Source organism: Lentzea sp. NPDC003310 (assembly GCF_040610935.1).
Lineage (GTDB): Bacteria > Actinomycetota > Actinomycetes > Mycobacteriales > Pseudonocardiaceae > Lentzea.
This window is the reverse complement of the sequence record NZ_JBEXNC010000017.1, coordinates 57672-168816: the sequence shown is the minus strand read 5'-3', so window position 1 is coordinate 168816 and position 111145 is coordinate 57672. Positions and strand designations below refer to the sequence as shown.

Annotated in this window: 112 protein-coding genes and 5 pseudogenes (2 of these 117 only partly in view); 59 read left to right on the top strand and 58 right to left on the bottom strand. The window is 69.5% G+C overall.

Annotated elements, in window-relative coordinates; genetic code table 11:
* Together ABZX02_RS32270 and ABZX02_RS32265 are read right to left on the bottom strand one after the other, a co-directional pair.
* On the bottom strand, positions 1–715 hold the 5' portion of the coding sequence (locus tag ABZX02_RS32270; protein WP_355303833.1) for a glycosyltransferase family 39 protein. The gene continues 665 nt to the left of window position 1, outside the view; 715 of the gene's 1380 nt are visible here — the first part of the coding sequence; its start codon is at positions 713–715; the stop codon falls past the left edge of the window.
* A 29-nt stretch (positions 716–744) separates the two neighbouring features.
* The gene (locus ABZX02_RS32265; RefSeq protein WP_355303831.1) at positions 745–2331 is read right to left on the bottom strand and encodes a thiamine pyrophosphate-binding protein; all 1587 of its coding nucleotides are present in this window, start codon (positions 2329–2331) and stop codon (positions 745–747) included.
* Positions 2332–2817: 486 nt separating this feature from the next.
* Here ABZX02_RS32265 and ABZX02_RS32260 point away from each other — a divergent pair, with 486 nt between their 5' ends.
* The 4 genes from ABZX02_RS32260 to ABZX02_RS32245 all read left to right on the top strand — a co-directional run bounded on the left by ABZX02_RS32260 (position 2818) and on the right by ABZX02_RS32245 (position 5452).
* On the top strand, positions 2818–3174 hold the full coding sequence (locus tag ABZX02_RS32260; protein WP_355303829.1) for a PLDc N-terminal domain-containing protein: 357 nt from the start codon (positions 2818–2820) through the stop codon (positions 3172–3174).
* Positions 3171–3773, top strand: a complete 603-nt coding sequence (locus ABZX02_RS32255; RefSeq protein ID WP_355303827.1) for a hypothetical protein — start codon at positions 3171–3173, stop codon at positions 3771–3773. Before ABZX02_RS32260 ends, ABZX02_RS32255 begins: the two co-directional genes overlap by 4 nt.
* A 203-nt stretch (positions 3774–3976) precedes the next feature.
* Positions 3977–4798 carry a hypothetical protein gene (locus tag ABZX02_RS32250; RefSeq protein WP_355303825.1) on the top strand — a complete coding sequence of 274 codons (822 nt, stop codon included), beginning with the start codon at positions 3977–3979 and terminating at the stop codon, positions 4796–4798.
* Positions 4799–4840: 42 nt separating this feature from the next.
* Entirely contained in the window at positions 4841–5452 is a 612-nt protein-coding gene (locus ABZX02_RS32245) for a response regulator (protein ID WP_355303823.1), read from the top strand.
* 1 nt (position 5453) lies between these two features.
* Here ABZX02_RS32245 and ABZX02_RS32240 read toward each other — a convergent pair whose 3' ends face one another.
* Positions 5454–7064 carry a hypothetical protein gene (locus ABZX02_RS32240; RefSeq protein ID WP_355303821.1) on the bottom strand — a complete coding sequence of 537 codons (1611 nt, stop codon included), beginning with the start codon at positions 7062–7064 and terminating at the stop codon, positions 5454–5456.
* A 243-nt stretch (positions 7065–7307) separates the two neighbouring features.
* Between ABZX02_RS32240 and ABZX02_RS32235 the strand changes: the two genes are divergently transcribed.
* The 5 genes from ABZX02_RS32235 (at position 7308) to ABZX02_RS32215 (ending at position 12767) form a co-directional block, all read left to right on the top strand.
* Complete coding sequence (locus tag ABZX02_RS32235; RefSeq protein WP_355303819.1) at positions 7308–8537, top strand: branched-chain amino acid ABC transporter substrate-binding protein; 1230 nt, start codon at positions 7308–7310, stop codon at positions 8535–8537.
* A gap of 78 nt (positions 8538–8615) precedes the next feature.
* Entirely contained in the window at positions 8616–9530 is a 915-nt protein-coding gene (locus ABZX02_RS32230; protein ID WP_355303817.1) for a branched-chain amino acid ABC transporter permease, read from the top strand.
* Positions 9527–11239, top strand: a complete 1713-nt coding sequence (locus ABZX02_RS32225) for a hypothetical protein (RefSeq protein WP_355303816.1) — start codon at positions 9527–9529, stop codon at positions 11237–11239. The genes ABZX02_RS32230 and ABZX02_RS32225 overlap by 4 nt, the downstream gene beginning before the upstream one ends.
* The gene (locus ABZX02_RS32220) at positions 11236–12054 is read left to right on the top strand and encodes an ABC transporter ATP-binding protein (protein ID WP_355303814.1); all 819 of its coding nucleotides are present in this window, start codon (positions 11236–11238) and stop codon (positions 12052–12054) included. Before ABZX02_RS32225 ends, ABZX02_RS32220 begins: the two co-directional genes overlap by 4 nt.
* Positions 12051–12767: an ABC transporter ATP-binding protein gene (locus ABZX02_RS32215; protein WP_355303812.1), complete on the top strand. Its 717-nt coding sequence runs from the start codon at positions 12051–12053 to the stop codon at positions 12765–12767. Before ABZX02_RS32220 ends, ABZX02_RS32215 begins: the two co-directional genes overlap by 4 nt.
* Before the next feature lie 525 nt (positions 12768–13292).
* Here the strand turns inward: ABZX02_RS32215 and ABZX02_RS32210 are convergent.
* Positions 13293–14465: a lipase family protein gene (locus tag ABZX02_RS32210; RefSeq protein WP_355303810.1), complete on the bottom strand. Its 1173-nt coding sequence runs from the start codon at positions 14463–14465 to the stop codon at positions 13293–13295.
* Between the two features lie 77 nt (positions 14466–14542).
* Positions 14543–14902, bottom strand: a complete 360-nt coding sequence (locus ABZX02_RS32205) for a hotdog fold thioesterase (protein ID WP_355303972.1) — start codon at positions 14900–14902, stop codon at positions 14543–14545.
* A gap of 106 nt (positions 14903–15008) precedes the next feature.
* Here ABZX02_RS32205 and polA point away from each other — a divergent pair, with 106 nt between their 5' ends.
* The 3 genes from polA (at position 15009) to ABZX02_RS32190 (ending at position 19573) form a co-directional block, all read left to right on the top strand.
* The gene (polA, locus tag ABZX02_RS32200; protein WP_355303808.1) at positions 15009–17681 is read left to right on the top strand and encodes a DNA polymerase I; all 2673 of its coding nucleotides are present in this window, start codon (positions 15009–15011) and stop codon (positions 17679–17681) included.
* 140 nt (positions 17682–17821) lie between these two features.
* Positions 17822–18451 carry a precorrin-3B C(17)-methyltransferase gene (locus ABZX02_RS32195; protein WP_355303806.1) on the top strand — a complete coding sequence of 210 codons (630 nt, stop codon included), beginning with the start codon at positions 17822–17824 and terminating at the stop codon, positions 18449–18451.
* Positions 18452–18517: 66 nt separating this feature from the next.
* Positions 18518–19573 (top strand): Hsp70 family protein, encoded by a 1056-nt coding sequence (locus tag ABZX02_RS32190; RefSeq protein WP_355303804.1) that lies wholly within the window; start codon positions 18518–18520, stop codon positions 19571–19573.
* Here the strand turns inward: ABZX02_RS32190 and ABZX02_RS32185 are convergent.
* Positions 19554–20771, bottom strand: coding sequence for an aminotransferase class V-fold PLP-dependent enzyme (locus ABZX02_RS32185; RefSeq protein ID WP_355303802.1), 1218 nt, complete (start codon positions 20769–20771; stop codon positions 19554–19556). The two genes, ABZX02_RS32190 and ABZX02_RS32185, sit on opposite strands and share 20 nt — an antisense overlap.
* On the bottom strand, positions 20758–21204 hold the full coding sequence (locus ABZX02_RS32180) for a DUF1453 domain-containing protein (protein ID WP_355303800.1): 447 nt from the start codon (positions 21202–21204) through the stop codon (positions 20758–20760). The genes ABZX02_RS32185 and ABZX02_RS32180 overlap by 14 nt, the downstream gene beginning before the upstream one ends.
* Before the next feature lie 63 nt (positions 21205–21267).
* On the opposite strand from ABZX02_RS32180, the gene ABZX02_RS32175 reads away from it, so the two are divergent.
* The gene (locus tag ABZX02_RS32175; RefSeq protein WP_355303798.1) at positions 21268–21870 is read left to right on the top strand and encodes a TetR family transcriptional regulator C-terminal domain-containing protein; all 603 of its coding nucleotides are present in this window, start codon (positions 21268–21270) and stop codon (positions 21868–21870) included.
* An 8-nt stretch (positions 21871–21878) separates the two neighbouring features.
* On the opposite strand, the gene ABZX02_RS32170 is transcribed toward ABZX02_RS32175, so the two are convergent.
* Positions 21879–23339 carry an alkaline phosphatase family protein gene (locus ABZX02_RS32170; RefSeq protein ID WP_355303796.1) on the bottom strand — a complete coding sequence of 487 codons (1461 nt, stop codon included), beginning with the start codon at positions 23337–23339 and terminating at the stop codon, positions 21879–21881.
* 86 nt (positions 23340–23425) lie between these two features.
* Complete coding sequence (locus tag ABZX02_RS32165; protein ID WP_355303794.1) at positions 23426–23872, bottom strand: helix-turn-helix domain-containing protein; 447 nt, start codon at positions 23870–23872, stop codon at positions 23426–23428.
* Positions 23873–23949: 77 nt separating this feature from the next.
* Here ABZX02_RS32165 and ABZX02_RS32160 point away from each other — a divergent pair, with 77 nt between their 5' ends.
* The 3 genes from ABZX02_RS32160 (at position 23950) to ABZX02_RS32150 (ending at position 26538) form a co-directional block, all read left to right on the top strand.
* Complete coding sequence (locus tag ABZX02_RS32160) at positions 23950–24462, top strand: GNAT family N-acetyltransferase (protein ID WP_355303792.1); 513 nt, start codon at positions 23950–23952, stop codon at positions 24460–24462.
* 24 nt (positions 24463–24486) lie between these two features.
* On the top strand, positions 24487–24954 hold the full coding sequence (locus ABZX02_RS32155) for a hypothetical protein (protein ID WP_355303790.1): 468 nt from the start codon (positions 24487–24489) through the stop codon (positions 24952–24954).
* 111 nt (positions 24955–25065) lie between these two features.
* The gene (locus tag ABZX02_RS32150; RefSeq protein WP_355303788.1) at positions 25066–26538 is read left to right on the top strand and encodes a hypothetical protein; all 1473 of its coding nucleotides are present in this window, start codon (positions 25066–25068) and stop codon (positions 26536–26538) included.
* A gap of 57 nt (positions 26539–26595) precedes the next feature.
* Here ABZX02_RS32150 and ABZX02_RS32145 read toward each other — a convergent pair whose 3' ends face one another.
* Both ABZX02_RS32145 and ABZX02_RS32140 read right to left on the bottom strand, forming a co-directional pair.
* Complete coding sequence (locus ABZX02_RS32145) at positions 26596–27084, bottom strand: hypothetical protein (RefSeq protein ID WP_355303787.1); 489 nt, start codon at positions 27082–27084, stop codon at positions 26596–26598.
* A 54-nt stretch (positions 27085–27138) separates the two neighbouring features.
* The gene (locus tag ABZX02_RS32140; RefSeq protein WP_355303786.1) at positions 27139–28044 is read right to left on the bottom strand and encodes a nucleoside hydrolase; all 906 of its coding nucleotides are present in this window, start codon (positions 28042–28044) and stop codon (positions 27139–27141) included.
* Between the two features lie 61 nt (positions 28045–28105).
* Between ABZX02_RS32140 and ABZX02_RS32135 the strand changes: the two genes are divergently transcribed.
* The 6 genes from ABZX02_RS32135 (at position 28106) to ABZX02_RS32110 (ending at position 32693) form a co-directional block, all read left to right on the top strand.
* Positions 28106–29371: a Gfo/Idh/MocA family oxidoreductase gene (locus ABZX02_RS32135; RefSeq protein WP_355303784.1), complete on the top strand. Its 1266-nt coding sequence runs from the start codon at positions 28106–28108 to the stop codon at positions 29369–29371.
* A gap of 177 nt (positions 29372–29548) precedes the next feature.
* The gene (locus ABZX02_RS32130) at positions 29549–30595 is read left to right on the top strand and encodes a Gfo/Idh/MocA family oxidoreductase (RefSeq protein WP_355303783.1); all 1047 of its coding nucleotides are present in this window, start codon (positions 29549–29551) and stop codon (positions 30593–30595) included.
* 37 nt (positions 30596–30632) lie between these two features.
* Positions 30633–31148: a hypothetical protein gene (locus ABZX02_RS32125; protein ID WP_355303781.1), complete on the top strand. Its 516-nt coding sequence runs from the start codon at positions 30633–30635 to the stop codon at positions 31146–31148.
* A gap of 169 nt (positions 31149–31317) precedes the next feature.
* Positions 31318–31521 (top strand): cold-shock protein, encoded by a 204-nt coding sequence (locus ABZX02_RS32120; protein ID WP_355303779.1) that lies wholly within the window; start codon positions 31318–31320, stop codon positions 31519–31521.
* Positions 31522–31611: 90 nt separating this feature from the next.
* Entirely contained in the window at positions 31612–32184 is a 573-nt protein-coding gene (locus ABZX02_RS32115; protein ID WP_355303777.1) for an AAA family ATPase, read from the top strand.
* 11 nt (positions 32185–32195) lie between these two features.
* Complete coding sequence (locus ABZX02_RS32110) at positions 32196–32693, top strand: hypothetical protein (protein ID WP_355303775.1); 498 nt, start codon at positions 32196–32198, stop codon at positions 32691–32693.
* Between the two features lie 4 nt (positions 32694–32697).
* Here the strand turns inward: ABZX02_RS32110 and ABZX02_RS32105 are convergent, their stop codons facing one another.
* Positions 32698–33150: a hypothetical protein gene (locus ABZX02_RS32105; protein WP_355303773.1), complete on the bottom strand. Its 453-nt coding sequence runs from the start codon at positions 33148–33150 to the stop codon at positions 32698–32700.
* Positions 33151–33271: 121 nt separating this feature from the next.
* Here ABZX02_RS32105 and ABZX02_RS32100 point away from each other — a divergent pair, with 121 nt between their 5' ends.
* Positions 33272–33883, top strand: coding sequence for a DUF4328 domain-containing protein (locus tag ABZX02_RS32100; RefSeq protein ID WP_355303772.1), 612 nt, complete (start codon positions 33272–33274; stop codon positions 33881–33883).
* On the opposite strand, the gene ABZX02_RS32095 is transcribed toward ABZX02_RS32100, so the two are convergent.
* The 5 genes from ABZX02_RS32095 to ABZX02_RS32075 all read right to left on the bottom strand — a co-directional run bounded on the left by ABZX02_RS32095 (position 33846) and on the right by ABZX02_RS32075 (position 38763).
* Positions 33846–34421: a TetR/AcrR family transcriptional regulator gene (locus ABZX02_RS32095; RefSeq protein WP_191302665.1), complete on the bottom strand. Its 576-nt coding sequence runs from the start codon at positions 34419–34421 to the stop codon at positions 33846–33848. The genes ABZX02_RS32100 and ABZX02_RS32095 overlap by 38 nt on opposite strands.
* Entirely contained in the window at positions 34418–36292 is a 1875-nt protein-coding gene (locus ABZX02_RS32090) for a YhgE/Pip domain-containing protein (protein WP_355303770.1), read from the bottom strand. The genes ABZX02_RS32095 and ABZX02_RS32090 overlap by 4 nt, the downstream gene beginning before the upstream one ends.
* Positions 36289–36918: an ABC transporter ATP-binding protein gene (locus tag ABZX02_RS32085; RefSeq protein ID WP_355303768.1), complete on the bottom strand. Its 630-nt coding sequence runs from the start codon at positions 36916–36918 to the stop codon at positions 36289–36291. The genes ABZX02_RS32090 and ABZX02_RS32085 overlap by 4 nt, the downstream gene beginning before the upstream one ends.
* Before the next feature lie 79 nt (positions 36919–36997).
* A complete protein-coding gene (locus tag ABZX02_RS32080; protein WP_355303766.1) occupies positions 36998–37918 on the bottom strand; it encodes a GNAT family N-acetyltransferase in 921 nt (306 codons plus the stop codon).
* Positions 37919–37929: 11 nt separating this feature from the next.
* Positions 37930–38763: a class I SAM-dependent methyltransferase gene (locus ABZX02_RS32075; protein ID WP_355303764.1), complete on the bottom strand. Its 834-nt coding sequence runs from the start codon at positions 38761–38763 to the stop codon at positions 37930–37932.
* 179 nt (positions 38764–38942) lie between these two features.
* On the opposite strand from ABZX02_RS32075, the gene rpsA reads away from it, so the two are divergent.
* The 3 genes from rpsA (at position 38943) to coaE (ending at position 42680) form a co-directional block, all read left to right on the top strand.
* A complete protein-coding gene (gene rpsA, locus ABZX02_RS32070; protein WP_355303762.1) occupies positions 38943–40436 on the top strand; it encodes a 30S ribosomal protein S1 in 1494 nt (497 codons plus the stop codon).
* Positions 40437–40856: 420 nt separating this feature from the next.
* Positions 40857–41474: a hypothetical protein gene (locus ABZX02_RS32065; protein WP_355303760.1), complete on the top strand. Its 618-nt coding sequence runs from the start codon at positions 40857–40859 to the stop codon at positions 41472–41474.
* A gap of 57 nt (positions 41475–41531) precedes the next feature.
* Positions 41532–42680, top strand: a complete 1149-nt coding sequence (gene coaE / locus ABZX02_RS32060; protein ID WP_355303758.1) for a dephospho-CoA kinase — start codon at positions 41532–41534, stop codon at positions 42678–42680.
* On the opposite strand, the gene ABZX02_RS32055 is transcribed toward coaE, so the two are convergent.
* Positions 42656–43120, bottom strand: coding sequence for a hypothetical protein (locus tag ABZX02_RS32055; protein WP_355303756.1), 465 nt, complete (start codon positions 43118–43120; stop codon positions 42656–42658). The genes coaE and ABZX02_RS32055 overlap by 25 nt on opposite strands.
* A gap of 142 nt (positions 43121–43262) precedes the next feature.
* On the bottom strand, positions 43263–43772 hold the full coding sequence (locus ABZX02_RS32050; RefSeq protein ID WP_355303754.1) for a DUF402 domain-containing protein: 510 nt from the start codon (positions 43770–43772) through the stop codon (positions 43263–43265).
* Positions 43773–43822: 50 nt separating this feature from the next.
* Here ABZX02_RS32050 and ABZX02_RS32045 point away from each other — a divergent pair, with 50 nt between their 5' ends.
* From ABZX02_RS32045 to ABZX02_RS32025, 5 genes are all read left to right on the top strand, one after another.
* A complete protein-coding gene (locus ABZX02_RS32045) occupies positions 43823–44932 on the top strand; it encodes a DUF5685 family protein (protein WP_355303752.1) in 1110 nt (369 codons plus the stop codon).
* 55 nt (positions 44933–44987) lie between these two features.
* Positions 44988–47150 (top strand): excinuclease ABC subunit UvrB, encoded by a 2163-nt coding sequence (uvrB, locus tag ABZX02_RS32040; protein WP_355303751.1) that lies wholly within the window; start codon positions 44988–44990, stop codon positions 47148–47150.
* Positions 47151–47442: 292 nt separating this feature from the next.
* On the top strand, positions 47443–47883 hold the full coding sequence (locus tag ABZX02_RS32035) for a DUF6193 family natural product biosynthesis protein (RefSeq protein WP_355303749.1): 441 nt from the start codon (positions 47443–47445) through the stop codon (positions 47881–47883).
* A 481-nt stretch (positions 47884–48364) separates the two neighbouring features.
* Entirely contained in the window at positions 48365–48796 is a 432-nt protein-coding gene (locus ABZX02_RS32030) for a MarR family winged helix-turn-helix transcriptional regulator (RefSeq protein ID WP_355303747.1), read from the top strand.
* A gap of 8 nt (positions 48797–48804) precedes the next feature.
* Positions 48805–49155 carry an MmcQ/YjbR family DNA-binding protein gene (locus ABZX02_RS32025; RefSeq protein WP_355303745.1) on the top strand — a complete coding sequence of 117 codons (351 nt, stop codon included), beginning with the start codon at positions 48805–48807 and terminating at the stop codon, positions 49153–49155.
* Here ABZX02_RS32025 and ABZX02_RS32020 read toward each other — a convergent pair.
* Positions 49152–49532 (bottom strand): VOC family protein, encoded by a 381-nt coding sequence (locus ABZX02_RS32020; protein WP_355303743.1) that lies wholly within the window; start codon positions 49530–49532, stop codon positions 49152–49154. The genes ABZX02_RS32025 and ABZX02_RS32020 overlap by 4 nt on opposite strands.
* 56 nt (positions 49533–49588) lie before the next feature.
* Here ABZX02_RS32020 and ABZX02_RS32015 point away from each other — a divergent pair, with 56 nt between their 5' ends.
* Positions 49589–49981, top strand: coding sequence for a VOC family protein (locus ABZX02_RS32015; RefSeq protein ID WP_355303741.1), 393 nt, complete (start codon positions 49589–49591; stop codon positions 49979–49981).
* A 1-nt stretch (position 49982) separates the two neighbouring features.
* Here ABZX02_RS32015 and ABZX02_RS32010 read toward each other — a convergent pair whose 3' ends face one another.
* Entirely contained in the window at positions 49983–50909 is a 927-nt protein-coding gene (locus tag ABZX02_RS32010; protein WP_355303740.1) for an ABC transporter permease subunit, read from the bottom strand.
* 225 nt (positions 50910–51134) lie between these two features.
* Positions 51135–53981: an alpha/beta fold hydrolase gene (locus tag ABZX02_RS32005; protein ID WP_355303738.1), complete on the bottom strand. Its 2847-nt coding sequence runs from the start codon at positions 53979–53981 to the stop codon at positions 51135–51137.
* A gap of 358 nt (positions 53982–54339) precedes the next feature.
* Between ABZX02_RS32005 and ABZX02_RS32000 the strand changes: the two genes are divergently transcribed.
* Positions 54340–55344, top strand: coding sequence for a TerC family protein (locus ABZX02_RS32000; RefSeq protein ID WP_355303736.1), 1005 nt, complete (start codon positions 54340–54342; stop codon positions 55342–55344).
* Here the strand turns inward: ABZX02_RS32000 and ABZX02_RS31995 are convergent, their stop codons facing one another.
* A complete protein-coding gene (locus ABZX02_RS31995; RefSeq protein ID WP_355303734.1) occupies positions 55345–56547 on the bottom strand; it encodes an amidohydrolase family protein in 1203 nt (400 codons plus the stop codon). It abuts the gene before it with no gap.
* Between the two features lie 89 nt (positions 56548–56636).
* Here ABZX02_RS31995 and ABZX02_RS31990 point away from each other — a divergent pair, with 89 nt between their 5' ends.
* Positions 56637–58496, top strand: a complete 1860-nt coding sequence (locus ABZX02_RS31990) for a S9 family peptidase (RefSeq protein WP_355303732.1) — start codon at positions 56637–56639, stop codon at positions 58494–58496.
* Here the strand turns inward: ABZX02_RS31990 and ABZX02_RS31985 are convergent.
* Genes ABZX02_RS31985 through ABZX02_RS31975 form a run of 3 tightly spaced genes read right to left on the bottom strand, consistent with a single transcriptional unit; the run spans position 58481 to position 60126 of the window.
* Positions 58481–58852, bottom strand: coding sequence for a hypothetical protein (locus ABZX02_RS31985; RefSeq protein WP_355303730.1), 372 nt, complete (start codon positions 58850–58852; stop codon positions 58481–58483). The genes ABZX02_RS31990 and ABZX02_RS31985 overlap by 16 nt on opposite strands.
* A gap of 5 nt (positions 58853–58857) precedes the next feature.
* Entirely contained in the window at positions 58858–59514 is a 657-nt protein-coding gene (locus ABZX02_RS31980; protein WP_030466547.1) for an RES family NAD+ phosphorylase, read from the bottom strand.
* Between the two features lie 27 nt (positions 59515–59541).
* Positions 59542–60126 carry a DNA-binding protein gene (locus ABZX02_RS31975; protein WP_355303728.1) on the bottom strand — a complete coding sequence of 195 codons (585 nt, stop codon included), beginning with the start codon at positions 60124–60126 and terminating at the stop codon, positions 59542–59544.
* Between the two features lie 156 nt (positions 60127–60282).
* On the opposite strand from ABZX02_RS31975, the gene ABZX02_RS31970 reads away from it, so the two are divergent.
* Positions 60283–61452 (top strand): glycosyltransferase 87 family protein, encoded by a 1170-nt coding sequence (locus ABZX02_RS31970; protein WP_355303726.1) that lies wholly within the window; start codon positions 60283–60285, stop codon positions 61450–61452.
* Here ABZX02_RS31970 and ABZX02_RS31965 read toward each other — a convergent pair.
* Positions 61394–61939 carry a DUF308 domain-containing protein gene (locus ABZX02_RS31965; protein WP_355303724.1) on the bottom strand — a complete coding sequence of 182 codons (546 nt, stop codon included), beginning with the start codon at positions 61937–61939 and terminating at the stop codon, positions 61394–61396. The genes ABZX02_RS31970 and ABZX02_RS31965 overlap by 59 nt on opposite strands.
* Before the next feature lie 53 nt (positions 61940–61992).
* Here ABZX02_RS31965 and ABZX02_RS31960 point away from each other — a divergent pair, with 53 nt between their 5' ends.
* Positions 61993–62529: a hypothetical protein gene (locus ABZX02_RS31960; protein WP_355303722.1), complete on the top strand. Its 537-nt coding sequence runs from the start codon at positions 61993–61995 to the stop codon at positions 62527–62529.
* Here the strand turns inward: ABZX02_RS31960 and ABZX02_RS31955 are convergent.
* The 7 genes from ABZX02_RS31955 to ABZX02_RS31925 all read right to left on the bottom strand — a co-directional run bounded on the left by ABZX02_RS31955 (position 62513) and on the right by ABZX02_RS31925 (position 70130).
* On the bottom strand, positions 62513–63412 hold the full coding sequence (locus ABZX02_RS31955) for a hypothetical protein (RefSeq protein ID WP_355303720.1): 900 nt from the start codon (positions 63410–63412) through the stop codon (positions 62513–62515). The genes ABZX02_RS31960 and ABZX02_RS31955 overlap by 17 nt on opposite strands.
* Before the next feature lie 283 nt (positions 63413–63695).
* Positions 63696–64139, bottom strand: coding sequence for a hypothetical protein (locus ABZX02_RS31950; RefSeq protein ID WP_355303718.1), 444 nt, complete (start codon positions 64137–64139; stop codon positions 63696–63698).
* 36 nt (positions 64140–64175) lie between these two features.
* Entirely contained in the window at positions 64176–64646 is a 471-nt protein-coding gene (locus tag ABZX02_RS31945) for a hypothetical protein (RefSeq protein ID WP_355303716.1), read from the bottom strand.
* Entirely contained in the window at positions 64615–68736 is a 4122-nt protein-coding gene (locus ABZX02_RS31940) for a hypothetical protein (RefSeq protein ID WP_355303714.1), read from the bottom strand. The genes ABZX02_RS31945 and ABZX02_RS31940 overlap by 32 nt, the downstream gene beginning before the upstream one ends.
* Entirely contained in the window at positions 68736–69044 is a 309-nt protein-coding gene (locus ABZX02_RS31935; protein WP_355303712.1) for a type VII secretion target, read from the bottom strand. Before ABZX02_RS31935 ends, ABZX02_RS31940 begins: the two co-directional genes overlap by 1 nt.
* A gap of 35 nt (positions 69045–69079) precedes the next feature.
* The gene (locus ABZX02_RS31930) at positions 69080–69613 is read right to left on the bottom strand and encodes a YbaB/EbfC family nucleoid-associated protein (protein ID WP_355303710.1); all 534 of its coding nucleotides are present in this window, start codon (positions 69611–69613) and stop codon (positions 69080–69082) included.
* A 142-nt stretch (positions 69614–69755) separates the two neighbouring features.
* Complete coding sequence (locus ABZX02_RS31925) at positions 69756–70130, bottom strand: FKBP-type peptidyl-prolyl cis-trans isomerase (RefSeq protein ID WP_355303708.1); 375 nt, start codon at positions 70128–70130, stop codon at positions 69756–69758.
* Positions 70131–70301: 171 nt separating this feature from the next.
* Here ABZX02_RS31925 and ABZX02_RS31920 point away from each other — a divergent pair, with 171 nt between their 5' ends.
* Together ABZX02_RS31920 and ABZX02_RS31915 are read left to right on the top strand one after the other, a co-directional pair.
* Entirely contained in the window at positions 70302–71108 is an 807-nt protein-coding gene (locus ABZX02_RS31920) for a serine protease (protein ID WP_355303706.1), read from the top strand.
* A gap of 57 nt (positions 71109–71165) precedes the next feature.
* Positions 71166–73118 carry a beta-propeller domain-containing protein gene (locus ABZX02_RS31915; RefSeq protein WP_355303704.1) on the top strand — a complete coding sequence of 651 codons (1953 nt, stop codon included), beginning with the start codon at positions 71166–71168 and terminating at the stop codon, positions 73116–73118.
* On the opposite strand, the gene ABZX02_RS31910 is transcribed toward ABZX02_RS31915, so the two are convergent.
* Positions 73066–73863 (bottom strand): EI24 domain-containing protein, encoded by a 798-nt coding sequence (locus ABZX02_RS31910; RefSeq protein ID WP_355303702.1) that lies wholly within the window; start codon positions 73861–73863, stop codon positions 73066–73068. The genes ABZX02_RS31915 and ABZX02_RS31910 overlap by 53 nt on opposite strands.
* A gap of 60 nt (positions 73864–73923) precedes the next feature.
* Positions 73924–74598 carry a GNAT family N-acetyltransferase gene (locus ABZX02_RS31905; protein ID WP_355303700.1) on the bottom strand — a complete coding sequence of 225 codons (675 nt, stop codon included), beginning with the start codon at positions 74596–74598 and terminating at the stop codon, positions 73924–73926.
* Positions 74599–74734: 136 nt separating this feature from the next.
* Between ABZX02_RS31905 and ABZX02_RS31900 the strand changes: the two genes are divergently transcribed.
* Positions 74735–75100, top strand: coding sequence for a hypothetical protein (locus ABZX02_RS31900; protein WP_355303698.1), 366 nt, complete (start codon positions 74735–74737; stop codon positions 75098–75100).
* Here the strand turns inward: ABZX02_RS31900 and ABZX02_RS31895 are convergent.
* Together ABZX02_RS31895 and ABZX02_RS31890 are read right to left on the bottom strand one after the other, a co-directional pair.
* Entirely contained in the window at positions 75071–75991 is a 921-nt protein-coding gene (locus ABZX02_RS31895; protein WP_355303696.1) for a YihY/virulence factor BrkB family protein, read from the bottom strand. The two genes, ABZX02_RS31900 and ABZX02_RS31895, sit on opposite strands and share 30 nt — an antisense overlap.
* The gene (locus ABZX02_RS31890; protein WP_355303694.1) at positions 75978–76163 is read right to left on the bottom strand and encodes a hypothetical protein; all 186 of its coding nucleotides are present in this window, start codon (positions 76161–76163) and stop codon (positions 75978–75980) included. The genes ABZX02_RS31895 and ABZX02_RS31890 overlap by 14 nt, the downstream gene beginning before the upstream one ends.
* Before the next feature lie 83 nt (positions 76164–76246).
* On the opposite strand from ABZX02_RS31890, the gene ABZX02_RS31885 reads away from it, so the two are divergent.
* Positions 76247–77860, top strand: coding sequence for a hypothetical protein (locus ABZX02_RS31885; RefSeq protein WP_355303693.1), 1614 nt, complete (start codon positions 76247–76249; stop codon positions 77858–77860).
* Here ABZX02_RS31885 and ABZX02_RS31880 read toward each other — a convergent pair.
* From ABZX02_RS31880 to ABZX02_RS31865, 4 genes are read right to left on the bottom strand one after another with little or no spacing between them, the layout of a single operon-like run.
* Positions 77853–78995 carry a cysteine desulfurase-like protein gene (locus ABZX02_RS31880; RefSeq protein WP_355303692.1) on the bottom strand — a complete coding sequence of 381 codons (1143 nt, stop codon included), beginning with the start codon at positions 78993–78995 and terminating at the stop codon, positions 77853–77855. The genes ABZX02_RS31885 and ABZX02_RS31880 overlap by 8 nt on opposite strands.
* Before the next feature lie 4 nt (positions 78996–78999).
* On the bottom strand, positions 79000–79596 hold the full coding sequence (locus tag ABZX02_RS31875) for a TetR/AcrR family transcriptional regulator (protein WP_355303691.1): 597 nt from the start codon (positions 79594–79596) through the stop codon (positions 79000–79002).
* Positions 79584–80249 (bottom strand): hypothetical protein, encoded by a 666-nt coding sequence (locus tag ABZX02_RS31870; RefSeq protein WP_355303689.1) that lies wholly within the window; start codon positions 80247–80249, stop codon positions 79584–79586. Before ABZX02_RS31870 ends, ABZX02_RS31875 begins: the two co-directional genes overlap by 13 nt.
* Positions 80250–80287: 38 nt before the next feature.
* Complete coding sequence (locus ABZX02_RS31865) at positions 80288–81427, bottom strand: GNAT family N-acetyltransferase (RefSeq protein WP_355303687.1); 1140 nt, start codon at positions 81425–81427, stop codon at positions 80288–80290.
* A gap of 55 nt (positions 81428–81482) precedes the next feature.
* Between ABZX02_RS31865 and ABZX02_RS31860 the strand changes: the two genes are divergently transcribed.
* From ABZX02_RS31860 to ABZX02_RS31845, 4 genes and pseudogenes are all read left to right on the top strand, one after another.
* On the top strand, positions 81483–81986 hold the full coding sequence (locus ABZX02_RS31860) for a DinB family protein (RefSeq protein WP_355303685.1): 504 nt from the start codon (positions 81483–81485) through the stop codon (positions 81984–81986).
* Between the two features lie 79 nt (positions 81987–82065).
* Complete coding sequence (locus ABZX02_RS31855) at positions 82066–82971, top strand: NADP-dependent oxidoreductase (protein WP_355303683.1); 906 nt, start codon at positions 82066–82068, stop codon at positions 82969–82971.
* Positions 82972–83042: 71 nt separating this feature from the next.
* A pseudogene (locus tag ABZX02_RS31850) lies at positions 83043–83435 on the top strand (DUF6359 domain-containing protein); the annotation flags it as partial.
* A gap of 69 nt (positions 83436–83504) precedes the next feature.
* A pseudogene (locus ABZX02_RS31845) lies at positions 83505–84200 on the top strand (endonuclease); the annotation flags it as partial.
* Here the strand turns inward: ABZX02_RS31845 and ABZX02_RS31840 are convergent.
* Positions 84187–84633 (bottom strand): NUDIX domain-containing protein, encoded by a 447-nt coding sequence (locus tag ABZX02_RS31840; protein WP_355303681.1) that lies wholly within the window; start codon positions 84631–84633, stop codon positions 84187–84189. The pseudogene ABZX02_RS31845 and the gene ABZX02_RS31840 sit on opposite strands and share 14 nt — an antisense overlap.
* A gap of 10 nt (positions 84634–84643) precedes the next feature.
* On the opposite strand from ABZX02_RS31840, the gene ABZX02_RS31835 reads away from it, so the two are divergent.
* Both ABZX02_RS31835 and ABZX02_RS31830 read left to right on the top strand, forming a co-directional pair.
* Positions 84644–85705 (top strand): DNA polymerase IV, encoded by a 1062-nt coding sequence (locus ABZX02_RS31835; protein ID WP_355303679.1) that lies wholly within the window; start codon positions 84644–84646, stop codon positions 85703–85705.
* A 28-nt stretch (positions 85706–85733) separates the two neighbouring features.
* Positions 85734–85943 carry a hypothetical protein gene (locus ABZX02_RS31830; RefSeq protein WP_355303677.1) on the top strand — a complete coding sequence of 70 codons (210 nt, stop codon included), beginning with the start codon at positions 85734–85736 and terminating at the stop codon, positions 85941–85943.
* Here ABZX02_RS31830 and ABZX02_RS31825 read toward each other — a convergent pair.
* The gene (locus ABZX02_RS31825; RefSeq protein WP_355303675.1) at positions 85922–86644 is read right to left on the bottom strand and encodes a class I SAM-dependent methyltransferase; all 723 of its coding nucleotides are present in this window, start codon (positions 86642–86644) and stop codon (positions 85922–85924) included. The genes ABZX02_RS31830 and ABZX02_RS31825 overlap by 22 nt on opposite strands.
* Positions 86645–86718: 74 nt before the next feature.
* Here ABZX02_RS31825 and ABZX02_RS31820 point away from each other — a divergent pair, with 74 nt between their 5' ends.
* From ABZX02_RS31820 to ABZX02_RS31805, 4 genes are all read left to right on the top strand, one after another.
* Complete coding sequence (locus tag ABZX02_RS31820) at positions 86719–87513, top strand: hypothetical protein (RefSeq protein WP_355303673.1); 795 nt, start codon at positions 86719–86721, stop codon at positions 87511–87513.
* A gap of 216 nt (positions 87514–87729) precedes the next feature.
* Positions 87730–87924: a DUF397 domain-containing protein gene (locus ABZX02_RS31815; RefSeq protein ID WP_355303672.1), complete on the top strand. Its 195-nt coding sequence runs from the start codon at positions 87730–87732 to the stop codon at positions 87922–87924.
* A gap of 179 nt (positions 87925–88103) precedes the next feature.
* On the top strand, positions 88104–88970 hold the full coding sequence (locus ABZX02_RS31810) for a helix-turn-helix transcriptional regulator (RefSeq protein WP_355303670.1): 867 nt from the start codon (positions 88104–88106) through the stop codon (positions 88968–88970).
* Between the two features lie 339 nt (positions 88971–89309).
* Positions 89310–90848, top strand: a complete 1539-nt coding sequence (locus tag ABZX02_RS31805; RefSeq protein WP_355303668.1) for a hypothetical protein — start codon at positions 89310–89312, stop codon at positions 90846–90848.
* A 76-nt stretch (positions 90849–90924) separates the two neighbouring features.
* On the opposite strand, the gene ABZX02_RS31800 is transcribed toward ABZX02_RS31805, so the two are convergent.
* The 3 genes from ABZX02_RS31800 to ABZX02_RS31790 form a co-directional block, all read right to left on the bottom strand.
* Complete coding sequence (locus ABZX02_RS31800; protein ID WP_355303666.1) at positions 90925–91806, bottom strand: SRPBCC domain-containing protein; 882 nt, start codon at positions 91804–91806, stop codon at positions 90925–90927.
* Between the two features lie 2 nt (positions 91807–91808).
* Positions 91809–92120, bottom strand: a complete 312-nt coding sequence (locus tag ABZX02_RS31795; RefSeq protein WP_355303664.1) for a metalloregulator ArsR/SmtB family transcription factor — start codon at positions 92118–92120, stop codon at positions 91809–91811.
* A gap of 277 nt (positions 92121–92397) precedes the next feature.
* Positions 92398–92853 carry a GyrI-like domain-containing protein gene (locus tag ABZX02_RS31790; protein ID WP_355303662.1) on the bottom strand — a complete coding sequence of 152 codons (456 nt, stop codon included), beginning with the start codon at positions 92851–92853 and terminating at the stop codon, positions 92398–92400.
* Positions 92854–92928: 75 nt separating this feature from the next.
* Here ABZX02_RS31790 and ABZX02_RS31785 point away from each other — a divergent pair, with 75 nt between their 5' ends.
* Together ABZX02_RS31785 and ABZX02_RS31780 are read left to right on the top strand one after the other, a co-directional pair.
* Positions 92929–94065 carry a PLP-dependent aminotransferase family protein gene (locus ABZX02_RS31785; RefSeq protein ID WP_355303660.1) on the top strand — a complete coding sequence of 379 codons (1137 nt, stop codon included), beginning with the start codon at positions 92929–92931 and terminating at the stop codon, positions 94063–94065.
* The gene (locus ABZX02_RS31780) at positions 94062–94685 is read left to right on the top strand and encodes a class I SAM-dependent methyltransferase (protein WP_355303658.1); all 624 of its coding nucleotides are present in this window, start codon (positions 94062–94064) and stop codon (positions 94683–94685) included. The genes ABZX02_RS31785 and ABZX02_RS31780 overlap by 4 nt, the downstream gene beginning before the upstream one ends.
* Before the next feature lie 284 nt (positions 94686–94969).
* Here ABZX02_RS31780 and rnhA read toward each other — a convergent pair.
* From rnhA to ABZX02_RS31755, 5 genes and pseudogenes are all read right to left on the bottom strand, one after another.
* A pseudogene (gene rnhA / locus ABZX02_RS31775) lies at positions 94970–95395 on the bottom strand (ribonuclease HI); the annotation flags it as partial.
* Between the two features lie 11 nt (positions 95396–95406).
* Positions 95407–95784 (bottom strand): DUF1801 domain-containing protein, encoded by a 378-nt coding sequence (locus ABZX02_RS31770; protein WP_355303656.1) that lies wholly within the window; start codon positions 95782–95784, stop codon positions 95407–95409.
* A gap of 42 nt (positions 95785–95826) precedes the next feature.
* Positions 95827–96147, bottom strand: coding sequence for a hypothetical protein (locus ABZX02_RS31765; protein ID WP_355303654.1), 321 nt, complete (start codon positions 96145–96147; stop codon positions 95827–95829).
* Complete coding sequence (locus tag ABZX02_RS31760) at positions 96144–96410, bottom strand: amidase family protein (RefSeq protein WP_355303970.1); 267 nt, start codon at positions 96408–96410, stop codon at positions 96144–96146. The genes ABZX02_RS31765 and ABZX02_RS31760 overlap by 4 nt, the downstream gene beginning before the upstream one ends.
* 258 nt (positions 96411–96668) lie before the next feature.
* A pseudogene (locus ABZX02_RS31755) lies at positions 96669–96914 on the bottom strand (amidase family protein); the annotation flags it as partial.
* Between the two features lie 190 nt (positions 96915–97104).
* Between ABZX02_RS31755 and ABZX02_RS31750 the strand changes: the two are divergent.
* On the top strand, positions 97105–97680 hold the full coding sequence (locus ABZX02_RS31750) for a hypothetical protein (protein ID WP_355303653.1): 576 nt from the start codon (positions 97105–97107) through the stop codon (positions 97678–97680).
* A gap of 12 nt (positions 97681–97692) precedes the next feature.
* Here the strand turns inward: ABZX02_RS31750 and ABZX02_RS31745 are convergent, their stop codons facing one another.
* Both ABZX02_RS31745 and ABZX02_RS31740 read right to left on the bottom strand, forming a co-directional pair.
* Complete coding sequence (locus ABZX02_RS31745) at positions 97693–98784, bottom strand: hypothetical protein (protein ID WP_355303651.1); 1092 nt, start codon at positions 98782–98784, stop codon at positions 97693–97695.
* A 97-nt stretch (positions 98785–98881) separates the two neighbouring features.
* Positions 98882–99559, bottom strand: a complete 678-nt coding sequence (locus ABZX02_RS31740; RefSeq protein ID WP_355303649.1) for an MBL fold metallo-hydrolase — start codon at positions 99557–99559, stop codon at positions 98882–98884.
* Positions 99560–99697: 138 nt separating this feature from the next.
* Here ABZX02_RS31740 and ABZX02_RS31735 point away from each other — a divergent pair.
* A pseudogene (locus tag ABZX02_RS31735) lies at positions 99698–100657 on the top strand (acyltransferase); the annotation flags it as partial.
* Between the two features lie 47 nt (positions 100658–100704).
* On the opposite strand, the gene ABZX02_RS31730 reads toward ABZX02_RS31735, so the two are convergent.
* Positions 100705–101457, bottom strand: coding sequence for a maleylpyruvate isomerase family mycothiol-dependent enzyme (locus ABZX02_RS31730; RefSeq protein ID WP_355303647.1), 753 nt, complete (start codon positions 101455–101457; stop codon positions 100705–100707).
* Positions 101458–101682: 225 nt separating this feature from the next.
* On the opposite strand from ABZX02_RS31730, the gene uvrA reads away from it, so the two are divergent.
* From uvrA to ABZX02_RS31715, 3 genes are all read left to right on the top strand, one after another.
* Positions 101683–104562: an excinuclease ABC subunit UvrA gene (gene uvrA, locus ABZX02_RS31725; RefSeq protein ID WP_355303645.1), complete on the top strand. Its 2880-nt coding sequence runs from the start codon at positions 101683–101685 to the stop codon at positions 104560–104562.
* A complete protein-coding gene (locus ABZX02_RS31720; protein ID WP_355303643.1) occupies positions 104562–104744 on the top strand; it encodes a hypothetical protein in 183 nt (60 codons plus the stop codon). The genes uvrA and ABZX02_RS31720 overlap by 1 nt, the downstream gene beginning before the upstream one ends.
* 129 nt (positions 104745–104873) lie before the next feature.
* On the top strand, positions 104874–105341 hold the full coding sequence (locus ABZX02_RS31715) for an SRPBCC family protein (protein ID WP_355303641.1): 468 nt from the start codon (positions 104874–104876) through the stop codon (positions 105339–105341).
* On the opposite strand, the gene ABZX02_RS31710 is transcribed toward ABZX02_RS31715, so the two are convergent.
* On the bottom strand, positions 105342–107795 hold the full coding sequence (locus tag ABZX02_RS31710; protein WP_355303639.1) for a hypothetical protein: 2454 nt from the start codon (positions 107793–107795) through the stop codon (positions 105342–105344).
* A 34-nt stretch (positions 107796–107829) separates the two neighbouring features.
* Positions 107830–108426 (bottom strand): TetR family transcriptional regulator, encoded by a 597-nt coding sequence (locus ABZX02_RS31705; RefSeq protein WP_355303637.1) that lies wholly within the window; start codon positions 108424–108426, stop codon positions 107830–107832.
* A 75-nt stretch (positions 108427–108501) separates the two neighbouring features.
* Here ABZX02_RS31705 and ABZX02_RS31700 point away from each other — a divergent pair, with 75 nt between their 5' ends.
* Positions 108502–109659 carry an NAD(P)/FAD-dependent oxidoreductase gene (locus ABZX02_RS31700; RefSeq protein WP_355303635.1) on the top strand — a complete coding sequence of 386 codons (1158 nt, stop codon included), beginning with the start codon at positions 108502–108504 and terminating at the stop codon, positions 109657–109659.
* 71 nt (positions 109660–109730) lie between these two features.
* The gene (locus ABZX02_RS31695) at positions 109731–110894 is read left to right on the top strand and encodes a hypothetical protein (RefSeq protein ID WP_355303633.1); all 1164 of its coding nucleotides are present in this window, start codon (positions 109731–109733) and stop codon (positions 110892–110894) included.
* A 54-nt stretch (positions 110895–110948) separates the two neighbouring features.
* Here the strand turns inward: ABZX02_RS31695 and ABZX02_RS31690 are convergent, their stop codons facing one another.
* Positions 110949–111145, bottom strand: partial view of an alpha-galactosidase gene (locus ABZX02_RS31690; RefSeq protein WP_355303631.1) — the 3' end only. It continues 1891 nt past the right edge of the window; only the last 197 of its 2088 coding nucleotides appear in the window; the start codon falls outside the window, past its right edge — the gene reads right to left on this strand; the stop codon is at positions 110949–110951.

Sequence of the window (111145 nt, the reverse complement as noted above, 5' to 3'; positions counted from 1 at the left end):
GGGAGAGCAGCAGGATCTGCATCGGGAGGAACAGGACGCGGTTCTCGGCGCCGTCGTCCTCGCTGATGCCGCGGGCCACGGTGAGCAACGGGAAGTCGTGCCGCGCCTGCCAGAGCACGACCGGGGCCGCGAGCACCGCGCACACCGCCAGACCGGCGGGGAGCCACCAGGTGCGCAGGACGTCGCGCGGGCCGGTTGCCAGCAGGGCGGTCGCGAGGGCAGCCAGGAGCAGGAGCACCAGCCACTTGTTGGCGAGGCCCACACCCGCCGTGGCGCCCAGCGCGAGCCACCACCGGGCGTCGCGCGTCTTCAGGAGCCTGATCGCGAAGTAGCCGATCAGCACCCAGATCAGCAGGTCGACGGTGGTGGTCGAGAGCATGTGGCTGACGCCCAGGACGAACGTCGACGTCGCCGAGGCGGCGGCCGCGAACGTGGTGCCGCCGCCCAGTTCCTTCGCGGTGAACGCGACCACGACGGTGATCGCGAGGGCAAGCAGGGTGGCGGTAACGCGCAAGCCGACCGGCGTCTCGCCGAGCAGTTCCGTCGTGAGACGGGCGAGGAGCGGGGTGATCGGGGGCTGGTCGACGTAGCCCCAGTCCGGGCGTTTGCCCGCCGCGACGAAGTAGAGCTCGTCGCGGTGGAAGCCGTAGCGGCCCGACAGCGCCGTCAGCACCGCCGCCTGCACGATGAGCACGATCCCCAGACCACGTCTCATGGACGCGAAGGTACCCAGGCCGTGGGTGATCAGGTGGCGGGTTTGCGGTACCAGCGCGGGGAGGTGGTGATCGGCGGGTCCAGGTGCGCGGTGACGACGATCATGGCGGGGCCGGTGGTGCCGGCCAGGGCGTCGGCCAGGCCGTCGAAGCCGTCCAGCGTCGTGGCGGGGATGCCGAAGCTCTCGGCCAGCTTGGCGAAGTCGGGGCGGGTCAGGTCCACGCCGCTGATGGTGTGGTTGGCGACCCTCTGGTCGTACCGGAGCATGCCGTAACCGCCGTCGTCGACCAGCACGATGGTGAGAGGCACGCCCTCCTGCTTGAGGGTCGCGAGGTCGCCGCACGCGAAGAGGAAGCCGCCGTCGCCCACGACCGCGATCGTGCGGCCTGCGACGGCCGCGCCGATGGCGGCGGGGAAGCCGAAGCCGAGCGTGCCCCAGCCGACGGGGTAGGCGAGGCCACGCGGTTTGGTGACGTGGTGGAAGCCGCCGATCCAGTAGCCGGGGATGCACATGTCGGCGACGATTGTGGCGTCCGTGCCCGCCAGCGCTCGCAACATCTTCGCCGCTTCGGGGGAGTCGGCTGAGACCAGGTCGCGCACTTCGGCGTTGACGGCGTCGACGTCCGCCCAGGACTGCTTGGGGGCGACCTCCGCGGTGAGCGCGGTGGTGATGGTGGCGGCGTCGCCTTCGAGCGTGACGTCCGCCGGGTAGTTCTTGCCGGCTTCGGCCTTGTCGATGTTGATGGCGAGCAGCGCGGGTGGTCTCGGCTGCAGCCAGTTCTGGGTCATCATGCCGTCGAAGTCGGTGCCGATGCCGATCACGAGGTCGGCGTCGTCCCAAAGCTTGCCCACGGGCGGTGCGTGCACTGGGCCTCGCACGACGTGAGGGCTGTCCGTCAGGCCGCGCGCGCCGTACGTCGTGATGATCGGTGCTTGCAGCGTGTCGGCCAACGCGCTGATGGCGGGTCCTGAGCCTGACCTTGCGGCACCGCCTCCTGCCCAGACCAGGGGCCGGGCCGACGCGGCGATGAGCCGGGTGGCCTCGGTGAGGTCCACCGCCGGGTGGGCCGGCTCGGACTTCGTGACCGCGTGGTGCGGGACCTCGGCCGAGAGGAAGTCCGTCGGCACGCCCAGGTACACCGGCCCGTGCGGGCTTCGGACGGCCTGGTGAACGGCGTGGTCGGTGTGAGCGGGCAGGTCCGCGGCGGACGGCACGTCGAACGCGGCCTTGGTGACGGGGACGAACATCGCCTTCTGGTCCCGCGTCTCGTGCAGGACACCGCGGTGCACGCCGGGCCGGCGGAGCGTCGACGGGATGTCCGTGGCGATCACCAGGACCGGGCTGCCGGACGACCACGCCTCGCCGGTCGCGCCCAAGGTGTTCGCCGCGCCGGGGCCGGTGGTCACGATCGCCACGCCGAGCTTGCCGGTGGCGCGGGCGTAGCCGTCCGCCGCGTAGACCGCTGTCTGCTCGTGGCGCACCCCGATCATGCGGATGCCCGGGAACCGTTGCAGCGCTTCCCAGATGGCGAGGTTGTGCACCCCCGGCAGGCCGAACACCACCTCGACGTCGTGCGCGGCCAGCACTTCCAGCAAGCTCTCGGCACCCCTGGGCATGTCGCCGACGCTAAGGCCCGCTTACGACTCGGACAACGGGCGCGCAGCAGGTCTGGTGCTCAGGGTCAGGCGGCGAACGGCTCGCGGGCGCGTTCCACCCAGCGGTCCGGTCCACCCGGGACAGTGTGAACGTTCCGGTCCGGGAAACCTGAACTGAATCGAGGGAAAGGCGAATTCGGGCTGCTGGGGAGGGCGACTCGAATTCGACGCCCTCGTTACCGCTTTTCGTCTTGCAGGGGGATTTGGTTGGGCGGGTCGGCGGGCAGTGCCGGTGGACCTGACGGCCGAACGGGACGGCTTGCGCGTGATGTTCCACCTGGTCGCGTACGTGCCGTGTGAGCTGGCGTTTCCGGCCTCCGGGCGGCTTTTGTTTCGGCGGATTCACGGCTTTGTGAATAGGCCACGAGGTGATTGACGGGTGAACTGTGTTCAGGGAGTGGTCGCTTGTGCCACGATGTGCGGCGACCGCATGACCTGGGGGTGGAGATGCTGTACTTCGGTGGGCTGTTCGGAGTGCTGATGCTGGGCCTGACGATCTTCGCTGTGGTGGACGTCATCACGACGGACGACGGTTCGGCACGCAATCTGCCGAAGATGATGTGGCTTCTCCTGGTCTTGCTGTTCCCGTTGGTGGGTTCGATCGCGTGGCTCCTCGCGGGCCGGCCGGTGGTGGGGACCGGAAGGGCGCGGTTCGGAGCGCACGAACGGGTCGCTCCCGCTTTTCCCGAGTACGACCGGCCGGGGCGGTTCGCGGCCACCGATGCTGACGACGACCAGGAGTTCCTGCGCCGCTGCCGTGAGCGCGCGGAGGAACAACGACGCAAGGGACGCGAGAACCAGTGAGGATTGTCCTGCTGTTCTTTGTTGTTCTGCTCGCCGGGTGTGGCGGAAACGCGCAACTGGCGGCACAACCCCCCACCTCCCCATCGTCCACTTCGGACAAGCTGGCGCCCGCCGACTTCCAGGCGCGCTGGTGGACCTGGGCCTCCCAGCCCGCGGGCAGCAACCCGGTGTCCGACACCTCCGGACGCTTCTGCATGCGGGACCAGCCCGTCGAGGTCTGGCTGCTCGCGGGGTCGCTGGCCGAGGAGCCGGTCGAGCGGCAGTGCCGGGTCCCCGCCGACAAGCCCTTGCTCGCGCCGGTGGTGAACCTCGCGAGCGACATCGCCTCCTGCGAGACGTTCATGAAGAGCGCGCAGGGCGAGGTGCTGGTGGACGGGTCGACGCAGACGCTCACGAAGGTGTCCGCCACGCCGTTCACCTACGAGGCGCGCGCGGGCAACCCGTACGGCGCCGCGGCCGGCCGGGTCAACTCGGTCGGGTGCGGTCTGTACGCGTGGATTCCCGCGCCGGCGTCCGGTGAGCACGAGCTGCTGATCCGCGGATCGGCGGACGGCAAGCAGGTGGACGTGAAGTACAAGCTGATCGTCGGCGCCGACTAACCGGGAAAAGGACGTGCGCCGATCCGGTACCGTTGGTGGCGGCGTCCGAGCAGACGTGAGGCTGGAGCCACTCCCCGGCGACGAGTGGCGTTCTCCGCCGCAGTGTTCAGCAACTCCTGCTCGCTGAAGCGAACCGACCACCGAGACGCGTGCACGTGCGTCCTTGTCGGCCGAGCCGGGCGGCGGAAACGAGGACTGCTGTCATGGCACGTCTGTCCACCACGGACCAGCTGGCCGATCTCCGGCGCGCCTACACCGGCGAGAACCTGTCCCAGGCGGTCCCGGCCGTGCGCGACGGGGACGAGCTGCTGCCCGACGCCGCCACCGAGGCCCAGCGTCAGCTGGAGGCCAAGCTGCTCCTCGCGGGCTGCACCGCCGCGAGCATGCTCCAGCTCATGCCTCCCGCGAGCATCGTCCGGCCCGCCCACGTGTTCCGGACCGTGGAACCGGGGGAGACCGTCCGGGTGCACCTGAGCGACAGGGCGCTGGGGCCGCTGCTGTTCGAGCTGCTGCCGCGCACCGAGGGCGGCTTCGGCATGGGCGTCGCCGGTCTCGAGCACCGGCAGTACCGGCGGTCGTCCGAGCTGACCACCGGTGACGCCGGGGTCGTGCTGGCCGGCGTCGACGAGCAGGCGTGGGCACTCGGCCTGCGCTACGTGCGCTGGATGCACGAGCACCGGGGCGTCGAGTACACCGACGGCGGCGGCAACGACGACGAGGTCGCGGAAGCGGCCACTGGGAGCGCTCTTCTGCGCCGGGTACACCTGTGGCATGACGCCAGCTGGTTGCGAGCACTCCCGATGGGCGGGGCCTGGTTCGTCGAGTGGCCCGGCGGCCCGACCGAGGACGAGATCGGGCAGAAGCTCGGTCACCCGGACTTCGGGACCACCCGTCCGGTCGCGCTGCGCCGCCTCGACCCACCTGCCGAGGACGTCGAGGAAGGACTGCGCACCTACCCGTGGCCCGAGGAGTTCGTGTCTGCCGTCACGGCTGGTGACCCTGATCAGCGGCCTGACCGCCGGTAGACTGCGCTTTCGCCCGCAGGAACGATCGTCAGGAGGACCCCGGTGACCCAGCAGGCTGCCGAGGCCCAGTCCGAAGCCACGCGCAAGGCCCCTCGCGTGCTCGTCGCCGAGGACGAGGCGCTCATCCGCCTCGACCTCGTGGAGATGCTGCGCGAAGAGGGCTACGACGTGGCGGGCGAGGCCGCAGATGGTGAAGAGGCCATCAAGCTCGCGACCGAGCTCGACCCCGACCTGGTGATCCTGGACGTCAAGATGCCCAAGGTCGACGGGATCGAGGCGGCGCAGCACATCGCGGGCAACCGGATCGCGCCGGTCGTGATCCTCACCGCGTTCAGCCAGCGCGACCTGGTGGAGCGCGCCCGTGACGCGGGTGCGATGGCCTACCTGGTCAAGCCGTTCGCCAAGCGGGACCTCGTGCCCGCGATCGAGCTGGCGATGAGCCGGTTCAACGAGCTGGCCGCGCTGGAGCAGGAGGTCGCCGGGCTCACCGAGCGCCTGGAGACCCGCAAGGTCGTCGAGCGGGCCAAGGGCATCCTCATGACCAAGCAGGGTCTGAGCGAGCCCGAGGCGTTCCGCTGGGTCCAGCGCACCGCGATGGACCGCCGCACGACGATGAAGGCGGTGGCCGAGGCCGTCATCGAGAACTTCGGCTGAGTCACCGTCTGAGCTCGAGCAGCACGGAGTCCGTCTGCCGCCCCGGATCCTCGGGGCGCAGGCGGACTTCGACGTTGTGGCTGCCCTTCAGCGAGAGCAGCAGCTCGTGGCGCCCGCCGATGCCACCGGGCATCGGCACCACCGCCGCGAGCGAGCTGTCCACGTACACCTCGAAGCCCGCCACCGGCGCCACAGAGCGCGCGTGGGCGGCGTCGAGGGTGATCGTGAGCGACGCGTCGTTCGGGCCCTTAGCGGTGACCTCAGCGGTCATGACGGGCAAAACGGGCGGCGGCTCGGCAGGAGCGTTCTCCAGCTTCACCGGTGACTCGCCGGGCACCTCCAGGTAGCTCTCCAGCACCTGGGCCTGCGACGCGCCCGGCATGCGCAGCACGAACGGCGACAGCGCGTCCGGCCCGGTGTCCCCGAGCAGTTCGGCGGGAAGGTCCCCGACCAGCGTCAACTCGCTGTCCACCGCCGCCGACCAGCCGCTCACCACCGGCCGCAACGGCACCGTGGCCGGCCCCAGCTGCGCGGCCATGCGGTTCGGGTCGCCGCCGTCGCCCAGTCGCACCGTGGTCCGCAACCGCGCGGAAGACGCCCCACTCAACGGTGCGCGCGCTATGCCGATGCCCGGCGCCTCCTCCTCGGGCTCGAGCACGCGCAACGTCCCCGCCACGACCGGTGTCTCGATCACGCCGGACGCCGGTCCAGGGCTACCCGTGATGCCCACGGCGTCGATCTCCACGCGGCCGGGATAGCTCGGCGGCGGCGTCACGCTGATCAACACGCTCGCCTCGCGCCACCTCGGCACGACCGGCAGGGTCGCGATCTGGGCGCCATCTTGCACAACGCGCACATCGTTATCTGTCAGCACCGCCTCGAATCGATGCAGAACCCCGGCGCCGCGCGTTCCGGGGAGCACGGAGTCGTCCACGACCACCCGGATCGCATCAGCAGGAGGTATGGGTCCGAGGCGGTCGGGGCTGCCGGGGACGAGGTCGAGCACCAGCCTGCCCCGCGGCCCGGCGGCGTCCGTCACCACCGCGACCCGGCCCAGTTCCCCCGACTCCTTGAGCCGGAGAGGCGACCGTGCGCGCAACACGGCGGTGTCGTTGCCGCAGGGCATGTCGAGCACAAGGCGTCCGCCGGAGCCTGAACTGGGGTTCACGCACCCCTCCCGCCCGCTCAGGTGGTAGCGGCGTGCGAGGAACGAGTCGTCGAAGTCGTCGAGCCAGCCCTCGACCTTCGCGCGCCAGCCGTCGTCACCCGGTCGTTCCTCCGCCCTGACCGGCGAAGATCGTTGACCGTGGGCGTCCACCGCGCGGACTTCGGGCCGTCCGGAGCCCGCGATCTCCGGCGCCGAGACGAGTTTCCCGAAGACCTCGTAGCCGGCCGCGCCCTCGACGGGAGTCCATTGGACCCGTCCGTCGCTGCTCCAAACGGTGGACGGCGGGTTGGGCCGGGGCGGGTGATCGGAAACCTGAACGAAATCCGCCGTGTACTTAGTTAAGCGAACGGCCCCTGAACTGGGCTTCTTCACGGCATCATCAGAGGCGCGCAGAGCCAGCACCGCCGCCACCAGAACGGCCGCGGCGCCCACCACTGCGATCACTCGACGACGGTGAGTCATACGACGAGGTTATGGCAGCCGTCCAAAGAGTGAACGAAGGTTACGGTCTGTGACATTCCCTAAGTGAAACATAACGCCGAGTTGCGTTATGGTCACGAGCCCATTGGCTTTGATGACTGCGGTCACAGTCATCGCCTAGGTTCCGGCCATCCCTCAGGAGAGGGTGATGGAGCGGTGCGCGGAGATCTCGCGTTGCCGGGAGCAGGGATATAGGAGGGACATCACGTGCGTAAGCACTCTGTGAAGTCCGCAGCGATCGTCGGTGCCTCGCTGCTTGTTCTTGCAGCCTGTGGCTCGAACAAGACCGAGGGCGGCGGCACCACCGGGGGCAGCTGCGACACGTCGAAGGGCACTCTGACCGTCGGTGTTGTCGCCCCGTTGTCCGGGAACCTGTCCGCTCTCGGCGTCGGCATCAAGCAGTCCGCCGAGCTCGCCGTGGACGAGGCGAACAAGAAGTGCACGGTTCCGGGCTTCAAGCTCGCCGTGTCCGCCCAGGACGACGAGGCCAACCCCGCCAAGGGTGCCCAGGCCGCCACGAAGCTGTCGACCGACCCGAACGTCGTCGGTGTCGTCGGCACGCTGAACTCGTCGGTCGCCCAGACCGTGCAGCCGATCCTGCGGGACAAGAAGATCCCCCAGGTGTCGCCCGCGAACACGAACCCGTCGCTGACCCGGGGCAACGACTTCCTCACGGCCCCCAAGCGCCAGTTCGACAACTACTTCCGCGTCTGCACCACCGACGACCTGCAGGGCCCGTACGCGGCCAACTACCTCGTCGAGAAGGCCGGCAAGAAGAAGATCGCCATCATCACCGACGGCAAGACCTACGGTGAGGGCCTCGCGGCGGAGCTGCAGAAGCAGGTCGCCAAGAAGGGTGGCACGATCGTCGGCTCCGAGAAGGTCGGCGAGAAGGACACCGACTTCTCCGGCGTCATCGCCAAGATCAAGGCCCTCGGCCCGGAGGCCGTCTACTACGGCGGTGAGTACCCGGTCGCCGGCCCGCTGTCCAAGCAGATGAAGGACGCCGGTCTCGACGTTCCGCTGATGGGCGGCGACGGCATCTTCGACGGCAAGTACATCGAGCTCGGCGGCAAGGAGGGCGACCTCGCCACCTCCGTCGGTGCCCCGACCGAGTCCCTGGCCACGGCCAAGGCCTTCGTCGACGCGTACAAGGCGAAGTTCGGCAAGGACGACTACGCCGCTTACGGCGCGTTCTCCTACGACGCCGCGAACGCGATCATCGGTGCGCTGGCCAAGACCCTCGAGGGTGGCGCTGCCTGGGACGACTCGAAGCGCGACGCCATGCTGACCAACGTCGGTGCCTACAGCGGCTCCGGCGCCACCGGTGAGGTCAAGTTCGACCAGTACGGCGACAGCACGAACAAGGTCCTCACGGTCTACCAGGTTGCCTCTGGCAAGTGGAAGGACGTTCAGACCGGCGAGTTCACCGGCTGATCGACTACCTAATTACTGATTGAAGCCACGGCGGGGGCGGGCGTTGTTTGCTCGCCCCCGCCGTCTACGGAGGTAGTCGTGTCAGTCCTGCTCCAACAGCTGGCCAACGGGGTCATTCAGGGTGCGTTGATCGCCCTGATCGCCCTCGGGTACACGATGGTGTACGGCATCATCCAGCTGATCAACTTCGCCCACGGCGAGGTTTTCATGGTGGCCTCGTACGGAGGCCTCGCCACGTTCACGCTTCTTCCTGACGACCTCAAGAAGTCGCCTGCCGTGGCCCTGCCGCTCATGTTCGTCGGCGGCATCCTGGTGGCGGTCGTCGTCGCCGTGATCATGGAACGGTTCGCCTACCGGCCGCTGCGCAACGCTCCACGGCTGGCACCGCTCATCACAGCGCTCGGCGTGTCCGTGTTCCTGCAGGAGGCTGTCCGCGTCTTCTACCCGAACGCGAAGTCCAACCTGCCGTACCCGAAGGTGTTCCCCGAGGGCAACCTGACGATCGGCTCGGTCAACATCTCGTGGACCGGCATCATGCTCGTCGTCCTCTCCGTGGGACTCGCCGTCATCCTGCAGACCTACATCAACCGCTCCCGCATGGGACGCGCGATGCGGGCCACCGCGCAGGACCCCGACACCGCGAAGCTCATGGGCGTGAACCCCGACCGCGTGATCGTGCTGACGTTCATCATCGGCGCGGTTCTCGCCGGCGTCGCGGGCATCATGTTCGGCGGCTACCTGAACAACATCAACATCGACATGGGCTTCCAGAACGGCATCTTCGCCTTCACGGCGGCCGTCCTGGGCGGCGTCGGCAGCATCCGCGGCGCGGTCATCGGCGCGTTCATCATCGGTCTGATCAAGACCGTGGCCGGTCAGTACATGCCGGGCGGCACCCAGTACGACTACGTGTGGATCTTCGTCGTGCTGATCCTCGTGCTCGTCTTCCGCCCGCAGGGTCTGTTCGGTGAGCCGGAAAGGGTGCGCGCATGAGCACGGTCGAAACCCCCGTCAAGCGCTCCGCGCTCGCACCTCTGGGCAAGCCGCTCGCGGCTGCCGGTGGCGTCCTCGGCATCGTCGCGGCACTGCTGCCCTGGGTCACGTTCACGCTCAACGACGGCAACTGGCCCGACAAGTCGACGCTGCAGTTCTTCGACGCGCCGTTCCTGGTCACCGGTTTCCGGTGGCACGTCCTCGTGCTGGGCGTCCTCGTCCTCGTCGCGGCCTTCGCGCCGACCCCGTCCAAGGGCCGGGTCGTCCGGGCGCTCGGCTGGGGCCTCGCGCTCGTGTCGTTCGTCAACACGGCGTACATCACGGTCAAGGGTGGCGGCCTCGGTGCCGTGACCGCCCTCGACGGCGCGGTCGCGTTCGGTGGCGTCGTCGGCCTCGTCGCCGGTGTGCTCACGATTCTCGCGGGCTACGGCATCGGCATCGAGCCGGTGGGCGAGTGGAAGGTCAAGCTCTCCACTCCTCTCGCGTACCTGGTGCTGCTGGTCTCGTTCGGTGCGGTGCTCTATGCCGTCGCCGCGATGCTGACCACCGGTGGCGTCGGTTCCGCCAACCCGTACGCGGGCGCGATCTTCCTGTCGTTCCTCGGCTTCGCGGGCGGTCTGCTCGCCGCGCTGAGCGGCATCGGGTTCGTGCGCTGGATCTCGGCCCTGTCCGAGCAGCACCGCGTGTTCTCCGTGATCGTGCTGGCCGCGTGCGCGCTGCTGCTGCCGTTCACCGAGGCGGGCAACGAGTACTGGATGACCGTCGCGGCGAACATCGGCATCTACGCCGCCACCGCGATCGGCCTCAACATCGTCGTCGGTCTCGCGGGTCTGCTCGACCTCGGGTACGTGGCGTTCATGGGCATCGGTGCCCTCGTGGCGGCGAACTTCTCCGGTGCCGCGACCGCGTACTTCGGTTTCGACCTGCCGTTCCCCGTCGCCGCCGTGATCGCCGCGGTCGTCGCCGGCATCTTCGGCGCGATCGTCGGTTCGCCGACGCTGCGGGTCCGCGGTGACTACCTCGCGATCGTGACGCTCGCGTTCGGTGAGATCTTCACCCGCTCCGCGCAGAACGACATCGGTGGCTTCACCAACGGCTCCAACGCCATCCCGGGCATCCCGGCGCTGTCGTTGTTCGGTGCCGAGTTCAACAAGTCGTTCACGATCGGCGCGGTCAAGCTGCCCGCCGGTGTCCTCTACTACGTCCTCATCGTGCTGCTCGTCGCGGCGACGATGGCGGTGTTCGCGAACCTCAAGTTCAGCCGCATCGGCCGTGCCTGGATCGCGATCCGCGAGGACGAGGACGCCGCCCGCGCGATGGGCATCCGCACCGGCAAGATGAAGATCCTCGCGTTCCTCATCGGTGCCATGCTCGCGGGCCTCGCGGGCGCGGTGTTCGCGCACAAGAACGGCACCGTGTCCTACGAGTCGTTCAAGTTCCTCGAGTCGGTCACGCTGCTCGCGGCGGTCATCCTCGGCGGCATGGGCTCGATCCCCGGCGCCGTGCTCGGTGCCGCGCTGCTGTTCGTGTTGCCCGAGAAGCTCCGCGACTTCGAGGACTACCGCCTCATGATCTTCGGCCTCGCGCTGATCCTGATCATGCGGTTCCGGCCGGTCGGCCTGATCCCCGATGCGCACAGGCGCGCTGAGATGGTCGAACGCGCCGACGAGAACGCCGAAGAGGCGCATTTGGAGGCGAAGAAGGCATGAGCACGCCGGTTTTGGAGGCGCGCGACGTCTCGATGGTCTTCGGTGGCCTCAAGGCGTTGAAGGGCGTCACCCTGACGCTCGAAGAAGGCAAGATCGTCGGCCTGATCGGCCCGAACGGCGCGGGGAAGACCACGTTCTTCAACTGCCTGACGGGTCTCTACACGCCGACCACCGGCCAGGTGTTGCTCAAGGGCAACGTCCTGCCCGGTGACCCGGCGCAGGTGACGGACGCGGGCGTGGCCCGCACGTTCCAGAACATCCGCCTGTTCCCCAGCATGACCGTGCTGGAGAACGTCATGGTGGGCCGCCACGTCCGGATGAAGCAGGGCCCGCTGGCCTCGCTGTTCCACGGCCCCGCCTACCACCGCGGTGAGAAGGCGGCGCGCGAGCGGTCGCGGGAGCTGCTCGCGTTCGTCGGCCTGAACGGCGTGGACGACGAGCTGTCGCGCAACCTGCCGTACGGCGACCAGCGCCGGCTGGAGATCGCGCGCGCGTTGGCGACGGACCCGGCGGTGCTGCTGCTGGACGAGCCCACCGCGGGTATGAACCCGCAGGAGACGGAAGCGACGCAGCAGCTGATCTTCCGCATCCGCGAGACGGGTGTCTCCGTCGTGGTCATCGAGCACGACATCAAGTTCATCTTCGGGCTGTGCGACTCGGTCTCCGTGCTCGTGCAGGGCGAACTGCTCGTCGAGGGCAGCCCCGAGGTCGTGCGGGCGGACCCGCGGGTGATCGAGGCCTACCTCGGCAAGCCCCCGGAGGAAGTCCAGCACGATGTCGAGGCCGCCGCAGCTGCTGAGGAGGAGCAGGCATGACCGCGCTGCTCGAAGTCCGCAACCTCTCCGTGTCCTACGGCGCGATCGAGGCCGTCCGCGACATCTCGTTCACGGTCGAGGCCGGCCAGATCGTGTCGCTGATCGGCTCGAACGGTGCGGGCAAGACCACGACCCTGCGCACCATCTCGGGTCTTCTGCGGCCGACGAACGGGTCGATCCGGTTCCAGGGCAAGGAGATCCACAGCGACCCGGCGCACGCCATCCTCGGTGAGGGCATCGCGCACTGCCCCGAGGGCCGCCGGCTCTTCCCGCGGATGACCGTGGAGGAGAACCTGCAGCTCGGTGCCTACGTCCGCAAGGACGACGGTGTGCAGGCGGACATCCAGCGGGTGTACGACCTCTTCCCCGTGCTGGGCGAGCGCCGCAACAACAAGGCCGGGCTCTTCTCCGGCGGCGAGCAGCAGATGCTCGCCATCGGCCGCGCGATGATGTCGAAGCCCCGTCTGCTGATGCTCGACGAGCCCTCGATGGGTCTCTCGCCGATCATGACGCAGAAGATCTTCGACACCATCAAGGAGCTCCAGTCGCTCGGCACCACCATCCTCCTGGTGGAGCAGAACGCGCTGGCGGCGCTGGCGTTGTCGGACCACGGTTACGTGATCGACCTCGGCAAGACCACTCTGGACGGTCCGGGGCACTCGCTCCTGGCCGACCAGCGGGTGCGCGACGCGTACCTGGGCGAGTCCCACTGAGGTTTGTGTCGTGGTGAGCGGGGCGGAGGACTTCCTCCGCCCCGTTTTCGTTTTCCCGTACGGGGAGCAGGCGAAGTCGAGGCACTCGCGGTCGATGGGGAAGACTCGGCTGGTCCCGCGGCGGACTGAGCGCCGATCCACCTTCCGGCTGACGGACGCGGTCCGCTGCCACTGCTCGACGGTGTCCTTGTCCGGCGCGACGGGCCGTGACGTCCTCGCATTCCCCGACGCGACAAGCATTGCGTCGGCTCGGGATCACGTTCGTCAGCCCGGAACGCACCGGTCAGCGTCGCCTGCCAACAGGCAGAACTCACCCTCGCCGGCCGTGCGCTCCTCACGTCAGACCAACGGTGGGGTCCAGCGGACGGGATCCGGCTTCGCCAGAACCACGCGGAGCAGATCGACGAGGACGTCACACGGTTCACCGTTGTCGGGTTGGAAGAAGCTCGCTCGTCATGGATTGCTTCGTCGGCAGGTTCCCGACGAGGGCGGTGCGAAGAGACTCTCCGCACCGCCGACTTGTCGTCAGGAGCGGTCGAAACTGGCGAGGATGCGCGGCAGGGCCAGCTTGGCGGCCTTGCCGTGGCCCACGTCCGCGCCGAGGTCGACGAGCGTGCTGCGGGCGTGGCGCTGCTTCAGCTGCCGGTCGCAGTACGCCGACGTCTCCAGCAGCGTGTCGCGGTCTCCCGCCGAGGAGTAGATCGTGACGGGCACCTTCGGACGCCAGTCGCAGGTGCTGTCGGCCTCGCGCAGTCGTGCCTTCAGGACTCCGGTGGGGTGCTGGAGGCGGGCGAAGTAGCTGTCGGTCAGGAGTTCCCGCATCGTCGCCGGCAGGCGCGGGAAGATGTCCTCGTTGCGGTGGTCGCCGTCGAAGAGGGCTTCGACGGACGGGTCGCGGAAGACCTCGGCCGGGTCGTCGTAGAGGTGGAAGAGGCGGTTCCAGGCCACCGTCCAGTACGCCATGTACGCGACGCCGTTGGCGATCTCGTCGTCGAGCGCCCTGTCCACCAGCAGGCTCGGCTTGAACGGGCCGCCGATCGGGGCGAGGGCGCCCACCTCCAGGCGTGCGTCGGCGCCGTTCTGCAGCGCCTCGCCCAGGGCCATGGCCGCGTGGCCGCCCTGGGAGTGACCGGTGATCATGACGCGCCGGTCGGGACGTAAGCCCTGGGTGGTCGCGTACTCGCGCGCCGCTCGCAGCGCGTCGACCGAGGCCGTGACGGTGGACCTGGCGTCCACGTACGGGTGGAAGCCGGGTCCGGTGCCGAGGCCCAGGTAGTCCGGGGCCGTGGTCAGGTAGCCGGCCGAGGCGAAGAGATAGGTGGCTGCTCTGTCGTTGCCGTCCGCTACGGACGCCACCGAGCCCCGGTAGCCCGTGGTGCCGTGCAGCCACGTGGCTTGGCGCGGAGTGCGGTCGCCGTTGCGCGGCAGGGCGATCAGCGCGCTCGCGGTCGTGGGTCTGCCGAACGCGTCGATGGTCCGGTAGGTGATGCGCTTCGCGTCCACCGCGAAGCGGACGCGCGACGCGTCCAAGGCGTGGTCCCCCAGGTATCCGACCAGCTGGTTGGTGTCCATCGTGGACACCGGGACGACGTCGAGGAGGCTGCCGCGAGCCGGGTGCGCGGACGCGGTGGCCGGGACCGAGGCCGCGACCACCGCACCGCACAGGACTGCTGCTGTCAGTCGAGTCGTGAAGGTCATGCGACCGACCATGCTCTGATGATCTTGGTCGCACACTGGGGCTTACCGCAGAACCGGGGTGTGGTTTACCCCAGTACTCAGGCGCCCGGCGGCTTGGGGCGCAGGATGCAGGTGAGGCGGGCGGTGCAGGTGCGCCTGCCCTCCTCGTCGGTGATCACGATCTCGTACGTGGCCGTGCTGCGTCCCAGGTGGATCGGGCGCGCCACGCCGGTCACGATCCCCTCGCGTGCCGCGCGGTGGTGGGTGCAGGACAGCTCGAGCCCGAGCGCGATGAGGCCGTGCTCGGAGGCGTGCATGGCGGACGCGATGGAGCCCAGCTGCTCGGCGAGCACCGCGTTCGCGCCGCCGTGCAGCAGGCCGAACGGCTGGCGGTTGCCCTTGACCGGCATGGTGCCGACCATCTCCTGGACATCCCATCGGGTGATTTCGATGCCCATCCTGACGTGCAGCTGCTCGTCGGCGAACTCGATAGGCAGGTCGGGGGTCACACGTGCTCCAAGGGCTCAAGCGAAACTGTCAGACCCCCACCCTAGACTCGGGCTCGTGACTCACTCAGACGTGAAGCGGCTCCTGCTCATCGACGGTCACTCGATGGCCTACCGAGCGTTCTACGCCCTGCCCGCCGAGAACTTCGTGACGAAGACGGGCCAGGTCACGAACGCCGTGTACGGGTTCACGTCCATGTTGATCAACATCCTGCGCGACGAGCAGCCCACGCACGTCGCCGTGGCGTTCGACGTCTCGCGCAAGACCTTCCGGTCCGAGCAGTACCCGGAGTACAAGGCCGGTCGCTCCTCCACTCCGGACGAGTTCCGCAGCCAGGTCTCCCTTATCAAGGACGTGCTCGCCACGCTGAGCATCCCGACGATGGAGAAGGAGAACTACGAGGCGGACGACATCATCGCCACCCTCACCACCCAGGCGGTGGCGCAGGGGCTCGAGGTGGAGATCGTCACCGGCGACCGCGACGCGTTCCAGCTGGTCAACGACAAGGTCACGGTGCTGTACCCGGTCAAGGGCGTCTCGGAGATGGGCCGCTTCACCCCGGCCTACGTCGAGGAGAAGCACGGTGTGCGCCCCGACCAGTACGCGGACTACGCGGCGGTGCGCGGCGACTCGTCGGACAACCTGCCGAACACCCCCGGTGTCGGCCCCAAGACGATCATCAAGCTGCTGAACCAGTTCGGCGGGCTGAACGAGCTGGTCGACCGCATCGACGAGGTGCCCGGCAAGGTCGGCGAGGCGCTGCGCGGCAACCTGGCCAACATCATCATGAACCGCCAGCTCACGGAACTGATCAAGGACGTAGAGCTGCCGTACGCGATCGACGGCCTCGAGGTGCAGCAGTGGGACCGCGACGCGGTGCACCGCCTGTTCGACGAGCTGGAGTTCCGCGTCCTGCGCGACCGCCTGTTCCAGACGCTGTCGACCGCGGAGCCCGAGGCCGAGGAGGGCTTCGAGGTCTCCGGCGGCGCGATCCCCGCGGGCACGCTCGCGAAGTGGCTCGACGAGCACGCGCGGGGCGCGCGGGTCGGTGTCGCGCTGCGCATCACCACCGACCTGGAGGGCGTCGCCCTCTGCACGGCCACCGGCGAGGGCGGGTACGTCGACGTCACCGAGCTCAACGAGGCCGACGAGCAGGCGCTCGCGGCGTGGCTCGCGGACGAGGGCGTGGCCAAGGCGGGCCACGACCTGAAGCTGCCGCTGCGCCGGGTGCGCGCCCGCGGCTGGAAGCTGCGCGGCCTGTCCTCCGACACGGCCCTGGCCGCCTACCTGGTGCGTCCCGGCCAGCGGTCGTTCGCCCTGGACGACCTGGCGCTGCGCTACCTCAAGCGCGAGCTGCGCGCGGAGGAGTCCGGCGACGGCCAGCTGTCGCTGCTCGCCGACGAGTCCGAGGAGACCCAGAAGCTCGCCACCGGCACGATCCTGCGCGCGCGTGCCGTCGCCGAGCTCGCCGACCGGCTCGACGAGGAACTGGTCACGATCGGCGGCACCGACCTGCTCGCGGACCTCGAGCTGCCGCTGATGAACGTGCTCGACGAGGTCGAGGCCGTCGGCATCGCGATCGACGTCGACCACCTGTCCGAGCTGGAGGCGCACTTCGCGGCCGGCGTGAAGCAGGCGGCGCAGGACGCGTACTCGGTGATCGGCAAGGAGATCAACCTCGGCAGCCCGAAGCAGCTGCAGGCGGTCCTCTTCGACGAGCTGAACATGCCGAAGACGAAGAAGACCAAGACCGGCTACACCACGGACGCGGACGCGCTGCAGAACCTGTTCGAGCAGACCGAGCACCCGTTCCTGCAGCACCTGCTGTCGCACCGCGACGTCACGCGGCTGAAGTCCACTGTGGACGGCCTGCTGAAGTCGGTGGCGGACGACGGCCGCATCCACACGACGTTCCACCAGACGATCGCCGCGACGGGCCGGCTGTCCTCGACGGACCCGAACCTGCAGAACATCCCGATCCGCACGGACGAGGGCCGCCGCATCCGCCAGGCGTTCGTCGTCGGCGAGGGCTACGCGGAGCTGATGACCGCGGACTACAGCCAGATCGAGATGCGGATCATGGCGACGCTCTCGGGCGACGAGGGTCTGATCGCGGCGTTCAACTCGGGCGAGGACCTGCACACCTACGTGGCGTCGCAGGCGTTCTCGATCCCGACCTCCGAGGTGACGGGGGAGATGCGCCGCCGCATCAAGGCGATGTCGTACGGCCTCGCGTACGGCCTGTCGGTGTTCGGCCTGTCGCAGCAGCTGCGCATCCCGACCGAAGAGGCGCGCGAGCAGATGGAGGCGTACTTCAACCGCTTCGGCGGAGTGCGCGACTACCTCAACGAGATCGTGAAGAAGGCGGGCAAGGACGGCTACACGGAGACGGTGCTCGGCCGCCGTCGCTACCTGCCGGACCTGACGTCGGACAACCGCCAGCGCCGCGAGATGGCCGAGCGCATGGCGTTGAACGCGCCGATCCAGGGCAGCGCCGCGGACATCATCAAGGTGGCCATGCTGGGCGTCTACCGGGCGTTGGAGTCGTCGGGCCTGCGCTCGCGGATGCTGCTGCAGGTGCACGACGAACTGGTGCTGGAGATCGCCGAGGGCGAGCGCGAGGCGGTCGAGGCGCTGGTGCGCGACCAGATGGGCAACGCCTACGAGCTGCAGGTGCCGCTGGAGGTCTCGGTGGGCGTGGGGCGTTCCTGGGACGACGCCGCTCACTAGTGCGAAACGCGGGACAGCCCGTCCGAGCCACGTGCTCGGGCGGGCTGTGTGCGTGAGCAGGGCGCGGATGTGGCGGCAGAACGGCTGATGGCGCTCTGGTTCCGCTGATGCGGGCGGTGGCCGCGTGGTAAGCCAGCGGCATGAAGATCCTCGCCGTGGTGCTGCTCCTCGTCGTCACCGCCTGCACGGCCACCGAACCGGGGACGCCCGCGAAGGCGGAGTGGCTCACCGGCGAGCTGACCTTCCGGAAGGTGGAGGGGCAGGCACCGACCTCGAAGCCGTCGTCCGGGTATCCCGTGCCGCAGCACGAGGCGGGGGACCCGGCCGTGCAGACGGCCAGGGCGACCAGGCAGAGCACCGACAAGGCCGTGCGCGAGCAGGCAATGAGCACGCTCGACTGCGGCGCGCCGGACCCGCTGGTCGGCCACGACGAGGCGGCCGCACCACTGGTTACCTGCGACGGCGGCGAGTACCGGTACGACCTCGGGCCGGTGTTCCTCGACGGCGCCCGCATCGGCAAGGCCTCGTCCGGTCCGAGCGAGTTCGGTGACGGGCACGTGGTGACGATCGAGTTCGACGCCGAGGGCGCCCGGACGTGGGCCGACTTCACCACCGCCAACGTCGGCAACCAGGTCGCGATCCTCATCAACGGACGGGTGCTGAGCGCGCCCAGCATCCAGTCGCCGATCACCGGTGGCGCCGCGCAGATCACCGGCAAGTTCACGGCGGAGGAGGCCGACCAGCTGGCGCGGCAGCTCGTTGGCCGGTGAAGGTGTTTTGAACCGAACCAGCTGAGACGACGTGTGGTGGGTGTCCGCAGTGAGGGGTGACCCGCAATGTCGTACCAGGTTGGGCTCGATCTCGGATCCGCAGGCACCACCGTCGCGACCGTCGGCGGCATCACGACCAACGGCCGTCGTCAGCGCGCCGCGGCCAGGGAGATCGCCGGCGTGCTCGACGACCTCGCGCACCGGCACGGGCAGCCGCCGAGCCGGGTCGCGATGACTCATCCGCTGTGCTGGCCACACGCGCACCTGGAACAGTTGCGGCAGGACCTTATCGAAGAAGGTCGTGCGGACGTGCTGTTCGTGCCCGCGCCACACGCGGCCGCCATCGCGTTCGACGCCGACGTGCTGATGCCCGAGCACAGCACCGTGGCGGTGTTCGACTTCGGTGCCACGGGGTGCGACATCACGGTGTTGCGCAAGCAGGGCGTGCTGTTGCTGGCCGGGCAGCCGGAACGGGTCGAGGTCGGCGGGTTCCACCTGGACGAGCTGGTGGCGGAGCACGTGATCGCGAAGATCGGCACGCACAGCCTGGAGCTCGTGCGCAGCTGCGTCGAGGCGAAGGAACTGCTCGGCAGCTATCCCGAGGTGCGGATCCCCTACGTCGCGGCGAACGGTGAGATGCGCGAGGTCCGGTTGAGCAGGCTGGAGTTCGAGTCGATCATCCGGCCCGCCGTGGAGCTGACGATCGACGCGCTGGAACGCGTCGTGGCCGGTACGTGCCTGCCGGACGCCATCCTGCTCGTCGGCGGGTCGTCACGGATTCCGCTGGTGGCCAGAGAGATCGCCGAACGGCTGTGCGTCCCCGTCCTGCGGGCACCGGACGGCGCGGCGGCGACAGGCGCCTACCTCGAAGCCAAGCAGTTGGAACCCGAACCCGTCGAACAGCCCACCGTCGACGTGCCGTTGCCACGGGCGGAAGAGCCCGAGAAGCGGATTCCGACCACACCGTTCGTCGCGGCGGGATTGCTCGTGCTCGTACTCGGAGGAGGGTGGTTCGCGCACGACGCGATGAACGAGCCTCAGGTGAAGATGGAGAACACGAGCGCACAGCTCGAACCGCCGAGCACGGCCGAGCTTCCCAGCCTCAGCGCGCCAGGGCCCTGATCTCCCGCAGAGTCCGGTCGATCTCCTCGGGGGTGTTGAGGATCGACGTGCCGACCCGCGCGTACGGGATCCGGTAGGACGCCGTGGTGATCTGGATCTGCTTGCGCGCCAACAGCTCCACGACCTCGGGGCCGGTGTGCCCGGCGACGTCGAAGCACACCATGCCCGCGGACGTCGCCGGGTCGCGCGGCGTGTGCACGACGACGCCGGGGATCTCAGCGAGGCCGTCCTTGAACCGTCCCGCCAGCTCGGCGATCCGGGCCGCCACGCGGTCACGGCCGAGGCGCTGGTGAAATCGCACTGCCGCTTGCACACCGAAGTACTGCTCGAACGCGTGGAAGCCGCCGGGCCCGAGCAACGCCGTGGTGCTGCGGTCGCTCAGACTCGGCAGCATCGGCACGATCTCGTCGCTCACCTCGGGGTTCACCCACACCATTCCGGTGCCACGCGGCCCGAACAGCCATTTGTGCGTGCCGGCGACGAACACGTCCGCGCCCATGCGCGCTGGATCGTCGTGCACCGCCGCCAGTCCGTGCACGCCGTCTACGACGAGGAGACAACGGTCTTCCCGTGCCCTGCCGCGGTTCGCCTCGGCGACAACGGAAGCGCACGCGCGCACGGGCATGCGTAGGCCCGTGCTCGACTGCACCCACGTGATGCCCACCGCGCGGGTCTGCGGCGTGATCGAGTTCCGCAGACGTGTGGCGATCTCGTCCTCGGTGGCCCTCGCGGGGTTTTCGAAGAGGGTGCCGACTCTGACCTTCGCGCCCACCCGTCCGGCGGCGAGCCGGGCGGCCTGCTGGTGCCAGGCGTGGTCCTGGTCGTTGAGCAGCACCTCCTGGTCGCCCCGCAGCTTCAGGCCGCCGTAGACGATCGAGAGGCCCATGGTCGTGTTGGGCACGAACGCGATGTCGTCCGCCGCCCCGCCGACGTACTCGCCCAGGGCGACGGCGACCTCCTGGGCCTGCTCGGGCATCAGGTCGTGCGAGTTGGCGTCCAGCCTGCGCTTGAACTCCTCGACCGCGTCCCGCACCTCGCGCGGGTTCGACGCCAGGTAGAAGAGGCCGAGGTTGGTGAGCGCCGGATCCAGCCGGAACTCGCCGCGCACGGCGCCCCAGTCCACTCCGCGCGTGGCCGACGACGCCGTCGGTGCGACGGCGAGCAGTCCTGCCCCGACGAGGAAGTCACGACGTTCCATGCCGTCCATTGGACAGCTTCTCCGGTGCGAACGGCAGTCCCGTGTTCAGCGCCTTGGCCCCCACGGCGCACAGCTCGCCGAGCATGCTCACGCCGATGGAGAGCTGCGTCGGCGCGTGGTGGTCGAACAGCATCGCGAACCCGACACTCATGCCGATCGACGTCACCCACACGAGCAAGGTCCACGGCGTGTACCGCTGCCACAAGTGGCCGTCGCGGTCGAACAGCCTGATCGTCAGGCCGCGGACGGCGCCGAACGCGAACCCGGCGGCCAGTGGCACCAGGTAGGCGAGGTGGAACTCATCCACTGCCCAGACCCCGAAGAACAACAGGAACGCGGGCGGCGCCAGCAGGTCGCGGGCGTTCAGCGGTTCGCCCCGGAACCGGCGCACGAGCACGTACAGCACACCGGCCGCGATCAGCAGATACGTCATGACATCCCCCTAAGTAGCATGACCCTGCTACTTAAACTAGCAGGGTCATGCTACAAAAGGGAGGTGTCACCGAGAGTCGTCGACCCCGTCGCCCGTCGCCAAGCCGTCGCCGAGGCGGTGTTCCGCGTGGTCGTGCGCGACGGCGTCGAACAGGCCTCGCTGCGCAACGTCGCCGTGGAGGCCGGGCTGGCCATCGGGTCGATCCGCCACTACTTCGACAGCCACGACGAAATGATCATTTTCGCGGTCGAGGCGCTCATCCACTCCATCGACGAGCGGGTCATGGCCCACGTGCGGTCTCTCCAGGACCTTGACGACCCGCGGCGGCCCGCCGAACGCGTGCTGTCCGAGGTGCTGCCGCTCGACGACCGCCGACGTGACGAAGCGGTGCTGTGGCTGGCCTTCGTGACCGCCTCGCGCACCCGGCCGTCGCTCGTGCCGCACGCCGAGAAGCTCTACGACGGCCTGCGGGCGCTGTGCCACCGCGCGCTGACGGTGATGACCGAGGCCGGGACCATCGCGGCCGGGCACGACGTCACCCTGGAGTCCGAGCGGCTGGCGTCGCTGCTCAACGGACTCACCGTCGACGGCGTGCTGCACCCGGACCGGATGACCCCGGACCTCGCCGTGTCGGTGCTGCGCCGGCACCTCGACTCGCTGCGGTAGCGCTCCGGTCAGGACAGGCGCGGGGCGTCCACCGCCCAGTACCAGTTGTTGCCCGCGTCGAAGAGGCGCCACGAGACGCGCGCCGTGCGGGCGCCCGGCGGCACGGTCACGGTCAGGGAGACCTGCTGGGCGAGACCGTTGGCGTCGTGGGTGCGGACGACCTGCTGCGGGCCGCCGTCGAACGAGACACTGACGGTGCCGCGCTGCGTCCCCTCCTGCAGGTAGTGCGAGAAGTAGTCGAGCCGGGCGCTGGACCGGCCCGTCACGTCGTAGGCCGGCGAGGTCAGCGTCGAGTCGAACTTGCCGCGCGCCGACGGCGAGCCCTTGTCGTCCCACTCGTCGGGGTCGGCGACGGCGAAGACACCCCGTGCGCGCACGTTCGCTTCTCGCGACTGAGAAAGCGCCGCGCGAGTCCAGAAGTCGTCGGTCGTGAACGACCAGCCCTGCCACTCCGCGGTGCCCTGCGGCATCGACGACGCCGTGGTGACCGTCCAGCCCGACGGACCCTCGTGCGTCCAGCCGAGCACCGAGGCGGGCACGCCCGTCTCGTCCTGGCGCGGCTTCAGGGTCGCCGCGTCGAACGGGTCGGCCGGCGCGGCACCGAGCGCGTAGCCGTCGAGTTGCGCCGGGACGTCCAGGTGCCGCAACGCGGACGCCGCCACGTCCACCAGCTTCGGCGCCACCGCCGGCCGTGTGGAGCCGGTGGAGATCACGAACGTCATCCGCTCCTCCGGTGAGTCGCCGCCGTGACCGCCCGCCGCCGTGTGGCCGTGGTCGGTGGTGATCATGATCAGCCAGTCCTCGGACGCGTACGACGCCCGCGACTCGACGGCACGCACCAGGCGGCCGACCTGCGCGTCGTTCGTGCGCATCGCCGCGGCGTACTGCGCGGAGTCGGCGCCGTGGTCGTGGCCCGCGATGTCGATCTGCCCGAGGTAGACGAACGACGCGTCGGCGGCGTCGGACCGCAGGTGCTGCTCGGCGTCGGCGGTGATCTTCTCGTCGGACCCGGTGTAGCCCGCCGTGTCACCGTCGAGGACGTACTTGCGGTCCTGGCCGGAGCGCAGGATCCGGTCGCTGATCGGCTTCCAGTCCACCGCCGCGTACGTCGACAGGGCCGGCTTCGCGGTGTTCGCGCGCTCCAGCCAGCTCGGGTACGACGTCAGCGCGTTGCCGCTGAACGAGTTGTCCTTGACCTTGTGCTTGTCCGGCCAGACCCCCGTGAGGACCGTGGACCAGCCGGGGCCGCTGGAGGTCTGTGCCATGCCCGAGCCGTACAACGCGCTGCGGGCGCCGTAACCGCGGTTCAGCAGCGCCTTGGTGTTCGGGGTGTCGGCGGAGAGGAGCTTGTCGTAGCGGGCGCCGTCGAGCCCGATCACGAGCACCTTCGGCGTCTTCGCCGGTGCCGCGACCGCGGCCGGGGTCACCAGCAGGAGGGGCAGCAGGATCGCGAGAGCAGCTCTTGTCATGACAGGCAGAGTCAACGCCTGCAAAAGTCTTCGGCAATGGCCCGCGCTTTTAGTTCATCTGCGCTTCGACAGTTGTCAGTACAAGTTCACTGCCTGGCCGTCACCTCCACGTCGCGCGCGGTCAGCTCGGCGGCGCACTCGGTGCACTCGACCTTCGCGCGCACACCGCCTCCGCAGTCGCGGTGGTGCAGGTGGAACGACTCCTCCTCGTCCGGAGCCATCCACTTCTCGCCCCACGTGCGCAATGCCATCAGCACGGGGTAGAGGTCGCGCCCTTTCTCCGTGAGGCGGTACTCGTGCCGTGTGCGGCCATCTTCGTGATAGGGCACGCGCTTGAGCACGTTCTCCTGCAGTAGCACGTTCAGCCGGTCGGTCAGGACGCTGCGCGAGATGTCCATCGTCGCCTGGAAGTCCTCGAACCGGCGGGTGCCCAGGAAGATCTGGCGGAGCAGCAGCAGCGTCCAGCGCTCGCCCAGCAGCGCTGCGGGGCGGCTCAGCGTGCAGGGCATGCTCGCGAAACTCGAGTACGGCATGAGTCCAGGATATCCCTTGCGTTCGATTTTCGAACTCAGCTACAGTTCGGATTCCGAACCCAGAGGGGTAGATCCTCATGCGCGTCACCGAGCTCAACCGCGACACCGCGCCGGAAGCTGTCGACGCGGTGTTCGAAGGACTGTCCGCGCGAAGCCGCTACCTGCGCTTCCACTCGCCGACGCCGCGGCTGACCGCGTCCGCGCGGAGGGTGCTGACCGACGTCGACGGCGAGCGGCACGCGGCCGTGTGCGCACGGGTCGGCGGCGAGCCGATCGGCATCGCCAGGGTGATCAGGACCGGCGAGTGCGGCGCCGAGATCGCGGTCGCCGTCGTCGACCTGTGGCAGCGGCGCGGGGTGGGCCGCCTGCTGCTGGAGGAGCTGACGTCGATCGCCGCCCGGATGGGCGTCGCCGAGCTGCACGGCAACGTCCTGCCCGACAACCGCGCGATGCTCGCGCTGGTGCGGAAGGTGCTGCCCGGGGTGAAGCTCACGAGGGACGCCGACACGATCGAACTGAGCTATCCGCTGGCGTGGGTCACCGCGGAGATCAGCGACGCGGACCTTATAGAAAGCTTGCAGGGAATTTAGAGGGTCCGTCCTGACCATGGCCGCGTGACGACCGCACGGGCCGCCGGCCGCCATATTCGTCGCTCCGAGATCATGGAGCGCGCGTGCACCTGGTTGCGCGACTCGGTGCCCTACAGCCAGACGCGGTTCCACCAGAACGAGCACGGCATCTACCGCGCGGACTGCTCGGGCTTCGTGTCGATGGCGTGGGGACTGCCGGGTCGGCCGGAGCACCGGCACGGTGGCTTGGACACCCCTGGCCTCGCCGTGGTGAGCGGTCTGGTCGCCGCACACGACCTGCGGGCGGGCGACGTGGTGATCCGCGCGGACGGCACCAACCTGACCCGCCACGTGGTGATCTTCGCTGCCTGGGCCGAGGAGCCGGGACGGTACTGGGCGTACGAACAGGCCGGTGGGTTCCGCACGCGGTTGCGCGTCATCACCTACCCCTACGAGACGGGAGCGGAGCTGTACGTACCGCGCCGCTACCTGAGCGTGCTCGACGAGCCGTGACGATCGTCCACAGGGGTCGGATTCCCGGTCCGCGCGTTCACGGTTGACGGGTGGCAAGACAGGACGTTCGACCGGACCAAAACTTCACATCGCCTTGCTACGGTGACCGGCATGAGATCGCTGGGGTTGTTGGCGGTCGCCGCGGCGGCCATCACGTTCGGCTCGACGCTGGCCATGCCGGACGTCGCGGTCGCCGCTGCCGAGGGTGGGGTGGTCTGCGGGACGTACGAGGCCAACTCCAAGATCACGCGCAGCGAGGTCCTGGCGCGCTCCCGCACGTGGATCAGCGCTCGCGTGCCCTACAGCCAGGCCGACTGCTTCGGCAACAAGTACGGCGCCTACCGCACCGACTGCTCCGGCTTCGTCTCGATGGCCTGGGGCCTGCGCATCTCCTACACCACCCACATCCTCGAGCAGGTCGCGCACCGCATCGACTGGGAGGACCTCCGTCCCGGTGACGCGCTGAACGACCGCGAGAACCACGTCGCGCTGTTCATCGGCTGGGCGGACGCGGCCAAGACGCGGCCCATCGTGCGTGAGCAGGCCGGTCCCGACGGCAGCCGGCCCGTGCAGCGGGTGTGGAGTGCCGCGACGGCCCGCAAGTACGTGCCGCTGCGCTACAACAACATCCTCGAGGCCGGCAGCGCGGGCGGCACCGCCAGCGAGACGCCGGTGACGGACAAGCTCGTCGTCGCCTCAGGCCCGCAGATCTCGAACACCGGCCAGCAGCAGCTCGAGATCTTCGCGCGCGCGGCCGACGGCACGATCGTCACGAACTTCCACAAGACGAGCCGTTGGGCGGGCTGGCAGCAGCTCGGTCCCGAGATCTTCGCCGGCGACCCGGTCGCGCTGATGAACCCGCAGACGAAGATCGTCGAGGTGTTCGCGCGCGGCACGGACGACCGGATCTACCGCCTCGTCGACGGCAAGTGGGTCGCGCTCGGCGACACCGCCGTCGCGGGCGACCCGACGCTGCTGTGGAACGACAAGACCAAGGCCGTCGAGGTCCTCGCCCGCGGCGCGGACGGCCTGCTGCTGCGCCACACCGACAAGTGGGCGCCGGTCGGCGACCGCAAGATCGAGGGCAACCCGGCCGTCGCCGACAACGACGTGTACGCGCGGTCCGCCGACGGCAAGCTCGTGAAGTGGGACGGCAGCACCTGGGCCGGCCAGGGCGACAAGAAGATCGTCAGCGACCCGGCCGTCGCCGTCGACCAGGTCTTCGTGCGCACCGAGTCCGGCAGCGTCGAGCAGTACGCGGCGGGCGTCTGGAAGTCGCTCGGCGGCAAGGGCACCGGCGCGCCGTCCGCGGTCTACAACTCGACGACCGGGTCCATCGACGTCGTGCAGCTCGGGGAGAACGGCATCGCCGAGCACTCCCGCGCCACCGACAACGGCTGGACCCCGTGGGCCAAGCTCGGCACCACCAAGGTCTCCGAGGCGCCGACCGCGATGTACCACGCGCAGACGAAGACCGTCGAGGTCTTCGCCCGCACCGAGGACGGCAAGCAGATCCGCCGCTTCTACAAGGAGAAGGGCGGCTGGAGTCAGTGGGCCGTGCTCAGCGGTAAGAACATCAGCTGACCCGAACGCGGAAAGGGGCGGTGACTCACGCGAGTCACCGCCCCTTTCGCATGCGGATCAGCACTCGACGAGCAGGCTCCTGATCGCCGCCTCGCCCTTGGCGTCGTCGTTCGCGACGAGCGCGGACTTGATCTCCTTCGCCGCGTCACGGCACTTCTGCGCGCTCGCCACGTCGGACTCGGCCTTCTTCTGCGCGGCCACCGCCCGGTCGGTGTCCTCCTTGCTGTCCCTGGCCTTCTTGGACAGGTCCGCGATCTCGCGGTCCTTGCCCTCGACCTGCGTGGACAACTCGGCGGAACGGCCCTTCTCCTGGAAGAAGAGGACGCCGAACGCAGCGCCCGCGCCGAAGAGCAGCACGACGAACAGCGACAGCACGACGAGGCCGGTCTTCTTCGGCTTCGGCGGTGCGGGTGCCGGTGCCGGTGCGACGGGCTGCTGGACCGGCGCGAACGCCGGAGGCGTGTACACCTCGAACTCCGGTCCGGCGGGCTGCGGCTGCACGGCGGTGTCCGCAGACTGCTGCGGATCGAACACAGGACTGGTCATGATTTCCCCCCAGGAAGTCCTTCTGGGCTAATCATCGCCACGCCGTCAATCACGTTACGTGAGCTGGGCCACGGCCTTGATGACCAGCGCGAAGAACCGCTCCACGTCGAGCCCGACGGCCACCCGCGCGTTCGGCTCGCGACCGAGCCGCCCGTGCAGGTCGACGACCGTCGCGCCGCGGGTGAACGTGCCCGCCGTCTCGATCCCCACGAACGCGTCCACACAGGTCACGAGCGTCGGGTCGATCACCCGCGCCACCGCCACCGGGTCGTGCAGCGGGGGCGCCGCGAACCCGAACACCTCGCGGTAGGTCGCCGCGAAGAACGTCATCAGGTCACCGCACGTCCGGCCGAGCGGCCCCAGCGCGTTCAACTGAGCAACGATCTCCGGCGTCACCAACGCCTGGTGCGTCACGTTCAACCCGATCATCGTGATCGGCACGCCGCTGCCGAACACGATCGCCGCCGCCTCGGGGTCGACGTAGATGTTGAACTCCGCGTACGGCGTGGTGTTGCCGCGCTCGGTCGACCCGCCCATGAGGACGATCTCGCGCACCGCCGCGGGTCCGTACCGCCGCAGGTACAACGCCACGTTCGTCAACGCGCCGGTCGCCACCAGGGTCGCCGGCATGTGGGCGTGCATGACGTCGATCGCGTGCTCCTCGACCGCGTCGACCGTCAGCGCTCCGAACGCGGGACCGTCCATTCCGGACTCTCCGTGGATGTCCTCGGCCACGTGCAGCGGGCGTACAAGAGGTTGTGCGGCTCCGCGCGCGATCGGAACCGAGATCCCGGCGGCCGAGCAGATCCGCCGCGCGTTCTCGGTGACCTTGTCGAGCGTCTGGTTCGCGGCGACGGTGGTGATCGCCCGCAGGTCGATCTCGGGGGAGCCCGCCGCGAGCAGGATCGCGATGGCGTCGTCGTGGCCGGGGTCGCAGTCGAGCACCACAGGAGTCGGCATGTCCCCATCCTGCCGCTCGCGTAGGGTGAGGCGGGCGAAAACGTTTTCAGGGAGGCTGGAGATGGCGCGCAGGCGGTACGCGGTGGTCGGCACGGGATCGCGGGCGGAGCGGCACGTCCACGCCATCGCCGTCGAGCACGCGGACACCTGCGAACTCGTCGCCTTCGCCGACGTGAACCGCACGAGGATGAACGTCCACAACGAACGGCTCGCCGAACAGGGGATCGCGCCCGTTCCGGTGTACGACGCCGCGGACTTCCTGAAGATGCTCGACGAACAACGGGTCGACGTCGTCGTGGTGACCACCGTCGACCGCTTCCACGACACGTACATCGTGGAGGCGTTGGACGCGGGTCGTGACGTCGTGACGGAGAAGCCGATGACGACGGACGTGCCGTCGGCGCGCAAGATCCTGGACGCGGTGCACCGCAACGACGGCACCGTCACCGTCACGTTCAACTACCGCTACAACCCGATCCACGAGAAGGTGCGCGCGCTGCTCGCCGACGGCGCCGTGGGGGAGATCGGGTCCGTGCACTTCGAGTGGTTGCTCGACACCCGTCATGGCGCCGACTACTTCCGCCGCTGGCACCGCGACAAGGCGAACTCCGGCGGCCTCATGGTGCACAAGGCGACCCATCACTTCGACCTGCTCAACTGGTGGGTCGGCTCGGTGCCGGAAACCGTGTACGCGCACGGCCGGTTGTTCTTCTACGGAGCCGAAAACGGCGCACGGCACGGCTACACGCACGACGACAGGTTCGACATCGAGCTGGAGCAGAACGACTGGCTGAAGAAGCTCTATGTCGACGCACGGCACGAAGATGGCTATCGGCGCGACCAGAACCCGTTCGAACCAGGCGTGTCCATTGAGGACGACATGTCCGTGCTCGTGCGCTACGCCAGCGGCGCGAACCTGACGTACCACCTCACGGCCTACTCGCCGTGGGAGGGCTACCGCCTGATGGTCAACGGCAGCAAGGGTCGCCTCGAACTCGAGGTCGTGGAGAACTCCGGGGTGTCCGGGCAGAACCCCTCGGTGCACGGCGCCGAGGCGAACCCCGAGCAGGGCTGGGCGACGCTGTCCGTCCACCGGCTGTTCGAGCAGCGCGAGGACATCCCGCTGTCCTACGACCGGGACGGGCACGGCGGGGCCGACCGGAGGATGGTCGACGCGCTGTACGGGCCGCCGGGGCAGGAGGACCCGTTGGGACGCAAGGCGACGCACCACGACGGCGCGCTGTCGCTGCTGACCGGGTTCGCCGCCAACCGCAGCTTCGAGACCGGCGAACCGGTCCGCGTCGTGGACGTCCTCGACCTCCGCTGAGGACTCCTTATCGCTCCCCGGCCGTCCGGCGCCATTGCCCGTTCGGGTGGCCGCGTTGACCGTCGGCGCCCGAATGCTGTCGCAAACGAGTCTTGGTTGGCGCGGCGCATTGATATTCGCGCCGCGTCGGCTGATGCTGGTGAGCGCGGTGGAGTCCGCCCGAGAAGGGTGAGAGCGATGCGTGTTGCGCTGGTCGGCGCTCGTGGGCACGGGGCGCGGCACGTGGACAACCTGGTCCGGCTCGGTCACGACGGGCTCGCCACGTTCGTCGGCGTCGTCGACGTGGCGGAGGTCGACGCGCCGGTGCCGTCCTACCCCGACCTGCCGTCGCTCGCCGCCGAGCTGCACCCCGAGGTCGTCGTGGTCTCCACGCCGCCGGGGACGCACCGCGAGATCGTGCTGGCGGCGTTCGAGCTGGGCTGCGACGTGCTGGTCGAGAAGCCGGCGGTGCTGTCGATCGCCGACTTCGACGAGATCTCCCTGGCGGCGGCGGACCGCGGGCTGGTGTGCCAGGTCGGGTTCCAGACGCAGGGGACGGGCTCGTACCGCCGCCTCTGCTCGTTGATCGGCTCCGGCGCGTTGGGAGACATCACCGGTATCGGCGCTGCGGGGCGTTGGGTGCGCACGGACTCCTACTACGACCGCTCCGAGTGGGCCGGCCGGCAGGGCGAGGACGGCACGCTGGTGAACCCGTTCGCGCACGCGCTGCAGAACGCCTTGCTGCTCGCCGACGTCGAGGAACGAGCCGACATCGCTGTCGAGTTGGAGCTCTACCGGTGCCGTGACGCGATCACTGCGGACGACACGGCCTGTGTGCGTGTCACGGCCGATGACGCTCCTCCGGTCGTGGTCGCCACCACACTCTGTGCGACGACATCGTTGCCACCTGTCGTCCTGGTGCACGGGACGCTGGGTCAGGCCGTGTGGTGGTACGACGACGACAGACTGACGGTCAACGACCACCGCATGGCCGTCGCGCCGTCGATCAACCTCCTGGAGAACCTCATCCGCCACCGGCAGACCGGCGAGCCCCTCGTCTCCCCGCTGGCCGCCGCGAGGGCGTTCACCTCGATCGCCGAGCAGTGCGGCAAGGCCGACGTGCCGCTGCTGCCCGCCCGCCGCGTCGGCGACCGGGTCGTGCTCGACGGCATCGACGAGGTCGTCGTGCGGGCCGCGGAGAAGATCGCGACCTTCGAGGAACTCGGCTGCGGATTCGGGCGGTAGTCTGCCGCGCAGTTCGCCGCGTTCGGGGAGAGTTGCGTTGGACACCTACATCGACCTGAAGGACGTCCGGGTCACCGGCTACGTCAGCATGGGCCTGATCGCGCTCGTCGCGGTGGAGTCGATCTGGGGCACGATCAACGACTGGCAGGGCGGCTCGTCGTCGTGGAGCTTCCTCGCCATCATGATGATCATCCCCGCGGCCGTGGCGTTCGTGCTGTGGTTCCGCGGCGTCACGCACAACGCCGAGGCCATCGCCCTGCACGGCGTGCGCACGGTGCCGCAGGTGTGGAAGGCGAGCGACCCGGCGCAGCGCGAGCTGCCGTTCGACCAGCGCGTCGCGAGCCCGTTGATCAGGCCCTGGCAGTACGGGTTCCTCGCGATGGTGGCGTGCGACGTGCTGGAGTCGCTGCTGCTCGACACCCCGGCCTACGTGGTGTTCTCGACTCTGTCCACTGTGTGCGCCATCGGCGCCGCCGGGCTCGCCTGCTTCGTCGTCTTCCGGATCTCGACCATGCAGCAGCGGTTCGCGGTACCTCAGCGCAAGCGCGGCTGAACTGGGGTATACTTCGGCATTGGTTGCAGTTTTGTGTTCGTGTCTTTCACGCTCGCCAAACTTCAGTTGCGAGCGCTTCTCCTTCTTCGCGGTTGGGGCAGGCTCATGACCAACCACGGAGCGGCCGCACAGTGCGGCGCGTTCTTCAGTACGCAAGGAGAAGCAGTACATGGCTAACGGCACCGTCAAGTGGTTCAACGCCGAAAAGGGCTTCGGCTTCATCGCCCCCGAGGACGGCGGCGCTGACGTCTTCGTCCACTACTCGGCCCTCAACGGCTCCGGCTACCGCAGCCTGGAGGAGAACCAGAAGGTCTCGTTCGACATCACGCAGGGCCAGAAGGGCCCGCAGGCGACGAACGTCACCGCTCTCTGACGTTGTTCCACCCGAGAGGCCCCCGGAGTCCGCTCCGGGGGCCTCTCGGCTTTTCTGTTGTGATCATTGGGTTGTGGCTAGCCTGACCTGATGCCGTTGCTCGGACCAGCCGACCCGCTGCCGCACGTGCCCCGGCGCATCCTCGTCGCAGGCAACGCCGGATCCGGCAAGTCGACGCTCTGCCGCCGCATCGCCCACCAGCACGACCTGCGCCGGATCGAGCTGGACAGCCTCTACTGGGGTCCACAGTGGACGCCTCGGCCGGAGTTCCTCGCCGAGGTCGCCGCCTTCGCGCGCGAGGACCACTGGGTCACCGAGTACCAGTACAAGGTCGCGCGCCCCGCGTTGATCGCCAGGGCGGACACGGTGGTCTGGCTCGACCACCGGTTCCCGGTCGTGATGGGGCGGCTCTTCGGTCGCACGATCAGACGTCGCGCGGCGGGGGTGGAGTTGTGGAACGGTAACCGGGAACCGTCGCTGTGGTCGGCGTTCACCGACTCCGAGCACATCCTGCGATGGGGCTGGAAGAGCTACCGGCGCAACCGGGCCAGGGTGCTCGCCCTGGTCGACGACGTCGTGGTCGTGCGGTTGCGCGGGCAGGCACAGGTCGAGCGGTGGCTCGCGGGGCCGCTCGCCTCGGTCGGGGAGGAGCGTGCTCGGTAAGAACGGCACTGGTGCTCGGTGGGACGGGAATGCTGGCCGGCTGCGCGAACCACCTCGTGGCACGGGGGTGGCGGGTCGTGCTGCCGTCGCGCACGCAGCCGCTGATGGCCGACGACGGCCCGGGGCGTGCGGCGCGGGCGTCCCTCTCGCGCGGGCACCGGCCGACGTGGGTCAAGGCCGACTGGGCGGACCCCGCCGCGCTGGCGTCCGAGGTCGAGTACGAGCTCGACGGGCACCCGGTGAACCTGCTGGTCGCGTGGGTGCACACCAGTTACCGCGTGAGCGTGCTCACCGCTGTGCGGCATCTTCTGGCCGAGGGCGCGCCGGTGGTGGAGGTGCACACTTGTGCGCCGGTGCCGGACCCTGTGCTTCCTCATCCGACGCAGCAGGTGTTGCTCGCCCACTTCGCACACGACGCCATGGAGCGCACGCGCCGTGCGGTGTCGGAGGCCGTCGAACGGGCGTTGGAGGGGCGGGCGCCCTCGCTGCACCACGAGGACGCCCGCTGACGCGTCAGATCTTCTCGATCTTGGCCCGGCCGATCTCCGCCTGGACCTTGATGCCCGCTGCCACGTCCATCAGCTGCTTGACGACCACGTCCTCGTTGCGGATGTCCGCGATCTTCGCCTTGGTCTTCACGACGAACGTGAACTCCGCGACCTCCGCCGCCTCGATCTCGGCGATCTTCTGGAAGTCCTTGCTGAGGTCCAGCAGCACCTCCGCGCCGTCGACGACCGCGACCTGGTAGTCCGCCGGCGTCTCGGAGGTGAAGCCCTTCTTGAACTCGCCGGTGACCTTGATGCCCTCGGGTGTCTCCTCGAAGTCCATGACCCCGGCGACCGGTGTGAAGACCGCTTCCTGGAAGTCGGCCGTGGCCTTCGCCGGTTCGGGCTCGGCCAGCGCGGGGGAGGCCGTGAGGGCGAGCGTCGCGAGCAGGGCGGTGGCGATGTTCAGCAGTTTCGGCATGTCTTCGTTCGTACCTGCGGGCATTTGGCCCCGCTCGGTCAAACGCGTCGCTCGATCGGGCGGTGGGCAGGTACGCTCCGCGCCGAACATCGGGGGACGGGCTTTCACCTGGGGGTATGTGATGAACGAGGGTTTCCGGCCGGTGCACGGGGTCGGCCTGGCAGCGGTCGTGCTCGTCGGGATCTCGGCTGTGCTCGACGTGCTCGTGGCCGCGCTCGCCTGGCTCACCGTCGACGCCGACCAGTTCACGCCGCTCGGTGCCGCCGTGTCGTTGATGCTCTCGTGGTGCCTCCTCGTGGCGTTCGTCGTCACGGCGGCCACGTTCATCGTGTGGCTGTACCAGGCACGCGTCAACGCTGACCGGATCACGTCGCCGCACCAGCACCGCTACTCGAGGGCGTGGCTGGTCGGCGGCTGGTTCGTGCCGATCATGAACCTCTTCGTCCCGCACGCGGTCGTGCAGGACGTGTGGCGCGCCTCGGACCCGGCCAACCGGCTGGTCCCGCTGCCGGAGCGGCCCCAGAGCGGCCTGATCACCGGCTGGTGGATCTGCTTCCTGCTGTCCAACGTGACGGTGATCCTGCCCGCGTCGCGCTCGTACGAGCTCACCGTATACACGACGATCTCCGCGGCGCTGTCCGTCGCGGCCGCCGTGCTCGCCGCCCTGGTGATCCGCCAGGTCAACGACCTGCAGGTCAACGCGCGGAACGCATCCCCCGCACCAGCAGCATGACCGACTCGCGCACCTCCGCCCGTGAGCGCTCCGGCTGGAACACCTGCCAGTCCAGGGCGATCACGAGCAACGTGCCGAACAACGCCGCCGACGCCGTGCCGACCTCGACTCCCTCGGGGAGCCGGCCGGCGTCGGACAGGCGTTTCATCTGACCGCGCACGATCGACACGATGTCGTCGCGCAGCAACGAGAGAGTGCCGTGCCATTGGCCCGGTGTGCGCCACAGCTCCGACACGAGCAGCTGACCGAACGCCGGGTACTCGGCCCAGAAGCCGAGCATCTCGTCGACCAGCGCCTCCAGCGAGTCCTCGGACCCCTCCGCGGACCGCAGCCGGCCCGCGAGGATCTCCACCCCGTGGTGCAGCAGCGCTTCGACCAGGGCGTCCTTCGAGGCGAAGTTGTAGTAGATCGTGCCCTTGGCGACGCCCGCCTCCGCGGCGATCTCGTCGACCGTGACCGAGGCCGCGCCCCGTTCGCCGACCAGCTTCAACGCCGCGTCGAAGAGCTTCTGCTTGGTCGCCGTCGTCCGCGCGCTCACAGCACGAGCTCCGGCTTCAGCTTGGACACCGTCCACACGCGCTGCTTGTAGGCCGCCACGGACGACAAGGCTAGGGCTCCGACCAGCCAGGCGAGAAGGATCAGCGCGTCCTTTCCGACGCTGCCGAGGTCGCCGCCGTACATGAGGTGGCGCAGACCGTCGACCGCGTAGCCCATCGGCAGGCCGTAGTGCAGCGGGTACAGCGGCACCGGGATGGTCTGCCACGGGAACGTGCCGCCCGCGCTGACCAGCTGGAGGATCAGCAGGATCAGGCCGAGGAACTTGCCGACGGCGCCGAACGCGGCGTTCAGCGCGTGCAGGATCGCGACGAACGTGAGCGACATCAGCGCGAGGAAGCCGAACGTGCCTAGGGGGTTCGACGGCTCGATGTCGACCACGAACCGTACGACGGTGAACATCACGAGCACCTGCACGATGCCGAGCAACGCGCCCGGCAACCAGCCGCCCAACGCGACCCTGAGCGCCGACTGCCCCGCGGCGAGCGCACGGCGTGAGAGCGGACGCAGAAGAAGGAAGAGCACGAACGCGCCGATCCACGTCGCCAGGCCCAGGAAGAACGGGGCCAGACCCGCGCCGTACGTGGCGGCCTTGGTCTGGGACAGGCCGCGCACCGCCACCGGGTCACCGATGGCCTGGGCGATCGCGGCACGGGTCGGGTCGTCGGCGTTCGGGATCTTGTCGATGCCGCCGGACAGGCCGGTGCTCAGGTCGCTCGCACCCGTGGCGAGCTTGGTGGCACCGTCCTTGAGCTGCGGCGTTCCGGTGGCCGCCTGCCGCAGGCCGTCGCGCAGGGCAGCGGCGCCGTCGTCGAGCTTGGCGATGCCGGCGACCAGCGGCGGCATCTTCGCCGACAGCTGCTCGGCGCCGTCGGCCACCTGGTCCGCGCCGGTCGCGAGCTTGCGCAGGTCGCCCGCCGCGCCCTGGACCTTGGTGTTCGCGTCGTCGACGGGCTTGCGGACCTGGCTGATCGAGGTCATCACCTTCTGCACCTGCTCCTCGGTGAACCCGAGGGTGCGCAAACGGTTGGCGAGGTCGCCGTTGGCCTGGTCGAGCACGCCGATGAGGTCCTGGGCCCTCTTCGCGTACACCTCGGCCTCGGTGGCGGCGGTCTCGTTGCCGGTCGCGACCTGGCGTGCGCCGTCGGCGATCTTCTTCGCGCCCTCCGGCAACACCGCCGTCTGCGTCCTCAGGTCGTGCAGACCGGTGCTCAGCTGGGTCGCGCCGGTGTCGAGCTTCTGGACGCCGGCGTCCAGCTCGGTGATCTTGTCGCGCAGCTGGGCGTTGCCGTCCGCGAGCTGCTTGGCGCCGTCGGCGGCCTTGGTCGTCTCCTGGCGGATGGTGGAGAAGCCCAGCAGGAACTTGTCGGCGGCCTCGGTGGAGACCTTCGCCGTGATGGCCCTGCGGACCTCGCTCACGACCTGGTTCGCGATCGTGGAGCCGAGGTAGTTGTTGGCGTCGTTGGTGGTCAGCGTCAGCACGCCCTGGCGCGGCTTGTTCTGCTCCGCGGACGTGAGGGCCTCGGAGAAGTCCTCCGGCAGCGTGAGGGCGAAGATGTACTTGCCCTTGCGCACGCCCTCGTCGGCGTCGTCGACCACCTGCCAGTTGAACTTCTTGCCGTTGAGCAGCTCGTCGGCGACGTCCTTGCCCGCGTTGAGGTCCTGCGCGCCCTTGTCCTTCACGACGAGCGCGGCGGGCACGTTGTTCAGGTTCGCGTACGGGTCCTTGTTGGCGTAGAGGTACAGCGACGCGTACAGCAGAGGCACGAGAGCCAGAGCCAGGACGGCGAGCTTGGGGAGCTTGCCGGAGGTGATCCGGCGCAGCTCGTTGAAGGCCATGCGAAGGGCGCTCATGCGGTGATCTCCATCTTGGTGTCGTTGTCCTCACCAAGGCGCGCGTGCGGGATGTCGAGGATCTGTGCGGAGGAGTTCGAGCACAGGACGACGACGGACCGTTCGGGGGTCACGAAGTCGTGGGCCAGTGCGAGCCACTCGCGCGGGTTCGGGTGGTAGCGGTCCGGGCAGTCGAGGACGAGCGCCGTGACGCCGGGGCGGGCGGCGGCCAGCTCGAGCATCACCGCGCACCGCGTCTGCGCCGGCACGTGCTCGAAGCGCTTGTCCGCGTGCTCATCGGCGGCGTGCTCCACCAACCAGTCGTGCACCGCCTTCTTGCCGGAGGGCATGCGGTTCATCGCGAGCTCCTCACCGACGACGGCGCTGAGCGTCAGTGCCTCCTCCGGCTCGTTCACCTCGGGGGCGTCGACCAGGACGACGTGCTTGCGCAGCGTCTTCGCGTCCGGGGACACGGAGCCCGTCGAGGGCTTCATGCGGCCCGAGAGCAGGAGGGCGAGGGCCGTGTGACCGGTGCCGGGGTCACCCGCGACCAGGGTGAGCTCGCCGGGCTCCACGGTCAGCGAAGTCGGCCGGAGCAGGGGACCATGGCCCCCGTTGACGCCTGCGCGACTCGCCTTGATCTCCACGGCCTTTACCTTCCTTTTAAACTGACCGGTCAGTACAAATTCTCCCGCAGTCGTCGGCCGCTGGCAACTCGGACATAGGTCACCTAAGGGCGGACGCGGGGCGTACTTCCCAGACGGTCCACAGCGGCCGGTAGCCCTGCCGGGGCCAGAAGACGCTGCTCAGCGGGTTCGGCGGGTTGTAGTAGAGGTACGTGCCGACCGTGCCCGCCCGGTGGAGCTCCTGGTGGACGTGGGCGAGGAGCTGCCGGCCGACACCGGAGCCGCGGGCGCCCGGCAGCACCGAGACGCAGTTCACGTAACCCCAACGGCCGCGCGGGAGCCGGGTGGCGGCCATCGTGCCGGGTTCGGAGGAGACGATCGCGCACTCGGCGAGCCCCACCGCGATGCCGTCGCGTTCGGCGAGCCAGATCGGGCTGGCGTTGCGGAGACGCTCCGTGAGAGCGCGGCGCTTCACCACAGCCGCGTTCGGGCGCACGATCGTGGAGCCGACGTAGGAGGAGTACTCGAGCTCGGCGAGCGAAAGCTCCAGCACGGTCTCCAGGTCGTGAGGGGTCGCACGGCGCATAGTGAGCGTGCGCGACACAGGGGGAGTTGGCGTGCGCAGGCGCACTGCGAGTACCGACAGCGGCACGAGTCCGTGGTCGAGAAACGCCCGTGCGGCTTTCGTGTCCCGGCTCGGCCAGTGCACGACGCACGCCGTGTCCTCGTGCATCTCCTGCGTGTCGAGGTGATGGCGGAAGCGCGTCAGCAACGCGTCCATGCCCTGCGAGCCGCCGACGAGCGGGAGCATCTCCCACACCTCGGCGGCCGACCACAGCCGCGTGGTCGTGTGCGGCTCGAAGGTCTGGTGGCTGACGACCCCGGCCACCCGCGAGCCGTCCGCCAGGGCCGCCGTGAGGACGTGGCCGTCCGCGGGCGGCTCGGTGGCGGGCGGGAGCAACGGGTCCAGTGACGCGAAACGCGCTGACTGGGCCGCCACCAGTCCGCGTGCCGAGGTCATGGCCGTTGAGGTTACGACGTGAGGCGCGTCCGGAAGATCGCGGTGCCGGGGAAGAGCTTGCCGCGCAGCGGGCTCCACTGGCCCCAGTTGCGGGTGTGCCCCTTCGGCCACTCCGGCTCCACCAGCTCCTCGAGCACGAAGCCGGTGTTCGTCAGCGCCCTGACGTAGTCGCCGAGCGTGCGGTGGTGCTCGACGTAGGTCGCCCGGCCCTCCTCGTCGACCTCGACGTAGGGGGTGCGGTCGAAGTACGACTGCGTGACCGTGAGGCCGAGCGGGCCGGGGTCGTCCGGGAAGATCCACCTCATCGGGTGATTCACCGCGAACACCCAGGGCGCGCCGGGCCGGAGCACGCGGGCGAGCTCGCCGAAGACCTCCTGGACGTCCGCGACGAACGGCACGGCGCCGAACGCGCTGCACGCGGCGTCGAAGGAGTCGTCCCGGAACGGCAGCTGGTCGGCGCTGGCCTGCACGAGCGGCACGTCGATGCCGGTCTCGGCGTTGTGCGCGCGGGCGTGGCGGAGCATGCCGGCGGAGATGTCGAACGCGGTGACGTCGGCCTTGCGGTCCTTGAGCCAGCGCGCGCACGGGGCACTGCCGCAGCCGACCTCCAGGACGCGCTGACCAGCGACTTCACCGAGGAAACCCGCCTCCTCCTCGCACAGGCCCTCCGGACACCAGACGAAGTCCGCCGCGCCGAGGAACGCGCCGTGCGTCTCGTGGTAGTCGTCGGCGTCCGCGTCCCACCAGATCCGGTTCGCCACCCGCGACTCCGCGGCGTCCGCGCCGCGCTTGACGATCCCGGCGGTGCCGAGCGCTTGTTCCGCGCTCGCGTGCTGGTCGGACACACTGCTCCTTCACATGGGGGCTGGTTTGCTTGCGCGTCTCGCGGCCGCGTACGATATCGCGTGCGTAGTGGGTTAGTGCTGCCCATGATCCAGAACCGCCGGATTCCAGGTCGCTGCGACGCTGCGCGCGCACCACTACCAAGCCATCGATGCCAATCCGTACCGGAGCCACCTACCTAATGTCCACCGACACCACCACCGCCCCCGTTGCCGCTGCTCCCAAGCAGGTCGCGATCAACGACATCGGGACGGAGGAGGACTTCCTCGCAGCTATCGACAAGACGATCAAGTACTTCAACGACGGCGACATCGTTGAGGGCACCATCGTCAAGGTCGACCGGGACGAGGTCCTGCTCGACATCGGCTACAAGACCGAGGGCGTCATCCCCTCGCGTGAACTGTCGATCAAGCACGACGTCGACCCCAACGAGGTCGTCAAGGTCGGTGACGAGGTCGAGGCGCTTGTTCTCCAGAAGGAGGACAAGGAAGGCCGTCTGATCCTCTCCAAGAAGCGCGCCCAGTACGAGCGCGCGTGGGGCACCATCGAGGCCCTCAAGGAGAAGGACGAGCCCGTCAAGGGCACGGTCATCGAGGTCGTCAAGGGTGGTCTCATCCTCGACATCGGCCTCCGCGGCTTCCTCCCCGCCTCGCTCGTCGAGATGCGTCGCGTCCGCGACCTCCAGCCGTACGTCGGCCGCGAGCTCGAGGCGAAGATCATCGAGCTGGACAAGAACCGCAACAACGTGGTCCTGTCCCGCCGCGCGTGGCTCGAGCAGACCCAGTCCGAGGTCCGCAGCGAGTTCCTCAACCAGCTGCAGAAGGGCCAGGTCCGCAAGGGCGTCGTGTCCTCGATCGTCAACTTCGGTGCCTTCGTGGACCTGGGTGGCGTCGACGGTCTCGTCCACGTCTCGGAGCTGTCCTGGAAGCACATCGACCACCCGTCCGAGGTTGTCGAGGTCGGCCAGGAAGTCACCGTCGAGGTCCTCGACGTCGACATGGAGCGCGAGCGCGTCTCCCTGTCGCTGAAGGCCACGCAGGAAGACCCGTGGCGCCAGTTCGCCCGCACCCACGCGATCGGTCAGATCGTGCCGGGCAAGGTCACGAAGCTGGTTCCGTTCGGTGCGTTCGTCCGCGTGGACGAGGGCATCGAGGGCCTGGTCCACATCTCCGAGCTGGCCGAGCGCCACGTCGAGATCCCGGAGCAGGTCGTGCAGGTCGGCGACGACGTCATGGTCAAGGTCATCGACATCGACCTGGACCGCCGCCGCATCTCGCTGTCGCTCAAGCAGGCCAACGAGGGCTTCACGGTCGACTCCGAGTTCGACCCGACCCAGTACGGCATGGCCGCCGAGTACGACGACCAGGGCAACTACATCTACCCCGAAGGCTTCGACCCGGAGTCGCAGGAGTGGGGCGAGGGCTTCGACAAGCAGCGTGAGGAGTGGGAGCGCCAGTACGCCGAGGCGCACACTCGTTACGAGGCCCACATGAAGCAGATCCGCAAGGCCGCCGAGGCCGAGGAAGAGGCTTCGGCCGAGGGTGCGGGCAACTACACCTCGGGCGGCGACGCCTCCGGCACCACCTCGGTCGGCGCCCCGGCGCAGTCCGGTGGCACGCTGGCCTCCGACGAGCAGCTCGCGGCGCTCCGCGAGAAGCTGTCGGGCGGCATGTGAGTCGCTAGCTAGACCTTCGAAGGCCCCGCACTCCGCTGGAGTGCGGGGCCTTCGTCGTTCGCTACCTCGGCGTGGCGGTCCGGCCCTCGCACCGCCTCACGCCGCCGGCGCCGCGCCTTCTGCCGCACGCTGCCTTGCCACCACCTCGGGGCTCCTTCGCCGCCGCCCTCGGTCCGTCACCCGTGCCACTCCGCCGCCTCCGCCCCGCCGCCTCTCGGTCCAACCGCTCTCGCCTCGCTGCCCTCTTGCCCCGCCGCCCCTCGCGCCAGTCGCCTCCGCCCCCCACCGCGCTAGCCGCCCTCTCACTCCGCCCCCACCGCGCCCGCCGCCCCACCCGTTGGCCGCAGCCCACGACACGCCACCCACCACCCGTTCACTCTGTGGTGGAGGCCCAACCTCGTTGTGTAGGTTGACAAACCTATGCGTGGGAACAAGTTCGTCGTGGCACTCGGCGCGGGTGTGCTGGCCTTCGGCACCGCCTGCTCGACCGCCGTGCCGCAGACTCAGGCGCCGCCGCCCCAGATCCCGAAGATCACGCCGCCCACGATCGTCTCGAAGACGCCGGTGATGGTGGACCGGGCGTTGCCGGACGACTGCGAGCTGGTGGTGCCGGTCGACGTCATGAACGCGACGCTCGGCCAGGAAATGCCCGGCGAACCCCGGATCATCATCGGCATCAAGGAACCGGGGATCGGCCGCACCGGGAAGATCGATTGCTACTACGGCATTCCCGAGAAGAAGGGCCTGCCCGACGCCAAGATCGTGATCGGGCTGTCGACCTACACCGACGACCTGACGGCGCGGACGAGGGTCACGGAGAGCGTCGAGGCCGAGCGGGCCGAGGGCGCGAAGATCACCGAGGTCGACGTCGGCAAGCAGAAGGGCACGCTGGTCGAGGGCAAGGACGAGCAGCTGCTCATCGGGTCGCTGGGGAAGTCGACGTTCGTGGTGCGCAACCGGAACAACTTCATCCCCAAGGAGAAGCTGGTCGCGGTCCTGCCGGTGCTGGCCCAGCAGTCCATGACCCCGCCGCTGTAGCGGTGTCCACAGCGGACTTCACGCCGTGACGCTAGCGGCCCCGCTAACCTGACCCGCATGCTCAGGGTGGGGTTGACCGGGGGAATCGGGTCCGGCAAGTCGACGATCGCGCGGCTGCTGGCGGACAACGGCGCCGTGGTGATCGACGCGGACAAGCTGGCGCGCGAGGTGCTCGAGCCGGGCACGGACGGGCTCGCCGAGGTCGTCAAGGCGTTCGGCGAGGACGTGCTGCACGAGGACGGCACGCTGAACCGGGCGGCGCTCGCGGCCAAGGCGTTCGCGACCGAGGAGGCCCGGCAGACGCTCAACGGGATCACGCACCCGCGGATCGGCGCGCTCACCGGGCAGCGGATGGCCGAGGCGGCCGAGGACGCGATCGTCGTGCACGACATCCCGTTGCTCGTGGAACGGGACATGGCGGCCGTGTACCACCTGGTGATCGTCGTGCACGCGGACCCCGCGACGCGGCTGGAGCGCCTCGTCACGAGCCGGGGGATGGACCGGCGCGACGCCGAGAACCGGATCGCCGCGCAGGCCACCGACGAACAGCGCCGGGCCGTCGCGGACGTGTGGCTCGACAACAGCGGTGAGGTCCCGGACGTCACGGCGTTGTGGGACCGGTTGGTGGGCTTCGAGAAGAACGTGCGCACGCGGTCGTACGCGTCGAGCTCGCCGATCGTCGTGCCCTACGACGAGCGGTGGCCCGCGCAGGCCCGCAGGCTCGCGCGGCGGATCAGTCTGGCGGCGGGCGGCCGGCACGTGGAGCACATCGGGTCGACGGCGGTGCCGGGGCTCGCGGCGAAGGACGTGCTCGACTTCCAGCTCGCCGTCGAGGACATGGAGGCGGCGGACGACCTGCGAGAGGCGTTGGCGCAGGCCGGTTTCCCGTACGTCGGGCCGTACGAGGACACCCCGCACGGCGAGGGGGTCTGGGACAAGCGGCTGCACGCCGGCGCGGACCCGGGACGGCGTGTGAACCTGCACCTGCGCGTCGAGGGAGCGGCCAACTGGCGGTGGGCCGCCGACTTCCGCGACTGGCTGCGGCACGACGTGGCCGCGCGCGAGGAGTACGCGAACCTCAAGCTGGAGCTGTCCCAGCGGTTCGTGGGAGACGCCGGCGCCTTCGCCTACGGAGAAGCGAAGGAACCGTGGATGGAGGCGGCCGTCGAACGCGTCGAGGCCTACAGGGGCGGCCAGGCGTCGTAGATGCCCTGCCACGTCAGCCACGACGTCAGGTTGTGGTTGACGTTGCTGAGCTCTTCGAGGGTGCGGTGGACCGTGCGCAGCGCCTGGTCGGCGTCGCCCGGCCGCAGCACCCTCCCCGCTACCGCGGCGGCGAAGTCCTCGCTGCGCACGATGCGGGCCACCGTGCCGCCGGGGACGGCGAGTCCCAGCAGCAGGTCGGTGGTCTGCCAGTGGCGGTGGTCGCGCTCGACCCGCACCGCGGACAGCACGCTCGGGGTGCTGCGCGCGTGCCGGGAACGCGGGCGGTAGGTGGTCAGCCGCAGGCCCAGTTCGGGCATCAGCCAGGTGACCTCGGAGTCCGAGAACGGGTCTTCCGGCGTGGGATGTTCGATTCGCAGACCCCACCGTTCGACGTCGCACGAACTGAGCGTTCGCGAGCCACCCGACGAATACGAGCGCACGCCCGAAAAGGTGTCGACGACATCGACCAACTGAGGTGTAGTGATCGCTCCCACGCCGCCGAGCGTAGTCAAATATGTGCTCCCAGTTACACGCCGGGTCGATTTGTTACGTCACGGTCAGGTGACGAACACGCTCTGTGTATCAGCGCCAGGACGTAGGACAACCCGAATAGGTGAGCCACCGGACCACATCGTGACCGTGCGCTGAAATGCCGGACACCGCCGAGTAGGTGGTTTCCAGCGCCCATTGCGCGCGTTCCGGCGAGATCAGGTCGTGCTGAACTGCGGAGATCAACTCGTCCGTGTCCAGCACGATCACGCTGTGGCCCGTTCGGACGATCAGGTCGAGGTACAGATCGGTTGTTTTCCAGACGCTGCCGATCGCGTTGATCTCCACGACGTCGACGTAGAAGTCGAAGTCGAGCTGGTGTCCGGGGTGCCACGACTGCCGCGTCACGCGGAGGTTCAGCTTGGGCAGGAACCAGCTCTCGAAATGACTGATCTTGGGGTGGCCCGCGAGGGGCCGGAACATGTAGAGGCCGGTCGGGGTGAGCCGGAACTCGTCGACGCTCCTCAGCTGCCCCTTGGGGTCGGTGTTGCTCTTGGCGTCCAGGTCGAAGTACTCGATCTTCGGCGGATGGATGTGTGCCACGTCCGCGATACTGCCATCGCCGGGCCCCGCGGCCACTTAGGATGCCGCGCATGTTCGGGATCATCCGCCCCTGTCGCAACAGAATGGGCGCTGAGCTGCGGTCCGCGTGGCTCTCTCACCTCTGTGGAATGTGCCTGTCGTTGCGCGACGAGCACGGTCACCTCTCGCGTTTCGTCACCAACTACGACGGGTTGATGATCTCGGCCGCTGTCGAGGCGCAGTCGTCGGTCTCACGCCGGACCGCGGGGCCGTGCGCGTTGCGCGGCATGAAGTCCGCCGACGTGGCCATCGGGAACGGGGCCCGGCTCGCGGCGTCGGTGTCGCTGGTGCTGGCCTCGTTGAAGATCGAGGACCACGTGGACGACGGCGACGGGCTCGCCGCCAAGGTGCCGTGGGCGGGACGCGCGATGGCGCGGCGCTGGGCCGCCAAGGGCCTGGAGACGGCGTCCGACCTCGGGTTCGACGCGTCGGTGATGGTGGACGCGGTCCGGCGGCAGTCCGGCGTGGAGGCCGCGGCCGGCCTGGGCAGTTCCGTGCTCGTCGTGACCGAGCCGACGGAGACCGCGACCGCGTTCGCCGTCGGGCAGACCGCGGTGCTCGCCGGCAGGCCGGGCAACGTGGAGCCGTTGCGCGAGGTCGGGCGGCTGTTCGGCCGGGTGGCCCACCTGATCGACGCCGCGGAGGACCTGGAGGAGGACCGCGCGTCCGGGGCGTGGAACCCGCTGCTCGCCACCGGGACGTCGGTCGAGGAGGCGCACCGGCTGTGCCTGGACGCCCTGGCCGGGATCAGGCTCGCGCTCAAGGACGTCGAGTTCACCGACGGGCGCCTCATGCACAAGCTGATGGTGCACGAGCTGGAGGAGTCGGTCATCCGGGTCTTCGGCAAGCGCAAGCGCCACCAGTACCCGCCGGACGAGCACAGCTGGTCCGATCCCGGCAGCGGGCTGTGGGCGTACCCGAGGCTCAACTGGCAGCGGCAGCCGCGCGGGTGCTTCGAGGGCTGCGGGGCGTTCCTCTACATGTGCGGCACCTGCCAGTTCTGCTGCCGCGACCCGTTCCCCGGTCCGTGGAGCGACAAGCGGCGCGACGGGTGTGACGGCGGTGACTGCGGCCCGAACTGCAACTGCAACGGCGACTGTTGCTGCTGCCCCTGCGATTAGGTCCCTGACCAGCTCTAATCGGAAATTGTCAGACCCTCGGCGTACCGTGCTTCCCGTGGCTTTCGCAACCGAGCTCCCGTCAGAGGAAAGCACCGTCAAGGCGCACTCCGAGCACCGCCCCGTCGGCGACATCGTCCGCACCGACGGGCAGTTCCGCGTGGTCAGCGAGTACCAGCCGGCGGGCGACCAGCCGGCGGCGATCGCGGACCTCGAACGCCGCGTGCGCTCCGGCGAGCGCGACGTGGTGCTGCTCGGTGCCACGGGTACCGGCAAGTCGGCGACCACGGCGTGGCTCGTGGAGAAGCTGCAGCGCCCCACGCTTGTCATGGCGCCGAACAAGACGCTGGCGGCGCAGCTGGCGAACGAGCTGAAGGAGCTCTTCCCGCACAACGCGGTGGAGTACTTCGTCAGCTACTACGACTACTACCAGCCCGAGGCGTACATCCCGCAGACGGACACGTACATCGAGAAGGACTCCTCGATCAACGAGGACGTGGAGCGCCTGCGCCACTCGGCCACGATGTCGCTGCTGACCCGGCGCGACGTCATCGTGGTCGCGTCGGTGTCGTGCATCTACGGCCTGGGCACGCCGCAGTCGTACCTCGACCGGTCCATCCCGCTGGAGGTGGGCGTGGAGGTCGACCGCGACGCGTTCCTGCGCCTGCTGGTCGACGTGCAGTACACCCGCAACGACATGTCGTTCACCCGCGGCTCGTTCCGCGTGCGCGGCGACACGGTCGAGATCATCCCGTCGTACGAGGAGCTCGCGGTCCGCGTCGAGTTCTTCGGCGACGAGATCGACAAGCTCTACTACCTCCACCCGCTCACCGGCGACGTGGTGAAGGAGGTCTCGGACCTCCGGATCTTCCCCGCGACCCACTACGTGGCGGGCCCGGAGCGCATGGAGCGCGCGATCCGCGACATCGAGGCCGAGTTGGAGACGACGCTCGCGCAGATGGAGCGGCAGGGCAAGCTGCTCGAGGCCCAGCGCCTGCGCATGCGCACCCAGTACGACCTGGAGATGATGAAGCAGGTCGGCTTCTGCAACGGTATCGAGAACTACTCGCGCCACATCGACGGCCGCGGGGCGGGCACGGCGCCGGCGACGCTGCTCGACTACTTCCCGGACGACTTCCTGATGGTCATCGACGAGTCGCACGTGACGGTGCCGCAGATCGGCGGCATGTACGAGGGCGACGCGTCCCGCAAGCGCAACCTGGTGGAGCACGGCTTCCGGCTGCCCTCGGCGCTCGACAACCGCCCGCTCACGTGGGAGGAGTTCGCCGACCGGATCGGCCAGGTCGTCTACCTGTCGGCCACCCCCGGCCCGTACGAGATGGGCCAGTCCGGCGGCGAGTTCGTCGAGCAGGTCATCCGCCCGACCGGCCTGATCGACCCCGAGGTCGTCGTGAAGCCGACCGAGGGTCAGATCGACGACCTGGTGCACTCGATCCGCGAACGGGCCGAGCGCGACGAGCGCGTCCTGGTCACCACGCTGACCAAGAAGATGGCCGAGGACCTGACGGACTACCTGCTGGAGCTGGGCATCCGCGTCCGGTACCTGCACTCCGAGGTCGACACGCTGCGCCGGGTCGAGCTGCTGCGCCAGCTCCGCCTCGGCGAGTTCGACGTGCTGATCGGCATCAACCTGCTCCGCGAGGGCCTCGACCTCCCCGAGGTCTCGCTGGTGGCGATCCTCGACGCCGACAAGGAGGGCTTCCTGCGCTCCGGGACGTCGCTGGTGCAGACGATCGGCCGCGCGGCCCGCAACGTGTCCGGTGAGGTCCACATGTACGCGGACAAGATCACCGACTCGATGCGCCACGCGATCGACGAGACCAACCGTCGCCGCGAGAAGCAGATGGCCTACAACGCCGAGCGGGGCATCGACCCGCAGCCGCTGCGCAAGAAGATCACCGACATCCTCGAGGCGGTCTACTCCGAGGCCGAGGACGAGGTGCCGGTCGGCGGCTCGGGCCGCAACCAGTCGCGCGGCAAGCGAGCCACGGGCGAGGGCGGCAGGTCCTCCGGCGTGGTGGCCTCGCACGAGCGGGCGGGCATGGCCCGGTCGGAGCTGGCCGACCTGGTGCAGTCGCTGACGGACCAGATGATGAACGCGGCCCGCGACCTGCAGTTCGAGCTGGCGGCCCGGCTGCGCGACGAGATCCAGGACCTGAAGAAGGAACTGCGGGGCATGGACGCGGCGGGGGTCAAATGACAGGTCATTTACGCAGGTAGCGTGGACGGCATGGGGGAGTCGCCGTACCAGGACGTGATCGGCAAGGGTGGCCTCGAAGCCGTGCTCCGGGAGGCGTGTCCCGCAAGCGACATCGAGTTCGCGGCCTTCGCGACCGCCTTCGACGGCGTAGAGGCCACGGTCACCAATGGCGATCGCGCCGTGTACGTCCGGCTGACGGGCGACGAACGCGAGTTCCACGTGCGCCCGAGGCTGTACGGGACGCAGCTGGGCGACCTGACCCACAACGGACCTGGCCGGGTTCACCGGCTCAGTGGCCGCGTGGCTAGGCGGCGCCACCGCGCGAGAGCTGGCCGCGGCCTGGCCGTTCGCCGACTTCGTCGCTGTCGCCGACGCGTACGAGAGCGGCGACGAGGTCGAGTTCCGGTGGCAGACGACCCGTGCGGGCAACCAGCCCGGCCTGGACGAGTTCATCGCGGCGGCGATGCGACACCCCAGGCTGCGACCGCTGTACCCGTTCACCTCGCACTGGTGGATGTCGTTCAGGGTCGCTCCGCACGCGTACCGGCTGGGCGGCCCGTGGGTGAGGGCGCTCGGCGGCGGCCGGTTCGCGGTGACCGCAGACCGGCAGCGGGACCACGAGGTCGACTACGACGCCGCCGCAGCGGTGCGGGTGGTCGCGGCTGAACTGGACCGCCTCGGCGTGCCCTCGCCACCGCCAGGCCCGGAGGGCCGTCAGCCGAGTGCCGGTTGACTGGCCGTTGTGCTGCTGAGCGCTGCCAGCCCTCTACCTCCGACTCGACGTCGTACCGGTCGATCGTCCGGTGTGGCTGGCTTCGGCGTGCGCTCACCACCGCAGGCCGGCACAGCCCTCCGCCGCCCCAGCCGAGCGCCGGGTGCGATGCCTCGCCACGGCGTCACCACCGACGTCACCACCGACGTCACCACCGACGTCACCACCGGCGTCACCACCGGCAGGTGCATGGCGCTCACATCCGACCCGCCCGAGTGCCGGTAAACCGTCCGACATGAGCCGCTTCGGCGTGCCGGCACCGTCGCTACCGGACCGCACCTGTCCATAGTGGAGCGCCCCGCGTCGCGGTGGGTTAGATCGCCGTGTGCGGTGCGTAATCCCAGTGCTGCATAACGATTTGCGCGCCCGCCGTAAATCCCCCTCTGGGGTGAGATGTGCGCGGACTGCTTTCGTCAGCGCGCTTTGCGGCCATGATCTCGGGGTGGATGTGGACTCCCACCTTGCCGCGGTGGAGCAGGCGCTGATCGCTGTGCGGCGCAGTCAGTCACGCAGGGCGCTGGCCGAGTTGGCTGTTCCGGCGTTCGACGTTCTTGATGTCGTGGAATCGGCCGAGCGGGCCGGTGCGCAGGCCACGGTTTCCAGCGTTGCCTTGGCTTTGCACGTCGACCAGCCACGGGCCAGCAAGCTCGTCACCAGCGCCGTCGACGCCGGGCTCGTCGCTCGCGTCGCCGACAAGGCCGACGGCCGGAGGGTTCTGCTCGTGCGAACACCCCGGGGTCGCGCGACCTCGGCCGAGCTGCACCGGGCGCGGCAAAGTGCCTGTGCCGTGGCGATGGCGGACTGGAACGAGGAGGAACGGGTCGTGTTCGCGCGGCTGCTCACTCGTTTCGTCGCGGTGTTCGGCGCGAGATAATCGTTGCTGTGACACTGGATGAGTTGATCGTCTACTGCGCGTCGAAGCCCGGCGCGGAGGAGACGTACCCGTGGGGCGAGGCCGAGCTCGTGTGCAAGGTCGGTGGGAAGGCGTTCGCCTTCATCGGCCTCGACGCGCACACCATCGGGCTGAAGTGCGGAGCCGACGCCGAGGCCGCCGCGGTGTGGCGAGAGCGCTTTCCCGGCGACGTCACGGTGAGCGGGTACGTCGGGCGCTACGGGTGGAACACCGTCGCGCTCAAGGGATCCGTGCCTGACGACGACCTGCTGGAGCTCGTGGACGGCTCCTACGAGGCCGTCGTCGCGCGGTTGCCCAAGGGGAAGCGGCCTGCCGTCTAGTGCTCTTCGGGCTGGATGATGCCGAAGATGTTGTTCTCGGTGTCCTTGTAGTAGGCGAGCAGTCCCACGCCGGGCATCTTGTCCTTGGGCAGTGCGACGGTGCCGCCGTTGACCTCGATCGCCGCGATGGCGACGTCGATGTCGGGCACGCTGATCGTCATGACGTACCCGTGGACCGGTGCGTCGGGCGCGGGATCGGGGCCCTGCCGCGGGAGCAGGCCGCCGTTCACACCGGGCTGCTCGTCGTCGCCGGTCAGGACGGTCCAGTAGGGGATGTCGCCCCACTGCTCGATCTTCCAGCCGAAGACCGAGGTGTAGAAGGTCCGCGCCCGCTCGGGATCTGCGGCGTGGATCTCGAAGTGCACAGGACGTGACATGGCACGGCACGCTACTCCGGACAGTCGTTGTCCGCATTGGGTCTTACGGTGCTGTCATGGCAATCGGAATCCAGGTCACGATGGACGCGGCGGACCCCGGCAAGCTGGCCGGCTTCTGGGCGGACGCGCTCGGCTACGTCGTGCAACCGCCGCCTCCCGGCTTCGACTCGTGGGAGGACTTCGCGGTCAAGAACAACATCCCGTTCGAGTCGATCAACGACTACTCGGCGATCATCGACCCGGAGGGCAAGGGGCCGCGGTTCTTCTTCCAGCGCGTGCCGGAGGGCAAGACAGCGAAAAACCGCCTCCACCTCGACGTGAACGCCGGGCTGGAGGCGGTTGATCGGCTCGTGTCCCTCGGCGCCACCAAGGTCCAGGAGTTCAACGACGCCAAGGGCCACTGGGTCGTGATGCTCGACCCCGAGGGCAACGAGTTCTGCGTGCAGTGAGCTAGCTCGTGATGTCCTTCGTCTTGAACTGACGCGCGGCGAGCAGCGTGAAGACGCCGCCGAACACCAGCGCGGACAACGTGCCGCGGGCCATCTCCGACCAGTCGATGTCGGTCGAGAGCAGGTCCGCCCACGCCATCGCGTAGTGCGTCGGCAGGTAGTTGCGCAGGTCCCCGAGCGGCTCGATCTGGTCCAGGATCTGCGACACGATCGAGACGAGCACCGTGCCGCCGACCGCGCCGAGAGGCGCGTCGGTGGACACGGACAGGAACATCGCGAGGCCCGCGACCCAGAACAGGTTGATCGAGATGTAGACGACCGCGAGCGCCATGGCGAGCACGCCGTCCCCGAACGGGGCGGCCTCGCCGGTCGGGCTCACGACCTCGCCCGTGCCGTACCAGGCGACGCCGACGCCCAGCGCCACCGCGGGGAGCAGGGCGAGGGCGAAGACGCTGAGCAGGCCGCTGCTGATCGCCTTCTGGCGCAGCAGGCGGTGCCGCGGGATCGGTGCGGCCAGCAGGTACTTGAGGCTCGACCACGACGCTTCGGACGCGATCGTGTCGCCGAAGAACAGCGCCACGATCATCGGCAGCAGGAAGCTGCTGCTCACGAACAGCGTGAGCACCACGAAGTTGATGCCGCTGGCGGTCGCGAGGTCCACGAAGCCGCCGGAGCGGCGGTTCGGGTCGGACTGCCCGATCTCGAAGCTCGCCGCGAGGATGAACGGCAGCAGCACCAGGAAGCCCAGCACGAGCTGGGTCCTGCGGCGGCGGATCTGCCGTTGCAGCTCCACGTGGATGCGCAGCGTGCGGCGTGCCTTGTAGCCGACCGCCGAGCCGTCCGGCGCCACCGCGGTGTGCGTCTGGGCGGCTGCGTCGGTCAGGTCGTTGAGCGCGCCGGGATCGGTGTGGACGCCGTTCTCGCTCATCGGTCCACCTCCTGGCGGAGTGGTGCCTTGGTGCGGTTCGGGTTGGCTGTGAGGACCGTTCGCACCAGCGGTATGGCTTCGGCGGGCCCGGAATTGTCAGGGTCGCCTGGGATAATTGAGTCAAGGGGACCCCCTTCGCCGGCGAGCAGCGTGCGCTCGCTCGACGAGGGGACCTCTGCCTCGGCGTGGGTCTGGGCGGTCGCGGAGGCGGCCGCCATCAGGAAGTCATTCACCGACCAGCTCCAAGAACGCGTCTTCCAGCCTGCGTCGCGGGCCCGCCGAGTCCACCGCCACGCCGGCCGCCACGAGGGCGTTCAGCGCGGCGGCGCGCGGAACGCCGTTCATCGAGGCGTGCACGGCGTCGTCGTCCTCGTGCACGTCGCGCACGCCTTCGAGACCCCGCAGGACATCGGCTGCCTTCGAGGGGGAGTCGACGCGGAACGTCGCCTCGCCGCCTCCCGCCGCGATGTCGGCCACCTCGCCTGCCGCGACGAGCTGGCCCTTGTGCATCACGACCACGTGCGAACAGGTCTGCTCGACCTCGGCCAGCAGGTGCGACGACACCACGACCGTGCGGCCCGCCGCGGCGTAGCGCCGCAGGACCTCGCGCATCTGGTGGATCTGGGGCGGGTCGAGACCGTTGGCCGGCTCGTCCAGGATCAGCAGGTCCGGGAGGCCGAGCATCGCCTGCGCGATCGCGAGCCGCTGGCGCATGCCCTGGCTGTACGTGCGCACCCGGCGGTGCACCGCCTTGCCCAGGCCCGCGATCTCCAGCGCCTCCTCGACGTGCGCCTCGGCCTCCGGGCGGCCCGTCGCCGCCCAGTACAGCCGCAGGTTCGCCGCGCCGGAGAGGTGCGGCAGGAAGCCCGAACCCTCGACGAACGAACCGATCCGCGACAGCACCGGGGCACCGGGGGTGACCTTGTGGCCGAAGACCCGGATGTGGCCCTCGGACGGGTGGATCAGGCCCATCACCATGCGCAGCGTCGTGGTCTTTCCGGCGCCGTTCGGGCCGAGCAGACCGAGGACCATGCCGTGCTCCACGCGGAACGACAGGTCCGTCACCGCCTTCACGCCACCGGGGTAGGCCTTGGTCAGGTTCGAGATGACCAGCGGCACGCCGGCGAGGTCGGGGTCCGAGTCCTGCGCCATGCGGCGGCGGAACATCGCGACGATGCCGGAACCGATCAGCACCAGCAGGGCGATCACGATGCCCCACAGGACGCCGGTCGGGAAGCCCTCGGTCACGTTGCGGCCCGGCACCACCGGCACCGAGATCTCGTCGGCGGCCAGCGAGATGCGGTACGCGGCGGGCTGCTCGGCGTTCGCGAACGCCTGGTCCGTCGTCGACACCACGAGCGCCAGCTTGTGCTCCGCCTCCACCGGGCGGACGGCACCCGGCAGGGTCACGGTCACCTCGGCGGCCGAGCCGTCCGGCGGCAGCGCCACGCGGAACGGCGCGACGATCGACCCCGGCAGCACGCGCGTGCCGTCCTTCGAGACGTCGTAGAGCTTCGCGAACAGGATCGCCTCGCCGGTCGACTGGTCACCGCGCGCGACCTTGAGCCGCACCGTCGACGATCCGGTCAGCAGCACCTGCGAGGTGAGTTCCTCGGACTGGAACACCGCGGCCTGGCCCGGCATGTCGAGCGACAGCCGCGACGAGATCGCCGACGACCGCGAGAGCGCCGAGCCGAGGCCCGGCAGGTTGCTGATGGCCGCCGGGTTGCCGCCCGCCGGGTTCACCGCGACCTGCTCGCGCCCGGTGAGCTTCAGCGTCTTGCGCTCGGTCGAGGAGCCCTGGGCGAGACCGGGGTAGGACGGCGCCACGACCGTGCGCAGCGACGGCTGGCCGGACGAGCGGAACGCGCCCTGCACCGTGTACTCGAAGCCGGTGCCGGGGTCGGTGCCCTTGCCGCGCAGGTGGAAGTCCATCCAGTCGGCGATCTCGCCGCGCAGCGCGGTGCCGGGGTTGCCGCCGTCGTGGCCACCCGCGTACCAGACCATCTTGACCGGACCGCCGGCCGAGGCGATCTGCCGTGCGGTGGCGTCGGACTGGTCGAGACCGAACAGGGTGTCCTGCTCGCCCTGCACCAGCATCGTCGGCTGCTTGATCTGGTCGGTCACGGCGACCGGCGACGACTTGCGCAGCAGGTCGAGCGTCTGCTGCGAGGCACGGCCCGTCGTGGCGACCTCGGTGTAGGCGGCGCAGACCTCGGGCGTGAAGCGGCCGCACGCGCCGAGCGACGGCGTCGGCGGCTGCAGTCCCGCGGCGCCGGAGTTGCCGCCCGGCTGCTGCTGCGGTGCCTGCACCGAGTTCTGGTTCGTCTCCCGCTGCCCCTGCTCGGGCGCCTCGCCCGTGGGCGACGAGAGGTCGATCGACGTCATGCCCGCGGAGAAGAAGATGCCCGCCCACGACCGCTTGAAGACACCGTCCTCGCCGAACGCCGTGGCGGACGGGGTGGCGTCCGCCCGCGGTGTCGCGAGCGCGGAGTTCGGCAGCAACGCCTGCGCGAGGTCGTTGTAGGTGATGACCGGCACGAGGGTGTCGACGCGCTTGTCGACGCCCGCGAGCAGCAGCGACAGCGCACCGCCGTACGACGCGCCTGTCACGCCCACGCGCGGGTCGCCGCCGCTGTCCTTCTCCACCTCGTCACGCGTGCCGAGGAAGTCGAGGAGCTTCTGCGCGTCGCGGACCTCGCGGTCGACCGAGTTCAGCGCGATCTGCCCGGTGCTGCGGCCGAAGCCGCGCGCGGACCACGTCAGCACGACGAACCCTCGGCGGGCGAACTCCTCGGCCTGCGTGTGCACGCTGCGGAGGCTGCCGCCGAAGCCGTGCGCGAGCATGATCGCGGGCGCGGGCGTCTGCTGGGGGAGGTAGAGGCGGGTCTCGATCGTCACCGTCTGAGCGCTGTCGGGGCTCTCGGGTGCGTCGATGTTCGCTTCTTTGAAGGAAACGGCTACGGGGTCGTCTCCGGATCGAGTGAAGTACACGCCACCTGCGACGAGGGCGAGTACCACGATCAATGCGGGGATCGTCCACCTGCCGCGAAGGCGGGAGAGGCGGGACACGTCGATGACGATATGCGAGTTTCGCTGAGAACGGCCTGTCGGGATCCGCTCGCGGTCTCAGCATGTGTGGATCTTCAGCGTGCCTTCAGGTAGTGGTCGGTTCAAACCCGAACGACACGCTGTGTATTCCCGTTGTCCCTGGTTGCGTGGGTCTGCTCACCCTGTGTGGCGCTAACCGCTCTTGATGGAGCACAATATTCACGCAGCATGGAGGGGAGTACTCCCTAAGCGGCGGTGTCGTCAGTACGGAGCTCAGTGTCGAGGTCCCGGTGCCGTCGGTCGTTCGAGAGATCATCTCGGCGGCGGAGGAGACCTCCGGGTGAATTTGGCGTGCGCTGAGAATCCCGGAGGTTGGGTTGTGAACGTCCCCGCATGGATGTGGATCGCGACGATCGGTGGTCTGCTCGTTCTGCTAGCCGTGGATCTCGTGATCGTCGATCGCAAGCCCCATGAGGTGACGATCGGTGAAGCCGCCCGCTGGGTGGTCTTCTACGTGGCGGTGGCCGCCCTCTTCGGTCTCGGCATCTGGTACTTCTCCGGCGGGCAGTACGCCACGGAGTTCTTCGCCGGGTACATCACCGAGTACTCGCTGAGCGTCGACAACCTGTTCATCTTCTTGATCATCATGACGACGTTCAAGGTGCCCGCGATCCACCAGCACAAGGTGCTGCTGGTCGGCATCCTGCTCGCCCTCGTCATGCGCGGCATCTTCATCGCGGCCGGCGCGGCGCTCATCAGCCAGTTCAGCTGGGTCTTCTTCATCTTCGGCGCGTTCCTCATCTACACCGGCTGGCAGCTGGCGCGGGAGAACCACGACGAGGAGGAGGAGTACAAGGAAAACCTCATGCTCCGCATGGTGCGCAAGGTTTTCCCGGTCACCGACCAGTACCACGGCTCCAAGTCGTTCATCAAGATCGACGGCAAGCGCTTCGTGACCCCGATGTTCATCGTGATGGTCGCGATCGGCTCCACCGACCTGCTCTTCGCGCTCGACTCGATCCCCGCGATCTTCGGCCTCACCAAGGAGCCGTTCCTGGTGTTCACGGCCAACGCGTTCGCGCTGATGGGCCTGCGCCAGCTGTACTTCCTGCTCGGCGGCCTGCTCGCGAAGCTCGTCTACCTGTCGATCGGCCTGTCGGTGATTCTCGGCTTCATCGGCGTCAAGCTGATCCTGGAAGCCCTGCACACCAACAGCCTCTGGTTCCTCAACGGCGGCGAGCCCTTCCACGTGCCGACCATCGGCATCGAGGTCTCGCTGTCGGTGATCATCGGCGTGCTGGCGATCACGACGATCGCCAGCCTCCTCAAGGTGCGGCGCGACCCGTCGGCCGCGAAGCACATCGGCGCCGACGCGAACCACTAGCTACAACTGGGAAACGCCGTTCTGGTAGACGGCGCGGATGGCCTGCTTCAGCGTTCCGGCCTTCACGTGCTGCTCGGCGTCCCCCTCCACGAGAACGAGATCGGCGAGCTTGCCCGGGGCGAGCTCGCCGAGTTCGTTCTCGAGCCCCATCAGCTCGGCTGCGGACTTCGTGGTCGCGTAGAGCGCCTCGGCCGGCGACATGCCGTACTCGACCATCAACGTGAGCTCGGTGAGGTTGTCGCCGTGCGGGCCGACACCGGAGTCCGTGCCCATCGCGATCTTCACGCCCGCCTGGTGCGCCTTCTGGAACGACTGGAAGTGTTGCGCGACAACGGCGTTCGCCTTGGCGAGGATGACCTCCGAGATCGCCACGCCGGCCGCGGCCTGGTCGAGCACCATGCGCGGCGCCATGAGCGTGGGGACGAGCCACGTGCCGTGCTCGAGCATCTGCTCGACGCCCTCGTCGGTGAGGAACACGCCGTGCTCGATGGACCGCACGCCGTTGCGCACGGCCGTGAGGATGCCGTCGCCGCTCATCGCGTGCGACATCACCGCGATGCCGGCGGCATTGGCCTCCTGCACGATCATCGCGATCTCCTCGTCGCGGAAGTGCGCGTGCCGCGGGTTGCTGCGCGGGGACATCACCCCGCCGCTCGACGCGATCTTGATGATGTCCGCGCCGTGCCGGACCAGCGTGCGGATGACCTTGCGCAGCTCCTCGGGTCCGTCGGCGACGGTGTCCGGCAGGCCGGGGTGCAGCGGCGGTGAGATGTGGGCGCCGCACTGCATCCAGTCGTCGTTGTGGCCGCCGGTCTGCGAGACCATGTTGACCGCGATCTGCATGCGCGGGCCCTGGACCAGACCGCGCCGGACCGCCTCCGCGACACCGAGGTCGGCGCCGAGCGCGTCGCGGACGGTCGTGATGCCGCACTGCAGCGTCGCCTTCATGTTGCCGATCGCCTCGTAGAACGGCAGCGAGAACGGCGTGTTGAGCGAGCGCACCAGGTCCGCGCCGCTGAACATGAAGTGCACGTGGCAGTCGAAGAGCCCCGGCAGGATCGTGTGGCCGGTCGCGTCGACCTTGGTGTCGCCGTCGAGTCCGATGCCCACGTCGACGATGCGGTCGCCCTCGACCACCACGTCGCCGGGCTCGAACGCCCGGCCGGTGAAGACCCTGCCCCCAGAGAACACGATGCGCGTCATACGCGGGAATCTAAGCGCTGAGTCAATTTTTGTGATCGGTCAACAAATAACTCTGAGCTTTGCTAACAAGTTCTGTTAGCGTCCACGCCGTGCGCCCTGAAGACCTGCAGCTGCTCACCACGCCCGGCACCGTCGCCGTGTCCGGAGACCTGGTGCTGGTCAGCATCACCACGCCCGACCTCGACGAGAACGCCTACCGGGGCGGTCTGCACCGGGTGTTCCCGGACGGCACGACAACACCGTGGACGCACGGTGATCGTGACAATGCGCAGCGCATTTCTCCCGACGGCAAGCACGTCGCGTTCGTGCGCGTCACCGGAAAGTCGAAGCCGCAGCTCTACGTCGCCCCGGTCGACGGCGGCGAGCCGCGCCGGCTGACCGACGTGAAGCTCGGCGCCGGCGCCCCGGTGTGGTCGCCGGACTCGCAGCGCCTCGCGTTCGTCGCGCGCGTGGCCGAGGAAGGCCGCTACGGCACGACCGACGACGGCCCCGAAGCCGAGGCGCCACGCCGCATCACGCGCCTCGACTACCGGGTCGACGACGTCGGCTTTCTCCTCGACCGCCGCCCGCGCCTGCACGTCGTGACGCTCGACGGCGAGGTCGCCGAGGTGACCGACGGCTCGTTCGACGTCTCCGACCCGGCCTGGCTCGACGAGTCGACGCTGGTCTTCGTGGCGCCGCGCGACCTCGGCGTGACCGAGACGCTGCACTCGGACCTCTACCGGGTCTCCGCCGACGGCGGCTCGCCGTCGCTGCTCGTGCGCGCCACCGGCGAGACCTCGATGCCGTTCGTCGCCAACGGATCGTTGTTCTACCTCGGCACGGAGTTCACCGGCATCGACGCGGTGGCCCGCAACAACGGCCTGTGGAAGGCAGCCCTCGACGGCTCGTCGCCCACGCGCCTCACCGACGTCGAGACCGTGGACGTGGACCGGCTCTCCGGCCAGCCCGTCGCCGACGCGTCCGGCGTGCTCCTGGTGGTGCGCAACCGCGGCGCCCTGGAACTGCGCCGCATCCCGTTCGACGGCGGCCCCGGCGAGGTGCTCACGGGCACCTCGGCGGCCGTCCGCGCGTTCGCCACCGACGGGTCCACTGTGGTCGCCGTGGTGTCCACTCCGGACAGCCCGGGTCAGGTCGAGTTCGTCGGAACCGGTGTGCGCACGTCGCTCTCGTCGGTCCCCACCCGCCGCGTCGTCGAGCTGACCGGCTCCGCCTCGGACGGCTACCCGGTCCACGGCTGGCTCGTGCTGCCCGACGGCGACGGCCCGCACCCGGTCGTCCTGGCCGTCCACGGCGGCCCGTTCATGTACCACAGCTGGGGTTTCTTCGACGAGGCCCAGGTCTACGCGACCGCCGGCTACGCCGTCGTCCTGCCGAACCCGCGTGGCTCGGCGGGCTACGGCCAGGCCCACGGCCAGGCGGTGATCGGCAAGTTCGGCACCGTCGACGTCGACGACGTGCTGTCCCTCCTGGACGTCGCGCTGGCCCGCGAGGACTGTGACGCCGAACGCGTCGGCGTGATGGGCGGCTCGTACGGCGGCTTCATGACGTCGTGGCTGTCCGCGCACCACGGCGAACGCTTCCGCGCGGCCTGGTCCGAGCGCGCCGTCAACGCGTGGGACTCGTTCGGCGGTTCGTCGGACATCGGCTACTTCTTCGCGGACGCCTACTGCGGCCCCGATCCCGAGGCGCAGCGCGCGATGTCGCCGCTGACCTACGCCGAGAAGATCAACCTGCCGTTCGCGGTCGTGCACTCGGAGCACGACTGGCGGTGCCCGCTGGAGCAGGCGCAGCGGATGTTCGTGGCGCTGAAGCGGCGCGGCGTGGAGTCGGAGATGCTGATCTTCCCGGGGGAGGGGCACGAGTTGACCCGGTCCGGGCAGCCGCGGCACCGGAAGCAGCGGTTCGAGGCCGTGCTGGAGTGGTGGGACCGCTACCTCAAGGCCTGACCCGCGAAGCCGCGGAAACCGGCCAGCAGTTCCTGCGCGGGCGCGGAGCCGGCGTCGAACGCCACCAGGCGTTGGCGACCACCCGGCTCCCGCACGCCCACCCAGAAGCACCCGAAGCAGAACTCCAGGTCGAACAGGACTTCCCCATTGGCGTCGTGCGCCCAGATCGCGTATCCGGGGGAGAAGCACCGCATCGGGTCCGCGGTCGGGAGCTTCGCGACGAGGGCGAGGACGGCCGAGGCCTCCTTGCCCTCCCACGTGCCGAGCAGGTCGCCCTGGATCGTCCACGCCTCCAGCCGGTGTGCCCGAGAGGTCCCGGCCGGTATCTGCGTGATCATCGCTTCGCGTGGTTCCACCTGAGTCACCCCAGCAGCGTGTAGTTGAGCTCTTCGCACACGCGCGCCAACGGCAGATCCAGGCCCGGATGGTCCAGCGGCAGCAACACGTCCGGCGCCGCCGGCAACCCCGACGCCCCAGGCGGATCCCACAGGCAGATGGCGGGATCGCCGGAGTCCATCGACGACCGGTACCACAGCCCGTCCAACTCCGGATAAGCCGCGCGAATGGCCCGCGACCACGCCTGCGTCACCAGCTTCGGCCCCGTCGAGATCTCCTGCGACGCCCCCACGCGGGTGGGCCACAGCCCGCCCAGGTCCAGCAGGCGCAACGTGCGGCGCGGCCTCAGCACCACCAGGAACGGGGAGCGGGTGCGGCGGTCCACTATGGACGTCGCCTGGAAGACCTCGGCGATCGACGTGCGGACCGAGAGGCCGAAGTACAGGACGCCGTTCTCGTGGTCCTGGACCGGGCTGCCGTCGTCGGCCGGTTGTTGCGCGTCGAAACGGGCGTGCGGGAGGGGGCCCGTGTAGCGGAACGTGTTCCAGCGCTGGGGGTGGGAGCCCTTCGCGGTGAAGACGCGGACCAGGCGGGTCGCCCGGTGCACCGCCACCACGTCCTCGGTGCGGCGCAGGTGCGCCTGGAGCACGGCAGGGGCAGGCGGCTGCGGAAGCCGTGACATTCGGGTCCTGTCGGTGTTCGGGAACGCTCAGGCAGGTGTGCCGAGCGTGGAGGCCAGGGTGCCCACCCGGCGCGGGTCTCCTCCGGCGAGGAGCCAGTCGCGCGGGGTCGCGGGCTTGCCGTCGACGGGCAGGTCCTCCTGGCGGGTGGTCATGAAGGCGGCGACGACCAGGGCCGGCTGGTCCTGCGGGATCTCCGCCAGGACGGTCTCCAGGCCCGGGAGCACGCCGGTGCCCGCGAACTGCCACGCGGGCAGGCGCCAGCTGCCCCGGTCCTTCCAGCCCACGAGCCTGCCCACGCCGAGGCGGTGGCGGATGCGGCTGGTGTCGACCTGGAGCTGGCGCGCGGCCTCGTTCACGGTCAGCGCGGAGTCGCGCAGGACCGCGTGGGCCACGACGGTGCGGGTGCGGGGCTTCGAGTCGGCCGGGCCCGCCGGGGACAGGTCGAGGCCCACGTCCTGCAGTGCGGCCTGCTGGTCCGGCGTGAAGTACGTGGCGGGCTCGGGGTGTGGTGGGGCGAGCCTTCGCGCCGCGTCGGTCACGAGGGCCAGGAACTCGTCGGGACTCACCTGCAGGCCGGCCTTGGCCAGCACCGTCTCCAAGGCTGGACTCATGCGCACAGAATAGCTCGTGCGTGCGCATTTGTGCGCCCTACGAACGGCCCAAACGACTTCGTTCGACGTTGCGCGGTCACGCGACGACGCTACGTGAGAATCCCGGTAACGCAGTGGTGACGTGGGCCTCATGTGGCACATCGATACCATTCGCGGATGCAGCTCGACCGCACCGCCAAGCGGGTCGTGGTGGCGTGGGCCGCCGTCATGGTCGCCACGCTCGCCTACGTCATGCTCCGCCCTCCGGGGTGGTCGCTCGACCTGCGCGTCTACCGCAACGGCGGTGCGGCGTTCCTCAAGGACATCCCCCTGTACGTCGAGGGGTTCGCGAAGCCGCTCGGCGGGCCGGACCTGCCCTTCACCTACCCGCCGATCGCCGCGGTGCTGTTCAGCCTGCTGGCGCTCGTGCCGCTCGGGGTGGCGATCTTCGTGGTCGCGGCGGCGAACCTCGCGATGCTCACCGGGTTGTGCCTGATCGCGGCGCAGCGCGTGGTCGGGTGGGGGCCGGACGCCGTCAAGTGGGGGCTGGGCGCGGCAGCGGTCGCGTCGATCTTCGACCCGCTCCGCGAGACGCTCTGGTTCGGCCAGATCAACCTGCTGCTGGGCCTGCTGGTCATGGCCGACTGCCTGCTCGAACGGACCCGCTGGTGGCCGCGGGGCGCGCTGATCGGGCTGGCGGCCGCGATCAAGCTGACGCCGGCGTTCTTCGCCTTGTTCTTCGTGGCGCGACGGCAGTGGAAGCCCGTGTTCGTGTCCATCGGCTCGTTCTTCTTCTTCGGCCTGGTGGGGTTCCTCGTCTCGTTCGGGGACGCGAAGGAGTACTGGACGCACGCGCTGCTCGACCCAGGTCGCGTCGGGCGCCTCACCTACGCGTCGAACCAGGCCATCCGCGGCACGCTCGCGCGCTTCGGCCTGGAGAACGGCGCGCAGGTCGGCGTGTGGGTCGTGCTCGCGCTTCTCGTCGTGGCGACCGTGTGGTGGTTGGCGTCGCAGCTCGGTGAGACCGAGGCGTTCTTCGTCGTGGCGATCGGTGGCCTGCTGATCTCGCCCGTGTCGTGGGGCCACCACTGGGTATGGATCGCGCCCGCGCTCGTGCTGCTCTCACGGCCCGAATTGCGCCGCCACTGGGCGTCGTGGGCCATCGTGGCCGTGTTCGCCGTCGGGCCGCACTGGCTGTTCCCGCGCGACAACGACGTCGAGCGCGACTGGGCCTGGTGGCAGCAGGTGATCGGCAACCTCTACGTGTTCGTCGGGGTGGCCGTGCTGGTCACACTCGCGGTGCGGATCGTGCGAGACCGCCGTCGAACTGCTTCAACCGCAGGCTGAACAGCACCAGCACCACGCCCCACAGGATCGCGAACACGCCGATGGTGATCACGAACGCCAGCGCGCCCGCCGCCGGGTTCACGACCAGGACCACGCCGAGCAGCACCGTCAGCGCGCCCGTGACGATGTAGAACCACTCGTTCGTCATCACCTTGCGCAGGCGGATCGCGTCGACGATCTGCAGCACGCCGGTGACGAGCGCCCACGCCGCGATGAGCAGCAACAGCGCCGTCGCCGTGATGCCCGGCCAGAACAACGCGATCAGGCCCGTGACCAGGCCGAGCACGCCGATGAGACCGAGCGCCCAGCGCGCGGGCCACTCCTTGTGGGTGAGCGTCAGGTACAGCATCATCGCGCCGTCGAAGAACGCGTACGCGCCCCACAGGATGATCAGCGCGATCAGGGTGAGGCCCGGCCAGACCAGAGCGGCCACACCGAACAGGACAGCGAGAACTCCGCGCACCGTGAAGAGCCACCACCGTTGCATGGCGAGGATCGTCTCGGCTGTCGCGGGGGTCGGCAACCTGAGACCCTCGTTCGGTGCTGATCCGAGTGGCTGACTGGGAACGGATCCGGTCCGGCGAGGTCACGCTGCAGTTCCGGCGGTGGAAGCGGCCGACCGTGCGCGCCGGAGGAACCCTGCGCACGTCGCTGGGCGTACTGGCGATCGACGCGGTGGACGTCGTGCGGCGGGTGGCGCGGGCCGAGGCGGTGGCGGCGGGATTCCCGACCGTCGCCGCTCTGATGTCCTCAGTGGACGGACGAGAGGGCTCGCTCTACCGGATCCGCCTGCGTTTCGTGGGCGAGGACCCGCGCATCGAGCTGCGCTCGTCGTCCGATGTGGACGGACTGGTGCCGGCGGAGGACGCCGTCGCGTTGCTGCGGCTGATCGCGGCGAACCCCGGCGTGCGGGCCGCGGACCTCGCCGCGTCGGCCGGCCGCGAGAAGCTGCCGTTCAAGGCGGACGTGCGCAAGCTGAAAGCCAAGGGCCTCACCGAGTCCCTGGAGGTCGGGTACCGCCTCTCCCCGAGAGGAGAGGCGTACCTGAAGACCCTCGGGACTAGCCCTGGCCCGTGATGATCGACACCGCGCGGTCCTGCGTCTGCTCGGTCACCTCGGCGACCTGGAAGCCACGCGACACCGCGTGCGCCACCAGCTCCGGCTCCGGCGGGAGACCGTACTTGCGCAGGTAGTGCGGCACGGCGCCGGCCCAGATCCACGTGCCGTCGGTGCGGAAGTTGAGCGGCACGTCCTGCTCGCCGCTCTGCGAGAACTCGTCGAGGTCGTAGCTGCGCGCGGCCAGCACGACCGGCGCCGACTCCAGGTAGTTCAGCAGGCCGTCGAGCAGCTGCGGGTCGACCGGCTGGCGGTTCACCACGATGCGGCCGTCGTCGTTCTTGCCGTCGTACACACGGGCGGTGCGCAGCTCACCAGAGGCCGCGGGCTGACCCGGCTGGGCGGGCGGCACCTGGAACTCCTGCTGCGGCTGCTGCTGCGGTTCCGGCTCGGGCGCGGGCAGCGGCGGCAGGCCGACGCGCTGGCGCCACCAGTCCGGGATCATCCGGTCCGGCCGCGGGAACGTCTGCAGCTCGTCGCGGAACCCGATCGGCGGCGGCGCGTTGCGCCAGCGCGGCTCGTCCTCGGCGTTGAAGTCCACCGTGAACGCCGCGGGCGCCTCGATCTCGTACGTCGCGCTCAGCCAGGTGCCGCGCTCGGGGTGGTACATGCCCCCGCGCAGGTGGCCGAACATCTGCACGACGTCCATCGGCGGCCGCACCGGGCGCAGCTGGCCATCGGGCCCGGCGAACGCCAGGTCGACCTCGATGTGCCGGCCCGCCGCGCGGTACTCGGCCCGGATGCGCTGCCAGCCCTGCGGTACGGCCGGCAGCATGGCACGGCCGATCTGCCGCACCAGCTGCTGCTGGTCCTGCTCGCTCAGCGGTGTCGCCGGCTGGCTCATGTGGTCCTCGCCCCTCTCCCCGTGAAAGCCCGCTGATCTTATCGGGCCTCCGCCACGCGCGCGGGCCGGTCACCGTCCCCGCGCCGTTCACACAACTCTGAGTGGGTGCCGGGCGCTTCGGTTCCACTGGACGGACGCGTGGCCCGTCTCACAGTTCGCTGGTCACGCCCGGCCGCCGACCGTCCGGAGTGGACGGCGAAGAGAGCCGCCCGGTGAGGCGATGTCTTGGGCCGGCCACGTCGAAGGGCGCGGGAGTGCTGACGGGAGTGGAACTCCGGCCGGCTCACTGAGCCGGTCGGCCCAGCCCCTCGCGGAACCAGTCCGGCTGGTGCGACTCGACGCGCGGGAACCGCTCCTGCTCGAGCTCGTACTGGTCGCGGCCGATCTCGGTCGAGAACTCCGGCTTGCGGTCCCAGTTGAACTTGACCGCGAACTTGTCCGGCCTCTCGAGCTTGTACTGCGCGCCGAACCAGGTGCCCTCGCCCTCGGCGTACATGCCGCCGCGCAGGTCCTGGAAGCGGTGCCACGTCTCCAGCGGCGGGTCCCAGTCGCGCATGATCCCGTCGCCGCGGACCAGCCCGACGCGGCCGTCGCTGTGCCTGCCGACGACGCGGTACTCGATCTGCACGCGCTCCCAGTCCGGCGGCAGCGCATCGAGCAGCATCATCGTGAGCCGGTCGAGCACGTCCTTCTGTCCGGCGGGGTCGAGCGTCGGCCATCCGGTCATCGCGTTGCGGTCCTCCTCCGAGTCGGTGGCCCGACCCTATCGTCCGTCCGGCGGGCCGGCGGCCTCCGCCTCGGTGGCGGCCAGCTCGACCTGCTCACGCAGCCAGCCGGGGACGTGCTCGTCGTCGCGCGGGAAGAACTCCAGGTCGCGGACGTACGAGTACGGGTGCGGCCAGGCCGGCCACTGCGGCTTCTCGTCGTAGTTGAGGTCGATCTCCGGCTCCGCGCCGGCCTGGAGCGCGATGGTCGCGGAGAACCAGGTTCCCCGTCCCGGCTCGTAGCAGGCGCCGCGGAACTCGTCGAGCTTGGCCGAGAAGACCTCGGGCAGCGCGTACGACTTGCGCGTGCCGTCCTTCTTCACCGCGGACGTGGTCGACGAGTCGGTCAGCACCGTCGACAGCACGGAGAAGCGGACGCTCTCCCACTGCAGCGGTGCGGAGAGCTCCAGGATCTCCAGGAGCTCTCCGAGCAGCCGTTCAGCGTCGGGCGTAGGGAGTGTTGGGCGCATAGTTCGCGTTCTCCGGAACGTTCTTGAAGGTCACCTGGCGAACATCCGCCGACTTGACCGTACCGTCGGCGTTGTAGACGACTTCGGTGTACCGCATGGTGACGGTCTCGGGCAGACCGTCCTCCCGGCGGGTCATCCGCACCTGGTAGTCGGCGATCGCCTGGTTGGGCTGGCGGGCGAACTCGGCCAGGCGCGACTCCTCGGCGCGCCACGACGCCGCGTTGCTGAACCCGTCCCTGTTGTGACCCGAGTTCGACGCGTTCATCTGGCCGAACATGTTGATGTACTCGCCGGGGCCGCCCGCCTCGTTCGCGACGATGTGCCCACCGGCCCACTTCACGTCCTGGTACGGCGTGCCGTCGTAGGCGGCCCTGCCCTCGCCACCCGCGCGGCCCTGGGCGCTGTAGTCGCCCGAGTCGTCGCGGAGGTTGCTGTCGGACCTGCCGTAGGTCGGCGTACCGGACACCGAGTCGGTCTGGCCGCGCTCGTTGGTGTGGAAGTCCCACTGGTCGTTGACGCGGTACTGCACGTCGCCCATCAGCGGGTAGTCGAGGTCCGGGTTGAAGCCGTGCACGCCCTCCGCCGCACCGGACTTCGAGCCCGACGTCGCCTCCACCCACTTCACGTTGCCGTCGGCGTCGGTGAAGAACGTCGTGCGCGTGCCGTTCGGGTTGCTGACGTTGAACTGGGTGTTCGGCGGCAGGCTGGTGTGGTCCGGCGGCGTCGTGTGGCCGCGCAGCGGCTCGGGCACCGTCGGGACGTCCTCGATCGCGCGCGGCGGGCCGGGGGCGTCGCGGACGCGGTCGCGCGGAGGCGCCTCGACGTCGCGCGGCGAACCCAGGTCGTCCGGCGGGTTCGGGTCGCGGTGGTAGTGCGTGCTGTTCGGGTCGCCGTGGCCCGGCCGGTCGTAGTCGACGAACCTCTCGTCGAAGTCCGAGGCCTGCTCGTCGATCCGGTCGCGGTTCGGCGGCGGGTCGTAGACGGGCTGGTTGGGATCCGCCGCGCGGTCGCGTGCGTCGGTCGGGTCGAGGTCGGAGTCGTGCTCGCGCGAGCCGGGTGCGAAGCCGTCGTCGCTCGCCCTGGTGCGGGACCCGTCCGGGTGGTGGGTCTCCCACTCGCCGTTCGGGGGGATCCGCGGTTCGCGGGTGCCGTCGGGACGGATGTCGGCGTCGCTCGAGAAGACGCGGCCGTGGCTGTCGGTCCAGGCGGGCCGGGTCGGTGCCACGACGGGTGCGTCGAGGTGCCGCGACAGCTGCTGGGCGAAGTCGTTGCTGCCGGCGTCGCACCCGATCAGGCGAACGGGACGGCTGCCGTCGTACCCGCCGCGCCGCAGCATGTCCGCGTACTCGGCGGGCGTGTAGTCGTGACCGCCGATGCGCGCGCGCCCGTCGGGCGTGATGTGGACGTCCGCGGTGAAGAAGTTCGGGTCGTTCGGCACGCGGTGGGGCAGGTCGCCCATGTCGCTGTCGCCGCCGTGGTGGGAGATGCCGGCGGGGGTGGACTCGGCGTGCCTGGCGTGCGCCTCTTCGGGGCTCGGGCGGTCGGCGGGCGGGGCGTCGTGGGTGTTCGGCGCGTCCGTGGTGCCGTCGTTCGGGCGGTCCGAGTCGTGGGGGCGGTCCGAGTCGTGGGGACGGTCGGTGCCGTGGGGACGGTCGGCGTCCGGACCGTGGTGGGGAGCGTCGGGTCCGTGCGGCGCGTTCGGGCCGTGGGGAGCGTGGGGCTGGTGCGGGAACGCGGACTCCGGGCGGGTGGTGTCCGGAGAGCGGTGCGGAGCCTGGGTGTCGGCGCCGCGGGGGCGGGCGCCGTCCGGGGTCTGGGGACGGGTGCCGTCGGGACGGGTGCTGTCCGGACGGTTGCCGGGGCCGCTGCCGTCCGGCCGGTGGGGAGCGTCGGGGCGCGACGGTGAGCCGGGGCCGCCGTGCGGCGCGTCCGGACGGGTTGAAGGACCGCCGTGAGGCGAGTTCGGGCTGTGCGGAGTGTTCGGGCTGTGAGGCGAGTTCGGGCTGTGCGGAGCGTTCGGGGCCGTCGGCGCGGCCGACTGCGGGCGCATCGGGGCGTCGCCGCGCGGAGCGTTCGGCCCGCCTGCCGACGGGGTGTGCGGCGGCCCGGCGGGCGGCATGTTCGGGGATGACGGGGTGTGCGGCGGCCCGGCGTGCGGCGTGTTCGGGGACGACGGGGCGTGCGGCGCCGCGGCGGACGGCGTGGTGGCGCGGCTCGGGGGAGTCGCGTCGGGGCGGCCCGCGTTCGGGGACGACGGGCTGGTGGTGTGCGGAGCGTTCGCCGACGGGCTGTGCGGGACGCCCCCGGACGGGCTGTGCGGCACACCGGACGGGGCGACGCTGGACGGGCTGTGCGGTGCGCCGCCCGAGGGCATTCCGCTCGAGGGCGCGGAGGGGGCCGACGGAGCTGACGGCATCGAGTTCGGGCGGGCCGGGGCCTCTGCCCTGGCCGCCGAGGTGGAGGTGTCCGGGGTGCGCGGGGCCGGGGCGTCCGGTGTGCGCGGCGCGGGCGCGGACGGTGCGCTGGGCGCTGCGCTGCCGGGGGTGCCGGTCCAGCCCTGGCCGCCCGCGGCGGGCCGTGGTGCGGCGGGGGAGGACGGGGCGTTGCCGGGGGCGTTCGGGGCGCCGCCCATCGGGCCCGACTGGGCCGGGGTCGACGGGGAGCCGTCCGGGGTGCGCGGGGCGGGGGCCTGCGGGGCATCCGGACGGGCCGGGGCCTCCGGTGGCGCCACCGACGACTGGACGGTCTGGCCGGTGTTGCGCGTCGGGACGTCCGGAGTGGACGGGGACGACGGCGCCGACGGCGACGACGGAGTGCCGGCGTGGGCCGGTCCGGCGGGGGACGAGGGAGAGGACGGGGAGGCCGGCGAGCTGTCCGGGGTGCGCGGGGTCGCCTGGGGGGCGTCCGGGGTGCGCGCGTCCGGGGTGTCGGGGGTGCGCGACGGCGCGTCCGGGGTCGACGGGGCGTCCGGCGTGCGCGACGGCGCAGACGGTGCCGACGGCGGGGTCGCCGACGACGGCGACGAGGAGTCCGGGGCCCGCGAAGGCCCGTCCGGAGACGACGACGGCGACGAGGGCGAAGAAGGCGTCGACGGCGAACTGTCCGGAGTGGACGGAGACGACGGAGACGAAGGTGAGGAAGGCGAGTCCGGAGAGGACGGTGACGAACCGCCCGGCGACGACGAGGACGACGACGGCGCGCTCGGGCCACCCGAAGGCGAGAGGTCCGGCGTGTTCGTGCGCTGGAACAGCCCACCGGGCTTGATGGACTTCGTCGAGATCACGTCCAGGCCGGTCACCTTGCCGACCAGCTTGCCGACGACCTTCATGATCTTCGTGAAGATCTCCACCAGCCGGCCCAGCAGCGGCGAGACCTTCTTGATGGTCTTGATGAGCTTCTGGATCAGCTCACCGATGCGCGTGGCCCACTTCGAGATCGCGGTCACGGCCTGCGCCACGATCACCGGCGTGCCGAAGCCGAGCGTGAACACGGCCTCCAGCACCCACGTGATCAGCTTCGCGACCAGGTCGGCGATCAGGTCGCGCACCATCTCGCGCACGAACCCGACGACCATGCCCATCACGCCGACGACCGTGCCGACCGAGCCCGCCGCCGACGCCGCGCCGGACAACGCGTCCAGCTGCTCGCCCGCGGCCTTGCGGTACGCGTCCGCCGCGGCACCGGTCCACTCACCGGTGGTGTCGACGGCCGCCTTGTACTCGTTCGCGACCTTGCCGAGCTCCTGCGAGACGTTGCCCCACGTCGTGGAGTACGACTGGATCACCGGCGGGTCGCCCGCCAGCCAGTCCAGCGCCTCCTTGAGCGGCTGCATGTGCTCCATCAGGAACGACGCCGCGGACGACAGCAGCGTTCCGAACGGGTCGATGGCCATCGAGGCGGCGTCGGCGACCAGGCCGACGACGCCGAGGCCGCCTTCGATCCAGCTGCCCTCGGAGATGCCCTTGTAGGCGTCCATCGCCGAGTCGGCGATGGAGAAGCCGGTGGCCCAGCCGTTGTCGCCGGTGCCCGCGTTGAAGAAGCCGGACGGTTCGGCGGGGGCCTGTGCCACCAACGGGTTCGGAGACGACATCAGACACCACCCTTGAAGGCCTTGGTGATCTGGTCCTCGATCTCCTGGTAGTGCTTGGCGGTCTCCGTCACCTTCTTGGAGGTGGCGGCCATGGCGTCGGCGGCGCCCTTGAGCGCGTCCATGCCCCACTGCTCGACGGGGTCGAGCAGCATCCGGAACGGCTGGCAGATGATGCCGTACGCGTCAGTCGGCATCGACACGGTGTTGGCCGCGTCCACTGCCCCCTGGAGCCGGCCCTGCAGGCCCTCCAGAGCCTTGGCGTGCGCTTCCAGCACGTCCGAGGTGACGTTGAAACCACCGGCGGTCATCGAACCCCCTCAAGTTCGAGCAGCGGACAAGAAGATCAGGAGAGCACGGACTCCCCGCCGAAGTCGTCGTCGTCATCCGACGGCGGCCGGCGGCGCGGGGGAGGCGGCGGCGGAGTCGGGCGGGACGGCGGTGGGGCGTCGTCCTCGACCCGGAAGTTCATCTCGTTGCGGTCGTACGGCGTCCGCGCCGGCTCCTCGGCGGGCGGCGCGGGGAAGTTCTTCTTGGCCTCGTTGAACAGCACGTTGGCCGTCTCGTCCTGCGTGCCGATGGTCTCGGCCATCGCTTCCTGCAGCAGCTGCGGGATCCTCGACTGCGCGCGCTGCAACAGCTTCATGATCTCGCCGCTGATCTCGGCCATGCGCTTGCCCGCGGCCGACTCGTTGATCACCAGGTTCTGCAGGATCCCGTTGGACCCGACCAGGATCTCGATCGACCCGTCCTGCGACCGCTCCGAGATCGTCATCCCCTGCACGCGCGTCGCCATCTCCTGATAGCGCGCGGCGCGTTCCTGGATGTTCTGGTTCCAGTTCGCGAGCATCTGCTCGGAACCGGCGATGTCCTCGGGCACCGGACTTCCTTCCCACAGCGGCGGCGGACTCAAAGGATGACGCAGCCCGATCCGATCTCGTTCCACCCACGAGTCAAATAGGCCGAAAAGACGGACGGCGCCCCACTGAACGGACCAGTGGAGCGCCGGGATGACCGTCGGGCTAGTTCACGCCCAGCAGGTCGACGACGAAGATCAGCGTCTCGTTGGGCTTGATCACGCCACCGGCGCCGCGCGCGCCGTAGCCCAGGTGCGGCGGGATGACCAGCTTGCGGCGGCCGCCGACCTTCATGCCCTGGACGCCCTGGTCCCAGCCCTGGATGACGCGACCGCCGCCGAGCGGGAACTGGAACGCCTCGCCGCGGTCCCAGGACGCGTCGAACTGCTCACCGGTCGAGTGCGAGACACCGACGTAGTGCACGGACACGAACTGACCGGCCGTGGCCTCCGCACCGTCGCCGACGGTGATGTCCTCGATCAGCAGGTCGGCGGGCGCCGGGCCGTCGTGCGGGTCGACCTCAGGCTTCGTGGGGGCCATCACAACTTCCTCTCGAACGGGGGTGTTCGCGGTCGATCCAATCACGCTCGCACGCGCGCGGCCGAATGGCCTACGCGGACCAGCCCTACCCGGCCCACCCGAACCCATGTCTTTCTTTAATGACCCGCGGCGCCTGCAGCCGAGGGGACACAACAGAAGAAGGAGACGAACATGGCGGCAACCCTGCACCGCCTCCGGTCTCTGCTCGGCGCGGCACTGGCGGCGGCAACGCTGTCCATGGCCTGCGTCAGCGTGGCCGAAGCAGCTCCCGTCCCGACCGCCGACGGCGAGTTCGGCACCCAGATCGTCGGTGGCACGCGCGCGAGCACGTCCACCTACCCCTGGGTCGTCTACCTGGCCACCAGCAGCGGCTTCCAGTACTGCGGCGGCACGCTCGTCGCGCCCAACAAGGTCGTCACCGCCGCGCACTGCACCGAGGGCGACTCGCCGTCCGCCGTGCGCGTGGTCGCGGGCCGCGACGACAAGAACTCCACCGCGGGCACCGTCGCCCGCGTCACGAGGATCTGGATCCACCCGAGCTACCGCGACGTGACGCTCGGCTACGACGTCTCGGTGCTGACGCTCGACCGGAACCTGTCCCAGACCCCGATCCCGTTCGCCACCTCGGCGGACAGCGGGCTCTACGCCGCGGGCACCAGCTCGACGATCCTCGGCTGGGGCACCACGTCCTCCGGCGGTTCGGCCTCGCGCTACCTGCTGCGCGCCACCGTGCCGCTGACCAGCAACTCCAGCTGCTCCAGCTCGTACGGCAGCGACTTCAACGCCACGCACATGGTGTGCGCGGGCTACGCCCAGGGCGGCACCGACACCTGCCAGGGCGACTCCGGCGGCCCGCTCGTGGCCGGCGGCAAGCTGATCGGCATCACGTCGTGGGGCGAGGGGTGCGCGGCGGCGGGCTACCCCGGCGTCTACGCGCGCGTCTCCACCTACGCGGCGCAGATCCAGGCGCAGCTGTAGCAAAACGGGCCGGGAAGGACGGGCAACCCTTCCCGGCCCCGCTTACGTCCTCCCACCATGAACGGCAAGAAGCTGTTGGCCGGCGCCGCCGTGCTGGCCGTCGCCGGAGTGTGCGTGAGCTCCGCGGCGAGGGACGACACCCTCGCTCCACCACCGGTCGTGGACCACGGGCCGGTGCGTCTCGTCGCGTTCGACTCGTGCGACAACGCGGTGACCGAACTGCGCCGCGCCATGGCCCCGTACGTCAGCGCGTACGGCCTCGGTGGCGGCAACGTCATGTACGCCGAAGGCATGGCCGCCGACACCGGGGGCGTCGCGCAGAAGAGCGTGCCCGACGCGAGGGCCGCCACTCCGCCCGCGCAGCAACAGGAACACTCGACGACGAACGTGCACGAGCAGGGCGTCGACGAGCCGGACATCGTGAAGACGGACGGACAACGCGTCTTCTCGATCGCCGACGGCAAGCTGCGCGTGATCGACGTCGCGAGCAAGGCCCTCACCGGCACCGTCGACCTGGGTGAGCGCCGCGCGAGCCAGTTGCTCGTCCAAGGCGACCGCGCGCTGGTCGTCACCGAGGGTCCCGTGCTCATGGAGAAGCCGGTGACGCCGCCTGGCAGGCCGTCGTTCGCACCCGCGTCCGGCACCGAGCTGGTGCTCGTGGACCTCAAGGGGCTCAAGGAGATCAGCAGCCTCAAGACCGACGGCTTCTACCTCGACGCCCGCCAGATCGGCGGCACCGCCCGGGTCGTCGTCCGCTCGCAGCCGCGCATCGAGTGGGCGTACCCGGACCAGACCACGAACGAAGCGGGATCGTTGCGCCGCAACAAGGAGATCCTGCAGAACACGCCCATCTCGTCGTGGCTGCCGCAGTACGAGCTCAGCGAGAACGGCGCGAAGTCGAGCGGCACCCTCGTCGACTGCGCCAACGTCAGCCACCCCGTCGTGCACTCGGGCACGTCGATGCTGACCGTGCTGACGTTCGAGCTCTCCGGGCAGCTCGGCACCGGGCAGCCGGTCTCGATCGTCGCGGACGGCGACACGGTCTACGGCACCGACCGCAGCCTCTACGTCGCCGACGACCACCGGCTGCTGCCGGAACTCCCGTCCCGCGCACCGGTCCAGCGCCCGATCACGACCGCGATCCACCAGTTCGACATCAGCGGGTCCGGACCGCCGAAGCACGTCGCGTCCGGGGACGTGAACGGCACGCTGCTCAACCAGTACTCGCTGTCCGAGCACGACGGCGTGCTGCGCGTCGCCACCACCACGGGCACCGAGAGCCGGTGCTGCTGGCGGGTGCCCGCGGACGTGGTGCCGCAGCAGCGGCAGGCGCCGTCGGAGAGCTTCGTGACGACCCTGCGCCGCGACGGGGGTCAGCTCGCCAAGGTCGGTCAGGTCGGCGGTCTCGGCAAGGGCGAGCGGATCTACAGCGTGCGGTTCATCGGCAAGGCCGGGTACGTCGTCACGTTCCGCCAGACCGACCCGCTCTACACGCTCGACCTGAGCGATCCGCGGCAGCCGAAGGTCACGGGCGAGCTGAAGATCAACGGGTTCTCCGCCTACCTGCACCCGGCGGGCGACGGCAGGCTGATCGGCGTCGGCCAGGACGCGACCGACCAGGGCAGGACGACGGGCACGCAGGTGTCGCTGTTCGACGTGAAGGACCCCGCGGCACCGCGCCGCGTCGCGCAGTACCACCTGCCGGACACCAGCTCCGAGGCCCAGTTCGACCCGCACGCGTTCCTGTTCTGGCCGCAGGACGGCACCCTGGTGATCCCCGTGGCGTCCTACCGGACCAACTACGAGGCCTCGTCCTTGGTGCTCAAGCTCGACGGCGACCAGCTGCGCGACGGCGGCCGGATCGTCGAACCGGCGAGCCAGGACTACAGCGGCGGGCAGCGGCGCACGATCGTGATCGGCGACCAGCTGTGGTCGATCTCGGCCGCGGGCGTGCAGGTCAACGCGCGGACGGGCCTGGCCCAGCAGGCCTGGCTGCCGTTCCCGCGCTAGAGCGGTCCCCGGTGAGCAGGCGGTGCGCGAGCACCGTGCCGCCTGCCATCGCGGCCGGGATCACGACCAGCGCGGCCAGCGGGACGAGGCACAGCAGGTAGGTCGGCACGGCGAGCCCGAGCACCAGCCCGCGACGCGTCTTGAGGATCTGCCTGCGCTGCTTGAACGACCGGCCGCGGCGCGTGAACGGGATGCCGGTGAGCTCGATGCCGAGCAGGTAGCCGTTGATGCACACGGCGAGCACCGGGACGACCGTCTGCCCGATCACGGGGATGAAGCCGCAGAAGAACAACGGGATCGCGAACGCGATCGAGGTCGCGACGAGCAGGATCGTGCTGCGCAGGCCGACCACGAAGCCGCGCCAGAAGCCGATCTGCTCCGCCTCCGGCACACCGCCGAGCTCGTCCTCGACCTCTTCGGAGATGTACTCGTAGAACGGGCCGCCGATCATGAGCGTGATCGCGGTGAACAGCAGCACGCTCAGGCCGAGCACGGCCGCGATCACCGAGATCCCGACGGCGACCTCGGCGATGCCCTTCCAGGTGTCGCTCCACGAGTCGGCGAAGCCGGTGAGCCAGTCGGCGAGCGAGTCGATGTTGGTGAACAGCAGCACCCAGCCGGTGATCATCAGCACCGCCGTGATGACCGCGGGCAGCGCGCCGACGAGCACGCGCTTGGGCGAGCTGAACACCAGGCTGAACCCGCGCAGCAGCAGACCGACACCGGCACCGAAGTCCTTGATCACGCGCGCAGGATAGTCGGTGCGGTGGTCCGATGTGGGCAGGTGGAGGGATTTCGGTCGCTGCTACTCCGGCGGCGCGGCGATGCAGGCCGTGCCGACGCGGCGGAACCCGACCCTTTCGTAGACCCGTGCGATGTCCTCGCTCCCGGCGGAGAGGAACACCAGTTCCGCGCCCCGCGTCAGGGCGTCCCGCGCCAGCTCCGCCGTGACCGCGCCACCGAGGCCGCGCCGCCGTGCCGCCGGCAACGTGCCGATGCCCGCGATCTCGACGACGTCGCCCGCCCGTTGCGCGGTGCCGGACGCCAGCACGCCCTCGCCGGGCACGTCGGCCACCGCGTACCGGTGCCGGCCCGCCATCGAGGTCGCGGTGGCGAGCGCCGCGTCCCGTTCCGCGGTGCCGACCTCGCCCGTGGCGGTGCCCGGTGACGAGAACGCCAGCTGTGCCACCACCGTCACCTCGGCCGTGCGGGTGTCGAGCACGCGGACGTGCGGGTGCGGGTCCGGCAACCGTGCGGGGTCGAGGACCATCAACGGCGCTTGGAGCACGTCCAGACCGGCCTCGCGGGCCACGTCGAGCAACCCCGGCGTCGTCTCGTGCACCCACTCGAACGCTTCCGGCACACCGAGCTCGCGCTGCCGTTCCCGCACCTTCAGCACGTCGGCGACGGTCGGCCTGCCGCCGGGGTGACGGGGCCGCGCGTAGAACGGGTAGCCGTCGCCGGCCTGGAGGAACAGCACCAGCTCGCCGTGTTCCTCAACGCGAGATCCCGGTCGGGGCACAGTGTCGTAAAAGCTTTCGAGAACGTCCCACACGGACGATCACGCTAGCTACCTTTGGCGGTATGACGCACGGCAATTCCCGCAACGAGCGGTCATGAGGCTCTTGGCGGCGCTCGTCGCCCTGCTCCTCGTCCTCACCGGCTGCGGCAGCGATCGCGAGGACCGCTTCGCCCGCCCCGGCGCGCCGAAGAACTCGCCCAGCGGCAAGTTCGTCGCGCACGCCGAGAGCGCGAGCGAGGTGCGGGTGACCGACCGCAACGGCGGGGACGTGTTCCGCAAGTCCTACGAGTACGCCACCAGTTCACGCGCGGACGCCATCGGCGTCGTGTGGCTGTCGCAGAAGGACCAGCTGTGGGTGCTCGTGCCCGGTGACACCAGCGAGCGCATCGAGGCGGGCCCCGACGGCGTGTGGACCGCGGTCGAGGCCGACCTACCCGGGGAGATCACGCGGCTCGGGTGACGGGTCCTCCTCACCCTCGGCCATCCTCCTGCCCCGCTCCAGCTCCGCGTCGAACTCGGCACCCAGCAGCACCGCGATGTTCGAGATCCACAGCCACACCAGGAAGACGATCACGCCACCGAGCGAGCCGTAGGTCTTGTTGTAGGACGCGAAGTTCGCCACGTAGATCGCGAAACCGACGGTCGCGAGCGCCCACAGCACGATCGCGAGCAGGCTGCCGGGCGAGACCCAGCGGAAACCGGGTTGCTTCACGTTCGGCGCGGCCCAGTACAGCACCGCGAACGCGAGGCTCACCAGCAGCAGGATGACCGGCCACTTGACGATGTCCCAGACGGTGACGACGGTGTCGCCGAGCCCGATCGCGCCGCCCACCGCGTCCGCGACGCCCCCGGTCAGCACCAGCGCGCCGAGCGTGACCGACACCAGCACCACCGAGCCGAGCGTCAGCCCGAGCCGCAGCGGCACCGTCTTCCAGAACGGGCGGCCTTCCTCCACGTCGTAGACGGCGTTGCACGCGCGCATGAACGCGCCGAGATATCCCGACGCCGTCCACAGAGCCGTGAGCAGACCGATGATGCCGAGCAGGCTGGCCGCGTTCTGGCTCTTCTGCAGCTCTTCGATCGAGGACTTGACCAGCTCGCCCGCCTCGCCGGGGGCGACCTCGTCGACGTACTTGATCAGCTCCTGCGTCGTGGTGTCGCCCAGCAGCGCGAGCACGGACGTCAGGACGATGATCCCGGGGAACAGCGACAGCACCGCGTAGTAGGTGAGCGCGGCCGCCCAGTCCGTCAGGTTGTCGTCGTTGAACTCCTTGACCGTCCGCTTGAGAACGCCCCACCAGGCGCGCTTGGGCAGCCTGGTGGGGCCTTGGACGTCGTTACCTGCGGGCACGGCGCCAGCCGAAGGAACGGGTGCCGGAACCGACACCGGCGAGGTGCAGCGCGAGCAGCAACAGTCCGAGCACGACCAGCGTGTTCACGGTGATGACGTCACCGAGCCCGGCCTTGGCCAGGTCCAGGATCAGCGCCAAGCCGAACGAGACTGCGGCGATGATGGCCAGCATTTGTGTCCACCTCCGTATTGGGTGAGGTGCGGATACCCGGTCTCTCGCGGGGGAATCACGCCGTTCGGAGCAATGGACGTGCCATGATCGGTCCCGTGGACGTCCAGCGCTGGCAGGCAGCGGCGGTTCCGTGGTGGGTGACCAAGGTCGGGCTCGTCGGTGGGTGGATCGCCGCCTTCTACTTCGCCGCGAGCGCGAACGAGGCCCCGTGCACGGCCTCGCAGCCGTGCCTGCCGGACCCGTTGTTCTCTCTCGCGGTCGTGCCGCTGCTGGCCACACCGTTGCTGCTGTTGTTCAACCGCGTGCTCACGGGCTGTGCGATGGGCGTGCTGTTCGGTGCGCTGGACATCGCGCTCGACGGCAGTGCGGCGGCCAACGTGGCGTTCGGGCTGCACGCCGGTGCGTGCGCGGTCGTGGCGGCGTGGACCCTAAGAGCACGGGCGGACCAGCACGAGGCGGCGGGCGCGGCCCTCGTCTCGTTGCCGGACCTGCCGCCGCAGCGCGGTGTCCTGCGCGTGGTCGCGGTGCTGCTGGTGGTGTTCGGCTTCCTCACGTTCGTGCAGTACAGCCTGAGCAACGACGAGATCGAGCAGCACGTCGCGAACGCCAGCCGCGTCTCCGCCGAGGTCGTGGAGATCAAGGACACCTACGAGGTGTGGGTGGAACTGCCGGACCGGCAGCGCACCTCGTTCCAGCCGCTCGCGCCGGAGTCGTACCGGGTCGGCGACGAGGTGCCGGTGCTCGCCGACGGCACGTGGGTGCGGATGGCGAACGAGCCCGAGGACGTCACCTGGTGGCTGAGCATCGGGGGCGTGGCCGTGTTCTTCGCGGTGCTGCTGGCCGCGCGGGAACGCCGCCGCCGCGCGTTGTGGTCGGGCCCGGTGACGGCGATCCGCGTGCAGGCGCACCAGATCGGTCCGCGCCGGATCCTGTTGCGGCACGCCGGGACCGACCTCGCCACCGTCACGACGCTCGCCGACCTGGGCCTCGAGGAACCGCTCTACCACGACACCGACCAGTTCGGCCGGGTGTGGCGCGGCGAGGAGGACCCGCCGCTGCAGCACGACCCGATCGAGGTGCTCGTCGCGGGGGAGTGGCACCACGGCGGCCAGGTGGCGCTGGTGGTCGAGGGCTCGGTCGTCACGACCAGCACGCTGAACCGCGTCCGCCCGCGCCACACCGTCCACAGTGCACACCTGCCGGGCGTGCCGGTCACCGCCGGCACCCCGGTCGAGCTGCCGCACGCGATCTGGCCGGGGGACCGTCGGCGGGTCGAGGGCGTGGCGCTGCTGCTCGGCGCGGCGGGGGCGTTGATCGCGCTGAAGTACTACCCGGAGCTGATCGTGCTCGGGCTGATCGGCGTGCAGTGCGTGCTGTCGGCGGTGACGCGCTTCCAGCCGATGCTGCGCCTGGACCACAACTCGGTCGTGCTCTACACCGGCGTCTTCACCTACCGGGTGCCGTGGGCGCAGCTGCACGGCGTGCGGCGCTCCGGTCCGCAGCTCATGCTCGCGTTCGGCCCGCACGGCGACGTGCTCACCACACCGCACCTGCCGGACAAGGAAGCGGGCGAGAAGCTCATGTGGGCGCGCGCCCGGTCGTTGATCGCCGAGCACCCCGGAGACCGCGTGACCCGCAGGCTCAACATCAGCGTGCTGGCCGGCGCCGCCTACGCCGCGGTGGTCCTGTTCATCTGAGCTTCGCCACGGCCTGGAGCAGGCGGTCCACATCGGACTCGTCGGTGTACGGGCCGATGCCCGCGCGCACGGCGCCCTTGTCACCCAGGCCGAGCCAGCGCGAGCACTCGAGCGCGTAGAAGTGGCCGGCGGGCGCGTTGACGCCCTCGGCGCCGAGCCGCCGGTAGACCTCGGCCGGGTCCAGCCCGTCGACGGAGAACAGCACGGTCGGCGTGCGCACGGCCGCCTTGCTGTAGACGCGCACGCCGAGTTCCTTGAGGCCCGTCTCCATCCGCTCGCGCAGGCCGAGCTCGTACTCCTCCAGGCCGTCGAGCGACCGCATGAACTCGACCGCCGCGGTCGTCCCGGCCAGCAGCTCGTACGGCAGCGTGCCCAGCTCGAACCGCTCCGGCACGGCGTTGGTCGAGGGCAGCAGCTTGTCCGGGCGCAGCGTCTCCAGCAGCTCCGGCGCCGCCGCCAGCACACCGAGGTGCGGGCCGAGGAACTTGTACGGCGAGCACACGAAGAAGTCCGCGTCCAGCGCCTCGACGTCCACCGGCACGTGCGGGGTGTAGTGGACGCCGTCGACGTACACGAACGCCGCCATCTCGTGCGCCGCCCTGGCGATCTCGGCGACGTCCGGGCGGGTGCCGAGCAGGTTCGACGCGGCCGTGACCGCGACGACGCGCGTGCGATCGGACAGGAGCCTGGTCACCGCCTCGACGGGCAGCTCCCCGGTCGTGCGGTCGAACGCCGCCCAGCGCACCGTGGCCCGTGCGGCCTCGGCGGCCTGCACCCACGGCCTGATGTTCGCGTCGTGGTCCATCCGGGTCACGATGATCTCGTCGCCCGGCCGCCAGTTCTTCGACAGCGTGCGCGCGAAGTCGTAGGTCAGCTGGGTCATGCTGCGGCCGAACACGATGCTGCCGGCGTTGAGGAACTCGGCCATCGTGCGCCGTGCGGTCCGCACGATCTCCTCGGCACGGCGTTCGGAGGCCGTGACGCCGCCGCGGTTCGAGACCGCCGAGATCAGCGTGTCCCGGACCGCGTCCGCCACGACGTCGGGCACCTGCGCGCCGCCGGGGCCGTCGAAGTGCGCGGCACCCTCGCGCAACGCGGGGAAGTGGGCGCGGACCGCTGCGACGTCGTAGGCCATGCCCTCATGGTGCTTCAGCACCCACGAATCGGGAAAGGATCAACCGTAGGGTCATCACCTGTTCGGTCGCGTCGAAGTCCGGGTCGATCAGCCGGCCGAACAGACCGTCGACCAGTCCCTGGGCCCACGTGGCGGCCGTCAGCGCGCTCACCGGCAGCACGATCTGACCCGCGTCGTGCGCGCGTTGCAGCAGCACGGCCAGTTCGTCACGCACGGCCTGTTCGTTGCGGCCGACGAGTTCCCACAGTTCCGCGTCACGGCTGGCCTGCGCCACGACCTCCAGCACCAGACCGGCTACAGCGCGGTCCAGCGCGGGCACGCACAGATGGTCGACCATCAGCAGGACGCCGTCCCACGGGCTGAGGTCGCGCGCACGAGCGAACATCACCGCGTTGTCCTCGGCGTCCTGCACGAAGATCTCGCGGAAGATCGCCCGCTTCGTGGGGAAGTAGTGGAAGAGGCTGCCGGTGCTGATGTCCGCGGCCTTGCAGATGTCCGCGACCGTGGTGCGTTCGAAGCCCTTCTGGGCGAACAACCCCGCCGCGGTGTCGGTGATGTGGCGCTTCTTCTCCGCGTGCTTGACCGGGTCTACCGTTCGCACCTGTAGTACTGCCTCTTCTTCTCGTCCCGCACGGCGACACCGCGTTTGCGGATCTCCCGCGCCAATTCTGCGGCCTCCTCGTTCTCGTACTTCGCGATGGCCTTCCGCCGCGCCGTGAACAGCGCGTTCACGTCCGCCGGCAGCTCGGGCGCGTGCTCGACCCACATCCGGAACTCGTGTGCGAACGGGTCCGCGGCGTGCCAGCGGTAGCCCTGCCCGGTGAACGCCTGCTCCAGCCTCGCGCTGCTCAGGTCGGACTTCTCGCGGGCCAGCTCGGCGCCGTCGCGGGAGAGCAGGACGAGGTGCTTGCCGTCCGCGAACGCCGCGCCCACCTCGTCCCGGGCGAAGTCGAACGTCTTGTCGTCCCTGCGCAGCGTGACCCGTGCGGGGGTGACCTCGACCGCCATCATCTCGCTCGCCCAGAACAGCGCGAACACGAAGCCCGCCGCGGCGCCCACGGCCAGCGACGCGAGCGTCCGCCACGGCTGCGGTATGTCCGTGACCAGCTCGAACACACCCTGGAACGGGAACCACCCCAGCGTCGTGATCCACCCCGCCGCCAGCCCGAGTCCCCAGCCCGCGGCGGCGCCGGCAGCCGGGCACGCGACCCAGATGCCGTACCGGACCGCCGCGGTCTCCTGCACCGTCGTCATGGCGCCAATACTAGACCGAGCGCTCGGTTTATTCTGGCCTACGGCAGGTAGAAGGTGAGCAGATCACTCGTGACCGGTGGGAACAGCCTGGTCATCAGCTCGGTCCTCGGGCCGGGGTAGACGTCGGAGAAGATCCGGCGCAGGCCGTCGATGCCGTGCGGGCCGAACAGCAGCGGCGCCAGCAGATCGGGGGCGATCCCCGCGCCTCCTGCAGAGCCGGGGCCGAGCAGCGTGCCGCCCCACTCGTACGGGCCGATGCGCTCGCCGTCCCAGTGGAAGCGGACGTGCGTGCGGTAGAAGCCGAGCAGCACGTCGGTGGGTTCGTGGCCTCGCAGACGTCCGGTGAAGACCGGCCGCAGGTGCTCGAACAGCTTCGGGACGTCCGGGATGCGCACCATGTACTGGTCGAGCTCCGGCGCGCGCTCGGCGAGGAGCGGTTCGAGCAGCGGGTGGCGTTCGCCGACCTGGGCCGGGTGCACGTGTGCCACCAACGCCCGGACCGCGTCGTCGTCTCCGGCGATCTCGCCGAGCACGACGTCGCCCTCCTCCTCGGGCGTGCTGCGGCCCGTGCCGACGGGGACGCCGTCCCGTTCCACGATCCAGGTGAGCGAGCCGGTGCGGTGGAGCAGCCAGCGCCAGCACTGCGTGGTGTGGCTCATGCGCAGGTCCGCGCCGCGCTGGGCGTCGTCCTGCAGGCGGTGCAGCGCGGGGATGTCGGCGTCGGTCGCCCGCCGGACCACGTGTCCCGCGACGGGGTCCGGGGTCCTGGTCAGCGCGCGGGTCTGCTTGACGGGGATCGAGTAGACGTAGCCGAACTGGCGGTAGAAGTAGGGGACGCCCATCACGAGCTGGAGCAGGTGGCCGCGTTCGGCCGACCGGTCGTGGGCCCAGCCGATCAGGTCCCGCACCAGGCCCCTGCCCTCGTACTCGGTGTCGGTGGCGACCTGCTCGATCTGCCCGGCGGGGAGGTCGAGGCAGTCGAGCGTCACGGTCTCGTCCATCAGCGTGAGGGTGGAGACGATCCGGCCGTCGTCGTCGGCGACCCCGACCCAGTCGCAGCCCGCGTCCGGATCGGTCATCAGCAGGCGGGCGTCGACGCCGTCACTGGGGTCGAGGCGGGAGACGACGAGCTTCTCGACCTGGTCCAGGTCTTCGGGGCGCGAGGTGCGGATGTCCACGGCCGGAGTGTTTCCAGGGCGGTGGTTGTCCGCAAACGGATTTACGGTCGTCCGCATGGACTGGAACAAGCAGTTGACGGACCAGCTCGAGTTCCACTGGAACGTGGCGGCGCGGGCGAGGTTGAACGGTCTCACCGACGACGAGTACTTCTGGGAGCCGGTGCCCGGCGCGTGGACCGTCCACGAGGACAACTCGATCGACTGGGAGTACCCGCAGCCCGAGCCCGCGCCGGTCACGACGATCGCCTGGCGGATGGCGCACATCATCGTGGGGGTGTTCAACGCGCGCACGGCCTCGCACTTCGGCGGTCCGCCTGCCGACCACGCGACGTGGCAGTACGCGATGACCGCCGACGAGGCGCTGAAACAGCTCGACGACGCCTACGAGGCGTGGATGGCCGGCGCGCGCACGGCCGACCTCTCGAAGGCGGTCGGTCCGGCGGAGGGGCCGTTCGCCGCGGAACCCATGGCGACGTTGGTGCTCCACATCAACCGCGAGGTCATCCACCACCTCGCGGAGATCGCGCTCCTCCGTGACCTCTACCTGAGGGAGAGTTAGGCACTAATTAGTGCCTACTTTCTGGAAGTTGGCGCTAACTGCAGGATGGTGCTCATCGAGGTAATCGAAGGGGATCATCATGCGAGTCATCACGCAGAAGACCGTGGGCGAGCCGTCCGTGCTGGAGGTCGCGGAGGTGCCGACGCCCGTGGCCGGACCCGGTCAGGTGCTGGTCAGGGTGGTCGCGGCGGGCGTGAACCCCTTGGACACCTACATCCGCGCCGGTGGGTTCCCCGCGCTCGGTGAGCCGCCGTTCACGCTGGGCTGGGACGTCGCGGGCACCGTCGTCGAGGACGCCGAGGGGTTCGTCGCGGGGGACGAGGTCTACGGGCTGCTCGACTTCCCGGGCACGGGTGGCGGGTACGCCGAGCACGCCGTCGTGCCGGCCGCGAACCTGGTGCGGCGGCCGTCGTGGCTCACGCCGGAGCAGGCGGGCGCGGTGCCGATGGTGGCGCTGACCGCGTGGCAGTCGCTCGTCGGCCGGGGTGGTCTTTCCGCTGGTCAGCGCGTGCTCATCCACGCCGCCGCCGGTGGGGTCGGGCACGTGGCGGTGCAGATCGCCAAGGCCCGGGGCGCGTACGTGATCGGCACGGCGTCCGCCGGGAAGCACGACTTCCTGCGGTCGCTGGGCGTGGACGAGGTGATCGACTACCGCCACCAGGACTTCACCGGGATCGAGCCGGTCGACGTCGTGCTGGACACGATCGGCGGCGACTACGCGGAGCGGTCCGCGCGCGTGCTGAAGCCCGGCGGCGTGCTGGTGTCGATCATTCCCGGCAACCCGGGTTTTGACGTTGACCGAGCTTCCGCGCTCGGCATCCGGTTCGAACTGTTCCTGAGCGTGACCGCGTCCGGTGCCGACCTGGCCGCGTTGCCGCAGCTCAGGGTCGAGATCGACCACACGGTGCCGTTGGCCGCGGCCGCGAAGGCCCACGAGCTCGTCTCGTCGGGCCGCACGACGGGCAAGGTCGTCCTGGTGCCGTGACCCCTCGTTAACCGAGCGTTGACCATGTACACCGATCGTGTGCGAAACATCCACACGATCGGGGAGTGCTCATGGCACGGTGGAGTCCACTTGCTTTAGTCCTGGCCTTGTTGGCGGCGGTTGGCCTGTACGGGTCGACCGCCGCTGTCGCCGCAGCTCCGCTGACTGTCGCGCAGGCGATCGCGCAGCAGAACGGCTCGTCCGCGACCGTCCGCGGGTATGTGGTCGGTCAGCCCACGGCCACGACGACCGTCATACGTTCGGGCTATCCGAACGACTACGCCTTGGCGCTGGCCGACTCGGCGTCCACGACCAGCACGTCGAGCATGGTCTACGTGCAGATCCCGTCGGCGTTCCGCTCGGCGTGGGGCATGAAGACGAACCCGTCGCTGCTGGGCAAGCAGATCGACGTGACCGGCACCCTGAGCGCGTACTTCTCGCACGCCGGCCTCACCTCGTCCACGGCGTTCGCGTTCGCCGGCACGACGCCGCCGACCAGCACCACCACGCCGCCCACGACGACCACGTCGCCGTCCGGCTCGTGCGAGGCCTACTACACCGCGGCCTGCGGGAAGTCCGGCGCTGCACTGAAGTCGGCGCTCAACGGCATCATCCGCAACCACACGATCCTCAGCTACGAGGCGGTCTGGGACGCGCTGAAGGCCACCGACCAGGACCCGAACAACTCGAACAACGTGATCCTGCTGTACAGCGGCCGGTCGCAGTCGAAGTCCACCAACGGCGGCAACCCCGACGACTGGAACCGCGAGCACGTCTGGGCCAAGTCGCACGGTGGCTTCGAGACGCGCCCCGGTCCCGGCACGGACATCCACCACCTGCGCCCGGAGGACGTCTCCGTCAACTCCGCGCGCGGCAACCTGGACTTCGACAACGGCGGCTCCGCCGTCAGCCAGGCACCCGGCAGCTACGCCGACGGCGACTCGTTCGAGCCGCGCAACGCCGTGAAGGGCGACGTCGCGCGGATGATCTTCTACATGGCCGTGCGCTACGAGGGCAACGACGGCTACGTGGACCTGGAGATGAACAACTCCGTCTCCAACGGCACGGCGCCGTACATGGGCAAGCTCTCCGTGCTGAAGCAGTGGAGCCAGCAGGACCCGCCGGACGCGTTCGAGAAGCGCCGCAACCAGGTGATCTTCGACAGCTACCAGCGCAACCGGAACCCGTTCATCGACCACCCGGAGTGGGTCGCCTCTATCTGGCCGTGAGCCGGTCGAGGAAGGGGCGCTGCGCGGAGACGATCTTCGCGCTCGCCTCTTCCACGCCGAACCACTGCACGCGGTCGACCTCGGGGAACGTCTTCTTCCGGCCCGACTTCGGCGGCCACTCCATCTCGAACGTGCCGGGCGTGACGGCCTCCGGGTCGAGGTCGCCCTCGAGCGCCCAGACCGTGATGACCTTGCCGGAACCCTTGGCCTCGCCGAGCGGGATCAGCTCGCCGTCGGGCACTTCGAGACCGAGTTCTTCCGTGAACTCGCGCCGAGCCGCCTGCTCCGGCGTCTCGTCCTCGGTGTACTCGCCCTTCGGCACGGACCACGCGCCCGCGTCCTTGCGGGCCCAGAACGGGCCGCCCATGTGCCCCAGCAGCACCTCGAGCTGGGTGGTTCGTCTGAAGAGCAGGATTCCGGCCGACCGTTTCATACTGTCCAGCATGGCGGACTGGGTCCTGCACGTGGACCTCGACCAGTTCATCGCGGCGGTCGAGGTGCTGCGCGATCCGTCGTTGCGCGGCAGGCCCGTAGTCGTGGGCGGCAACGGCGACCCGACCGAACGCGCGGTCGTGGCCACCGCGTCCTACGAGGCGCGCGAGTTCGGGGTGCGCTCGGGCCTGCCGCTGCGGACCGCGTTCAAGAAGCTCCCGGACGCCGTCTACCTGCCGGTCGACCACGCCCTGTACGAGGCCGCGTCGGCCGACGTGATGGCCGTGCTGCGCTCGTTCCCCGTGGTCGTCGAGGTGATGGGCTGGGACGAGGCGTTCGTCGGCGTGTCGGTGGACGACCCGGTCGCGTTCGCGCGGTCGCTGCAGGAGGCGGTGCTGGCCGCGACGGGCCTGCACTGCTCCGTCGGAGTCGGCGACAACAAGCTGAGGGCCAAGATCGCCACCGAGTTCGGCAAGCCGGCCGGCGTCTTCCAGCTGACCCGCGCGAACTGGGTGGAGGTGATGGGCCACCGGCCGACGTCCGCGCTGTGGGGCATCGGCTCGAAGACCGAGAAGAAGCTCGCCGAACTGGGCTTTGCAACCGTGACGGACCTCGCCGCCGCGTCTCCCGACGTGCTGGCCGCACGGTTCGGCCCGCGCATGGGTCCGTACTACCGCACCGTCGCGTTGGGCGCGGGCGACACCGTGGTGAGCGCAACGCCGTGGGTGGTGAAGTCCCGTTCGCACGAGAAGACGTTCCAGCAGGACCTCGCGTCGTTGGAGGACATCAGGCGCGAGGTCGTCGCGTTGGCGCACCAGGTCGCGGCGGACGTCGTGGCCGAGGGGCGCCCTGCGGTCCGTGTGGGCGTCAAGGTGCGCTTCGTGCCGTTCTTCACCAAGGTCCGCCTGATGAAGCTGCCGGCGCCGACGTCGTCTGCCGACGAGCTGGCAGCGGCCGCTCTGGTGGTGCTCGACCGGTTCGACCACGGCCGGGCCGTTCGTCTTCTCGGAGTACGCGCGGAATTCTCTGACGATGATGTCGAACCGAACGCTTCTCGTTCGACGTATCAGTAAGTAGAGGATTCACCGCTAGGAGAAGACGATGACCGACTCACTGACACACCGCGACCGCGCCGTTCTCAGAGCAGTCGCCGACGGCCGCTGCGAGATCGCCGGAACCGCCCTGCTCGTCGACGGCCTGTGCTGCGCCGACCAGTTCGCCGGCCTCCGCCTGAGGTCTGCGGGCCTGATCAGCACCCGTCCGGGCCCCGCCGCGCTGACCGACGCGGGCTACGAGATGCTCGCCGCCTGACCTTTCCGGAACACGGACATCAGGTACTTGTTCGAAAACCGATAGCCGCCGTCTGGGGACCGGAACGGTTCCGCGGCGACTTTGATTTTCTCGACGACTTCTTCCTCCCCTTCCTTCTCGATGACGCGCTGATAGCTGCCCACGCTCAGGAAGCTCCGCAGCATCGTGGCCTCGTCGGGATGTTCTTGGGGAATGTCGATCGTGAGTTCTTCCCGCGCCTTCGGCAACGTCGCTCCTTTGCGCCCACCACCCCCGCGCACGACCTTGCCGATCTCCAGCAGATCGCTGGGGATCTCCGGATGCCACTGACACACGACCACGTAGTCCCGGCTGACCCGAACCGCCTCCGCGAACGCCAGGTCGGGATCGTCCGCGAAGAACAGCGCGTTGAACGCCGTCACGACGTCGAAAGTGCCGTCCTGCCAAGGCAAAACCCCGAGCGCGAGCTCGCGGAACTCGGCGCTGCTCTTGGTTCGCGCCACCGCGAGCATGGCCGGCGAGATGTCGACGCCGGTGGCCACCGCACCCGCTTCCGTTGCGGCGGCACAGAACTCGCCACTACCGCACGCGAGGTCGAGCACCTTCGTGCCTTGGCTGATCCCCGTGCGTTCGATCGCCGTCTGCCAGGCGGGCATGGACATCGTCGCGCCCAACGCCGCCCGTTGCGCGGCGTGACGCCCCCACAGCTCGCCTTCGCTCATGCTCCGACCTTAATCCGCTGGCCCTCGCGTGGATCATGGCAGGCATGGGTGTCTTGGCGCGGGTACTGCGATCGGTGGGCGAGGACGTGCTGGACCGGCTCGCCGCACTGCCAGGCAGCGACCTGACGTCACTGCTACTGGCCCTGTCCCGCCGCCGTGCCGCTGCCTTGTCGGGCCCGGACGTGTTGCGCCAGTACCGTTCCGACCGCTTCGTCGCGCCCTCGGCCGTGCCGTTTCCTGTGCTGCGTGCGGCGGAAGACCGCCTACTGGCTGCTTTGCCGGCGTCCTTCTCCGTGGTGGGTCTCTCGCCCGTGGCACCTCTCGGGACGTGCTCCGCCGTGGCTCTGATGGACCAGAACAACATCGTGTCGACCATGCGCGGCACCGAGGTGGCCGCCGATCCGACGAACGCCCTCGCCTTGGAAGCGGCTCTGCTACGGCAATCTGGTTCTTCCGATGTTCGGCTGGCCGCGGTGCAACGCGTCGTGCGGGCTCAGATGTTCGGCGGCTCAGGAAGGTTCGCGCACTTTACCTTGTTCGCCGCGGTGTCGGCCGGACGTGCCCGTGCATCTCTCGGCTTCGAACTGGAGCACTTCGCCGAGCACGTCGCGTTCCTGCGCGAGGCCTGTGGTGATGTCGAGTTCCGCGTGACGGTGCTGGATCCTCGGTTCGAGGTGGTACGCGGAGACCTGCCGGCCGATCCTGCACGGCAGACGGAGTACTACAAGGGCTTGTGCTTCAAGGTGTTCCGCGACGGGGTGGAGATCGGTGACGGCGGGTTCGTCGACTGGACCTCCCGGTTGACAGGCAACCGCAAGGAACGGCTGCTCATCAGCGGTGTAGGGGTCGACCGGTTCGCCACCCTCTGAATTCCATGTCATAGCACCAATTTCTGGTCTTGCGTGTCCTTGATATGTCCTCTTTCCCTTGTGGCGGCGTACCTCTGGCGGTGTTGGGAAAGCTCCAAGTTGATTTACGATCAGCTGTGGCCTCGTCGGGTTGGAGGCGTTCCCTCCGCCGACCTCCCGGGGTGCACGCGGGTGGGCCGGGCCGAGGGCGGTGGGTTCGGTCGGGGACCCCGTGCGATGGGAGCGGCGAGTATGGCTTCAGAGCTGGTGTGGATCCGTAGTTCGTACAGTAGCGGCGGTAGCGAGGCCTGTGTCGAATGCGCAAGTGACCGCGTGACTGTGTGGGTGAGGGACTCCAAAGACGTCAGCCGACGATTCAAAGTGCCGCTCGCAAGTTGGCGTGCCTTTGTGATGGACGTGATCCAAAGCTGAGCCATCACCCGATTGGCGGGTGAAGTCTTGATCGCCACGCGGCATGGCGCCCCAGTGATCGTGTTGTCAACGCCGCAGTGTGATAATCCTCCCTTTGCGGTCGGCCATCTGGTTGACCTCTCTATGAAGCTGCGCTATGTGCGCCTAGCATTCTGCGTATACGCAGAATGAAGGGAGACGTGTTGCCCACCGTGGACAGTCCCGTTGTTCTGCAGAAGCGGCTGCTCGACGAGCTGAAGCAGATCCGGGACGATCTTGGTCTCACCCAGCCGGCGGTCGCAGACGCGCTCGATTGGTCAGTGTCGAAACTGGTCAGGGTCGAAAAGGGCGAGAACAAGATCTCGGTCACCGACGTCCAAGCTCTGCTCTTCTACTACGGGGTGACAGACAAGGCGCGAGTCGACGAGCTCGTCGGGTTGGCCAGGGCCATCAAGCGCTCGCGATCAGCATGGATGGACAAGTACAAAGGATTCTTCTCCGAGCAGTTCGCCAGGTTCGTCGAGTTGGAGACGTCCGCCGTTCGGCTTCGGCAATGTCAGCTGAACGTCGTCCCTGGGTTGTTGCAGATCTCGGACTACGCGCGAGTGCTGGTCGCGGCCAGCGCTCCGGACGAGGCCACAATCTCGCGGGGTGTCGAGATCCGTCTGCACCGTCAGTCGGTGTTGGCTCCTGACGGTCCCGAGATCTTCATCATCTTTGACGAGGCCGTGTTGTACCGGGTGATCGGTAGCGAGGACGTACTGCGCCGCCAGCTCTTGAGGATCAAGGAAGTCGCCGCGTTGCCGCACGTGACGATCCAGGTGCTGCCGTTCGCCAAGGGCATCCACCCGGCGATGAAGAGCTCGTTCTCCGTCCTGGACTTCTCTGAGAACGAGGAAGACTTCGCGTTGCTGATCGAGCAGCCCTACCGCGACAACCTTCTCACCTCTGGCCCAGAGCTGAAGGAGTACCTGAACTACTTCTACCAGCTGGAGAAGTTCGCTCTGCCGGCCAGCGAGACCCCGAACGTGATCGACCGACGACTTGAAGAACTGGGAGGCGTTTGATCGATGAGGCAGGGCGGGTGGCTGCTGGCACAGCCACCTGCCCGATGGCAACCAATACCAACCCCTAGCCATGAGGCGAGGCAATGTCGCCGTCCGTCAGCGTATGACGTTCGACCCCTGATGAGTTCCGCCGAACAGGTCCCCTTCAGGAGATTGGCCCTCGCCGCACCGGTCCGTTCCGGATCCGTACGTCGACACCGGTCCCCAGGAGGCCCATGATGTTCAGCAGCACCAGAAATCCCATCCTTCCCCTGACACCCTGCGCGCGTGACGGGGGAGGTCGAGATGGGCATATTCGCTAGCTACAGCTGTAGCGACGGAGGACCGGTCGCCGGTCCCGTGGTCGAAGTGTTGCGGGGGCACGGTTTCGACGTGCTCTGGGACGCCGACCTCAGCTCGTCCCACCCGATGTCCATCCAGGCCTGGATGGAGAACGCGGTCCGCGAGCGGACGGTCGTTGTCATCGTGACCGAGTCTTACCTGAAAGCGTTGCTGTCCAACGACTTCACGGAACGACTTGGCGTCCGTTACGAGCTGGGGCTGATCCGGCAGAAGCTCTACCACCACGTCGGGGCCGAGAGGTGTCCGGTGGTCGTGGTGGTGCCGCCCGGCATCGAGATGAACTCGCTGCCGGCGTTGTTGCAACAGCTCGTCGCTCATCGGTTCGATCCGCGCACTCGCGAAGGGGAGGAGGAACTGGTGCGGAGTCTCAAGGCACTTGAGGAGGACCGCGGCGTCCACTCGTCGCCCGCGGTGCAGGAACTCGACGAGGTCTACCGCACTCGTGCGACGTTGAGCGACCTGCAGGCGGAGCCGTTGATCTCGGACAAGGCCTACGTGCTCGCGCGGGAGCTGGTGGAGCGCGGCTCCGGCGACTTCGAACTGGTTCGCGGGTTCGACTCGGTCTCGGCCGTGCTCAAGGCGCGCGGTGACGTCCGGCTCGTCCGGCGGCTGTCCGAGGTGTGCCTGCAGACGTTGGCCATCGGGCCTCCGGTCCGGGGTGACGAGGAGCTCAAGGCCAAGATCCTCGTCGCCGGTCAGGCGTGGCACCTGCTGCGGGAGCACCGCTTCAGCGAGGCGACCCTGATGGCGCAGGACGGGACCCAGATCGCGGAGAAGTGGCGCGACCTCAAGACGGCCGCTCGGGGGAAGCGCGCCGAGGCGAGGGTCTTCCTGCACCTGGCCGCCGAGGCCGTCGGGCACGACCGCAAGTACTACCTGGGCAAGTGCGAGCACCTGCTGATGGTGGCGAAGGACCTCTTCCGCTCGATCGGAGGTTCGACCAGCGAGGAGCTCGGGGTGTGCGCCTCGCTGCACGCCGAGTTGCAACTGCTCCGCCACGAGTCGTCGCAGTGCGCCGACGAGCTCGCGGCGGCGGTGCGACGGGCACACGTGGCCGAGACCGTGCTGACACCGGGGACCGAGCCGTACCACTGGCTCGCGGTGTTGCAGGCGCGACTGTGCCTGGCCGACAAGAAGTACACCGAGGGCAAGGAACTCGTCACGGCCGTCATCGCCACCGCGGACTTCCCCGAGGTGGTCGCCAAGTCACGGCAGGTGCGGGCAGACCTGTTGTTCGCCACCAGGGAGAAGGCCGCGGCGCTGCGCGACCTGCTCGCCGCGGAGGAGTCCTATCGCAGACTCGGCTGCGAGCACGCCGCGGACACCTGCTGGTGGACGATCGCGAGGTCCGACGCCTCGAAGGTGACCGACGTCCGCCTCACCAACGCCGACCTGGACCGGCTCGAGGACCTCGCGCCGAACCCCGGGGATCGGCGGCGCGCGATCCTGGAGCACGAGCTGAGGTCGCCTCGGCGCCTCGTCCGGCGCAGCTCACCGGACTGGGTGTGCCTCATCGATCGCGTGCAGCACGACTGACACCCTCGGCGCGGCCGGACCTCCGTTCGGGAACGGCCGCGCTTGCGACGATCTTGCAGGGCCTTGGCCCCGGTCGTCAGCGCTCCGCGTAGCGCTTCGCCAGTTCCTCCTCCCGTTCCGCCGGCCACGGGCAGCGGATGTCTCCCTGCACGGCCGCGAAGAACAGCTCCAGGTGCACGTGCCAGGCCGCCAGCGCTTCGGGGCCGTGGACGTTCTCCTGCACGAGCGTGACCGTCGTGCCCTGCAGCGGCACGTGGTCGAACTCCCAGCGGACCTTGCCCCGCGGCTCGCCGTCCTGGAGCCACTCGTACTCCAGCAGGTGCGGTGCCTGCGACCTCGTGACCTCGCCCGGCGTGATGCCGGGGTGCGCGGCGCGGGGTGGGACGCCTGTCTCGTCGCCCTCGGTGAGGAGCTTCCAGACGTCGTCGAGCGAGGCCCAGACCAGGTCGCGGACGAAGCGGACGCCCTGCGGGGAGTCGGTGCCCTCGTCGAGGCCGAAGTGCCGGACGTAGTGCTCGATGCGCGCCAGCCAGTCGGTCGGCGGCTCGAACTCTCTGCCGTCCGCGTGTGCGACCAGGGCGTCCAGGCAGGTGATCCAGCCGGGCGCGTCGCGGCCCACCGACAGCTTGTTCGTGACGACCGCGGTGAGGACCAGCAGGCAGCCTTCGTCGCGCGGCAGGATCTCGAAGCGCAGCACGTCGGTCTGCCAGCGGAAGGCGAAGACCTTCGGCGGGTCGGACTCGAGCAGTTCGCCCTCGCCGCCGTCGGCGTCGACCGGGGCCGCCTCCGGGAACGTGAAGCGCAGCTTCGTGCCGTCGATCTCCACCTCGGCCGGGAACCAGTGCTTCATCTCGGCCGGATCGGTGACGACCCGCCAGACCTTCTCCGGCGAATGCCGCAGCTCGCGCTCGAAGCGCAGCACGGGCTTGCCCTCGATCATCCGCAGTTCGACGTCCACGGTCAGTCCCCTTCGATCTCGTCGAGCCGGCGTTCCAGTGCGTCGAGGCTCTTCTCCCACATCCGGCGGTAGGGCGCGAGCCAGGCGTCGATCTCGGCCAGCGGCTGCGGCGAGACTCGGTACCAGCGCTTCTGGGCGTCGGTGCGCACCTCGACGAGACCGGCCTCGCGCAGCACCTTGAGGTGCTTCGAGATGGTCGGCTGGGCGAGCGTCAGCTGCTGCACCAGGTAGCCGACCGGCCGCTCTTCTTCCCGCAGCAGGTCGAGGATCTCCCGCCGACTCGGATCCGCCAGCACGGCGAACGTAGATGTCATGCCAGCAATATAGCTCGATCGGAATATACGCGCCACCTGTGCACGTGACTGCTGAAACGGACGCACTCCTGGACGCCGCGCCGCGTGTGGGACAGCGACGTCGGCCCGGCTGCTGCACCGGCCGGGCAACGAACTCAAGGGCTCAACGGCCAGCCGCTGGTCGGCGGCGTGCCGTGGGTCTCGCGAAGTCCGTGAACCCAGCGTGCTGCTCACGGTGAGGCGTGCGTCCCGCGCGCTGGACGACTTCCAGGGGGAGTTCGACGTGTGTGCCCTGACCTCAGCCGGCTAGGCGGATCGCCACCTCCGTTGTCCACTTGGACAGGTCGGCCTCGACCGCCGGGTCGGTGAAGTAGGTCTCCAGGCGCGCGCCCCACCGGTCGCCGTCGCGGTCGAACCGCACGGCGTGGGCGAGCAGGGCGTCCGTGACGGCCGCCAGCCCGTCCGGGCTGCCCTCGTGCAGCACGACCGCGTACTGACCGGCGGGCAGCGTGGCCGTGAACACCTCGCCCTCGGCGGGCACCTCGGCGACCGTCGGGATGCCGGCCTCCACCTCGAACTCCTCGGCGGTGACGCGTAAGTAGCGCAGGAACGGCGCTCCGGTGACCGGTAACTCGCGATCGGCCAGCCACTGCATGACCTCCGGGAAGCGGTCGGCGATCTTGCCGAACGTCTCCAGCGTCACGGTGTCCTTGACGGCGGCGTAGGGCTGGGCGGCACGGGTCTCGATGTCCATGACGACCACGCTAGCGACGAGCACCGACAGAAAAACGTCGTCGGGATGTCAGGGGTGCCGATTAACGTGAAGTTCATGCACCGCAACCTCTCCGTGGCCAGCTCCCCGGTGCGCGACCTGCTCGCGCTGACCTCCCGCCCCGAGGTCATCTCGTTCGCCGGCGGCCTCCCTGCCCCCGAACTGTTCGACCTGGACGGTGTGCGCGCCGCCTACGACCGCGCCCTGCGGGACCGCGCCGTGCTGCAGTACGCGCCCACGGAGGGGAATCCGGCGCTGCGGGACCTGGTCTCCGCCCGCCTGACGGGCCTCGGCCTGCCGACGTCGGACGTCCTGATCACCACGGGGTCGCAGCAGGCGCTCGCGCTCGTGGCGACCGCGATGCTCGGCCCCGGCGCCGTCGTGGCGGTCGAGGAACCGACGTACCTGGCCGCGCTGCAGTGCTTCCGCATGACCGGCGCCCGCATCGTGCCCGTCGAGAGCGACGTCGACGGCCTGGTGCCGTCGTCGCTGAGGTCGGTCGTCGAGTCCGAGAAGCCCGATCTGCTCTACCTCGTCCCGACCTTCGCGAACCCGACCGGCCGCACGCTGACTGCCGCCCGTCGTGCGGAGGTCGCCGAGATCGCCGCCGCGCGCGACCTGTGGATCGTCGAGGACGACCCGTACGGCGAACTGCGCTACCGCGGCACCGCGGTTCCGCCGCTCGCGGCCACCAGCGAGCGCACCATCTACCTGGGCAGCTTCTCGAAGATCGGCGCTCCCGGCATGCGCCTGGGCTGGCTGCGAGCCCCGGCCGACCTCCTGCGCACGCTCACGATCGTGAAGCAGGCGGCCGACCTCCACACGTCCACTGTGGACCAGGCCGCCGCCGCGACCTACCTGGCGCACACCGATCTCGACGCTCACATCGCCCGGCTGCGCGTCGAGTACGGGGCGCGCCGCGACGCGATGATCGCCGCTCTGCCCGCCACCATGCCCGACGGCACGACGTGGAGTGACCCGGACGGCGGCATGTTCGTGTGGCTGCGGCTGCCCGGCGACGTGGACAGCGCCGAGCTGCTGAACGACGCGCTGTCGCACGACGTCGCGTTCGTGCCCGGCGCGGCCTTCTTCGCGACCGAACCGGACCACGCGACGCTGCGGATGTCGTTCACCACCAACACGGTGGAGGAGATCGGGGAGGGCATGGCGCGGCTCGCGAAGGTCCTGCTGTGAGGCTGGCCGACGACGAGACGTTGTGGAGCTCGTCGGTCGTCGCGAACCGCGACATGAACCGCGAACGCGGGCTGGCGAGCTACCGCCGCGAACTGGGCATCGATGTCGCGCTGCCGCCCGGTGCCCGGTGGGTCGACCTGTGCTGCGGCTCGGGCAAAGCGCTCGCCGAGGCCGCGCGGGACGGCGTGGTGATCACCGGCGTCGACCTGGTCGACCACCACGTACCCGCACGCGCCGGGCTGGACTTCGTCGTCGCACCGGTGGACCGCTGGGAGCCCGAGCAGCCGGTCGACCTCGTGACGTGCGTGCACGGCCTGCACTACGTGGGGGACAAGCTCGGCCTGCTGGAGCGGGCCGTGTCCTGGCTCGCGCCAGGCGGCCGTTTCGTGGCGAACTTCGACGTCGCGAGCGTGCGCCGCGCCGACGGCGCGCCGTTCGGTCGCGTGCTGACCAAGGCCTTGCGGGACAACGGATTCCGCTACGACAACCGCAGGCGCCTCGTCAGCTTCGAGGGGCAGGGCACCCCGCGGCTGCCGTTCGACTACCTAGGTGCCGACGACCGGGCAGGCCCCAACTACACCGGCCAGCCCGCCGTTCACTCCTGGTACGAGCCCCTGTGACACACGGGTGCTCACAGGAACAGTTCGAGCGCGTCCTGGTGGTGTTCGCAGCGGCCGCCGCCGGTCGCGATCGTGCAGGGCGTGCCCTTCTTCGTGGTGGCACCGCATTGCAACGCCGGGTCGTGGATGTGGCACAGGCCGTTCGCGCCCGCCGTGATCGGGCACGGCGTGCCCTTCTTCGTGGGGGTGCCGCACGGTTCGCCGCTCAGTTCACGCGGCGGCTGCTTGGGCTTCGCGGCCTTCTTCGGCTTCGCGCCGGGCTGCTCGACCGTGCGGCCGGTCACCTCTTCGACGCCCCGCACCGCTAGGCGGTCGGCGCGTTCGTTCTCCGGGTGGCCGGCGTGGCCCTTGACCCAGTGCCATTCGACCTCGTGGCGGTCGGCGGCCTCCTCGAGGCGGCGCCACAGGTCGGAGTTCTTGACCGGCTCGCGGGCCTTCGTGACCCAGCCGTTCGCCTTCCAGCCATGCACCCACGACGTGATGCCGTTCCGGACGTAAGTGCTGTCCGTGTACAGGTTCACGGTGGAAGGGCGCGTGAGGCTCTCCAACGCCATGATGGGCGCCATCAGTTCCATGCGGTTGTTCGTCGTCGGGCCGATGTCACCGCCGTACATGTCCTTCTCGTGCGCGCCGTAGCGCAGCACGGCACCCCAGCCGCCCGGCCCGGGGTTGGGGCTGCACGCACCGTCGGTGTAGATCTCGACCTCCATGCGGCATGAGGCTACCGACGACCTCCGACACTCTTGCGCCGACGGTTGTTGGCGATGATGTGGCGGAACATCTCGACCAGCGCCGGCGCGTTGATCTGCTGGTCGCGGTACACGGAGATCATGCGCGCGGTCTTGTTGCCGTGGCCGCTCGTGATGATGTTGTGCGGGTCCGGCACGATCGCCTTGTCGTAGAGCATCACGTTCACGTGGTCCTTCGTGCCGAGCAGCGCGCAGATGTTGCCGTCCAGCACGAAGTAGGGCCGGTTGGTGAACTTGATGGTCTCCTCGACCTCCGGGTCGGCCTCGTGCACCAGTCGGCGCACCTCGCGGCAGATGTCCTGCTGCCAGTCCGGCAGCCCAGCGATGTAGTCGTCGATACGCGCGTCCATAGCCCTATGTCGCAGCCTCTCGCCGTTTCTCGACACCGGTTGTCAGTTCAGGCGGTCCGGCTCGTCGCGTATCGGCGGGATGACCTCCATGACGTGTCTCAGCGCCTCGATCGGCATGTCCTCGCCGAAGATCGGCATGTACTCGCTGTAGAGCTCGATGGCGTTCCCGTCCTCGCTGTACAGGTCGGGGTGCGCGCCGAGGGAGAAGAACGTCATACCGTCGCGGTGGTGCGCGATCTCGACCGGGGTGTCCGGCGGAAACCTGACCAGGACCGCAGTACCGGGCAGGAGCGTGTACTGGTTCGCCCACGGCTCGAAGCACAACCAGAGGGACTGTTGTTCCGCGCGTACGACGAGGTTCATGGCGGCCAGGGTGCAACCTCCACCGCGCTGGAGGTCAACAGTGCGGCGGCCACCAGGTCCGCCTCACGGCCGTGCCGCGCCACGGCCTGCAGCCCGACCGGCAGGCCGCACGAGTCGAACCCGGCCGGAATGCTGATCGCCGGATGCCCGCTCAGGTTGAACGCCCAGGTCAGTGCCGTGTTGATGCGCTCGCCAGGTCCGTCGTGGCCGTGCGGCGGGCCGGGCGTCGTCGGGGTGAGCAGCAGGTCTGCGGTCTCGAACACCGCGTCCAATTCGGGATTCGGTCCGCAGCGACCGGCGAGCCAGTCGTCCGCCGGGTCCTTCAACTCCAGTGCGAGGGGTCTCGGGCGCAGCGGTGCGGCCGCCCGCCAGGCGAGCGACGCCTGCTCGTCGTCCACCTCGGCGAAGCCCAGGTCCGTCGACCAGACGGCGGAGAGCGTGCCGAACTCGGTGACACCCAGGTAGGTGGCGAGCAGCGCGGGGTCGCGGGTGAACACGCCGACCGCCGCCCGTTCGGCCGAGGTCGTCTTCAGTCCGAACACACCGCACCACGCGGCAGGGACGCGGATCGAACCCGCACCGTCCACGCCCGTGGCCAGCGGCACGATGCCGGACGCCACCGCCACGGCCGAGCCCGCCGACGAACCGCCTGGGGTGCGGTCGAGGTTCCACGGGTTGCGTGTGACGCCGCGAGAGTTGCGGCCCCACGTCTGCCACGGAGTGCTGCCATCGGGCGTGGTGGTCAACCCGATGGGCACGCACCCCATGGCCACCAACGCTTCTCGGTGACTTACGCGTTCACCTCGCTTCACTGCGATGGGCATGCCCGCGAACGGAAGTGAGGGGTCCACGTCGAGAGAGGGCGTGTTGAACACCTCGTGGAACGCGCACAGCGCGGGTTCGACGGCTTCCAGGCGCGCCAGGGCCTGGGCGACCGCGTCAGGCATGATCCACCTCGTGAAATGGACTCGTGCGGTGCACCACCTGACCGAACTCGCCGAGAAGTGCGGCGAGCTGCCGGCGTCGTTCTTCCGGTTCCAGGTGGTCGAGCTGTGGGTCTTCGGCGATCTGCTCGACGTCCCGCGCGACGTCGACGCCATCCAGGTCGCGCTGGTCACCGACCTGCCGGTGGACGAGGTGCCCTGGCTGAGCGAACCGGTCGGGGCCGAGCACTGGGCGAACTCGACGCGGCTGTCGCGCAACCCGTTCGAGGCGCGGTGGCGGTCGAAGGACGCCCCGGTGTGGAACCACCGCATCGAGCGGCCCGCGCTGCTCTGGAGCGCAGCGGACGGCGTCAGCGAGGAGGCGCTTGCGGCGGTCGGCGACGGCACCGCTGAGCTGGTGCGCACGGCCGCGCCGTCGCCCGAGGAGCTGCGGAAGCGGGTGGAGGACGAGCTCGCGGTGAGCCTGAGGGCGTTGCGGCGCGAGAACCAGGCCTACACCGATCACCGGTGGAGTCCCGGCAAGCTCACGCCGTACTCGGACGCGTTGTGGCGCACGACCACCGGGTACCTGGACCTGCTCGACGCCTGACACCTCCTCCGGTCACAGCTCGCCCGGCGCACGGCGCGTCAGGTGTGCGATGTGGTGTGACGTGGCCAGCGCGATCCAGCGCGGGACCGAACCCGCGGTCCGGTCTCCGCCGCGACGGCACCCGGCCAGCTCGCGGTCGCCCCACGAGTAGCCGCTGCCGGCGAACTCCTGCCTGGCCACGAGCTCGTCGGCGATGTCGGAGAACGCCTCGACGGCCGCGCCTTCCGCCACCTTCCCGCCCTCCCGGTCGAGCTGGCGTCGCAGCGTGATCGCGTTGCCGGGCACGGTGTAGACGAAGTACGGGTTGGGCAGGCGGGCGTCCCCGCCGCTGACCGCGGGCGGGTGCGGGTGGACCACGCCGTAGTCGCCGTAGTGGATCACCGCTCCGCCCACCCCGGCCGCGACCTCGCTCCAGAGCCGGACCTCCACCCGGTCCCGGACGGTGGTGGCGTACCCGAGCCGGGTGTGGGGGACCGAGCCGGCGAGCAGCGTCGTCGAGGCAGGTCCCAGGTGGTCGGTCAGCGCCCTGGCGAGCGAGCGGGCCGCCTCGACCTGCCGGGGGTGGACGGTCTCGACGTGCCCCAGGTCGATGACGGCGTGCATCGCCTGGTCGCCGAGGCGCGTCAGGTGTGCGATGTGGCCGAGGCGGTCTGCGAGCCGGTCGGTGCCGAGGTCGCGGAAGCGGACCACGACCTCCCGCGGCCGGTGCTCCTGGAGCAGCGCGATCGCCCTCAGCTGGGTGTCGGTCGCCGAGGCCGGGACGACCGGGACCAGGGCGGGCACGTCGGGGGTGAAGAGTCCGCACCTGTCCTGCAACGCGTTCTCGATGCGGTTGTCGAGGTGCTCGAACGGACCGCCGGCGCACTGCGCGAGCCCGCCGGCGGACGTGAGCAGGTGCGGGTCGACCCAGGCGGGACGTCCTCGCACGGCCAGCTCCACCGCGGCGTCGACCAGCGAACGAATGACCCCACGCCCCTCGGGCTGCACGGAGTCGAGGAGCTCGACGATGACCCTGGGCGCGGCGTTCTCACCCTCGTCGAGATGGCGCAGCGAGTCGAACTCACCCGTCTTGCTCTTCAAGGCGACCAACGGCGTGAAGGACATGCGTCGTCCCTTCCCCCAGCACGAACCCACTTCGATCATGCTGGGGAGAAGTGCGCGACTGGCCCGCCGGACGAGTGAACCTCGCCAGGTCCGAGCCCTACCAGCCGCGCGAACGCCACTCCGCGAGCGACGGGCGCTCCTTGCCGAGGGTCGAGTCGTCGCCGTGCCCCGGGTAGAACCACGTGTCGTCGGGCAGCACCGCGAACAGCCGGTCCTCCACGTCGTTGATCAACGAGGCGAAGTTGTCCGCGGACGTGGTCTTCCCCACACCCCCCGGAAAGAGTGAATCTCCGGTGAAGAGGTGCGGGTGGCCGTCCGGGTCGTCGTAGACGACCGCGATCGAGCCCGGCGTGTGGCCGCGCAGGTGGATGATCGACAGCGGGACTTCTCCCACGTTGATGGTGTCGCCGTGGTCCACGAGGACGTTCGGGGGGACGGGGAGGACCGAGGCGTCCAGCTCGTGCGCGACGGTGTTCGCGCTCTGGGCCTCCGCCAGTGCTCCGAGTGCCTGCCAGTGATCGGCGTGCTGGTGCGTCGTCACGATCGTGCGCAGGTTCGGGTGGTCCGGGGAGGAGCCCAGGAGGTCCGAGAGGCGCTCGTGGTCGTTGGCCGCGTCGATGAGCAACGCTTCGTTCGTGGACCGGCAAACCAGCAGGTAGGCGTTGTTGTCCATCGGGCCGACGGAGATCTTCGTGATGGTCAGCGCGGTCAGGGTGCGGCGGGCCGCGGGGCCGTCTGGATCAACGTGACCGGTGTAGTTCTCGAGTACGTCCACGGTGGCAGACGGTAGTCGCTCGAAGCGGTGCACCGCACACCTTCAGGTTGCATACAGGTTGCACTCATAGGGTAAGTAAAGGTCAACACCTAGTCGCCGCTTACCCCGAAAGCACCAACGAACAGGTCCCCGCCTCTCGTGATTCCAGCGCAACGACAGAAGCCCCAGAAGGCCCGCAGGGTCAGCTGGGACGTCCTCCGCGTCGTCGCCATCGGGTGCGTGCTGCTCCACCACGCCACGCTCACGAGCGTCAGCAGCCATCCCGACCTCGGGCCGCTGCCGTTCACCTTCCCGATGTCGATGGGCGCCAGCACGCTGATGGTCGTCTCGGCTTTCTTCGCCTGTGCGTCGCTCGACAGCGGCAAGCCAGGGCAGTTCCTGTGGAGAAGACTCGCCAGACTGCTGCCCGCGTACATGGCGGCGGTGCTGCTCACCTACGCGGTGCAGAGATGGATCGCGCCGGAGGGTTGGAGCCAGCTCGACAGCAGGGACGTCGTCTACAACCTGCTGCTGGTCAACCAGTGGTTCCCGGACGTCAACATCGTCGACTTCGCCTACTGGACCGTGCCGGTGCAGATCGCCGCGTTCATCGCCGGTGCGGTGCTCGTGAAGCGACTGAGGGGCACCGGGCTCCGCGTCTTCCTGTGGGCGCTGATCATCACGCCGTTGCTGCTCAGGCCGTTGCTGGACCACTCGCACACGCTGTTCGTGATCTACAACGGGTTCGCGCTGCACCGGGCGCAGCTGTTCGCCGCCGGCATCGCCATCTGGCTGTGGCACAAGGACAGGCTGAAGACGCCGCACCTGGTCGCGCTCCTCGTCGCCACGCTGGTGGCCCAGGCGGTGCACACGACCGAGTACGGGTCGACGCTCGGGTTCGCCGTGCTGCTGCTCATGGTGTGCGCGGCGGCCGCCGGACCCGACTGGGTGTTCTTCGCCCCGGTCGCGCGGCCGGTCACGTGGCTCGCCGGCATCTCCTACGGCGTCTACCTCGTGCACCAGCAGATTGGCACCGTGGTGATGGACCGCATGCACGCCGGTGGGCTGCGGTCCTGGTGGCTCCTCGCGGGCTTCCTCACCTCGGCGCTGGTGCTCGGCTGGGCGATGACGAAGTTCGTCGAACGCCCCGCCTACAAGCTGCTCACTCAGATCCAGTCGGGCAGGTCCGGCAGTTCGCCGCGCAGGCCGGAGCCGTCCGTCCTGCCGGTGAGCCACCCCAGGACCGCGCTCGCCGACCCGCTGACCGAGCTGCGGCTCGCCGGGCCGTTGAGCGTCCAGCTGCGCTGAGAACCGTCGGGCAGGGTCACCTCGATCTCCAGCGCGTCGACCCTGCCCTCGAACTGCTTCACCGCGTCGTCGAGGAACTCCTCCACGAAGTCGGCGGGCAGGTCGTCGAAGCCCACGCCCGCGTTCAGGTCGATCAGGTGGATCCAGATCTCGCGCAGGCGGAACAACGGCACGGTGGACGCCGGGATCGCCTGCCCCTTGGGCGCGGTGACCTCGGTGCGCCACGCGTGCGCCGGGAACTCGCGGCACGCGGTCTCGAACCGCTGGCACGCGGAGTCCAGGTCCGCCTTGATCACCTGGAGGAGCCGGTGGGAACCCTCTTCGATGTCGGCGTCGCGGTCCGCGCGCGACGTGTAGGCCTGGTGCTCGACGCCTGTCTTGGCCCACGTGAGCAGGTTCACCAGTGCGTCGGCGTTGCGCGCGAGGTGGGTGATGACGTGTCCCCGGGTCCAGCCGGGCAGCAGCGAGTCGCCGCGCACCGCGGCCTCGTCCAGCTCCTCGACGACCTCGTAGAGCACGTCCGTCGCCTGGCGCACGGCGTTGATGTGCCGGTCAGGCACCCCTCGCGGTGCCGGTACGGACGTCTGCTCGGTGGACGGCGTGTAGGTCATGTGCTGCCTCTCCCCGACGTTGAGGCTCGTGATCGAAGCGTTCAGCCTATGGGTAATCGCAGCTCAGGGGAATGCGATAGGCGTCAGAACCGTTTTTGTCAGGGGTCACCCCTAGCATGGTCGGCGGGTCGGTCGCTGCCTCCGTGAAGGTGCTAGTACGCTTCGAACGCTTGTTCGGAAGAGTGTGGCGTGAGTGACCCGCCAATCGCAGCCGAAGGGACCCCAGTGGCAGACCGTCTTGTTGTTCGCGGCGCCCGCGAGCACAACCTGCGCGGCGTCGATCTCGACTTGCCGAGGGACAGCCTGATCGTCTTCACGGGGCTGTCCGGCTCCGGCAAGTCGAGCCTGGCTTTCGACACGATCTTCGCCGAGGGCCAGCGCCGGTACGTCGAGTCGCTCTCGGCGTACGCGCGGCAGTTCCTCGGGCAGATGGACAAGCCCGACGTCGACTTCATCGAGGGCCTCTCGCCCGCGGTCTCGATCGACCAGAAGTCCACGAGCCGCAACCCGCGTTCGACCGTCGGCACGATCACCGAGGTCTACGACTACCTGCGCCTGCTCTACGCCCGCGCCGGCAAGCCGCACTGCCCGCAGTGCGGTGAGGCGATCGGCAAGCAGACGCCGCAGGAGATCGTCGACCAGGTGCTCGCGATGGAGCAGGGCACCAAGTTCCAGGTGCTCGCGCCGGTCATCCGCGGCCGCAAGGGCGAGTACCTCGACCTGTTCCAGAACCTGCAGGGTCAGGGCTACTCGCGCGTGAAGGTCGACGGTGCGGTCTACGCGCTGGCCGAGGTGCCCAAGCTCAAGAAGCAGGAGAAGCACCACATCGCGGTCGTCATCGACCGCCTGAGCGTCAAGGCGGCGCAGAAGCAGCGCCTCACCGACTCGGTGGAGACGGCGCTGCGACTCGCCGACGGCCTGGTCGAGCTCGAGTTCGTCGACCTCCCGGAGACGGACCCGAAGCGGATCAGGGGCTTCTCCGAGAACCTCGCGTGCCCCAACGGCCACCCGCTCGCGATCGAGGACCTGGAGCCGAGGTCGTTCTCCTTCAACTCGCCGTACGGCGCGTGCGTGGTCTGCACGGGCATCGGCGTCAAGAAGGAGGTCGACCCGGAGCTCGTGGTCCCGGACGACGAGCTGAGCCTGGCCGACGGGGCCATCGCGCCGTGGGCCGGCGGGCAGACCGCGGAGTACTTCATCCGCCTGCTGCAGTCGCTTGGCGAGACCATCGGCTACCGGATGGACACGCAGTGGCGGCACCTGCCGGCCAAGGCGCAGAAGGCCATCCTGCACGGCATCGACGAGCAGGTGCACGTCCGCTACAAGAACCGCTACGGCCGTGAGCGCTCCTACTACGCCAACTACGAGGGCGTCATCCCGTTCCTCGAACGGCGTCAGGAGCAGACCGAGTCCGAGTACATGCGGGAGAAGTACGAGGGCTACATGCGCGAGGTCCCGTGCCCCGCGTGTCAGGGCACTCGCCTCAAGCCCGAGATCCTCGCCGTCACGCTGCACCACGGCAAGAAGGGCGACCGCTCCATCGCCGAGGTCTGCGCGATGAGCGTCTCGGAGTGCTCCGACTTCCTCGACGGGCTCAAGCTCGGCAAGCGCGAGTCGATGATCGCGGGCGCGGTGCTCAAGGAGATCCAGGCCCGCCTGCACTTCCTGCTCGACGTCGGCCTCGACTACCTCTCGCTCGACCGCGCCTCCGGCACGCTGTCCGGCGGCGAGGCGCAGCGCATCCGGCTCGCCACCCAGATCGGCTCCGGTCTCGTGGGCGTGCTGTACGTGCTGGACGAGCCGTCGATCGGCCTGCACCAGCGCGACAACCACCGGTTGATCGAGACGCTGACGAGGCTGCGCGACCTCGGCAACACGCTGATCGTCGTCGAGCACGACGAGGACACGATCCGCACGTCGGACTGGGTGGTCGACATCGGCCCCGGCGCCGGTGAGCACGGCGGCAAGGTCGTGCACAGCGGCCCGTACAAGAAGCTGCTGAGCAACAAGGAGTCGATCACCGGCGCGTACCTGTCGGGCCGCAAGTCGATCCCGATGCCCGCGAAGCGCCGCAAGATCGACAAGAAGCGCCAGCTCACTGTCGTGGGTGCCCGCGAGCACAACCTGCGCGGCATCGACGTGGCGTTCCCGCTCGGCACGCTCACGTCGGTCACCGGCGTGTCCGGCTCGGGCAAGTCGACGCTGGTCAACGACATCCTGGCCACGGTGCTCGCGAACAAGCTCAACGGCGCGCGCCAGGTGCCGGGCCGCCACACGCGCATCAACGGCCTGAACGAGGTCGACAAGCTGGTGCGCGTCGACCAGTCGCCGATCGGCCGCACCCCGCGGTCCAACCCGGCCACCTACACCGGCGTGTTCGACCACGTCCGCAAGCTGTTCGCGGCGACCACGGAGGCGAAGGTCCGCGGCTACCAGCCCGGCCGCTTCTCCTTCAACGTCAAGGGCGGCCGCTGCGAGGCGTGCGCGGGCGACGGCACGATCAAGATCGAGATGAACTTCCTCCCGGACGTCTACGTCCCCTGCGAGGTCTGCAAGGGCGCGCGGTACAACCGCGAGACGCTGGAAGTGCACTACAAGGGCAAGACGATCTCCGAGATCCTCGACATGCCGATCGAGGAGGCCACGACGTTCTTCGAGCCGATCAACGCCATCCACCGCCACCTGAAGACGCTGGTCGAGGTCGGTCTGGGCTACGTGCGGCTCGGGCAGCCGGCGCCCACGCTCTCCGGTGGTGAGGCGCAGCGCGTGAAGCTCGCGTCGGAGCTGCAGAAGCGGTCGACGGGCAAGACGGTCTACATCCTCGACGAGCCCACCACGGGCCTGCACTTCGAGGACATCCGCAAGCTGCTGGGCGTCATCAACGGCTTGGTGGACAAGGGGAACACCGTCATCGTCATCGAGCACAACCTCGACGTCATCAAGACGTCCGACTGGATCGTCGACATGGGTCCCGAAGGGGGCTCCGGCGGCGGTATGGTCGTAGCAGAGGGCACGCCCGAGCAGGTCTCGCAGGTCGAGAAGAGCTACACGGGGCAGTTCTTGCTGCAGGTGCTCGAAAACGAGGAGGTGTCGGCAGCAGGGTGATGATTCCACTCGATGCGCTGGCCCACCGCGAGCGCGCCCTTCAGGCGTCGCGCGGGGAGCCCGTGACGTACCCCTTCAGCCTCGTCGAGGCTCTCGACTCGTCGGAGCAGGCACTCCGGCGCGTCGCGACCGTCAGCTGGTTGCGAACCGTGGAACGGCTTCCTCGGCTACTGGACAAGTGAACACCGACGGCCTAGTGGGGCACTGGAGCCCCGCTAGAGCCGTAGTACAGCTCGTGAGGAATTCCCGGTCTGATGTGACTTTTGCCCAGGACCTGTCACTCGGACGAGGTATCCGGGATGATGGCGGCCGTGCCACTGAACCGCTATCGCTTCCACAGCGTGTGGCACGTCGACGCGCCTCCGGACGACGTGTACGAGGTGCTGTCCGACATCGCGAACTACCCGCTGTGGTGGCGCGAGGTCCGCAAGGCCACGAAGATCGACGACGAGACCGGCGAGCTCCGCTGCCGGTCCTTCCTGCCGTTCGACCTGGTCGTGCAGGTCAGGCACAGCATCCGCAACCAGCAGGCAGGTCTGCTGCGGGCCGCTCTGTCCGGTGACCTGGAGGGCTACGCGAGCTGGGAGATCACCGGCCGCGACGGGGGCACCGACCTCGTGTTCGACCAGGAGGTCGTGGTCAACAAGGCGTTGCTGCGGCGCCTGGTGCTGATCGCCAAGCCGTTCTTCCGCGGCAACCACGACATGATGATGCGCGGCGGGCTCAAGGGGCTCAAGCAGGCGCTGGAGGAGAAGGCCGCCGCGCGCCGCGAGCCCTAGTCACCAGTTGTCGCCCAGGCGCACGACCGCGCGGTCGGCGTTGCGCTCGCACTGCAGCGGGTTGGCCACGTTCGGGCGGTCCGGCATCGGGTACTTCGAGCACGTCCACTCGTCGGTGATCCAGAACGTCCCGGTGCCCTGGGTCTGACCTGCCCGGGCCGCGGCGATGTACCGGTCGGCGATGTCGATCGCGACGGGGCAGCCGACGTCGTTCATGTCGGTCACCTTGGTGTAGTCGGTGGCGTCACGGCAGACGACCGGTGCGGGGGTGCAGCGGATGTCCCAGGCCTTCCAGACGTCCTTGGGAATGTCGCCGCAGGGAAAGGTCCCCGGCGCGTCCACCTTCTTCACCTGCCACTTCTGGTCCTTCAGTTCGAAGATGACCGGGAACTCCTGGTCCAGAGGTGGGCCGTACACGGCCGTGGCGAGCACATACCGGTCCTGCTGGCAGTTGATGCCGGCGTAGTACGAGTCGACCCCCTGGGGCTCCGACGGGCGGGGATCAGCGGCCGACAGCACCTCCGGCGTCACCAGTTCGCAGGGCGACTTCGGCAGCACGACCTCCCTCGCCACCAGCGAGGTCGGCACCGACACCTCCTTCATGGTGATGACGAGCTCGGCGGTGTCGTCGGTGAACCGGGTGGCCTGCGCCTCGGTCGCGTCCGCTATGGCCTTCAGCACCTTGGCCTGCTCGGAGGTCAGCCGGTGCCCGACGAACCGGAAGTCGACCCGCACGCCGGCCCGTTCGGTGTGCTCCCGGATGATCGCGCGCACCTCGTCGGCGCTCTTGCCGCACGCGTCGGCGCCGCCGCGGGCGACCACGACGATCCGGTTGGTCTCGCTGCCGCGCAACGGGTAGGCGCGCGCGAAGTCGTCGATCGCGGCGACGACCCCGCTGAGCAGCGTGGGCTTGCCGCTCGGGGTGATCGCGCGGGCGGCGTCGCCGATCCGCGCCGCCTGGCCGGCGCCGGGCGTGACCAGCTCCGCCGTGTCGGGGGTCTCGCACGTGCCGCCGAAGCGGCGCAACGCCAGCGCGTCGTCCGGCGACATGTTCGCGGCCGCCGTCCCGACGGCGTCGGCGACGTCGCGGAAGTCCGCGGACTCGGAGGAGTCGACGAGGAACGTGGTGCGGTGGGCGGGCGTCAGCACGAGCACCAAGCCGCCGCTGACCAACGCCAGCAGCACGAGCACCGCCGCCCCCACCGACAGCCACCGTCTCATCGCACGCCCCCCGGCCCCTTGGCGCGCAACGACGTGAGCGCCTCGGTCATCTGCTGCGCCTCGGCGTTGTACGCGGCCGCGGCACGGGTGTAGACGTCGAGCGGCCCGGCCAGGTTCCCTCCCGACCGCGCCGCGGCGAGCAACTTCTCCGCGCCCGCGACCACCTCGCCCTGCAACGTCCGCAGCCGCACCGACATGTCCCGCAACCGCACCGCGTCCGGTGCGGCCGTCGAGGTCCTCGATCTGGAGGTCGACGACGGCGGCACGGGCCTGTGCCAGCGCGGACTCGGCGAGGTCGAAACGCCCGTCCTCCACGGACTTCGTGGCCGAGTTGAGCTTGTCCACGGTCGGGTTCAGGACGGTGACGACCGACTGCGACGACCGCAGCACCGGTTCGGTGGTGGTGAACCACTCGAGCACGCGCCGCAGCTCTTCCGGCGAGTCCGTGAACGCCGGTGCCTGCTGCTGGAGGCGGGTGGCCAGCCGCGTCAGCTCGGCGCGCTCGTCGCCGACCTGGTAGCCGATAAACCGGAACTCGAGCGACAGCCCGGCCGCCGCGACCCGGTCGCGGATCTGGGCCTGGACGAACTCGGCGTCGGGGTCGCAGGCGTCCTCACCGTGCCGGGTGACGACGATGATCCTGTTGACCTGCTTGGCTTTCAGCGACAGCGGCGTGCTGAAGTCGGCGACCGCCTCGACGATTCCGCGCTGCAGCGTGGCTTCACCGGTCTGTCGCACGGACCGCGCGGCCTCCGCGATCTCCCGCCCGTTGCCCGTGCCGAACCCGACGAGCTGCGTCGTGTTCTCCTCGGACCCGCATTCACCGCCGAAGCTGCGCAACGACTGCGAATCGCGCTCGCCCGAGTTGCCGACGATGGTCGTCAACGCGCCGGTGACGCTCGCCAGGTCCCCTCCGGCCGCGTCGATCAGGAACGTCGTCTTGTAGACGGGCGCGAACGCCGGGACGACCCACCGCACCACGACGACTCCCGTGCCGACGACCAGGACGCCGGTGAGCAGAACGATCAGCAGCCGCCGCACGCTCTTCGGCAGCTCCCAGAAGGTGTTCCACTGCCGGGCGTTGTCGCCGACGATGACGCCCTTGGCCTTGCCGAGGTTCACCGAGTACTTGGCGTCGGGCTCCGTCAGGCCCTCGCGCACCTTGTCGATCGCGTCAGACGTCGTCTGCGACAGCTCGTTCCTCGCGGTGACGGGCGGTCTGAACTCGTCCATGGGAAAACGGTACAGAGTTTGGGGGGAAAGGAAGTCAGCTTCGGTGAGACAGGTGCCTCACCAGGATGGCGAGCTGCTGCGCGTACTTCGCCGCGAACTCGGGCGTCGACGGGTCCTCGCCGGTGATCTGGCCCGCGCTCTGCCGCAACGTCAACGGCGCCGAGGCCGCCGCCATCAACGCCAGCAGCACGTACTCGGGTTCCATGCCCGCGGGGAGCTCGCCCGCGGCCTGGCGCTGGCGCATCTCCTCCACCTGCGCCTGGAAGAACTCCTCGTCGGTCGGCGGGCTGTCGCCGGCCAGGTTCGCCCACGCCCACACGCGGCCGTGGTCGGTGAGCGTGGTCATCACGAAGCCGGACACGACCTCGTCCAGCGCCTGGTGCCGGCTCGCCATCTCGGCCGCGGAGGAGTGCCAGCTCGTGGCGAGCTCCTTGTACAGGCCTTCCTTGCCGCCGAAGTAGTAGGAGATCAGCTGCTTGTTCACGCCCGCGCGCGCGGCGATGTCCGTGGTGCGGGTGGCCGCGTAGCCCTTCGCGCCGAACTCCGCCGCGGCCGCCTCCAGCAGCAGGGCCCGCGTGCGTTCCGGGTCGCGCTTGCGCTCCGAGGCGCGGGGAGAACGGCGTTGATCCACGGCGTCACGGTAGCCGACGGCCAGTTATCAACCAACGGGTTGACTTAATCAACCGTACGGTTGAAACTCGGTGGCATGAGAATCGCGGTGATCGGTGGGGGAATCGGTGGTCTGTGCCTCGCGCACGGGCTGCGTGGGGCCGGCGTGGACGTGGCGGTGTACGAGCGCGAGCTGTCGCGCACGGACCGCCTGCAGGGGTACCGGGTGCACATCAACCCGGACGGTGCGGCGGCGTTGCGGGAGTGCCTGCCCGCGGCGAGCTGGGAGCGGTTCGAGCGGAGCGCGGGCAGTGGCGGCAACGGGTTCGGCTTCCTGGACGAGCGGCTCCGGCCGTTGCTGGTGCTCGACCCGGAGGCGGAACGGCACTACTCGGCCAGCCGGATCACGTTGCGGCAGGTGCTGCTCGACGGGCTGGACGTCCGGTTCGGCCGGCGGTTCGAGCGCTACGAGCAGGGTGACGACATCAAGCTGCACTTCGAGGACGGCTCCGTCGAGTCCTGCGACGTGCTGGTCGGTGCGGACGGGATCCGGTCGCGGGTGCGGGCGCAGTACCTGCCGCACGCGGGCACGGAGAAGATCGGCGTCACGGCGATCGCGGGCAAGCTGTTCCTCGACGACCACGACTGGGTGCCGCGCGAGCTCGTCGACCGGGCCAACACGGTCGTGCCGACGAGCCGGGCCGGCATGTTCCTCGCCGCGCACGACGGGCTCGGCGTGACGGACCAGGACGACCTGTTGTTCGACAACGTGCGTCCCTACCTGATGTGGGCCTACGCGGCGGTGGACCTGACCGTCCACGACGGACTGGACCTGCGCCGCGAGGTGCTGCGCCGGATCGGGCGGTGGAGCCCGGTCCTGACCCGGATCGTCGAGTCGTCGCCGGCGGAGACGGTCAGCGAGTGGCGCATCCAGTCGTCGAAGCCGGTCGAACGCTGGCAGTCGACGAACGTGACGCTGCTCGGCGACGCCATCCACGCCATGACACCGATGCGCGGCGTCGGGGCGAACATCGCCCTCAAGGACGCCCAGTTGCTCGCGCGGTGCATCAGGGAGGGCGGTGACTCCATCGCCCGGTACGAGAAGGAGATGTACGACTACGGTTTCGCGGCCGTGCGCGACTCGCTGCAGGCCGCACGCCGGTTCGCCGACGGGGGACCGGTCGCGCGGACGATCTTCAAGACCGTGCTCAGGACCGCGAGTGCCGTGCCCGCGCTCAAGCGCGCGATGTTCTAGAAAAAAGTTTGAACCGTTCTGGCGCGCTCTACGTGTGATGGGCGTTGGAGGCACTAGCCAGGAGGTTCAGGATGATCCGCAGGAGCGTCGCGGTCGTCGCACTGGGGTTGATCACGCTGACCGCCTGTGCGGGGACGCCGGAGACCAAGCCGGTGGCGCAGCAGCAGCAAGAGGGCGCGGTGGCGCTCAAGACCGCGGAGATCGTGGACCTCGGTCCGGTCGTCACCGACGACCAGGGCTTCACCCTCTACCGGTTCGACGGCGACAAGCCCGGCGAGTCCACTTGCGACGGTGAGTGCGCGGCGGCGTGGCCGCCCGCCACGGTGCCCACCGAGAACTTCGCGGTGGAGGGCGTGGAACAGGGCCTGGTCGGTTCGATCGTCCGCAAGGACGGCAGCCGTCAGATCACGATCGACGGCATGCCGCAGTACCGGTTCGCCAAGGACACCAAGCCCGGCGAGACCAAGGGCCAGGGCCTGCAGGGCAAGTGGTTCGCCACCGGCAGGGACGGCGCCCGCACCCAGCTCGCCGCACGGACCGGTGTCGTCACGGGACTCGGCGCGGTGCTCACCAACAACGCGGGCCTCACGCTCTACCGCTTCGACGACGACACGGCCCAGCCGCCGAAGTCCACTTGCGACGGTGGCTGCGCCGAGGCCTGGCCGCCGGTCCTCGTCGAGGGGGAGGCGCCGCGGGTGAAGGGCGTCGACCCGAAGCTGCTCGGCACCGTCGCCCGCGCGGACGGCACGAAGCAGCTCACCGTCGCGGGCTGGCCGCAGTACACGTTCAAGAACGACAGCAAGCCCGGTGAGGCCAAGGGCGTCACGGTCCCGAAGTGGTTCGCGACGGCGGTCGACGGGAAGAAGGCCCAGCAGAACAAGGCGATCGCGCTCACCAGTGCGACCGTGGGTGATCTCGGGGTCGTCGCCACCGACAAGGACGGAATGACGCTCTACCGGTTCGACGACGACTCCGCGGAACCGCCGACGAGCACCTGCTCCGGCAAGTGCGCGGAGCAGTGGCCGCCCGCCTTCGTCAGCGAGGGCTTCCAGGTGCAGGGCGTGGACGCCTCGCTCGTGGGGACGATCGAGCGGGACGGGAAGAAACAGCTCACCATCGCGGGGTGGCCGCAGTACCTGTTCGCAGGGGACAAGGTCTGCGGTGAGGCCAACGGGCAGGGCGTTGGCGGGAAGTGGTGGGCCACCAAGGCCGACGGAAGTCGCGCCGGCCAGTAGGAAAAGGGGAGAGGAAGGCCCCGGCGGGGAGGGATCCGCCGGGGCTTTTCCCTGCTAACGCAGTCGAAGCAGCACCGCCTGCTCGGGTTCGAGCACCGGCAGCTGGATCCCGACCTCGGACAGCACCGACCCGGGCAGCTGCAGCGGCGCCCAGTCCGCCGGCTGCCGCTGGCACAGCCCCGGATACCCGGCGGGCGCGTCGAACGACACCCGGTACGTCCGCGCCGGGTCGAGTCCAGGCAGCCGCACCC

Coding starts and splice junctions, on each gene's coding strand:
- ABZX02_RS32265 (WP_355303831.1), bottom strand. CDS start 2,331: ATGCCCAGGGGTGCCGAGAGCTTGCTGGAAGTGCTGGCCGCGCACGAC.
- ABZX02_RS32260 (WP_355303829.1), top strand. CDS start 2,818: ATGCTGTACTTCGGTGGGCTGTTCGGAGTGCTGATGCTGGGCCTGACG.
- ABZX02_RS32250 (WP_355303825.1), top strand. CDS start 3,977: ATGGCACGTCTGTCCACCACGGACCAGCTGGCCGATCTCCGGCGCGCC.
- ABZX02_RS32225 (WP_355303816.1), top strand. CDS start 9,527: ATGAGCACGGTCGAAACCCCCGTCAAGCGCTCCGCGCTCGCACCTCTG.
- ABZX02_RS32220 (WP_355303814.1), top strand. CDS start 11,236: ATGAGCACGCCGGTTTTGGAGGCGCGCGACGTCTCGATGGTCTTCGGT.
- ABZX02_RS32215 (WP_355303812.1), top strand. CDS start 12,051: ATGACCGCGCTGCTCGAAGTCCGCAACCTCTCCGTGTCCTACGGCGCG.
- ABZX02_RS32210 (WP_355303810.1), bottom strand. CDS start 14,465: ATGACCTTCACGACTCGACTGACAGCAGCAGTCCTGTGCGGTGCGGTG.
- ABZX02_RS32205 (WP_355303972.1), bottom strand. CDS start 14,902: ATGGGCATCGAAATCACCCGATGGGATGTCCAGGAGATGGTCGGCACC.
- ABZX02_RS32195 (WP_355303806.1), top strand. CDS start 17,822: ATGAAGATCCTCGCCGTGGTGCTGCTCCTCGTCGTCACCGCCTGCACG.
- ABZX02_RS32190 (WP_355303804.1), top strand. CDS start 18,518: ATGTCGTACCAGGTTGGGCTCGATCTCGGATCCGCAGGCACCACCGTC.
- ABZX02_RS32185 (WP_355303802.1), bottom strand. CDS start 20,771: ATGGAACGTCGTGACTTCCTCGTCGGGGCAGGACTGCTCGCCGTCGCA.
- ABZX02_RS32180 (WP_355303800.1), bottom strand. CDS start 21,204: ATGACGTATCTGCTGATCGCGGCCGGTGTGCTGTACGTGCTCGTGCGC.
- ABZX02_RS32170 (WP_355303796.1), bottom strand. CDS start 23,339: ATGACAAGAGCTGCTCTCGCGATCCTGCTGCCCCTCCTGCTGGTGACC.
- ABZX02_RS32165 (WP_355303794.1), bottom strand. CDS start 23,872: ATGCCGTACTCGAGTTTCGCGAGCATGCCCTGCACGCTGAGCCGCCCC.
- ABZX02_RS32160 (WP_355303792.1), top strand. CDS start 23,950: ATGCGCGTCACCGAGCTCAACCGCGACACCGCGCCGGAAGCTGTCGAC.
- ABZX02_RS32150 (WP_355303788.1), top strand. CDS start 25,066: ATGAGATCGCTGGGGTTGTTGGCGGTCGCCGCGGCGGCCATCACGTTC.
- ABZX02_RS32145 (WP_355303787.1), bottom strand. CDS start 27,084: ATGACCAGTCCTGTGTTCGATCCGCAGCAGTCTGCGGACACCGCCGTG.
- ABZX02_RS32140 (WP_355303786.1), bottom strand. CDS start 28,044: ATGCCGACTCCTGTGGTGCTCGACTGCGACCCCGGCCACGACGACGCC.
- ABZX02_RS32135 (WP_355303784.1), top strand. CDS start 28,106: ATGGCGCGCAGGCGGTACGCGGTGGTCGGCACGGGATCGCGGGCGGAG.
- ABZX02_RS32130 (WP_355303783.1), top strand. CDS start 29,549: ATGCGTGTTGCGCTGGTCGGCGCTCGTGGGCACGGGGCGCGGCACGTG.
- ABZX02_RS32120 (WP_355303779.1), top strand. CDS start 31,318: ATGGCTAACGGCACCGTCAAGTGGTTCAACGCCGAAAAGGGCTTCGGC.
- ABZX02_RS32115 (WP_355303777.1), top strand. CDS start 31,612: ATGCCGTTGCTCGGACCAGCCGACCCGCTGCCGCACGTGCCCCGGCGC.
- ABZX02_RS32105 (WP_355303773.1), bottom strand. CDS start 33,150: ATGCCGAAACTGCTGAACATCGCCACCGCCCTGCTCGCGACGCTCGCC.
- ABZX02_RS32100 (WP_355303772.1), top strand. CDS start 33,272: ATGAACGAGGGTTTCCGGCCGGTGCACGGGGTCGGCCTGGCAGCGGTC.
- ABZX02_RS32090 (WP_355303770.1), bottom strand. CDS start 36,292: ATGAGCGCCCTTCGCATGGCCTTCAACGAGCTGCGCCGGATCACCTCC.
- ABZX02_RS32080 (WP_355303766.1), bottom strand. CDS start 37,918: ATGACCTCGGCACGCGGACTGGTGGCGGCCCAGTCAGCGCGTTTCGCG.
- rpsA (WP_355303762.1), top strand. CDS start 38,943: ATGTCCACCGACACCACCACCGCCCCCGTTGCCGCTGCTCCCAAGCAG.
- ABZX02_RS32065 (WP_355303760.1), top strand. CDS start 40,857: ATGCGTGGGAACAAGTTCGTCGTGGCACTCGGCGCGGGTGTGCTGGCC.
- coaE (WP_355303758.1), top strand. CDS start 41,532: ATGCTCAGGGTGGGGTTGACCGGGGGAATCGGGTCCGGCAAGTCGACG.
- ABZX02_RS32045 (WP_355303752.1), top strand. CDS start 43,823: ATGTTCGGGATCATCCGCCCCTGTCGCAACAGAATGGGCGCTGAGCTG.
- ABZX02_RS32020 (WP_355303743.1), bottom strand. CDS start 49,532: ATGTCACGTCCTGTGCACTTCGAGATCCACGCCGCAGATCCCGAGCGG.
- ABZX02_RS32015 (WP_355303741.1), top strand. CDS start 49,589: ATGGCAATCGGAATCCAGGTCACGATGGACGCGGCGGACCCCGGCAAG.
- ABZX02_RS32010 (WP_355303740.1), bottom strand. CDS start 50,909: ATGAGCGAGAACGGCGTCCACACCGATCCCGGCGCGCTCAACGACCTG.
- ABZX02_RS31995 (WP_355303734.1), bottom strand. CDS start 56,547: ATGACGCGCATCGTGTTCTCTGGGGGCAGGGTCTTCACCGGCCGGGCG.
- ABZX02_RS31980 (WP_030466547.1), bottom strand. CDS start 59,514: ATGTCACGGCTTCCGCAGCCGCCTGCCCCTGCCGTGCTCCAGGCGCAC.
- ABZX02_RS31975 (WP_355303728.1), bottom strand. CDS start 60,126: ATGAGTCCAGCCTTGGAGACGGTGCTGGCCAAGGCCGGCCTGCAGGTG.
- ABZX02_RS31970 (WP_355303726.1), top strand. CDS start 60,283: ATGCAGCTCGACCGCACCGCCAAGCGGGTCGTGGTGGCGTGGGCCGCC.
- ABZX02_RS31965 (WP_355303724.1), bottom strand. CDS start 61,939: ATGCAACGGTGGTGGCTCTTCACGGTGCGCGGAGTTCTCGCTGTCCTG.
- ABZX02_RS31955 (WP_355303720.1), bottom strand. CDS start 63,412: ATGAGCCAGCCGGCGACACCGCTGAGCGAGCAGGACCAGCAGCAGCTG.
- ABZX02_RS31950 (WP_355303718.1), bottom strand. CDS start 64,139: ATGACCGGATGGCCGACGCTCGACCCCGCCGGACAGAAGGACGTGCTC.
- ABZX02_RS31945 (WP_355303716.1), bottom strand. CDS start 64,646: ATGCGCCCAACACTCCCTACGCCCGACGCTGAACGGCTGCTCGGAGAG.
- ABZX02_RS31940 (WP_355303714.1), bottom strand. CDS start 68,736: ATGTCGTCTCCGAACCCGTTGGTGGCACAGGCCCCCGCCGAACCGTCC.
- ABZX02_RS31935 (WP_355303712.1), bottom strand. CDS start 69,044: ATGACCGCCGGTGGTTTCAACGTCACCTCGGACGTGCTGGAAGCGCAC.
- ABZX02_RS31925 (WP_355303708.1), bottom strand. CDS start 70,130: ATGGCCCCCACGAAGCCTGAGGTCGACCCGCACGACGGCCCGGCGCCC.
- ABZX02_RS31920 (WP_355303706.1), top strand. CDS start 70,302: ATGGCGGCAACCCTGCACCGCCTCCGGTCTCTGCTCGGCGCGGCACTG.
- ABZX02_RS31915 (WP_355303704.1), top strand. CDS start 71,166: ATGAACGGCAAGAAGCTGTTGGCCGGCGCCGCCGTGCTGGCCGTCGCC.
- ABZX02_RS31900 (WP_355303698.1), top strand. CDS start 74,735: ATGAGGCTCTTGGCGGCGCTCGTCGCCCTGCTCCTCGTCCTCACCGGC.
- ABZX02_RS31890 (WP_355303694.1), bottom strand. CDS start 76,163: ATGCTGGCCATCATCGCCGCAGTCTCGTTCGGCTTGGCGCTGATCCTG.
- ABZX02_RS31885 (WP_355303693.1), top strand. CDS start 76,247: ATGATCGGTCCCGTGGACGTCCAGCGCTGGCAGGCAGCGGCGGTTCCG.
- ABZX02_RS31880 (WP_355303692.1), bottom strand. CDS start 78,995: ATGGCCTACGACGTCGCAGCGGTCCGCGCCCACTTCCCCGCGTTGCGC.
- ABZX02_RS31870 (WP_355303689.1), bottom strand. CDS start 80,249: ATGACGACGGTGCAGGAGACCGCGGCGGTCCGGTACGGCATCTGGGTC.
- ABZX02_RS31860 (WP_355303685.1), top strand. CDS start 81,483: ATGGACTGGAACAAGCAGTTGACGGACCAGCTCGAGTTCCACTGGAAC.
- ABZX02_RS31855 (WP_355303683.1), top strand. CDS start 82,066: ATGCGAGTCATCACGCAGAAGACCGTGGGCGAGCCGTCCGTGCTGGAG.
- ABZX02_RS31840 (WP_355303681.1), bottom strand. CDS start 84,633: ATGAAACGGTCGGCCGGAATCCTGCTCTTCAGACGAACCACCCAGCTC.
- ABZX02_RS31835 (WP_355303679.1), top strand. CDS start 84,644: ATGGCGGACTGGGTCCTGCACGTGGACCTCGACCAGTTCATCGCGGCG.
- ABZX02_RS31830 (WP_355303677.1), top strand. CDS start 85,734: ATGACCGACTCACTGACACACCGCGACCGCGCCGTTCTCAGAGCAGTC.
- ABZX02_RS31825 (WP_355303675.1), bottom strand. CDS start 86,644: ATGAGCGAAGGCGAGCTGTGGGGGCGTCACGCCGCGCAACGGGCGGCG.
- ABZX02_RS31815 (WP_355303672.1), top strand. CDS start 87,730: ATGGGAGCGGCGAGTATGGCTTCAGAGCTGGTGTGGATCCGTAGTTCG.
- ABZX02_RS31795 (WP_355303664.1), bottom strand. CDS start 92,120: ATGACATCTACGTTCGCCGTGCTGGCGGATCCGAGTCGGCGGGAGATC.
- ABZX02_RS31790 (WP_355303662.1), bottom strand. CDS start 92,853: ATGGACATCGAGACCCGTGCCGCCCAGCCCTACGCCGCCGTCAAGGAC.
- ABZX02_RS31785 (WP_355303660.1), top strand. CDS start 92,929: ATGCACCGCAACCTCTCCGTGGCCAGCTCCCCGGTGCGCGACCTGCTC.
- ABZX02_RS31770 (WP_355303656.1), bottom strand. CDS start 95,784: ATGGACGCGCGTATCGACGACTACATCGCTGGGCTGCCGGACTGGCAG.
- ABZX02_RS31765 (WP_355303654.1), bottom strand. CDS start 96,147: ATGAACCTCGTCGTACGCGCGGAACAACAGTCCCTCTGGTTGTGCTTC.
- ABZX02_RS31745 (WP_355303651.1), bottom strand. CDS start 98,784: ATGTCCTTCACGCCGTTGGTCGCCTTGAAGAGCAAGACGGGTGAGTTC.
- ABZX02_RS31730 (WP_355303647.1), bottom strand. CDS start 101,457: ATGACCTACACGCCGTCCACCGAGCAGACGTCCGTACCGGCACCGCGA.
- ABZX02_RS31720 (WP_355303643.1), top strand. CDS start 104,562: ATGATTCCACTCGATGCGCTGGCCCACCGCGAGCGCGCCCTTCAGGCG.
- ABZX02_RS31710 (WP_355303639.1), bottom strand. CDS start 107,795: ATGGACGAGTTCAGACCGCCCGTCACCGCGAGGAACGAGCTGTCGCAG.
- ABZX02_RS31700 (WP_355303635.1), top strand. CDS start 108,502: ATGAGAATCGCGGTGATCGGTGGGGGAATCGGTGGTCTGTGCCTCGCG.
- ABZX02_RS31695 (WP_355303633.1), top strand. CDS start 109,731: ATGATCCGCAGGAGCGTCGCGGTCGTCGCACTGGGGTTGATCACGCTG.